This window comes from bacterium (assembly GCA_016700035.1).
Lineage (GTDB): Bacteria > Patescibacteriota > Saccharimonadia > CAILAD01.
The window spans coordinates 288,357-403,699 of sequence record CP064998.1; the positions used below are offsets into that span (position 1 = coordinate 288,357).

The following is a 115,343-nucleotide window of genomic DNA, read 5'->3' on the forward strand; positions in this document are numbered from 1 at the left end:
GAACCTCCAACTCCTCCAACCTCCAACACCTCCAACCTCACCACTCCCTCTAGCCCTATCTCAGCCTTCTCTCTCCGCCCAGTCTCTATCTCTACTCCCACAGGTACTAACATAACCTCTAGCTCTACAGTCCCAGAATCTAGCCTAGTAACTCAAGACCCTAACAACCAATACCCACTAGGTCTAGTAAACTTTAGCTTTACTACTAACCAAAGCTCTAACCAAGTAGTCCTAACCTTCATAACTAATCTAACCCCAAACCAAGTAACACCTAAAAAGTATAACCCCAGTACTAATACCTACACTAACTTACCAACTTCTGCTAATGCTGTAGTGAGTGAAACTACCATCGATGGTAAACATGCTCTAACCCTAACCTATACCATCATAGACAATGGTGAACTAGACCTAGACCCTACAGCTGGTACTATCTCTGACCCAGTTGGTCTAGCGGTATCTAACTCTACCTATGACCAATTAGCAAGTACGGGGGAGAATACTCAACCAATACTACTAACGGCTGTGTTACTGCTAGTGAGTGGCATGATTATGATTGCTGGAGTTTTATGGGCATTTAGCAGAAGGAAGATACATATCCAAGGGGGAAGGTAATAACTGTGAGAAATTCAAGACTTATTAAATTAACTGCACTAACTAGACTAGCTAGCCTTACAAAAAACACTAACTACTTATTACTATCCGTACTAATAACCCTAACTTCACTACTGCCCATACTACTACCAGCTACAGCAACAGCTGCACCATCCACTCCACCAGACTCTTGTTTTAGTTTTAATAGTGGCACTCAAACAATAGAGGATTATTATGATTACGAAGCCAACAACAATTCTAACCCTGCTTGCACCAGAGAAGTGATTATACCCAGCGCGATTGGCGGCAATCTCGTTACTACTATTGGTTACGAGGCATTCTCTCAAAACCAACTCACCAGCGTCACCATCCCAAACTCCGTAACCTCTATTAGTGGCGAAGCTTTTAGTAGTAATCAACTCACCAGCATAACTATCCCTAACTCAGTCACTACTATTGGTTATTCTGCTTTCGCTGACAACCAACTCACCAGTGTTGTAATACCTAACTCCGTGACTTCTATTGGTTCCGGTACCTTCCGCGACAACCAACTCACCAGTGTCACGATTGAGGGTAGTATTACAACAGCAGGGGGTAATGAATTTAGTAGTAACCCTATCCAAACCTTCACTTACGGCCTAGATACCTATACATCTTCAGACCCCCTAACAGAAGATTGTTTTGCCTTTGATGGCAGTAATATAATAACTGGCTTTAACAAAGCAGATATAGCTACAATTAGAGACCACAGTAATGCTTGCTTAAACCCTAATGTAAATATACCTAGTACAATAGGCGGTAATTCTGTGACTACTATTGGTAACGAGGTTTTTATGTTAAGTCAAATCTCCAATGTCAATATACCAAATTCTGTTACAAGCATAGGTTTTGCAGCATTTGTCGGAAATAGACTCACCAGTGTTACTTTTCCTAACACGCTTTCTACTATTGGTGGATATGCTTTTAATCATAACCAAATTACTGAGGTAACTATTCCAGACTCAGTTACTACATTAGGCTTACTTGCATTTGATCTTCAAACTAAACCAGGCGGAACAAGCTTGATGGATCTGCAAATGAGTGGACTTGACCCTCAAGTCACTCAAGCCTTTATTGACAGCGTAATCTACACCAACATCTATGCCAGCCCTAGCCAAGTAACAGCTCTAAGTCTAGCTGATTCAGAATTGACCGAAGCAGATATTATGAGCGAAGATATCAACGCCGACGGCGACCAAACAGACATAATCTCTGGCCAACTCATCAACCCAAGTAGAGTAACCGCCACCTACAAAGACACAAACGGTAATACTATTGCCCCCAGCACTACAGCTACCGGCACAGGTTTGTCTTCCTACCTAGCAGTAGATAACCCAACCAATGATCTAGGCCTGTACTACCGAGCTGGTGGTAGCTACACTGTACCAACCGCCCCTACCATTGCTGGCTACACTATCCAAACTACTCCAAGTAACATAGCTAGCCTATCTGCTGGAGACAATCAAATCAACTATATCTATACAGCTAACAGCAACAATGAAGACAACACACTTTCCACACCTCTCTCCAACAACACCACCAGCTACCTAGTCTTGCCAGATGATGTAACTAACCCTAGCTTTACTACTACACCAACTAACACTATCCCTAGTGACACAGCCTATTCCTTCCCAACTAGTCTAGTATCCTTTCAATTTGATACCACACCTGGATCAACTAAAGCTATAACCCTATACTTTGATCTTCCTGGTAACCCATCAGACTACACAGCCAGAAAGTATGACACCAATAACCATAGCTTTAGTACTATAACCTCAGCCACCATAACCAGAGAAACCTATAACAACAAATCTCTACTAAAACTAACCTACAACATCACCGATGGAGGTCTACTAGACCAAGACCACACAATCAACGGAACCATCATAGATCCAGTAGGTTTAGCTACTAACACAGTTGGTGCACCACAGACTGGAGTGGAGCGCTGGGGGAGTGGTTGGGTTGAGGATGCACTGGATGGAATTGTGGCATTTGGTATTGGTCTATGGAAACAGAGGACTGCTTTAGGTTGGTTTTGAGTAATATTGATAATTTCTGTTATATTTCAGCCAAGTTTCAGTCAAAGTCGGCTATACTATAGGTAATGGTTTTGATTATTCTGCTTGTATTATTCATATTTTCTGCCTTGGTGATTGCGCATGAGTGGGGGCACTTTATTGTAGCGCGCCGCAATGGGATTAGGGTACATGAGTTTGGCATTGGTTTTCCGCCTAAGCTTTGGGGGAAGAAAAAAGGTGAAACCCTCTATACGATTAATTTACTACCATTGGGTGGCTTTGTGCGCTTGGAAGGAGAAGACAATGAGTCGAAGGGGCCAAAAAGCTTTGCCTCGAAATCGCTCTGGGTAAAAACCAAGGTGCTGATGGCTGGTGTGGCAATGAATGCCCTGATTGCCTACGTTATTTTTGTTTATTTAGCGGCTACTGGTATTCCGCAAATTTTTCCATTTGAGATGCCAAATTTTGGCTTCGTACAACCAATTCAGGCTGAGGCGCCAAAGTTAGTGATCTTTCAAGTGGGCGAAGGCTCGGCTGCAGAATCGGCCGGCTTGAGCACTGGTGATACACTAGTTTCTTTAAACGGTAGAAGCTTTACAAATGAGTCCGACCTAAAAGCTTACACCACAGAGATTAAGGGCCAGAAAGCTACAGTGGTATTTATTCAGGCTGGTGAGCAAAAAACTCGTGAAGTTACACTTGGGGCCGATGCCGATAAGGGGGTGTTGGGCGTAGTAGCACTACCGCAGGCGAAGGAAAAATATACCTGGTATGCGGCACCGTTTGCGGCCATTGGGTTGATGTGGCAGTCGCTGGTGGCTACAGTGGTGGCATTTTTGGGAGCCATCTGGACACTGATTTCTCGTGCTACGGTAGCTGAAACGGTGACTGGGCCGGTGGGTGTAACGGCAGTTTTTGGGCAAGTGGTAAAATTTGGCCTCGATTATGTTTTGGTGCTGGTGGCTTCAATATCTATTTCGCTAGCGGTTATTAATGCCCTGCCATTACCAGCTTTGGATGGCGGTAGATTATTCTTGTTGGTACTTCGACGCATAGGAATTCCGATAAGTGAAAAACAAGAAGGCTGGGTGCATTTAGCCGGATTTGCTCTACTAATTATTTTTGGCATAATTATTGCTATTTCAGATATAACAAGATTTTTTTAAGGCAAAGTGATGCGTATTAGGGTGCTTCCAAGTCGTGTGACGGCATGGCGCGAATCTGTTCCATTTGACGCAAGGGATGCTTTGGCAGCTCTGAGTCTGCCGATAATCTTACCGGTTTTAGCATATTTAACGATAGAATTTTGGTATAAACTAGGATTTTTGCCGAGCTGGATTCAACCAATACTGGGTGGGTCACCAATCGCCTTAGCGCTTCAGTATGCGTTAACCCTAGTGACTGAAATCATCATCTTGCTAGTGTTAGTAAAAAAACGTGGGGCAGGAAAGCTGGGGCTTGGGCTACGTAGAACGAGTGATGTTTGGTATTTGGTAGCTTTTGGTCTGTATTTTGCTCAAATAGCTTTAATAATAGCAATTTTTGCAGTGGTTAATGTATTGCTACCAGGCGTAGATACTGAACAGGAGCAGGCAGTTTTTGAGTTTGGTAGGAATGGCTGGGGATTTTGGCTGGCTGCTATTAGCTCGGTGGTGATTGCACCAATAATTGAAGAATTACTTTTTCGTGGTATTTTGTTTGCTGGCTTGGCTCGCCGTTGGCCGGTGTGGCTGGCGGCAGTTTTATCATCATTAGCATTTGCTCTTTTGCATGGGCAAGTTAATGTTGGGATTTACACCTTTATATTAGGAATGTTGTTGAGTTGGTGCTATGTGCGATCGGGTAGCTTGTATCCTGGTATGTTAGTTCATTTTTTAAATAATCTCGTGGCATTTGCGTTATTAACACAAGCCTCTGGGTAATTAAGCTAAAAGATCTGACTCCTCTAGTAACAGGTCGTTACTCCTGATAAACTAAGAGTAATGAAATTGCCGAGAGTCCGTCTACCAGAGTTTATAGGACGGCTGTCTCACGATATTGGTATCGATTTGGGGACAGCTAATACTTTGGTTTATCTGCGCGGTAAAGGCATTATTATTGATGAGCCAAGTGTGGTGGCGGTAAATAATAAAACGCGTCAGATTCTTGCGATTGGTGATGAGGCGAAGCGGATGGTTGGCAAAACTCCAGCTAATATTGTTGCCTCGCGTCCGTTGGTGGATGGGGTGGTGTCAGATTTTGAGGTGACTGAGCAGATGCTTAAGTATTTTATAAATAAAGTGCATAAGGCTCATTTTGCGCTAATTCCACGTCCGCGGGTGGTGATTGGTATTCCTTCTGGGGTAACTGAAGTAGAGAAGCGAGCGGTGGAAGATGCCGCTACTAATGCTGGTGCGCGGTCAGCTTTTTTGATTGAAGAGCCAATGGCGGCTGCTGTGGGGGCAGAATTGCCGGTGCATGATGCGGCTGGCTCGATGATTGTAGATATTGGTGGTGGTACCAGTGAAGTGGCAGTTATTTCTTTGGGTGGCATTGTGGCGTCTCGATCAATTCGGATAGCCGGCGATGAGCTAACAGAAGATATTATTGCTTTTTCTAAGGAAGAGTTTAACCTGCAGGTTGGGGAGCGGACGGCCGAAGCGATTAAGCTATCGGTTGGCTCGGCTTGCGAGCTAGAACATACGCTAGAGGCACCGATTCGTGGTCGCGATATAATTACGGGATTACCAAAGGAAGTTATCATTAACTCTGATCAGGTTCGCACAGCTCTTTCTAAGTCGGTGCGAGCTATAGTAAATGCAGTGAAGGACACTATTGAAGAAACACCACCAGAGTTGATTGCCGATATTATGGATCGGGGTATTCATCTGGCTGGCGGTGGAGCATTATTGCGGGGCTTGGATGAGCTACTCACTCAGCAAACTAAAATGCCGGTGGTAATTGTTGATGATCCATTAACGGCGGTGGCGCGCGGTACAGGGGCTGTTTTAGAGGATATTGATATGCTCAAAGATGTGTTGGTGTCGACGCAGTATGAAAAAATCCCACGCTAGGAGGAGGAAGATATGCAACGCTCAAAGCCTCATACTCGTACTCGAATTATCGTGCTAGTTTCATTAATAATAGTTTCGGTCGTGATAGCTTTTCAATTGTTGGGCTTGTGGCGACCTTTTCGGATTGTGCTTGATACCTTAACCCAGCCTATTGTGCGGGTTTCTTCAGGCTTTGGGCGGTGGGCAGGTAATAATATGGCTACAATTGGTTCGTTGGGGCGCTTGAGCCAAGATAATGCCGACTTGCAACGACGTATTAACGAGAAGGATAGTGAGCTAGTGCGATTGAAGGAGCTAGAGAAAGAGAATGATTTATTGCGAGCTCAATTAAATTTTTCTGAAGAGCAGAAGCTGGACTTAGTAGGGGCACGCGTGGTGGCTTATAGCCCTGATAATGTGCGGCACAATATTACTTTGGATGTTGGTCGATCGGATGGGGTGGAGCCTGGTATGGCAGTGGTTAGTTCGGGGGCGATCATCGGTAAAATTGAACAAGTGCATGACGAAACAAGTGAAGTATTTTTGGTAAGCGATCCAGAATTTCGGGTTCTTTCTATGACGCAAGGTGGTCGAGCTAGAGGTATTGTACGGGGCCAGCTGGGTAGTGGTTTGCGGATGGAGCAGATTGCTCAAAATGAAGTTATTACAACTGGAGAGTATGTGGTTAGTGCTGGTAGTGATAGGGTGCCGAAGGGTTTGCCGATTGGTATTGTTGAGTCAATCGACCGGAGTGATAATGAAATTTTTCAGGCTGCTAATATTAAGCCAATAGTTGATACTAGACGACTGGAAATTGTTTTTGTGGTGAAAGGCTAAAATGATTCGCGCTAGAATCATAATTTTAGCCATAATTATTGGCTTAGTGCAGATAAGTCTGCACGCTATGGATACGAATTGGGTAATCCCAAACTTAGTGCTTATTTTTGTGGTGTGGTTTGCGCCAAAACTAGATTATCTACCAATGACAATGTTGGTAATTTTGTTGAGCGTATTAGTTGAGGTGAGTAGTTTGTTGCCGGTGGGCATTATTACATTGAGTTTATTTTTGGTGATGTTGGCTTCGAAGTTGGTGTTTCGCGGTAGCTATGATACCGATAAGTGGACTTTTCAACTGGCTTTAGTGGCAGTAGCTACAGTGGTATTTAACCTGATTTTTTACGCAACACTACCGGGCGAGGCAATGATTGGTCGACTTGGTTATGTGGGCATACGCATACTGCTGGAGGTGTTGTATAATGGCGCTATACTGTTACTCGTTGTGGGCTTGAGTGATAGGCGCATACAGACCCATCAACATTATCGTTTGCCGCAGTAATTGGTAATTAAGGGGTATATTATCGCTCGATCAATTTTTGGAAATTATAGTGCCGGCCAAGATATGAAGGCATCGCGCAGGGAGCAAAAAGTTACCGATAGTGAAGCTTGGTCGGTAGCAATTCTGCCTGGCAGTGATGAAAATCGTTCTGGTTCAGAGATGAGCTTTGCGCATTTGAAGTGGTTTATTGCGGTGGCCGGCGTAGTTGGTGTGGTGCTTGTAGGTCAGCTCTTTAACTTACAGGTAGTGCAGGGTGCGCGTAATCAGTCGCTAGCCGATGGGAACCGGATTCGCCAAAATGTTATTCGTGCACCGAGAGGGGCGATTTATGATAGTAAGGGTGAGCTCTTGGCACGCAATGTGGCCAACTTTGACTTGGTTGCAACAGCTGCTCGCTTACCGAGAAAAAATGATGAGCGGCGACAAGTGTATGAGCAACTCAGTAAGATTGTTGGGCAGTCACCTGAAGAGATTCAGACTAAAGTTGAAAAGGATGGATCGGCTTCACCGTTACCCACTCTTATTCAGGAGAGTGTACCGCGTGATATAGCGTTGGCTGTTGAAGAGCAAAAAGCCAGTTTGCCAGGGATTGATTTGGATACCAATCCAATTCGTGAGTATTTGGATGGCGGAATGCTAGCTCATTTTTTGGGGTACACAAGCCGTATATCAGCCGAAGATCTAAAGAATAATAAAGATTATCGACCAACCGACTACATAGGTAAGGTCGGTATTGAACGAGCTTATGAAGACGATCTAAAAGGTGAGGCTGGAGCGGAGCAGTCGGAGGTTGATGCAACTGGCAAGCCAATTAAAGTGTTAGCTGCCAAAGATCCGACGGCTGGAAATTCTCTTAATTTAACAATTAACTTTGGCTTGCAGAAGGCAATGAGTGAGGCATTAGCGCGGGAAGCCACGACAGCTGGCTCGGGGCGTGGGGCGGCCGTGGCGATAGATCCACGCAACGGGCAGATTTTAGCTGCAGCTAATTATCCAAACTACGACAATAATCTATTTGCTAAAGGTATTAAGCAGGATGTTTATCAGTCGCTTTTAAATGATCCAAACCGGCCGCTTTTTAATAAAGTGGCGGGTGGAAACTATCCGGTTGGTTCGACGATCAAGCCATTTGTTTCGGCGGCAGCTTTTCAGGAGAATATCATCAATGCCTCCACTACAGTGGTAGACCAGGGCAAGTTAGACATTCCGAATCAGTACGACCCGTCAATCGTTTATACTTTTAAGGGATGGAAGCCCGAAGGTCTGGGAACGGTTGATGTATATCGGGCAATATCGATGAGTTCGGATATTTTTTATTATATGGTTGGCGGTGGCTATCAGAACTTTAAGGGGCTGGGTATTAATCGCTTGTTGGAGTATTACAAAAAATTTGGCTTTGGCACAAAGACTGGCCTAGATATTGGTGATGAAACAGCCGGTTATTTGCCAAGTCCGGCTATTAAGAAGAAAAATACTGGTGAAGATTGGTATGTGGGAGACACTTATAACGTTTCGATTGGTCAGGGTAATTTTATGGCTAGCCCGCTCCAGCTAGCAACAGCACTTTCGACTATCGCTAATGGGGGGACTCTTTATAAACCGTATATGGTAAAGGAGGTGGTTGACGAAAATGGGAAAGTTGTTCGAGAGCTAAAACCTCAAGTGGTGCGCTCCGACTTTATTAAGCCAGAATACATCAATATGGTGCAAAAAGGCATGCGTCAAACTATGGAATCGGGTACTGGCTGTTGTTCAACAAATCGAGAAGTGCCAGTACCGGTGGCTGGCAAGAGTGGGACGGCCGAAACTAGCTCGGAGGGGTTTGACGTAAAAAATAAGCGCTCACGTCCGCATGCCTGGTTTGAGGCTTATGCGCCGTATGATAAGCCAGAAATTTTAGTAGTAGCCTTGGTAGAATATTCTGGTGAGGGTGCAGAATTTGCTTTGCCGGTGGTACGCGATTCATTGAAATGGTATTTTACAGAAGGGAAGAAATAACTGCTAAAATTTGCTTGACGTAGAGATATGTAGCGTGCAATAATACGTTCCGACAAGGATTAAAACCTGGTGGAGCAAATTCTGTAAGGCTCAGTGATTTGAGGCCTTTTTTTCTTAGAGATGTTCCATATGGAGGAGGGTACAAGGAGTTATTATGAATAAAAAAGCAATTTATGTTACTCGTGAGGGAATAGAAAAATTACGAGCCGAGCTTGATGATTTGGTTAATGTGCAACGTAAGAAGATAGCCACCTCTTTAAAGGAAGCCAAGGAGTTTGGTGATCTATCTGAGAACGCAAGCTGGGATGATGCTAAGGAGCGCCAAGCTTTTATTGAGGGGCGAATTGCTGAGATTGAAAATATCCTAAAGAATGTTGTAGCCATCGAAAAAGGTAATGCTAATAAAGTTGACGTCGGCTCAACGGTGCATGTTGAACTAGAAAGTGGCACCCAAGAGTTTCAGATTGTTGGATCGACCGAAGCTGATCCTACGGCTGGCAAGATTTCAAATGAAAGTCCGATTGGCAAAGCTCTACTCGGGAAAAAACCTGGTGACGAGGTAGAGGTGGAAGTTCCGGCTGGCATAATCGTATATAAGATTCAAAAAATTAGCTAATAAAATAGAATCATTTAGGATTAAGGCCACTCTAAGCGGAACAGAGTGGCTTTTTTTTAGGGTAGATATAATAGAAAACTGGTAAGATAGTAAGGATATGGATAATCAGACTTCAAAATATTGGCTTAATACAATTTTAGACAAAATTACTGCTCGTAAGTCGAGCGGTAGGATTTTAGTGGCTTCGGGCATTACTCCATCTGGGCCCTATCACGTGGGTCATGCACGCGAGATTCTAACTGCTGAGGCCATACGTCGCGGATTGGAGGGGCAGAACCGAGAAGCCTTACATATCCATAATGTTGACGACTCGGATGTTCTACGCAAGCGCTATCCGTATTTACCGGAGTCTTTTGAAAAAGAGGTGGGTAAGCCAGTCTATTTAGTCCCTGCACCAGATGGCAGTACTGGTAGCTATGCTGATTATTATTTCTCGGAGTATGCTAGTGCAGCAAAAAAGCTGGAGATACCGATGGAGATCTGGCGCTCGCACGAGGAGTATCAGCGTGGCGTGTTTGCCGATGCGATTATTACTGCACTGACTCGGCGCGATGAGATTGCTAAGATTTTAGAAGTTGTTTCTCAACGTGAAGTCGCTAGAGATTGGCAACCGATTCAGATTCTAGACATCACTACTAATAACTTACGAACGGCTGAGTTTTTAGGCTTTGATGCGGGTACTTATATGGTGGAGTATCGCGCTTCGGATGGTGCTATCCATCAGGCTGATGTTCGGACGGGCGCCGTGAAGTTGGATTGGCGTGTGGATTGGCCGGCGCGTTGGGCTATTTTAGGTGTGGATGTGGAAGGTTTCGGTAAAGAACACGCTACTAAGGGTGGTAGTTATGATACCGGAGCAGCTATTGTGCGTGAGATATTTGATGCTGAGCCACCAATTCCGGTGCCATTCAATCCGATTAACCTAAAGGGAGACAATCAGAAAATGAGCTCTTCTTTGGGGAATTTAGTGACAATTGGTGATGCTCTTAAGGTTATACCTCCTGATATTTTGCGCTACTTTGTCTTTAAGAGCTTACCGCAGAAAGTCTTAGCCTTTGATACTGGAGTTGGTATGGCGCAATTAATTGACGAGTATGCTACAACTGAGATGGCAGTACGTGCTGGAGAGCCAACCGTCTTTCGTGAGGCTTGGGAGATATCGGTTTTAGATCAGAGTCATGCCACAGTTTCGACAGTACCTTTTACGCACCTGGCCACCGTCTATCAGGCGGCTCAAGGTGATAATGAAAGGGTGTTGGAGCTATTAACTAAGACCGGGCACGCTCAAGCCGTACGAGAAGATGCTACCGTAATTGAGCGCGAGCTGGAATATGTGGCGGCCTGGTTAGAAAAGTTTGCACCAGAGTCAATTAAGTTCACTGTTTTAGAGACTACCCCCAAGTTGGATTTGAGTGTATCTCAGCAGGATTTCTTGAGTGGCTTAGTTGAGCGACTTAATCAAGTTGCCTGGGAGGGAGATGTCTTACAGGCCACAATCTTTGCTGTGGCTCAGGCGGTCGAATTGCAGCCCAAGCAGGCCTTTTCAACTCTATACGAAGCGTTTATTGGCAAAACTGCTGGACCAAAGCTAGGGCCATTTTTAGTTAGCCTGGAAAAAGATTTTGTTTTGGCTCGACTGAGAGATTTACTCTAGGGTGGTATAATATAAGTATATGTTAGCTCCCGCCTATATTCGAGAAAATACTGATGAGGTGCGTACTGTAATTGCGCGTCGTGGCATGAACGTTGATTTGGATCGATGGCTGAAATTAGATGTCCGTCGAGCCGAGCTTATTCCGCTTGTCGATACAGCTCGCTCCAAACTCAAGCTAGATGGTAAGCCAACTGAAGAGCAACTTATTCAGCTTCAGAAAGATAAGCAAGATCTGGCTCGTCATGAAGAGGAGCTTAAGTATATTGAAGCCGAGTGGCAACGACTACTAGAAGATATTCCAAATTTAATTGCCGACGGCACTCCAGAAGGAGGTGAAGATGCTAGCGTGGAGATCCGTACCGGCGGAACTAAGCCAGTTTTTAGTTTTCCGCCAAAGGACCACCTGGCATTGAATGAAAAACTTAACTTTATCGACTTCGAGCTTGGCGCAAAAGTAGCCGGTAGCCGATTTTATTATTTACGCGATAAAGGGGTGCGTCTATGGGATGCTGTGCAGGCTTTAGCTAAGGCAGAATTGCATCAGCGCGGTTTTGAGCTTTTGTATGTGCCGCATATGGTAAATTCTCGGGTAGCTGCAGGTACTGGGTTTTTACCGCGTGGCGAGGAGCGGCAAATTTATCAGGCGGAAGGTGAGGATCTAAATATGATTGCTACCGCTGAGCTGCCCCTCACCGGCTTTGCTATGGATGAGGTAATTGATGTGACTGCGCCTCTATTGCTTTCGGCATCTTCACCTTGCTACCGTTTGGAAGCTGGGGCCTATGGCAAATTTTCTAAGGGGCTTTATCGAGTGCATCAGTTTGAAAAGTTGGAAATGTATATTTATTGCCAACCAAATGAGAGCGAACGGCTTTTAGAAGAAATTCTAGCTATAGAGGAAGCGCTGTGTGAGCGTTTAGAGATTCCGTACCATGTTATCCGTATTCCCGATGGTGACTTGTCGGCGCCGGCCTATAAAAAGTATGATCTTGAATATTGGAGTCCAGTCGATGAGAGTTATCGTGAGTTGACGAGTTGTAGTAATTGTACGGATTATCAGGCTCGCCGACTCAATATTCGTTATCGGTCAGCAGACGGTACACTGGTCCACCCACACACCTTAAATGGCACGGCGGTTACTTCGAGCCGAACCTTGATTGCGCTTTTGGAGAATCATCAAACCGAAGATGGGCGAGTCCGCCTACCTTCAGCTTTAGCAAGTTATTATGGGGAGGAATACTTATGATGAAATATACTATTGCTGCACGTAAGCTTGAGGTGGATCGCGAGCTAACGGGCTACATTGAGCGTAAAATTGCCAAATTAGACCGTTATTTTCCCAGACAACATCGGCCAGTTGGTGTGAGTATTGAGTTGCATCGTGATGAGTCCGCCACACCTGACAGGCGGTATGTTGTGTCGGCTCGTATAGAGGTTCAGGGTCCAGATATATTTGCTGAAACAGCGACCATCAATCCGCATAGTGCGATTGATATTTTAGAGGCTAAGCTTAAGGAGCAGATTCGTAAATACAAAGCAAAGCATGCACCAAAAAGAGTGACTCTAAAGCGCAGCAGAATATTGGAATCAGAATAAAACTTCATATGAATTTAAGGGGGTTCACAGGTTGTATCTGGTACAATAGAAAGGTTAGCTATGGCGATTAATCTAAAAACACTTTTTGGCGATCCAAATGCGCGTGAAATTAAAAAAGCACGAGTACGTGTGGATCGTATTAACACACTCGATTCTGAGATCCAAAAACTTTCCGATAAGGCACTGCGGTCTGAAACAGATAAGTTTAAGCAACAACTTCAAGATGGTAAGAGTTTAGATGGTATTTTGGAGCGAGCTTTTGCTGTGGTACGCGAAGCTAGTGCACGCGTTATTAACCAAAAACACTTTGATGTGCAATTAGTTGGTGGAATTGTGTTGCACGAGGGTAAGATTGCTGAGATGCGCACCGGTGAGGGTAAAACTTTGGTTGCTACAGCCCCATTGTATCTGAACGCCTTGAAGGGTGAAGGTGCGCATTTGGTTACCGTCAATGATTATTTGGCTCGGATTGGCGCTGGTTGGATGGGGCAAGTTTATCATTTTCTTGGCTTGTCCTGCGGGGTGATTATGCATGATGCCGCCTATCTTTATGACCCTGAGTATACCGATGATCAGCACGCCGACGAGCGCTTACGACACTTGCGCCCAGTTACGCGCAAGGAAGCGTATGGGGCTGATATTACCTATGGCACAAATAACGAATTTGGCTTTGATTATTTGCGCGATAATATGGTTCAACACGTTGATCAGATGGTGCAGCGTAGCTTGAACTTTGTAATTGTTGATGAGGTTGACTCAATTTTAATTGATGAGGCTCGTACACCATTGATTATTTCCCAGGCTAATGCCAAGCCAACCGATCGGTACTATACTTTTGCTAAAATTGCTCAGTCGCTCAAGCGGGATGAAGATTATACTGTTGATGAAAAACAGCGCGCCGTTAGCTTGTCGGAAAAAGGAATTACTAGAATTGAAAAGGCTTTGGGGGTTGATAATGTCTATGAGGCCGGACGGATTGAGGATGTACATCACATCGAGTCGGCTTTAAAGGCCGAGGCTATTTTTCAGAAAGAGAAAGATTATGTTGTTACTCCTGATGGCGAGATTGTAATTGTAGACGAGTTTACTGGGCGTCTTTTACCTGGTCGACGCTACAGCGAAGGCTTACATCAGGCTATTGAAGCCAAAGAAGGTGTGACTATTCAGCAGGAAAGCCAAACCTTAGCCACTATTTCTTTCCAGAATTTATTCCGTTTATATGACAAGCTGGCTGGTATGACTGGTACGGCTGCTACTGAAGCTGAGGAGTTTGGCAAGATCTACAAGCTGGATGTCACCACTATTCCCACCCATCGCCCAATGGTCCGTCAAGATATGCCAGACCGGATTTATAAAACGCTAGTTGGTAAATTTCAGGCTGTGGTTGAGGATGTGCGAGAGCGTCATGAGAAAGGTCAGCCAGTACTCTTGGGTACGGTATCAATTGAGAAGAACGAACTGCTGAGCCGAATGCTAACTAAGGCTGGGGTGCCACATCGAGTTTTAAATGCTAAAAATAATGAGGCGGAAGCAGAGATCGTGGCATCTGCCGGTCAGCCAGGGGCGGTTACTTTGGCAACTAATATTGCCGGTCGAGGAACTGATATTGTGCTGGGTGAAGGTGTTAATGACCTGGGTGGGTTGCATGTAATCGGTACCGAACGTCATGAGTCGCGACGAATTGATAATCAGTTGCGTGGGCGGGCTGGACGACAGGGCGATGCTGGCTCGAGCCAATTTTATGTTTCGTTAGAAGATGATCTAATGCGGATTTTTGGGAGTGAAAAGCTTGCTTCGATGATGGGGGCTTTGGGTCTACCGGAGGATACGCCGATAGAAAATCGGATGGTTTCGCGTTCTTTGGAGTCGGCCCAGAAGAAAGTTGAAGGTCATAACTTTGATACGCGCAAGCATTTGGTTGACTATGACGACGTGATGAACCAGCATCGTGAGATTATTTATGCTCGTCGCCGACGCGTACTCAAGCAAGACTCACTCAAAGATGACATTTTACCGTTGTTTGACGCGGAGTTTCAGGCGCTTTTAGAGTCTCATACCGACCCACAAACTGAAATTTTAAATATTACTACGCTTGCCGAAGCGGTGCGTGATGTTATTCATTTGCCGAAAGACTGGGAGAAATCAGTTGAGAGTCGTGATAAAGAGGCTCTAGCAACGGAGTTTATGGGGATAACCAAAGATCTATATCGTTCGCGCGAGATGGAATTTGGCGATGAGGGTGTGATGGTGATTGAGCGTTTAGTGAACCTCAAGACGATTGATACGGCCTGGCTGGAACATCTGGAAGCAATGGATCATTTGCGTGACGGCATTGGCTTGCGTGGCTATGGGCAACGTGATCCGCTGGTTGAATATAAAGCTGAAGCTTTTCGAATGTTTAAGATTTTGACACGTCGAATTGATTCAGAGATAGTCCATACCTTATTTAAGGTACGAGTTGATATTACGGCTCAACCTGAAGATGAGGCAATCGAAACCGAAATTACTCAGGGAGCACAGCAGGCTGTGACGTCTGGACCAACTGAATCTGGTAAGGTGTCACGACAAAAAGCCCTCAGAGATTCGGAGCGTTCTGGGCGTGAAGTGGGGCCAATTCGGCGGACGGCATCAATTACTAAAAAGAAGTCTAAAAAGAAGAAGAAGCGACGCTAGACTTTATTTAACTTAAGCTTTCTTGCTATCATAAGTAGTATGGTAGAAAAACAAGGCCCTAATATTGGCGACGCCACACCAGAAGGTGTTGGGAAACTAGCTCGTGAACTGCGCGAGATTGAGCAAAAGATGCAAAGAGCCTTTGATGAGCGCGAGTGGGCGATTGAAGATCCGGATATTGATCGAGGTAATGCTTCGCTGGAGCGGGCTGATACAGACTTAGAACGCTTGAAGAGTGAGCGGAGTCGTGTTTTAAACGAAATGGCCGGTCGGTTTGAGGGCCAGAGTGGTGATGAGCCCCTAATACCGGTTAAAGATGGAACCACTCGGCCAGAAGTTCAGCCAACACTAACTACCAAGCCCGAAATTAGCCCCGATGACCCCTATCGCTTTGCCGGCCGACCAACTGATGAGATAAAGCGTAGCTTGCGTGGAATGAAGGGCTGGCGCGGTGTTGAGACACGAGTTAATCGTCGATTTGGTGATTCGTTGGGTGGTAGTGTGGCGCCAGCAGAGATTTTTCTTAATGAGTTAGCACGCGAAGTAAAAGATGGGATGAGGCCTGTTACGCGGTCGCTGTGGTCCGAATATTATGATCGCTATAATCCAGACGGTACGGTGAATCCCGAGCCAGCTAAAAAGCAACCAAAAAATAATTCAGATAAATATCAGCCACAGGCTCAAGCTAAAAAAGCTCAAACTAAGACGCAAGGAACAAAAACTACTCAGCGAGTTAGGTATTTTGACCCAGATGATCACGATCCAGCCGATGAAGCCGAACGGTATAATGTGCCACCTGAAGAGTGGAGGCAATCAACTCACGACGAGGTCTTGCACGGTGGTAGTGAAAGTGGTTATGATGAGGACGATATATTAGATAGGAGAGACAAAATGCGATCATCTGGAGGAACTGGACCTGAAACTGGAACTGAACCTGAACCTGACTCAGAGACAAGAGATCCGATGCGCCATCTCGACAGTGATTTAAGTGGTGACTTGCGTGATATCCTGGAAGGGCGCAGTGGTGGTGAAGAGCAAAGGCGTGCGCTAGAAGATAATGACACTGAGGCTTTCTATGGTGCACCACCTAGCCCGATTGCCAATGAAACTGACCGTATTATTGATGAGAATGATACCGAAGCTTATTATTCAACTTCACGTGGCACGCAGACAACTAGAACTGGAGCGTCAGGTGTGCAGACTAATTTTGATCGACCCACTCCACCAACCCCAGCTGGTAATACCGAAGCCCAGCCTCAGCCCATGAGTCGGGTTGAGCGTCGGGAGTCGATTGAGAATAATTATGAGTTCGAAATTGGTGGCGTGACGTTTAAAAATGGTGAAATAGTTGATTATACGGAAGCCGATGGCGATAAGGCTCGACATATGGTAATTCAGAAGATTGGCGAAAATCCACCCAACTTAAAACTACTTAATTTGGAAACTGGTACAGAATTTGCTATTAGCGAGCAGAGTATTTCGCGTATTGAAAAGCTGCAAGATGCTGGTGGCAGGCCGCCTGAAGATGATGATGACGATGGTGAAGGTAGAAGGCGTGAAGGTGGAGAGCCATACCAGCGTGGAAGCTACATTGATGGAGTACCGAAGGTCCCTGCTCCAGGTGAGGTTTTAGCTCTTGCTGAAGGGGCACGCTTAAATGTTGACGCACAAATTCAGGCAGTAGCTCAGGCCAAGGAGCAGCGGGAAAAATTCTTTGGTCGTAATGAGCCTGATCAGGCAGGGCTGGATTCTGCTAACCAAGGCCTAGAGAATGCTTATGCGCAGTATATGGATAATTGGTCGGCTGTATTGGCGGACTATCGTGGAGTTGAAAACGACTTAAATGATTATAAGACAGACATGCAGGAGAAAATTACAGTATTAGATCAGTCTATTGCACGACTGGAGGCCAATACTACTCTGCCACCAGAGTTGCGTCAATATCGGATTAATATTCGTCGTGAGCGTATGCTAGAGGCTCGCGCAGCTATACAGAAGTGCGATCAGCAAATTGAAGCCCTACATCGAGGTGTGGAGAGTGTGGTGAGGCAAATTGAAATAGAAATGACGCTGGAGATGGCGCAGACTCGCTCAAAGATTGAGGCAGCCCAGTGCGCACTCAAGGTGGGTACTAAATCTGAGAAATTCCGTACTTTCTGGCGGTCTAAGAATGGTCGTCGGGCGCGTTTGGCAGTTGGTGCCGCCCTTGGTATAACTGGTGCGATGATTGCCATGACAGGTGTTGGCGCTGGGGTGGGTAGTGCTATGGTAGCTGGAGCCGGTGCTGTGATGCGCGGTACAGGTGGTTTTATGGCTACTGAAGCTGGCTGGAATATGTTGCATAATCGCCGAGCTGATAAGGCGGATTTGCGTGGCCGCCAAGATAGATGGGGTGCTCAGACGGCTAGAACACAATTTGAGGCCGGCCGTGATATGGGCTATATGACTGAACATGCCGAGGCTTTAGGGGCTGAGAATATGTCTGAAGCTGAACTGGCGGCATTTTTAGAGGCAAATGCCGGGGCGCTATATGGTGAGCGAATACTACGTGGTGCTCTAGCTGGTAATGTAGAATCATCTGCGGCGGTGGCTGGCGCATTATTGCAATCTCAGCTCGATCGCGTTAATAGTGACGCTAAGTCTAACCGTCGAGCTAAGCGAGGAGCCGCCGTGGTTGGTGTGGCGGCAGCTGCAGCACCGTTTGTTCTCAGGCATTTCCTAGATGGTCCACCAACCCATGAGCCACCAAAAGGCCCACCAAAGCCACCTACTCCAGATTCTCCATATGATCCTAATGCGGCCCGTATGAGGGGGATCTTGAGTACCGATGAGAGCGCGGCTCAGAACTGGCAAACCATGACAGATCACTATCGCACGTTAAGTCCTTCTGAGCAGGCTGTATATAAAGCTGCAGAGCAAGCCTACGATAAGGGCTACGAAGCCGCATTAAAGGGCATGCACTTGTCGCATGCTGAATTAGATAGGGTTAACTTTATATTAGGTCGAGGATCCTTTGATGTTGGTAATGAGCAGATGACGCAAATTACGCGTAGTATCGCACAGCAAGTTCAGAATGGCGCATCAACTGAGAGTATTTTAAAGCTTTACGGTATGCCGACAGATCGCTTAACTGGAGCTTGATAAGTTTTTAAGGTAAAGGAGTAAAATATGAATCCAGTACAGACAAATCAACCAGATATTTTCACCAGGCTCGGTATGGCTTCGGCTAGCGATGAGCAAAAACAACAGTTAGCCGAGCAGTTGGCAGACCTGACTATGACACGAGTTTTGAGTAAAGTAGCTGACCAAATTTCAGAAGAGCAGATGGCCGAACTGGAGCGCTTAATCGACGCCGGTGGCGATCAGGTGGATGATCGATTGCGTCAGTTAGTACCAGGTTATGATGAGCTAGTGGCCTCAACTGCTCGAGAGGTTGGCGATAAATTGGTTGCCGATCAGCAGGCTGTACTTGCTAAAATGCGTGAAAAAGCCGCTCAGCAACACTAAGAATAACCAATAAAAACATTGACCATGCTATGTATTTATGGTATGGTTCTTTTGTTATTTGTACCTGACAATCTACGACCCTACGAAGGGAAGAGCAATGAACGACAAGAGTATGAGCTGGGAGGAATTCCAGCAGGCCGATCCGGCTGAGCTGGTTGCTCAGTGTGGTGCGTTGTCGGATGCCGATTCGAACGGCACTAAGTCTGGCACTACACCTCGACGCGTCCAGCTCAAGGCTGGAACGCTGGTGGCACGCCTCATCGAGGCTGACTCAACGCTAGACGAGGCGTCGGCACTGCGAGTGCTCGAGCAGATCCTCAATGAGGGTCGGACCGAGCCACAGCAACAGCCAGTAGTCTTGCGTAGTGGCAGTCAATTCGTGCCGGCTTCGCTGGCTGATGCGGTTGATGTCTACATCGCCGGTCTGTCAGTTGAGTCGATGACTTCGGATGCCAATCTGGCTGAAGAGTCGCACGAAGGCACTTCAGAATCCAGCGATGAGCCACCGCCTTTTTACGGCGATGTGCCCACGCAGGATTTTCAGGTTCCGAATGAAGATTCGGATCACGACGAGCCGATCTACGTCGTGGAGTTGCTCGGCGATGAGCCATTGTCCTTGGACGAGCTCATCACTCAAGCCAAGCAGAGGTTGTTACCAGTAGCCAATCAGGCCTACGAATATCTGCATAACAAGCAGGAGCATGAGGCCAATGCGGTTGCTGGCGAACTAGCCAAGATGCTGTGGTACTTTGCCACCGTCATATACCGCACTGCCGGCTGGGATGACGAGCGCATCGAAGCTCAGCTCTGCAAGGGTAAGGATAGCGAAATCGTAACCGATCCCAATCGGATGCGGTTTGCTTGGTTCCAGCGGACGGCGCACGCCATGTTCCGTCAAGAGACCAAGACGCCAGAGCAGTTCTTGGCCGAGTTCAAGTTCCCAGGGCTAGCTCGACGTAAGCCAGCGCCCGCGCAGCAGCCGGATAATCAGGAGCTTCCTTCTGATGAAGATCTGGCCGATGTGGTGAGCGATACGGCTTGGGCTGATGAGGGTGATGCACTACCGCCAGCTGATGAGGCTGAGTCGGTGGTGATTGAGCCTGGCCCGATCGTTGTCGACGAAGTTGATGGGCGTCGCCGAGTTTCTAGTGGCGATATCCCTCCGCATCCGCGTCATATTGTGTATGGTGGCGGGCCGAAGCCTTCGACTGAGAGGTCGGTGCGCGAGCGGCTCGATGCTTTGCGTGATAGCTTGGCAGCCACGGTTGACGATGCGGCAACGGATGATTCCGATATTGAGACGCCGGCTAGTGACGAGTCGCCTTTGGGTGGCGCAATCGGTGGGCGAGAGCGCTCGGATGAGTCGATTCTGGCCAACCTACCGGATGAGGTGGTGCTTGCGGCCATCGATACTGTTCTGGCGGACTCCGACCCAGAGCAGTGTTGGGCCTATCGTTCACCGCTAGCGGTGCGTGAGGAGGCCGACCGGCGTCTACTTGTGGAGTATCGTCAGCTGAGTGCTGCTTGATATTTCGCTGGGGTGGGCTGGGTAATACCAACTCGCCCTATTTTTTTGTTAACAATCTTTGGCATAAGCATATTGACTTTATTAAAAACTATTGCAAAATTACTACTTTTATGCTATTATGCGTGAGTAATCGTACCTAGCCCGGGTGTCAGAGACTCCCGGCACAACAACCCCAGGAGGGGAAATGACCAATCGCACAGCAAGGACTGAGGCGGCTGAGATCGCCCTGGCCCGGCACCACCGTGCCGAGCATGACAACTTCGAGCGTCAGCTCGAAGAGGTGGGCGTCGAGATCGCCCGCTTGAACGCGGCCATCGCCGACCGGAACGACGAGCTGACCCAGGCGGCCAGCCAGACGTTCCGAACCATCCTCCGTGAGGAGGTGGCACAGTTGGAGCGCCAGCTGGCTGAGCGTGGCGCCGAGCAGCAGGACATCCTGCAGCAGCTCGGTACGCTCCGCACCACCGTGGCGAACCACGACCGTCGCCTCGGCACGCTGGAGAGCAGGACGACCTGCCTGCGCGGCGATGTCGACGGGCTGCAGGCCCATTCTGAGGCGCATGCCTCGGCGATCTCGCAGATCCAGGCTGCCAACGGCTGGATCCCGCCGGCTGCTGCTGCGGTCGCCGGCTTCATCACCTACCTCTTCATCGAGTGGGTGGTGGACGCTTGGCGCGTTGGCCAGGTGTCCACCCACATCCAGTGGGCCTGGACTCTGGCTGTCGCCGCGATCGTTGGGCTCATCACGAGCCTGCTGACGGGTGAAGGGCACATCAGTGCCCGGACTAGCTCGTCGGCATCGGCGGGAGCGGGCACCACACCCGCACTCCCACCGGCCGACCAGCCGGTTACCGCCACACAGGTGGTGGCAACACCGGCACCGGCACCGGCAGGTCAGGTGGCACCGCCACCCCCTCCCACTGGTCAGTTTCCGACCGTGCAGGCTGCAGCCGCAGCCGTCGCACAGACGAACTGACTCGCTCCTCTAGGGCCTTCGGGCCCTAGAGGAAACTCTTTCAAGTTTTATTCTGGCCTGGAGTACAAATCTCTGGTAAAGCAGAGGTAAGTTCTCAAAGTCAGAACCAGAACCTGAACATCCATGTGTCGCCGAGAGCGACACCGATCCGAAAGGAGGTGCGCCATGCGCGCACCCAAGTCACCTCAGCAGAAGTTCTTCTTTGGGCTTCTGGGGGCAGCGGCAGCACTGCTGCTAGCCTTCCCCGTCATCACGGCGATCGCCGACCCAGGTCCGCCCGATGCCGGCGCCGACCCAACCACCACCACGGTGGCTCCGGCCACGTGTGGCGCCACGCCGCACTTCTTTGCTCGCGATACCGCAGGTAACCAGTTCGGCCCTCCGGCTCCGGAGGATCCGGCCAACGTGGCAGCCACGCAGGCGGACTTCGCCGCGCGACGCTGCGCTGACGCCGCCCTATTGGTGGGTGACTCCGAGTATCTCTTCAACGAGTTCTCGGATCCCGCCATCCGCGTCCAGAAGACCATCGATTTGATGGCCAACCCGGACGCCTGGTCTCTGGCTGAACTCCGCTTCCAGGCGCGTCTCAACGAGGCCACCAAGGTGGAGATCGTCGAGATGGGTGGCCGCTATCAGACCATGGACATGGTGGACCAGGGGAGAATCATCCCTGAAATCTACCAGATCCCGGTCGAAGCCAAGCCGTTCCGCGTGATCCGCTACACGTTCCCGGACGGGTCCGTGAAGCAGTTCAAGCTGAACTGTGGGTATCAGCCGGTGGAGCAGAACTTCCCGGCCAGTGTGCCAGGATCGGGAGCTCCGCCGGCGCCGAACCAGCCGTCGCACCCGGTCAAGCCGGCAAAGCCCGGTAAGCCCGGACGGCCGACCACCACGGTGCCGACAACGGTCAAGCCCGGCAAGTGCGCCGGACAGACCGGGCCGTACTGTGGCAAGCCAGACTCCGGTCCGGAGTTCGACCCCGTCAACTCCAACCCGCAAAAGCCGACCCCGGGCTACGTGCCCGGCAACGCCGAGCGGGTGATCGACCAGCAGAACCGAGACGCGGAAGCGACTCGGAACGGCGCCGATCCCTACCGGCCGACCCAGTACGGCACACCCGGCACGGGCACTGGCTCTGGCGTCACCACGCCATCTGGTGCAACCGACGGGCCGTCTGGCACCACCACCGGTGGAAGTGCCGGGGCCTCCAACCCCGACATGAACACCAATGTCGGTGGCCAGACCAATACGGGCACAGTGGCTCCGCCTCCGTGACCGTGGCCTGAGCTTTCGGATGTTCAGGTCTTTCTAGCCCCAGGGCGCCTCGTGCGCCCTGGGGTTTTTCCTTTTATTGGGTTAAGCCAGAAATAAAAGCATAACCAAAACCATTGACAAAATACTATAATTCTGATACAATACTTAAGTCATTCACACCAGGTGTGATGGAGTTACTTAACAGCGCGAATATCGTTTCCCAACAGAAGCAAAAGTTCTTGACGACTGTAAGAAATTATCAAATAACCGTAAGCTTTTTCCGCTCAAATTTTGAGTGGTGAAAGGAGAAGCACATGAAAATTTCGGCTAAGCTCCGTTATGCTGTGCTGGCAACTGCTCTTATTGCAGTTCCGGCCGTAGCTGGTGCTACTAGTCAGGTTGCCTTAGAGGGTCGTACTGCAGTTGCTAACCAAACTGCTGGTGCTACCACCTATACAAAATCGACTAGTGCTAAAACCGATGAAGTGGTAAAAGTACAGATTTGGTACCACAACAAAGAAGAAGCCAACTCTGGTAAAGTAGCAAACAATCTTAAAGTAAAAATCGATCTCCCAACTCAAACTGGCAAAAGCCAAGTTGTTAAGGGAACCATAAGTGCTGATAACGCTAATACCGTTACCGACACTGCAAACGTCAACCTCGCTCTGGATCAGAGCCGTCTGGAATATATTCCAGGTTCCGCTCAGTGGCGCCACAACAAGGGTACCAACGAGCAGCCCAACTGGGTAACTGAATCTATCAGTGACCAAGTTGTTGGAACTGGAATTGTTCTTGAGAACGCAAAGCCTTGCTTCAACTACGAAGCCAATGTTACAGTACTTGCTCGGGTTAAAACTCCTGCAGTTTCGATCACTAAACAAGTTCGTGTACTTGGTGAAAAAGAGTGGAAGACTGAAAACACCGCCAAAGCTGGTGACACACTTGAGTACTTGATTTCCTACAAAAACGAAGGCAATACAACTCTCAAGAACGTTATCATTGCTGATAACATGCCAGCTAACGTTACCTACGTACCAGGTACTACGATGATTAAAAATGCATCAAATCCAACTGGTACAAAAGTAAACTCTGACAATATCACCAAAGGTGGTATTAATGTCGGAAATTACACCCCAGGTAGCAATGGTTTTGTATGGTTCCAGGCTAAGATTGATTCAAATCTAAAACCAGGTAACTATACCTTCAAGAACGTTGGTATTGTGAAGCCAGAAGGTATGGGTGAATACTTCAATGCAGCAAAAACTACGGTTGTTGTTGCACCGAAGCCAACTACCCCACCTACTACTCCACCTACGCCAATTACTCCAAAGCCTACAACTCCAGTAACTCCGGTAACCCCTGAGCAGCCTAGCTTGCCTCAGACTGGTATCGAAACTGGCGTAGCAGGTCTGTTGGGAACGGGTGGTCTCACCTATGCTGGTTATTTCTACCGAAAGAGCCGTAAAGGTTTGAGTACTGCGCTTAAAAACGTTGTAAAGTAACAGACTACAGCTTGTAGTCTTACGGCCAAACTCCCCAAGTGAGGAAAATCTCATGCGGGGAGTTTTGGTTTATAGGAAAAGCTATAGCAGGTATAATAATTACTGATGAAACCAATAATTGATCGTTTAACGAGGCTTTTAGAGCAGGTGCAGGGGGCAATCAGCCAACTTCATCTGGACTCTGAGCAAAAGGTGCTTGACGAGCTGGAGGCTCGCATGCTGGCGCCTGATTTTTGGTCCGACCAGGGTGAGGCGCAAAAAATTAGCCAAGAAGTGGCTATGCTTCGAAAATTTATTGATAGCTGGCGCGTTATGGAAGATTCGATTAAAACCATGCTTGAACTGGCTCAGATATCTGACGAATCATTGCTTGACGCTTTAACTAAGTCTACAGACGAGATTGAAGACTCGGTTCGGCAGATGATGATTACTGTTAAGCTGGCTGGTGATTATGATAAGAATACGGCTATTGTGCAGATTTCGGCTGGAGTTGGTGGCACAGATGCTCAAGATTGGGCTGAGATGCTACTTACGATGTACTCGCGAGCAGCTGAAAAGCTCGATTTGGTTGCTAGTTTGGTGGATATCTCACGCGGTGAAGAGGCGGGGATAAAGTCGGCCACGCTAGAAATTACTGGTCCATTTGCTTTTGGTAAGCTTAAGAGTGAAAAAGGGGTGCATCGGCTGGTGCGTCTTTCACCATTTAATAGTGATAGCTTACGTCAGACCAGTTTTGCGTTGGTAGATGTGGTACCAGAAATTCCAATGGAGGGAATTGATTTAGATGAGAAGGATCTGCGGATTGATGTGTATCGAGCTGGTGGACATGGCGGCCAGAGTGTTAATACAACCGATTCAGCGGTGCGAGTTACTCATCTTCCGACCGGAATTGTGGTTTCTATTCAAAATGAGCGCTCGCAACTCAAAAATAAGGCTAAGGCACTATCTATTTTAGGGGCTAAGTTGGCGGAATTGGCGCGTGAACAACATCTGGAATCAATCGCTGAATTACGTGGTAAAGTACAGTCAGCTGATTGGGGTCAACAGATCCGGAGCTATGTCTTACACCCTTATAAAAAGGTTAAAGATCATCGCACTGGCTATGAAACCAGCGATACCGAAGCGGTTTTAGCTGGTGAGATTGAGCCATTTATTGAAGCTTACTTATTAAAGACTCTCGATAAAAAGTCATAAAATATCAAATTAACTGTTGACATAACAAGCATAAGCGTGTAATATAGGTGCATTATGAATACTATAAGTCTTATTATCCAACTGCCAACACCTGGCTTGTTTTCAGCGTACGTCGATGAAGCGACTGTTTCTCGCGTCGTAAGACTCGTGGTTATTTGAGCTACTTAGCTGTAGCAACTGAACTCTTTTTATAAAACATCTGTTGAATCAGACATATTTTTCAAGAATAGATCAGGACTTATCCACGAGGATAACAAATCTTGGTTCTATGGTCTATATTATGTCTCTTTAACAACTTTGTGAATTTTGGTAAAAATATCTGTTTTTGATTGATTTTAAAAATAAAGAATATTTTTAGTGGCCTTTTCTGGGGTGGTGCTGATGCATACGCACCGCCACGGAGGTGGTTTTTCTCTTAGCCTAGAGCTTTAAAACTTCACTCCGAATCTTCACAAGTAAAGATTAGCCGACCATCCACTGATGAAAGGATTGCTATGCTACGACGATACCTAGCTCTATACAGAGCGATGGGACAGTACGAGCGTTGCCAGCAAGAACGCGGTGCTATTGTGCGGAACATCTGGCTCACCCTGGCCTTTATGTTGGTTGGTGAGACGATGTTGCTTTTTCAGGCTTATCCCTTGAAGATGTACATCGATACCGGCTTGCACAGCGATCGGGTGTTACGTTGGACAATTGGTGTAACGATTGCGGTTCTGGTGGCTTACGGGATTGAGGAAGCTTTTGACCGTTTGGCCGACCGCTACCGTTTTCGCGCTCTGTGGGGGAATTATGCCCTCATCAATGTACTGGGTGCACAGCATTTGCTGGCACTTGGCACGACTTATCACACCGAGAATTCGGCTGGTGAGAAGGATTCGATTGTGGCACGTAACCATAAAAAGGTTGATGTTTTGACAGATCAGATCTGTTTTAATGTCGTACCACTGTGCTTTCGGATTGTAGCAATTCTTGTTTTCAGTTTTACGGCTGATTGGCGAGCCGGGCTTTTGGCCTTGAGCTCAGTTATTCTCTATGGCGCAACGATGTTGTGGTCGCAGAGTTTGAGCCGTCCGCATTTCGTAAAATACCGGGCGCAAATGAAGTATCTGGAAAAGTCTGAAGCCGAGCTTTCGCACCATGCCATCACCATTGATGAGCAAGGTTTGACGCGAGAGTTTGCCGATCGTCATGCCGAGAGCATGGACGAGCTGGTGGCTTCGGAGCGGGTAGCTGTGCCGAAATGGCGTCAGCACCTCGGTTATCAGATGATTTGTTTGGCCTTCTTGCGCGCCACTTACTATCCAGTTGCCCTGCTGGCCTGGAGGGGTGGTGTATCAGTTGGTACTTTGATTCTACTGTCTGGTATTTTGGAGCGTATGTGGAGCAATCTCAATCGCTTCCAGGAATTGCAGCGTGTTTTGCGTGAAGGTTTGCCGGCTCTCGATGAGCTGACGGAGCTTTTTAAGACTCAGCCTGAAGTGGTTGCACCACTCAAGCCAGTGCTCATCACAAATCCACGTGGTGAAATTGCTTTTTCCGATGTTACATATCGTTATGGTGATAGTGGTCAGCCAGCTTTGAGTGGCATCAACTTTACAATTCACCCAGGTGAGATGGTTGCGCTGGTAGGGCGTTCTGGTAGTGGTAAGTCAACTTTGGCGCGTCTGGTGATGCGCCTGTATGACCCTACTACTGGAAAAGTTAGTTTTGATGGCGTAGATTTGCTAGAAATCTGTCCGCAGTATCTGCGACGCGAATTAATTGGTTATGTAGCACAAGACAACGTGCTGTTTGACCGCTCGATTGGTGACAATATCCGCTTGGGCTGTATTGATGCCGCAGAAGATGCTGTGCGTCAGGCCGCTGAGATGAGCGCAATTGCTGATTTTATCGAGTCTCTTCCAGAAGGATATGACACGATTGTTGGTGAGCGTGGTATCAAGCTCAGTGGTGGTCAGCGGCAACGATTGGCTCTAGCTCGCGCTTTGATCAAGCGACCAGCCTTGTTGGTTCTCGATGAGCCAACTAGTGCTTTGGATGCCCAAAGTCAGGATTTCGTTAAGATTACACTGCGTAAGCTGGCTGAGAGTCAGGATTTGTCGGTGCTAATTATTGCTCATCGCCTGTCGACGATTGAGCCGGCCGATCGGATTGTTTCAATGCAAGACGGTCGAGTCGAGTTTGTTGGCACAGCCGAAGAGCATGAAGCCTTTAATGGCATTTACTGCGATCTCAAGCGCCGAGAGAGCTTGTGAGGTACTTACCCTTCTGCAATTATGTAGGAGGGTTTTTTAAGTTATTCGATTCGTTCTAAGGTGGCACCGAGGGCTTGTAGGCGTTCTTCAATCCGTTCGTAACCACGATCGATGTGTTCAATACGGTCAATCATAGTGGTGCCTTGGGCAATCAGAGCGGCAATAAGAATAGTAGCTCCAGCGCGAATGTCAAAGCTAATAAGATCGGCGCCAGCCAGTGGTGTGGGGCCGGTAATTAGTCCAGTGTGAGTGTCGCGGATAGCTACGGCTGCTCCCATACGTTGGAGCTCAAACAGATACTGTAAGCGACCTTCATAGAGAGTTTCAAATATTTCTGATGTACCAGCACATTGGGTAAGTAGAACGGCCAGTGGTGCTTGGAGGTCGGAAGGAAAATTCGGGTAGGGTTGAGTGCGGACACTAACAGCTTGATAGTCGCCACCGGACAGAATGTGAATAGTTTTGTCATCAGGTAAACGGTATTCCACACCGATCTGGTCAAATAGCGTAAGCAATACGTCGTGTTCATCACGCAAAAAATCATGCACCACGACATCACCGCGCGAAGCCGCCGCTGCAATGGCGATGGTGCCACTCTCTAGCTGATCGGGTGGGACGCGAAAGTGGGCACCATGTAGCTTGGCGACACCATGAATGATTAGGTTGTGAGTGCCAACTCCTTCAATTTGCGCACCCATTTGACACAAAAGATTACAGAGCTCGACGACATGGGGTTCGAGTGCTACCATGCGTAGCTCGGTCGTGCCACTGGCTAGCACAGCGGCCATTATGGCATTTTCAGCACCAGTTACAGTTAGTTCACCGAGGACAATTCGACCTCCTTGAGGCTGACCAGAGATAGTAATATGGCTACGATTGCGCTCCACAGTTAGCCCCATAGCTTGAAATGCCTTGAGGTGGGAGGCAAGTGGTCGGGCGCCAATAATATCGCCACCTGGCTGGGCGGCAGTGATCTTACCAAGTCGTGCAACGGCCGACCCAAGTACCAGTACGGAGGCTCGCATTTTTGCTGTTAATTCGTCTGGTATAGTGGCGGTGGCTAGTGAGTTGGCTTGAATAGTGACAGTGTGGCCTTCGCGCCGAACTGAAGCGCCGAGTGAAGCAAGGATGTTGAGCATCACATCAACATCAGATATTTGAGGGACATTTTCTAACGTTAGCGGCTCATCTGTTAGGAGGCTGGTAGCCAGCATTGGCAAAACGGCATTTTTAGACCCAGCCGTAAACCATTCTCCGCGCAGGTGAGTGGGGCCAGTGATGGCAAGCTTTGTCATAATTATATTGTAGCAGGCTTTTTATTGTTGGTGACAAGTCCACAAGCTCAAGCGTGTATGCTAAAATAAGTGCATACGTGATTTTACTTGATCGAGTTTCAGTGATGTATCCAAATAAGACGGTCGCTCTGTCGGGCGTTAGTTTGCATATTCAGCCAAAAGAATTCGTTACAGTAGTTGGCTCATCTGGGGCTGGTAAATCGACACTGATTCGCTTACTTATAAAAGAAGAATCTCCAACCAGTGGCAAGATAATAGTTGGCTCAATTGATTACGATACTATTGGAAAAACTAGTATTCCTCATTTGAGGCGTCGGATTGGGGTGGTGTTTCAGGACTTTAAACTACTACCAAACCTTACCGTGTATGAAAATGTAGCTTTTGCGCTGGAGGCCAGTGGGGTACGGACTTCGGAAATTAAGCGGGCTGTGCCGAAGATCTTGCAGTTGGTTGGGTTGGCTGAAAAAGCTAACAACTATCCGCGTGAGATTTCTGGCGGTGAAAAGCAACGTGTTGCGATTGCCCGTGCTTTGGTGCGTAATCCAAAAATTTTGATTGCCGATGAGCCAACTGGTAATCTTGATCCCAAAAACTCTTGGGATATCATCGAACTACTCTTAAAAATCAATAAATTTGGCACAACAGTACTTCTCACAACCCATAATAAAGAAATTGTCAATGCCTTGAAGCGTCGAGTAATTACAATCCAGAATGGACGCATCTTAAAAGATGAAAAAGTCGGGCGGTACGTTCTATAGTGGAAGCGAGTAGGAGGGTGAAACCATAATGATAACGCTGTGGCGCATGTTTAAAACTGGGTTTAGAAATCTGTTTCGTAATGCCTGGCTTTCGATTGCCGCTACTGCCATTATGGTGGTGACTTTGGTAATTGTGGCATTCTTTGCCTTCTCAGCATTATTTTTACAGAACCAGCTAGCAGCTGTGCGTGACAAGATCGACCTGACTGTTTTCTTGAAGGATGAAGCTACTCCAGACCAAGTCAAGAAATTGCAGGCCAATATTCAGGTAATGCCCAATGTTAAAGAAGTTAAATATGTTTCAAAAACTGATGCTTTGGAGCGTTTGCGCAATAGCTCTAAAGATGGCGAACAATTAGCTAAAACGGCGGCTGATATTGGCAACCCACTCCCAGCTTCTTTGGAGGTGCGGACTGCCACTTTGGAAGATTTAGACTCGTTAAATAGTCAGATAAAATCGGATGGAGCCGCTACCATTGTGGCAAGTACCAGCAATGACGATAGTGATGTACGACGTAAGGTGGTGGATAGAATTGTTTCTATCTCACGCGGAGTTTCCCAGGTTGGAACAGTAATTTCGGCAGCCTTTTTACTAATTAGTCTAATGATTATCTTTAATACTATTCGCATGGCGATTTTTACCCGGCGCGAAGAAATTGAGATTATGAAGTTAGTTGGTGCAACAAACTGGTATATTCGAGGGCCTTTCCTCATTGAAGGAGCGATGTATGGGGTGATTGGTGCAACTATTGCGATGGCCATTACTCTGCCACTAATTAACGTTGCTAAACCACTATTTACCAGCTATTTTAATGCTAGCGAAGTGGTAACTTTTGTGACCGATCGGATCTTTTTAGTGACACTGGCGATGTATACACTTGGGATTGTCATTGGTACATTATCTAGTTTTCTAGCTATTTCGAGGCACTTGAAGCTTTAGCGGTTTTTGTGTTAGACTAATGGCGATGCTTACTGCTTTGAAATAAACAAGGGGGTAGAAGCAAAAAGGAGGGTGATGATCTTAAGTCGACATCAAAAAGCCACAAATAAATACCAACGCTATGGACGCATAATCTCTATTTTAATCGCAGTTGGTGTTTTTGGCGTTCTAGCACCAACGGCACTGGCAGTTGATTATGACTCACAAATCAATGCCCTAAGAGATCAGATTAATCAGAATAAAAACTCTGCCAATCAAAAACGTGCTGAGGGTAATACATTACAAGCCAAAGTAGCGGCATTAAATGCTGAGATTTCGGCTGCACAGAGTGCGTTAAATTTGACTCGAACTGAAATTACTAAGACTACTGAGGAGTTAGACCGTCAAAATGCTGAATTAAATCAGCAAATTGAAAACTTGAAGCAAAATCTAAAGACAATGTATAAGGATCGCGATGTGACACCTATGGAGGTGCTGGCTTCAAGTGAGAACCTGTCTGATTTTGTTGGTAAACAGCAGTACATGGACGACCTAAAGGATAAGATAGAGTCTAATATTGCAGAAATTAGTCGCTTAAAGGCGGAATTGGAACAGAAAAAAGTTGCATTGACAGAAAAAGCTACGGCCGAGAAAGCCCAGGTTGCAAATATTGCCGAAAAGCGAGCAGAGCAACAAGCACTACTAGCGCAGACCAGGGGTGAAGAAGCTGCTTATCAAAATATAGTAAAACAGAATGAGTCGCAGTTGGCAGCCGTGTTTGCAGCCCGGGCTGAAGAAATTCGACGCAATGCCGCAGCTGGTGGTAGTTTTAGGCCGGGTGGTCAGTGTGGTGGTGGATATCCAGACGTGTGGTGTCGTGCTGCGCAAGATAGCCTAGTGGATGATTATGGCTATTACAATCGTGAGTGCGTCAGCTATGCGGCCTGGAAACGAGCGTCAATTGGGCGTATGGTGCCGCGCTATTGGGGTAATGCTAATCAGTGGTGGCCTCGTGGAAGTGCTAGTGTAACCCCCGCCTACGGAGATATCGTGGCTTGGCCCAATGGTCCTTGGGGGCATGTTGCAATCGTAGAATCTAATAATGGTGACTCTATTACTATTAGCGAATACAATTACAGTCCGCGTGGTGGCTTTTCGACACGGACAATTCCATTTAGTCAGTTAGGCAACGCACGCTACATTAAATGAGCTATCTATAGAATAAATTATCAACATGCTACACAAAAATAAAAATAAATCAGGCCGGTTATTTCGCGCTATATTTGGTGGATTATTTCTGTTTGTAGCAGTGGTGTCGGCGACGGTGTGGTACCAAGCTCAACCAGCTCATGCCGATGATTTACAGCCTTTAATAGATGCTGTAACGCGTCAAATTCAAGATAATCAAGCTATAGTTAACCAAAAACAAGCCGAAGGTGACACATTGCAAAATCGGCTGACCGCGATTCAAGCTGAACTGTCGGCTGCTCGATCAAATCTAGAGCTAACTCGTCTGCGTATCGATCAAACCAAACTAGATCGCAAGAATACCGAAGCTGATCTTAAAAAGACTACCGAGTTATTACGTCAGAATATCGCAGCTGCTTATAAGCAGGGGGATATATCGCCAATTGAGATCTTAGCCTCGAGCGAAAATCTGTCAGATTTTGTTGGCCGTCAGGAGTATTATGATGCACTACGTAAGAAAATTACCGAAAATGTGGATAGCATAAAGCTAGCCAAGAAACAGCTGGAAGAATTTTCGCGCCAATTAAAAATCAAGGAAGAGCAACAGCGCTTAGAAGAAAAGGCAATTGCTGCCAAAGAAACAGAGCAGGCAGAGTTACTGGCTAAGACGCGGGGCGATGAGGCAATTTATCGCGCATTAGTTGAAGCCGATACGACGCGGCTTGCTACCTTGCGGGCTCAGCAGTCGGCCGCTATTGCGGCTCAGAGTTTGGGGCGTAACTTTTCATTAACTACGGAATATCCTTGGACTGCGGTTGAGCCATTCCCGAGTCGCGGTGTAGACCCTTGGGGCTTTTATTATCGACAATGTACTAGCTATGCGGCCTGGAAACGAGCCTCAATTGGCCGACCATTACCAGCTTGGGGATTTTTGGGGCCGGCTAATGCTAAGCAGTGGCCAGAATGGGCTGGTAAATTTGGTATGCGTGTAGATACAACTCCAGAAGTAGGAGCAGCTGCAGTTTATCCAGTGGGAGAGTATGGGCATGTCATGATTGTAGAGGGTATAGTATCAAATGGTGCGCAAGTGTTAGTTTCGGAGTTTAATGCTGATTGGGGTGGGCATTATTCACAGTCGCTGTGGCCAGTAAGCTCTCTTATTTTTATCCATTAGAATGTCATTATTTACTATTTAACTTAATCACTATACCAGAACCAGAAGAGAGGGTAATTAACAGCTTGTTCACTAAGCACTCTACCAACACATATAGTTCATATACGGACACTCTTTACAGATTTGTAAAATTAAGTTTTTTGGGTATTTTTAAATTCTTATGCTAAACTTTAACTAAGCATTAGTACTTAAGTACTAATAAAGTATTCTAATGAGGGAGCTATACTTTTTAATGAACCAACTAATAGCAAAGTTAATACATCAGCCATCAACCAATCTCAAAACTAATCTATCTACAACTACCCAGTCCATCAAAACTAACAAACTATCTCTAGCCTTCCGTCTAACTCTAGGCCTAGTCTTATTCTCTGCTGTACTAATAGGCATCAACCACCAATCCAAAGCATTAGCAGAAGTAAACAACAACTACACCTGGACCCAACGCAAGAATGGGTTTGTTGGCGATCAAATGAGCTGGTCCTCTATCACCAGCTCCGCCGACGGCACCAAACTAGCTGCTGTAGCTAGGAACGGCTCCATCTACACCTCGGCTGATTCTGGCACCACCTGGACTGAACAAACGGCGGCTGGCTCCAGAGACTGGCTCTCCATCACCAGCTCGGCTGATGGCACTAAACTAGTTGCTGTAGTAAGCGGTGGCTCCATCTACACCTCCACCGACTCCGGCACCACCTGGACAGAGCAAACGGCGGCTGGATCCAGATACTGGATCTCCATCGCCAGCTCCGCTGACGGCACCAAACTAGCTGCAGTAGATAATGACGGTGGCTCCATCTACACCTCGGCTGATTCTGGCGCTACCTGGAGTGAACAAACAGCGGCTGGATCCAGATACTGGACATCCATCGCCAGCTCCGCTGATGGCACTAAGCTAGCCGCTGTAGCAAATGGCGGCAGCATCTACACCTCGGCTGATTCTGGCACCACCTGGACAGAGCAAACGGCGGCTGGATCCAGATACTGGATCTCCATCGCCAGCTCCGCTGACGGCACCAAACTAGCTGCAGTAGCAAATGGTGGCTCCATCTACACCTCGGCTGATTCTGGCACCACCTGGACAGAGCAAACGGCGGCTGGATCCAGATACTGGTACTCCATCACCAGCTCCGCCGACGGCACTAAGCTAGCTGCTGCAACATACGGCGGCTCCATCTACACCTCCACTGATTCTGGCGCTACCTGGAGTGAACAAACGGCGGCTGGCTCCAGAAGCTGGTACTCCATCACCAGCTCCGCCGACGGCACTAAACTAGCTGCTGTAGCTAGGAACGGCTCCATCTACACCTCTACTGACTCTGGTGCCACCTGGACAGAGCAAACGGCGGCTGGATCCAGATACTGGATCTCCATCGCCAGCTCCGCTGACGGCACTAAACTAGCAGCCGTAGCATATAACGGCTACATCTACACCTCCACCGACTCTGGCGTTACCTGGACAGAACAAACCGCGGCTGGCTCCAGAAACTGGTACTCCATCACCAGCTCCGCCGACGGCACCAAACTAGCTGCAGTAGATAATGACGGTGGCTCCATCTACACCTCGGCTGATTCTGGCGCTACCTGGAGTGAACAAACAGCGGCCGGTTCCAGAGACTGGTCCTCCATCACCAGCTCCGCCGACGGCACTAAGCTAGCTGCTGCAACATACGGCGGCTCCATCTACACCTCCACTGATTCTGGCGCTACCTGGAGTGAACAAACGGCGGCTGGCTCCAGAAACTGGCGCTCCATCACCAGCTCGGCTGATGGCACTAAACTAGTTGCTGTAGTAAGCGGTGGCTCCATCTACACCTCCACCGACTCCGGCACCACCTGGACCGAACAAACTAGCGCTGGCTCCAGAAGCTGGCAATCCATCACCAGTTCCGCCGACGGCACCAAACTAGCTGCTGTAGTAAATGATGGCTCCATCTACACCTCGGCTGATTCTGGCGTAACTTGGTTATTGGTAAGTTTAGCTCCAGATATTTACCCGCTTACTGCTACATATGCCAGTTCTAATAGCCAGCTATTTATTGGAGGAGCCAAGATAATAGATATGGATAATATGATATTTGAAAATGCCCTCTACACTTCAAATGACAACGGTCAGACTCTTACCGATATATCTATGCCAAACTCTTCAAAGTATTGGATCTCCATCACCAGCTCCGCTGACGGCACCAAACTAGCTGCTGTAGTAAGTGGCGGCTCCATCTACACCGGCAGCATAGAAGGCGAAGTAGTAGATCCACCAACTCCACCACCAAGCTCCAACACCGCTCAACTCACCACCCCCACTAGCCCTCTCTCTACCTTCTCTCTAAAACCAGTATCTCTAACCACCCCCACTGGCACTACCATTAACTCTAGCTCTACTGTCCCAGAATCTTCCCTAGTAACCCAAGACAACAACAACCAATACCCACTAGGCCTAGTAAACTTTAGCTTTACCACTAACCAAAGCTCTAACCAAGTAGTATTAAACTTTGAAACAGACTTAAAACCAAACCAAGTAACACCCAGAAAGTATAATCCTAACTCTAAGACCTATACCAACTTACCTACTAACGCTAATGTATCTATAACCGAAACCACTATAAATAATAAACACTATCTAGTTCTAACCTATACCATCATAGACAATGGTGAACTAGACCTCGATCCAGCAGCTGGTACTATCTCTGACCTAGTCGGACTAGCCGTATCTAACTCTACCTATGACCAACTAGCGAGTACTGGGGAGAATACTCAACCAATACTACTAGCTACGGTACTATTTCTAGTAAGTGGCATAATTATAGTTGCTGGAGTTCTAGGGGTATTTAGTAGAAGGAAGATGCATATCCAAGTGGGAAGGCAATAACTGTGAGTAATCTAAGACTGACTAAATTAACTACACTAAATAGACTAACAAGTTTATTTAAGAGAACTAACTACCTAGCCCTTAGCCTAATAATAAGCCTAACCTCAATTCTACCCATACTACTACCAGCCTCGGCAAATGCTGCTCCATCCACCCCACCAGATTCTTGCTTTAACTTTGATTCAGGTACAGGCACTATTACCGATTATTATGACTATGAGGGCAACAACAACTCTAACCCCGCCTGCACCAGAGAACCCATTATACCCGGCACGATTGGTGGCAATGTAGTAACTGTAATTGGTAGCTCTGCCTTCTCTAGCAAACAACTCACCAGCGTTACAATTGGTAACTCTGTAACTTCTATTGATGAAGGTGCCTTCGCTGGCAACCAACTCACCAGCGTCATCATTGGTAACTCTGTAGCTTCTATTGGTGGCTCTGCTTTTAATGCCAATATGCTTGAAACTGTAACTTTATCTAGTAATTTGTCGGGTCTTACGAGTGGTACAATTTTTACCAATAATAAGATCCAAGAAATGCAAATACCTGATTCAATAACACTTATTGATACTTATACTTTTTTTGCACAGTCGCCAATAGGTGCAGGCTCTTATTATGCTTTTATGAATAATGATTACTCTGCTCTAAACCAATACATGGCGACTAGTTGGTATGCTCGGTTGTTTACTAGCCCGGGGAATCCTAATAATCTTACAGATTCTTATGCTGTGGAGAGTGTCTTTGGTATGGATATGAACTCTGATGGTGATATGAACGACTCAATTGGTGGCCACCTCATCAACCCAAGTAGAGTAACCACCAACTACAAAGACACAAATGGCAACACCATTGCCCCCAGCACCACAGCTACTGGCACAGGTTTATCTTCCTACCTAGCAGTAGACAACCCAACTAATAACCTAAGCTTGTACTACAAAGCTGGTAATAGCTACACCGTACCACCAGCCCCATTTATACCTGGCTACACCATCCAAACCACACCAAGTAACATAGCTAGCCTAACAGCTGGTAATAACTCTATAGACTATATCTATACAGCTAACAGTAACAATGAAGACAACACACTCTCCACCCCACTCTCCAACAGCACCACTAGCTACCTAGTCCTACCAGATGATGTAACTAACCCTAGCTTTACTACTACACCAACTAACACTATCCCCAGTGATACAGCCTACTCCTTCCCAACTAGCCTAGTATCCTTTCAATTCGACACCACACCTGGATCAACTAAAGCTATAACTCTGTACTTTGATCTTCCCGGTAACCCATCAGACTACACAGCCAGAAAGTACGACACCAATAACCATAGCTTTAGTACCATAGCCTCGGCAACCATAACTAGAGAAACCTATAACAACAAATCTCTACTAAAACTAACCTACAACATCACAGACGGAGACAACCTAGATCAAGACCACACAGTCAACGGAACAATCATAGACCCAGTAGGTTTAGCTACTAACACAGTTGGTGCACCACAGACTGGAGTGGGGCGATGGGAGAGTAGTTGGGTTGCTACAATTCTTAGCTTCTTTGGGCTATAGGTTAGCAAGGTATATTTGAATAATTCAAATGATGCTTTAGGGTGTTGACTTGCTTGCTATGTTTTCTAGCTATATCTTAGAATTGGTATTAGTAAATAAGGTGGGTGGGTGAAGAAAAAGTTACAACGAAGAACAGCAGTAGTTAAAAGTCATATTGTGGCTCGGCTGGAAGTAGTTATTCCGTGCCATAACGAAGCCGAGACGCTACGGGATAATATTGAAAAAGTTGTTGCGTTTTTGGCGCAAAATTTTTCTGATGACTGGTATATATCCATCGTAGATAGTGGTAGTACTGATGACACGCGAAAGATCGCTCAAGATTTAGCTCATAATTATAAGTCGGTGAAAGTACTTACTATAAATGAGCCTGGTCGAGGGTTGGCGCTTCGGATGGCAATTCGAGCCAGTCGGGCAGAATTTCTAGTATACATGGATGAAGATTTGTCGACCGATTTGGAAATTGTTCCTCAGATACTAGAAGCACTTGATAAGCAACCAAAGACTTTTATAACTGCTAGTCGATTCATGCGAGAGTCGGTAGTTCGTCGTAGTTGGTTAAGGCGGGTTATGTCGATTGGCTATTCGTGGCTAGCACGGATATTTTTATCAATTAACGTTAAAGACCTGCAGTGTGGCTGTAAGGGTTTTCGCGTGAGTGACGTGAAGCCGATATTGGCTAAGGTGCAGGATAATCAGTGGTTTTTTGATACAGAGCTTTTTTATAGGGCGCGACAAGATGGATATAGCCTAGTGGAGCTGCCAGCACACTGGCAAGAGTCAAGCCGGACAAGCGTACGGTATGGCTCAACGATTTATAGATTTCTACGCGGGTTGAATCGTTTGGCACATGAACGCAGTAAGTGGCGCCATCTGGATGCAGTAATTTTGGCCTCTCTACTAATATTGTTTTCAGGCCTGACAATACCCGCACTGTTAAAAAATGGTTGGGCAAATTCTTACTATACAGCCGCGGCATTAGCGGGCGCTAAAAGTTGGCAAGCCTTTTTCTTTGGGGGTTTTGATATGGCTGGTTATATATCCGTAGATAAGCCGCCTCTTGCAATATGGGTATCGGCCTTATCGGTGCGGATTTTAGGAACGCATGGTTGGGCGGTGCTTTTGCCCCATGTTTTAGCCGGCATAGCGACAATGGCTGTAGTTTATGTGATGGTGAGGCGTTATTTTGGTACATTATCAGCTTGGGTGGCAGGTGTGTTTTTTGCCTTTACGCCAATTGCGGTAGTGGTTTTTAGATACAACAATCCTGATGCCGTTTTAACTCTTTGCCTAACATTAGCCACTTACGCTTTTTTGCGAACCCTCGAACGGCCAAGTTGGCGCTGGTCAATATTGGCCGGCAGTATGGTTGGTGCGGCCTTTATGACGAAGATGCTCCAAGCGCTGATAGTGGTTCCGGTATTTATAGTGGGTTATTTTATGTTTGCCAAGCCAAATTGGCGTCAGCGCTGGCGCGATCTAATTGTGGCGTCATCAGCATTCTTAATTGCCTCTTTGTGGTGGCCGATTGTAGTGTGGGTAACGCCAGCAAGCAGTAGGCCATACATCGGCGGAACGGTTACGAATAATATATGGGAATTGATTGTTGGTTATAACGGATTAAATCGGTTACTTGGCAAGGATTGGTATCAGCCCACTGGCGAATTGCTGGGGGCAGCATTTGGTGGCCATATTGGAATCTTGCGATTTTTTAATGAGGCTTTTGGCTCGGTGATAGCCTGGGCACTCCCGTTAGCGTTATTGCTTGGAGGATTGTTGGTGACGCAGATGTGGCAAGCAAGAGCTTCGAAGCAATTTCGGGCAGTTGTGGTTTGGCTATTATTCGTCGGTTTGCATATTCTAACGATTAGCTTTACAAAAGGTACAATTCACCCCCACTATGCTGTTGTGATAGCTCCTATGGTAGCCTCGTTAGTTGCGGTGGCTTTTTGGTATTTTCGCGAAATAATTTTATTGCGCGACTATGATTCATGGGGGCTACTCTTAGGGATATTAATTATTGTTTTTAGCGCTAGTTTATTGCCTCTGTTTTTCTGGAAGGGAAGAGTATGGCCTCTATGGATAGTTGCGGTATCGATTGGCCTGGCGGTATTGGTGTTTGGTTTTTACGTGGTAGGGCGATTACGGAAAAGTAGTAGATTATTGTTGATTACTTGCTGGCTAGCTAGCTTGGCGCTGATTTTTGCACCGGCCGTATCAAGCTTAGCATCGGCACAATCTCAGCAGAGTGGGTTTATTATTTCAGCCGAGCCACTATCGGCAGATGTGTTAAAGCTTTGGCCTCCAGCTACTGAGTTACCGCCATTGATAAAGGACTTTTTGGAGCAGAATAGGGGGTCTACCAAGTGGATTGCCACTTCAATTACTAGCTATGATGTATCGGCAGTAGAGATTTCAACTGGCCAGCCGGCTATGGCAATTGGTGGCTTTAGTGGTGTTGATAACCCGATGAGTTTGAATGAGTTTATAGATAAAGTTAAGTCTGGTGAGGTACGTTATTTTATAGTTAATCGGCGCCAATCTAGTGAGGTTAGGCAATGTGGGCTGACTTTTCGATTTGATGCTCGCAAGGAAAATAATAGCCGCACGCGAGTTGAGCAGTGTGATGTAGCCAAACTAGATCATGATGAAAAATCATCCAATAATATTGCTGTTTGGGCGCAACAACACAGTCGTATTGGCGAGGTGGAGTTTAAAGACTGGGAAATTTACGACTTGAGCTCTAAACTTGTGCCACCTAATGCTGCCGGGCCGACTCATTAAATAGAAGACCTTGTTTATTGGTATTAAACTAGTTATGATTACATGGAAGATATATTAATCGTAGTCAGTTAAGGATAAGGACATATGCCAACAAAAACTCCCAGTCTAATCAATAGTAGATCCAACATCAGTTTACGCTGGAACAATCTATGGCTACTAGTGGCTGTATTTGTGGTGCTCTCATTGGCAGTTGGTTATTTTGCTCTACCATATGTACGGGCTGCTGGTGAAATTAACCAAATAGGGTGTATTAACTGTCCGCCAGATGGGGCATTTGGCTTACGAGATGCTGGCGATGTAGCTATCGACACGAGTGGTAATGTATATGTTACGCGCAATGATAATACGAGCCATATAGTTAAGCTTGACTCTGCCGGTAATATGGTTAGTTCATTCGGGCCATACGGAACTGGTAACGCTGAGTTTGAGGGGGTTCGGGGAATTGCAGTTGATAGCTCCAATAGTATTTATGTGATAGAGGGTACATATAATAAGGTTAAAAAGTTTAATTCAGACGGTACATTTGTTTTAGAGTGGGACGGTAGTGCAGGTGCTGGCGGTCAACTCAGTAATCCTGCCGATCTCGCGGTGGACTCCAGTGGTAATATCCTTGTGGTAGATACCAATAATAATCGTATTCAAAAGTTTAACAGCTCAGGCGTGTATCAATCAGATTTTGGCAGTAATGGTACTGGTGATGGGCAGTTTAGTTATCCTTCCGATCTCACGGTGGACTCCAGTGGTAATATTTATGTTGCAGATACCGACAATCATCGTATTCAAAAGTTTAACAGCTCAGGCGTGTATCAGTCACAGTTTGGCAGTAATGGTACTGGTGATGGGCAGTTTAGTTATCCACGCGGGATTACAATAGATAGTGCAGATAATATTTATGTTGCAGACACCTCTAATAATCGCATTCAAAAGTTTAATAGCTCTCATGTATTCCAGACGGAATGGGGTAGTAGCGCAAGTTCTTATGGTGCTGAACCGGGAGAGATGAGCGGGCCTAAAGGTATAGCACACGATAGTAGTAATAATATATATATCGCCGATCAATATAACAATCGCGTACAGAAATTTACTTCAACTGGTAGCCTAATTACCCAATATGGAACTACAGGATTAAGCTCATACGGTGGCTATGAAGACTCTTATGGTAATGGTGGGTCTGGTAATAATGTGCGTTTCAATACACCCGCTGGAACAGCAGTAGATCATGATGGTAATACCTATGTGAGTGATGCAGATAATAGTAGGATTATGAAGTTTAATAGCGCTGGTAATTTTGTTAGCCAGATTGCTAGTAGCTCAGTGGGCTCATATGGCGAGCCATCCAATGGTTCGAATAATGGAGAGTTTGAGTATCCTATGGGTATGGTGACCGATGCTAGCAATAACCTTTATGTTGCAGATGTTGGCAATAACCGCATCCAGAAATTTAACAGCTCAGGAGCTCATCAACTTAGCTTTGGTGGCAACGGACCATATGGAGGTGGTAGTGGGGATGGTCAACTTATGATGCCATTCGACGTTGCCTTGGATGGGACGGGCAATATATATGTTGCCGATATGTCCAATGACCGTTTGCAGAAGTTTGATTCGAGTGGGAACTATCTTGCTAAGACTACTAGTGCTGTGTCTTCACTGGGTGGAGTGGTGTCGGCTGAAAGTTTTGGTGATGTTCAGATGCTTGGCGGTGTTGATGCTAGTGAAGCTGGAGGGCCGGTATCTGTGGCGGTTGGACCAGATGGAAATGTTTGGGCGCTGACGTATGGTAAGCTACTTAAATACAGCGCCAATCTAGAGCCAATTCAAAATTGGGATATTTCAGATGGCTTTACGTATATGAGCATCGGAGTTAGGGTGGATAAGGATAATAATGTTTATATTGGGCAATTTAATGACAGTGGCCCTGGTGGTCGGTTACTAAAATTTGATTCAAGCGGCAATCAGGTGGGCGTATGGGATGATGGGTATCGTATGGATGAATTTATGCCTATGCTCCCAGCAATCGATCCGGAGATTGATGGACGCTTGGCGGTGCCTAGTGTGATGCAGAATAAAGTTGTCTTCCTCTGCGACACCGATGTCTCCACCAATAACTGCTCTGGCCCTAACGATGGTGGTGGCAACTCTGGTGGTGGAGAGGAATCTAGTACCTACTTCTACAACAACTCATCCAATGATTCCATCACTTATCTAATAGCCCCAGACACTGCTACTAACTTCTCTCTGTCTGGTGTAGACTACGCTAGTTTACAAAAAGATGGATCTAATCTCTTCCCAGCTGGTCTCACAAGCTTTAACTTTGACGCCACCCCTAACTCTGCTACCACCATTACTATCTACTACGATCTACCCGGTGCTCCAACAGGCTACACAGCTCGTAAATACAATACCGCCAATCAAACCTATGCCGATATTCCAGGAGCTACCATTACCCGAGAAGACTACAGCGGTAAGAGTCGTCTAAAGCTAACTTACTCCATCACAGACAATGGACCACTCGATCAAGATCCTACTCCAGGCCACGTAGTAGACCCAGTTGGTCTAGCTACTACCTCTGCCTTTCTAGCTAGTACTGGTCTAAACTTCTGGCTCTATGTAGTTGGAGCCATCAGCCTACTTGGTGCTGGTAGCTATCTAGTCCGTCAGTACAGTCGGCGGTAGAAAGTGAGCCCCATAGTAGGGGATTTTAAACCGCTGGCATATAGTGAATATGCAAAACATAACCTCTATGCTAAACTTTAACTAAGCATTAGCACTTAAGTACTAATAAAGCACTCTAATAAAGGGATTTATACTTTTAATGAACCAACTAATAGCTAAGTTAATACACCAGCCAACAACCAAGCTTAAAACTAATCTATCTACAGCTACCCAGTCCATCAAAACCGACAGTATAACTAACACAACCAAAAGACTAAACTACCTAACTCTTAGCCTACTAATAAGCCTAACCTCAATACTGCCAATACTACTACCAGCTACAGCTAATGCTGCCCCATCCACCCCACCAGATAGTTGCTTTGACTACACCACCAACCTAGGTGAAGTAACAATTACCGATTACTACGACCACGAAGCCAACAACAACTCCAATCCCGCCTGTACCAGAGAAGTTATTATACCTAGCATTATTGGCGGTAACTCTGTAACTTCTATTGGCGACTATGCTTTTTATGACAACCAACTCACCGGTCTAGCTATTCCAAGCTCCGTGACTTCTATTGGTTACGAAGCCTTCTTTGACAACCAACTCACCGGCGTTACAATTGAGGGTGATATCACAACTGCAGGAGGTAATGAATTTAGAAGTAACCCCATCCAAGCCTTCACTTACGGCCTAGATACCTATACATCTTCAAGCCCTATAACAGATGATTGCTTCGCCTTTGATGGAGTAGATACCATAACAAGTTTTAATAAAGCAGACATAACTACAATTAGAGACCACAGTAATGCTTGCTTAAACCCTAATATAAATATACCTAGTACAATAGGTGGTAACTCCATAACTTCTATTGGCGCCAATGCCTTCTCTTACAACCAACTCACCAGCGTTACAATCCCAAACTCCGTAACTGTTCTTGACGGTGAGGCTTTCCGCGACAACCAACTCACCAGTCTAACTATCCTAAACTCCATAACTTCTATTGGCGAGTATGCCTTCTTTAACAACCAAATTGCCGGTGTGACTATTCCAGACTCTGTTACTTCACTAAGCCCATATGCGTTTGTGTTCCAAACTAAACCAGGTGGGACAGGCTATAATGACTTCTGGAATTCGGATCAGAGTTCTCAAAACGGCCAAACCTTCCTAGATAGTGTTATCTACACTAATATCTACGCTAGCCCTAGCCAAGTAACGGCATTAAATCTAACAGATTCAACAATAACTGAATCATATGATGGCTATGATTACAACGCCGATGGCGATCAAACCGACATAATGTCTGGCCACCTTATCAACCCTGCCCACATAACCGCCACCTATAAAGACACAGGCGGTAATACCATTGCCCCTAGCACCACAGCTACTGGCACAGGCTTGTCTTCTTACCTAGTAGTAGATAACCCAACTAATAATCTAAGCTTGTACTACAAAGCCGGTAATAGCTACACTGTACCACCAGCCCCAACCATAGCTGACTATACCATCCAAACCACACCAAGTAACATAGCTAGCCTAACAGCTGGTAATAACTCCATAGACTATATCTATACAGCTAATTATGGAAATAACAATAACCCATCTAATAACACTGTCACTTTACCAAATGCAGTAGATGGTAAGAACATGACCATAACAACTCCCGCCACTACAAACATAACTTGCTCTAATACTACTAAAGAGTCTGTAGCTCATCCAGATAACGATTACCAGTACACCATGGGCTTTGTGGACTTCTGCTTTACTACTAACCAAACAAACAACCAAGTAACCCTAGACTTTATAACTGATCTAAAACCAAGCCAAGTAACCGCTCGCAAGTACAACCCTAATACTAATAGCTATAACAACCTACCAACCAATGCTAACCCAGCTATTACTGAAACTACCATAGATGGTAAACACGCTCTAACCCTAACCTATACCCTAATAGACAATGGCGAACTAGACCTCGATCCAGCAGCAGGTACTATCTCTGACCCAGTTGGTTTAGCAGTATCTAACTCTACCTATGACCAACTAGCGAGTACCGGGGAGAATACTCAACCAATACTATTAGCTGCTGTGTTGCTTCTAGTAAGTGGCATAGTAGGAGTGTGGTATTTTAGGCGGGGACGGAAGAAGAGGTAGGTAAAATCGGGCTATAAGCTACGGTTGATAATCAGATATTGCAAAACTAGGGCTGGTAGATTGGATCTTAACTCTGTACAATAGTAGAAAATATGGGTGAGAAAATTACACAGTCGGCGCCAAATAAGCCTGGCGTAAATATAACTCGGCTTCGACTTATTGGTTGGGCTCTAGGGCTTATTTTGCTTGGTGGCTTGGTTGGCATATTTGGCTATAAAATTTACCTAGGTCGTACGAGTACGGCAACTGCTACAGCCGAACAATTTCGAGAAATTCATTCAATTCTAAAATCTAGCTTTAATGGTGATTTAAATGATGAAAAGCAAGCAGAGGGAGCATTGCGAGGCTATGTCGCTAGTCTGGGTGATCCATACACGGTTTTCTTGAGTGCTAAAGAGGCGCAAGAGCTTTCTGATGACTTAGCTGGCCAGTTGTCTGGTATTGGGGTGGAAGTTGGACTTAAGGGCAATCGCTTGACGGTAATTTCACCAATTGATGAGACCCCGGCTGATCAGGCTGGTATTCGAGCTGGCGATGTGATAGCTAGTATCGAAGGGCAGAGTACAGCCGAGATGAGTCTGGATGAGGCCGTTAAAAAGATCCGTGGCGAGAAAGGCACTCAGGTGAAGCTTACTATTGTGCGGGAAGGCGAAGAGCCTAAAGATTTGACAATTACACGAGATCAAATCAAGGTATCTAGCGTTAAGTATGAGGTAAAAGATGGTGGAGTGGGCTACATTAGGGTGCGACGATTTGGTGATGATACTGATGCTGCAATACGAAATGCAACGGCCGATTTAGCTAAGCAGGGGGTAAATAAGATCGTGTTAGATTTACGTGATAATCCAGGTGGGTACTTAAATAGTGCAGTTTCGGTTACTTCAGAATTTTTGGCTAATGGAGTGGTTGTTGAAGAGCGCGGACGGCATATGGAAAATAAGCAATTGGTGGCTAATCCAGGTGGTAACTTGACTGACGCTAAGCTAGTAATTCTTATTAATGATGGCTCAGCTTCAGCTTCAGAAATTACAGCTGGTGCCCTGAAAGATAACGGGCGGGCTACGTTAGTGGGCGAGAAAACTTATGGTAAGGGTAGCGTGCAGGAAGTGAAGAGCTTATCGAGTGGCGCTCAGCTTAAAGTGACAGTTGCAAGTTGGTTTACGCCAAATGGAGTGAATATTTCAAAAGAGGGAATTAAGCCAGATATTGAAGTAAAGTTTAGTAAGGAAGACTCCGATAATGGGCGTGATCCACAGCTCGATAAGGCTTTGGAGGTAGTGCGCCAATAACCCTTGTGTTTAGTGTGTCAGCTCGCTAAACTAGAATAAACGGAGGGGAGTGAAGTGGCAAAAACTGCAACAATACCAAAATATATTTTTATTACAGGAGGAGTAGTTTCAGGGTCTGGAAAAGGCATTACGGCGGCGTCAATCGGCGTCATTTTAAAATCTCGAGGCTTGCGGGTAAACATTCAAAAAATGGACCCGTATTTTAATTTTGATGCCGGTACGTTAAATCCGGCCGAGCACGGTGAGGTGTTTGTAACGGCCGATGGTGGAGAGGCAGATTTAGATTTAGGCCATTATGAGCGATTTATAGACCAGCAGCTAAATCGGAGTAGCTCGGTGATGAGTGGGCAGGTTTACTCAAAAGTGTTTGCCGATGAGCGCGATGGATTGTTTTTAGGTAAGACAGTCCAGGTAATTCCTCATATTACTGATGAATATCAGCGCCGTATCCAAGATGCCGCCAAGGGTTTTGATGTTTTGATTTGCGAGGTTGGTGGGACAATTGGCGATTATGAGTCGCTTGCTGTTATTGAGGCGTTGCGTCAGTTTAAGCGACGTGTGGGTGCCGATAATGTACTTTATACTCATGTTGTATTTTTGCCGTATTTAGCTGCCAGCAAAGAGATAAAGACTAAACCTGCTCAGAATTCAGTCCGAGACTTGCGAGAAGCCGGAATCCAGCCCGATATCTTGGCGGTTCGTAGTGACTATGAGCTCAAGGCATCAGTTTTTGATAAGTTATCGATGTATTGTGATGTTGATAAGGAGGCGATTGTTGGCCTTCCTACACTTAAGAGCGTCTATGAGGTACCATTGCGGATGGAAGAGTCCGGGATTGGCGACTATATTGTGGAACGACTGGGTCTGCCGGCTCAATCGGCTAAGTTAGATGATTGGTACGATTTGGCCGATCGAGTGCTAGAAGACAAGCCTGAGGTAACTATTGGTATAGTGGCAAAATATCTAGACCATGAAGACACTTATATGTCGGTTGTGGAGGCACTTAAGTCAGCCGGTTGGAAGCATTCCAGGAATGTTAAGGTGCGCTGGATTGATGCCGAAAAACTTACAGTAAATCAGAAAGCCCTAAAAGAAGTTGATGGCATATTGGTACCGGGTGGTTTTGGTGAGCGTGGGGTTGAGGGTAAGATTATTGCCACACAGTATGCTCGTGAAAATAATGTGCCTTATCTCGGTATATGTTTAGGTTTACAGATAGCAGTGATTGAGGCGGCTAGGAATATTCTAAAATTAGAGGGTGCTCATTCACTTGAGTTTGATCATGATGCCCCGCACCATGTGGTGAGCTTGATGGAGGACCAGACAGGTGTTCGCCTGGGTGGGTCGATGCGATTAGGTGATTACCCGACAGCCTTGACGGAAAGCTCATTGGCTCATCGACTCTATGGCGTTAATCATATTTCGGAACGTCATCGTCATCGATATGAGGTAAATAATAGCTATCGTGATGAACTGGAGTCAGTAGGGATGCGGTTTTCTGGCCTTTCACCAGATGGGCAGTTAGTAGAAATAATAGAATATCCGCAGCACAGATTTTTTGTTGCCAGCCAATTCCATCCTGAGTTTAGTTCTCGACCGATGCGACCAGCACCACTTTTTGATGGGTTCGTTGGGGCATCAGCGGGACTTTTGCAATCTGCAATGGACAGCGCTACAATGGATATAACAACTGTACAGAAAAGGAAGGGCTAGGTAATGTCTGATAAAACACCAACTATTTTATTAGTAGAAGATGATGCGGAGCTGGCTAGTGTGTATCGAGCGCGCTTTGAGGCCGAGGGCTTTAATACAGCTTGGGCGGAGAATGGAGAGAATGCCTTAGCTCGTGTGGTTGAGTCTAAGCCAGACATAATTTTATTAGACATCATGATGCCTCGTGTTTCTGGGTTTGATGTGTTAGATATATTGCGCAATACTCCGCAGACACAACATGCCAAGATCATCATGATGTCTGCCCTGTCTAGTGATAAGGATATTGCTAAGGCAAAATCACTCGGGGTGGATGATTATTTGGTAAAAAGCCAGGTAGCGATGGCCGATGTGGTGCATATTGTACGTAAGCATTTAGGTATGACTAAGGGGCCTGAAGCAAATGCAAGCCAGGCCTAGATTAAGCTAGTAGATAAAATTTAATATACAAAAAATACCCCTATAATTAAGGGGTATTTTTTTAAGAGGTGATTAAGCTTCGATTGGCGTAACAAAGACGACAGTCTTACGTCGCTTTGCGCCAGAAAAAAGAGTCTTACGGGTTTGTCGGAAGCTTACCTGACCATCTATTCCGGCGTGGATAGTATAGTCTTTACCAAGAAAGGTATTTTCACCTGCTTCATACTTATTGCCACGCTGACGGATAATAATATCTCCAGTAGTAACTTCTTGACCACCAAAAAGTTTAACACCAAGGCGCTTCGAGCGTGAATCGCGACCGTTTTTTGTAGAGCCACCAGCTTTAGTCTTTGACATGGTTTTAGCGCTTATCCTTTCTTGAGTTTGATTATTGCGCGCCCGACCGTTTGGTGTGGTCGTCGATACACAAGTCTAGTTGTGTTATCTGGCGCAAACTGCTCAACAGTATACCCCATATCTGATAAATCGTCAAGGATTGGCAGATGTATTGGAGATTGGGTGTCGGATGTAAACCAAACTGGTAGAGCGAAAATAATTGTTAGTGGTTTGGGGAAGTTGAGAAAGTTCTTGAAAACATTGTGGTAGAGGGGAGATAGGTTGGAGGCCTCATCTTTTAGTCTTTGGTTTGAGTTATTATGTAAGTCGGGGTTTCCCAGATAGCCTTCGCTAATTATGTGTGTTGTGGAGGGTGGTAATTGTATTGTTCTGGCATCAGCTTGAAAGACCTCAAAATTTGTTTGTGGAGTATGATGGAGACTACTAAACCAGTTAAGGTTTTTGCGAGTTGCATCAATCATATCGGCAGAAATATCGCTACCACTTACGTAGGCTTGTTTTAGGAGAGTTTCGGTTAGGATTACACCAGTACCACAGAATGGGTCGTGGATATGGCTTGTGTTGGTTATGCCACCTAAATTAAGCATAATTTGAGCTAACTTAGGCGGTAGCATACCAACTCGAGCGTCTCTAGCTGGGCGATCTCGGTCTCGTTGAGTGTAGGAGGGTATATCCTGCTGCCAAGTGGTAACTCCAATAAGCCAGCTATTATGATATTTAATAAAAAATATTTCGCTATTTGGTTTGTTTAGTAATTTACCACCTTTTATGTGGCCGGCATTTAAGATTGTGCCGGTTTGAGGAAAGATGATTCTTGGGCGCTTATTGTGTACTTGGGTGTAATATTTTTTTAGCTCTTTACCGATGTTGCGTAACTCGAGCGGGGATAAGTTAGCGGAAGATATACCAATTGTAACTTTTCCTGTTGGTGGGGGGTCGGCTAAGATTTTTACTGCGTCTTGAGCTAGCGTGGTAGTATCAGTGGCCTGACCGGTGATTTCTCCAGCCCGGATGACCCCACCAAGATCATCCCAGATGGGGGGTGTATTTGCACCAATGGCAAGAGACTCGATAAAATCGACTTTAGTATTATGGGTAGCTACAGCCAATTCTGCCTGAACTAGAGATTTTTCTCGACCCAGAAGGGCAAACCATTGCATATTATTTATCATAGCACTTAGCTACTGTATAAAGTCGCAAAAATATCTAAAACACCGTAGTATATGAGTATGAAATTGCGTCATTTTGTATTTTTTGTGGCGTTGATACTCTTGGGGTTGTTGTTTTTACGCAATGCCGGACAGCTTGAGCAGTTTATTAGTCTCATTAAGGAACTAAATATCTGGGTATTGCTTTTAGTGTTGCCAGTTCGGTTTGGCTACTACTGGGCGAGTACGCGGTTTTATGATCATTTTTTTGGTGGAATTTATAAGAAAAGAATTCCATTTTGGCACTTATTTGAAGGTGTGGTGAGTATGAACTTTGTCAATACTGTTGTACCTACCGGTGGAGTATCGGGGGCGGCTTACTTTGCGCAGATATTTCGTACTAAAATATCCCAAAAACAATCATTTATTGCCCAGTTTTTTTGGTATATTGCGACTTTTTTAAGCTTAGTAATTGTGTTGGCAATAAGCTTTTTGGTGTTATTTTTCTCGAAGGCGATTATTCAGGTTAGTTATCGGTTGGTTTTAATTGTTGTGAGCTTACTGTTGTTTATAGCCCTTTCGGTAATTGCAATGACACTAAACCCTCGATTGTTTGAGCGAGTACTATTTTATCTGACACGACCCATTAACTGGGTATTAAAACTACTGCGCAAAGGCAAGATTGGCGAGAGGCAAACATCGCAGTTTGTTGATGGCTATCGGACGTTAATTCAGCTTTTTGCCAAAGATCCTCGGCGGGCTTTGCGACCGCTTAGCGATGCGCTTTTGTGTATTACGTTTGAGGTACTGAGTATTTTTATTGTATTTTTGGCTTTTGGACAAGTGGTTAATCCAGGTATGATTGGGGCGGCATATATTTTTGCTCTGCTGATGTCGACCGTATCATTTTTTACATCTGGAGTAGGTATGTATGAAGCCACTATGGTGGCCGTAGAGGTAGCTTTGGGTGTGCCGTTTGGTTTGGCTTTTTCGGTAACAACTATTTATCGGTTAGTAGCTCTGTGGCTGTTTATTCCAGTTGGTTTGTGGTTCTATAAGCGCCAAGTTTTAGATGAAGAGGGTAGGGCTAATGGATGATCAAGTCCTCTCGGTAACTGAATTACGAGAGTTTGTAAATCAGACTTTAAGTTATGCCTATCCGCTAGTTGTGGTGGAGGGTGAGATATCGGGTTTTCGGATTAATCAGGGGAAATGGGTGTTTTTCGACCTTAAGGACAGTGAGACGACGATTAGCTGTTTTATGACAAAATATCAACTCAAGACGGTGCTAGAAGACGGAATGCTAGTGCGCGTAGCAGCTACACCTAATTTGACTAAGTGGGGTAAATTTTCATTGACGGTTAAAGAGGTTGAGCTTGCTGGTGCGGGCGAGGTGATGCGAGCCTATGAGCTTTTAAAGGCTCAATTTGAGAAAGAAGGTTTATTTGATGTGGCCCGTAAGCGATCTTTACCCGAATATCCACAGAAAATAGGACTGATTACTAGTCGTGATGCTGCTGCTTATAATGATTTTGTAACTATCGCTCAGGATCGTTGGCCACTAGCGGATATTCGGCATATTCATGTGCATGTTCAGGGGATGCAGGCACCAGTGGACGTTGTTTCGGCACTTCGGCAACTCAATTGCGATGATACTGATTTGGAAGCGATAGTGTTAATTCGTGGTGGCGGTAGTGCAGAGGATTTGCAAGCTTTTAACCACGAGGATGTGGTGCGAGCGGTATATGCTAGTCATATTCCGGTTGTGGTAGGTATTGGCCATGAGGATGATGTTAGTTTGGCAGAATTGGTTGCTGACGTTCGAGCTTCCACTCCAACTGATGCGGCTCGGCGTCTGCTACCTGATCGGCGTGAAGTAACTCGGCATCTACAAAGATTACAGGATCGTGGTGGCATGGCTATGGATAAGATTTTGGAGCAGATTGATAGGGTAATTAATCAGTTTAGTCAGCAGCAGTCGCGGTTGACGGGGCGACTTTTTGATCGTATTAGCTGGCAGGAGACTAGAATTCGGATGGCTATTGAAAAGAGTATTGAAAAACTACATCATCGTGTTTTACTAGCTAGCCAGACACTGACCGGAATTAATCCAGAACGGATCTTGGCTCAGGGGTATGCAATAGTTCGTCAAAGCTCTCAAGTCATTCATGATCCAGAGGAGTTGCGCCCTGATGAGCCTATTCTGGTACAATTACATAAAGGTACCGTTCAGTTAATGGTAGATGATAAGGAGATAGCTGATGACGAAGACCAAACCAGCCTCAAGTTTTCGTGAGGACTTAAATGAGCTTGAAGAAATTACTCAGGCGCTTGAAGGTGATGTAGTGGATCTGGAAGATGCCCTCAAGTCGTTTGAGCGTGGCAATGAATTAGTTGCAAAGCTCAAGCAGCAACTTGAAACAGCTCAGTTGCGAGTCCAAGAAATCCAATCCGTAAAGTCTGAGAAAAAAGACTAGACAAAAATTTATAAATATGGTATAGTGCATGATTATGTATCATGATTATGCCACTATCTTATTAAAACAACATGCTAATGTCGCTTCCGAGCGCACTGCAGCTCATGCTATGAAGGTGCTTGACCGCCGAGTATTAGAATTATTCTCAACAGAAAAAAGAGATCTTGCTCAGCAACTCCTACCTGGCTTGAATCGCCGTCGTCTAGGCAGTCGCTTTGGCTTGCATCGTCCAGTACCTAAGGGTGATGCTGTGATGTACGACATATTTTTAGATCGAGTGCGCAAAGACTTAGGTCTAACTGACAATAGCGAAGCAGAGATGTATTTTGATGCTTATATGCGTAGTCATATTAATTTGATGACCAATAGCGCACGTCTAGAGTTCGCCACTGTTTGTGAAGGTGATGTTTTACGAGCCTATTTACGAGCAGTCGATTTTATGGCCTAAGCTTGTCATAAAAAGGAGGGATGATGCCACAAATTCAGCAAACTGCTGACCTTCATGACGACAGAGCTTTATTTGAATTAGCGCTTGGCCCCGTAAACCGCACCAGTGTAGCTTTATGCGGAGGTAGCCCACGTGGTTTTGCTGATATTTCCTATATTTATGAGGTTTGGCAGAGTTTGCGTATTCCGGTTGCCTTTATTACACCGCCTAATATGGAAAGCTATATTCCAGCAGGAGTGCCACATGCAGTTAGTGGCTTGCCAGTAGGATCAGCACAGGCTAGCGAGGCTTGGCGCGTATTGAATTCGGCCGGAATGGTGATAGTGGGGCCAAATATGCAATTAACCAGTGCTCAGCAGGTATTTTTTTCAAAACTATTACCAACTATATCGGTACCAACAGTGTTGACCGATGAAGCTCTACCACTGTGGCGGATTGATCGAGCAATACAAGACAACCCTGTGATTGTACTGTTTGCTAATACTGAATCAGTAGCAAAAATAACTACTAGATCTAAGCCTATTATTGAAAGAGGTATCTTTGGTGTGCAGGAATTTATGCGGGATCTACCAGTGGCTTCGGATATCTGTATTGTTTATGATGCGGTGCGTCTGTATGTCTATATTCGCTCTAGTGACACCCTTATTCATACGCCCCTCATAGGGTCGGTAGCTCAGGTTAAGAATTTGATTGTCAGCTTATTACCAATTACGTTGTATGTTCGTTCGCGCAGTGTCAGTCTTGAGGATCGAGCTCGAGTAATGTGTACTTTATTTGTCCAGATATCGCAAGCACCAGAGCAGACTTCGTCTGAATGGGTGCGCATTATCAGGCAAAAACTTAGCTAGACCGCTTCTGGCAAATAATTACGTTCTGGTGCTGTACTTGGAGCTGGAGATGTACTTGGGGTTGAGTCTGACTCTCGGCTACCCAAGCCAATCATGCGCAGAAGCTGATCAAAGAAAGATGGGGCATTACCAGGTAGGGCAGCATCATTGGTATTTTGAGCTGTGGCTATTTGTGGCTTCTGCTCTGGTCTGGTTGGCGACGGTTCTATCTGATTAGCCGTAATAATTAGGCGCTTCCAGCTTGTACCGGGAGGAGTGCAAGTAATGAGAGTTAGGATTGGATCAGTTGTTGGTTGCAAGACAGATATTTCGGTTGGAGCGACAATCTTTTTACTAGCCACCTGATAAACATAGCGTTTCTTTTGGTAGTTTACTTGAATTTGATCGCCTGGCTCGAGTTTTTCTAATAGTGCGAAGACAAATTTATAATTGCCCGGCTCCCACCAATCATTAGATGAGTGACCCACGATCACGGCATTACTTGGCTCGCCAGGTAGGGCTGTTCCAGCATAGTGAACTACACCATTACGTAGGGCATTTTGGATGGCGTTTTCAGCAATGGATGGCTCAAAGACGATTGGAGCATTAACGTTAAGTTTAGGGATGATAATAACATCTGGTGAATCAATTGGTTGGGCGGCGTTAGTTGAAGCAACCGGGGTAACAGTGGGTGTGGAGACTGGTGCAGTAGCTACTTGCGGTGGAGTAGCACCAAAAACATTACATATGGCATCGATTTTAGTTTGGTAGCAGAGCTGAACACCAATTGTGCCGAAGTTAAATACCAGCATAAAAACAGCAAATGAAACCAAGCCGACACCGGCGTAGCGTAAATTACGTCTGGAAAATATGGTTGCTAGCTTAAGTTTTAGGGCGATCTTACCAAGTAGGGTGGTAGCGGAGCTCTTTTCTTTTTCGGCTTGCAAGCCGTGGGCGGAAAAAGTATCGAAGTTAGGTGATAGATTAAAGCGAATTTTTGGCAATTCAGTAGCAGGTTGCTCAATGTTGGCTGGAGGCACTTCTATTGGGGCGCCAAGCTCAGCTAGATCAGCTGTATGGGCGTTACCGTTAGGATTACGAAAAACTGGAATTGCTGGTATTTCGGTCTTTTTTATAGTTTCGGGGTGTTCTGGTGCTTTGGGAGTCTCAAAATTTGGATTTTGAGGAATATGGGTGGTTGGCTGAATAGGCGGTGGCGTACTCGAGAGATCGCTAAAGCTCAGTGTCCCGTGTTGATTTTGGGCACCTTTTGTGTGGTCTTTTTCTTCATCTGGGTATGGCGTAGACATAGTCTATCGTATTATAATGCATTCGCACCCTTTTTAACAGATACAGGCCAGAGTGGTGGAACTGGCAGACACGCACGACTCAAAATCGTGTGCGGGAAACCGCGTGTGGGTTCGACTCCCACCTTTGGCACCAAAGAGTATATCCATCAGCGGGGTATACTCTTTTTTATTCAGTAAATTTTTCAGGATCTAGATAAGATTGTGTTAAGTAGGAGCGAGAATTTTCCTGTTGTAAATAGAGGAGGGTTTTATTTTCAAAAAAGAGGATTGGGGAAGTGGGACTAATTTTAGTGATAAGTTCGCTATTTTGCCCGTCATAATCAACTAGTTTTAGATCGGTTCCCAGTTTGATGGCTAGATGTTGATCATTCATCCAAGACCAATCCGTTAGGCCTTCGAGCGAAGTATCGGAGTGATAGCGCTTGAAGCGTTCAAGATCGAGCGTTACCATGTGGTTTCCGGCATTGTGTACCAGGAAGCGATTATTAGGGCTCAGATTAATTGCGCTGACATTGTGCCCAATAATACTTTCGGTGCGTCGGTCTCGATTGCGGAAAATACCGGTATATAGCGTGAGGGTGCTTTGATCTTTGTTAAGTAAGGAAATATAATCGCGGTCGGTTGTGCGGATGTAGCGGGCTGTAAAGGCTTGGCCTACGGTTGTTAGGGTTGTGACCTCCTCATTGGCTGATGCGTTAATAGGACGAATAAAGAGCTTTTGAGTGGCGGTGGTTTGGCTAGCCGAGGCTTGATTAGTAATAAAGATTAGCCAGTCGTCAGACCATTCGGCAAAAATCACATTCTCAGCCAGTATGCCAGAGATGTTTTTTCATGAATTTGGGCACGCCGTAAAATATTTTTTTCGGTGTAGATAATTTCGTTGTTACCTCGTGGTACCCAGCTAATCCAAGTTGGCGTAATTAGCAGGGTTTGCGATATATTCACAATAGCTGGTTGATCGTTATTATTTACTGTAGCAGTTAGCCATTGATTGGTGTTACTGGCTAAAGTAGCTCGAAAGAGGATTTTCGTGGAGTCATCGGAAAATTGTATGGAATCGATGCCAGTAACAGGTGAACCGACCGAGGCGGTAAGTTGGGCATTTGTAGCCATCGGGACAGGTGGACGCTTTAGGTCGGTTGAAGTAAATAGCTGAGGTTCGGTTGGTGTGGTGTTATCGACAAACACAAAGCGCTTGCGGTCTTGAGTTTGGGTGGCTTGAGTTATTTGCAGTTCTTCATATCGCCTGCGGGCCGGAATTTCATTTGGGATAAGCCAGGCATGATCGGCAAAGGTAACTTGGCCGGCTTGAACTGCAGTAAGGCTGGTCCAGGGCCGGAATTTATCTTTTTCATAGCGTATCTCATAATTGCCTATTGGTGCATTGGAATAGCGGAAATTCGTTTTTTGTGGTAGACGTTCATTATTTATAGTAATGGTTGCCCCAGTTGGCTCACTACCCATTAGAATTAGGCCTGTTTCGGTAATTTCTCCTGTAAAAATATTGTATTGCCAGCCATTGGCGATTGCTATTAATAGCAATGTGCCAGCGACAACAACTGTACCGCCGACTAAATAAGAGATGAAATCACGAGTTCTTTTAGATATCTTCATAAATACTTGCAAGTTAGAACTTAGTGGTCTAAATTATACCAGAAAAGCTGGATTCGTCGGGTGATTATAGTCTATCTGGAGTGTGGCGGTTTTTTTCGATACAATGGTAGTTATGATAAAACGACGCATTGCGATTGACCTAGGCACAGCCAATACTTTGGTGTATGTACCCAAAAAGGGGATTGTAGCCAATGAGCCGAGTGTGGTGGCGGTTTCAGTAGATGACAATCGGATTGTAGCGATTGGTAATGAAGCTAAGGAAATGTTGGGTCGAACGCCAGATATTATTACCGCTAATCGACCCCTGCGCGATGGAGTGATTGCTGATTATCGAATTACGCAGGCCATGCTCAAGCACTTTATTGATAAAGTTTCTGGAACGATTCGCTTGAGTCGGCCAGAGCTGATGATATCTGTGCCAGCCGGAGTAACGTCTACAGAAAGACGAGCAGTAATTGATGCGGCTCTAGCGGCTGGTGCGAGAAAGGCTCATATTATTCGCGAGCCAGTAGCGGCGGCCATTGGTGCTGGAGTGCCAATTGCGGCACCGGCTGGTAATTTAATTGTTGATATTGGTGGTGGCACAACGGAAGTGGCAATCCTGTCTTTAGGTGGAATTGTGGCACAGAACTCCATTCGGATTGGTGGAAATAAGCTTGATATGGCCATTGCTGACTACATTAGGCGTAAATATGGGCTTATTATTGGCGATCAAACAGCCGAAGATATTAAGCAGGAGATTGGCTCGGCTCTGCCGCTAGAGGTACCGCTGACGATGCAGATACGTGGCCGTGATATGATTGCTGGCTTGCCAAAAACTATCAAGCTGGACTCCGATGAGGTGACCCAAGCAATATCAGATGAGCTGGACGGAATCATTGGGGCGGTAAAGGCTGTATTGGAGCAAACCCCACCTGAGCTGTCGAGCGATATTATCGATCGAGGTATGGTAATGACTGGTGGCGGTTCGAAGTTGCGTAATATTGATAAGTTAATGACCAAAGTTACTGGCGTACCGGCCTATGTGGCTGATGAACCAATGCTATGTGTGGCGCGAGGGACTGGTATTGCCCTAGAAAATCTTGACGATTATATACGTAGCGTAATTTCTAATCGATAACATGATAAGATTCCGCCAGCATATTAGTAGCGCTAACCTCCGGCAATTTGGTGGTCAGTTGGTGCTTGTACTTTTGGCTCTCGTACCATTTCATGCCTTACTGGTGGTTTGGGGTGGGTCAATGACAGGACAGGGGGAATTATTATCGGTTTGGAAGGAGCTGATAACTTTAGTAATTACAGGTCTGGCATCTTTTTTGATTGTATCGAAGTTGGTGATTGGTAAAAGTAAGCAGTGGCGCTTGTTGGTGCGCCAGCCAGCCGTAGTGCTGGTGGGGCTTATCTTGTTAGCTGGACTATTGGCTAACATAGTAAATGCCAGCTATGGTAGGGCATTTTTGGTGGGAGCTAAAACTACTGTAGTTCCATTGGTGTTATTTTTGGCAGTTCAACCATTTGCAAAGTCTGTTTCAGGACAAAAATTAACTCGTGTAATACTGGGGTCGGCGGTAGTGGTGGCTGTATTGGCTCTAATTCAGTTTTTTGTAGTGCCAACTAGTTTTATGGCCAGCATTGGCTATAATTCGGCAACTATTTTGCCATTTCAGGGAGTTCATCCAGATTTTCCGTTTGGCCGTACATTTTCAACTTTAGGTGGCCCTAATCAGCTTGGGACATATTTGATTATTCCGTCAGCCATAGCTTTAGCTTTTGCTGTGCGTGGAGCGTCACGACAACAACGACTGGTGAGTGCGAGTTTATTTATATTATTTATTTTAGCGATGATTACGACATTTTCACGCAGTGCTCTGGTGGGCCTAGGGGTTGCGGTAGCGATGACAGTCTTGCTTGCAGTACCTAGAAAATATCGACTGACTACTATATTGATTTTTGTGGTAATTGGATTGGGTGTGGGGCTAATTATATGGAGCGCATTAACAAATAGCCAGGCCACTATTTTTGATCGATTTCTCGTGCGTGGGGACCTGACATCAACTGGCCTACTAGGTGGTGATGAGGGGCATATTACAGCTTTAGCGCAGGGTTACGTAGCCTTAGTGGCGCATCCGGGCGGATTGGGTTTTGGTATGGCTGGACCAGCTAGTTTTTATGCTACACGAACGTTGCTGACCGAAAATTGGTACTTACAAATTGCGATAGAAGTTGGCTTAATCGGTCTGGGTCTGATGCTGTTACTGCTGGCTCATGTCATGCGTCGTGTTAGGCAGTTAGAGATATATAGTCCGCTGCGGATTGGCTTTGTGGGGGCAGTTTTAGGAATAATGGTGTCGGCTCTTTTCTTGCACTCTTTAGCCGACTCGACATTGGCAATTATATTGTTTGGGGTGGGCGGTCTTCTCTATGCTGCAAAATTACCAAAAGAAGGAAATGTATTATGAAGACATATTCTCCAAAAATCCTGATCTTACATGATTGGCTAAATACTAAAGAAGGTGGTGCAGAGCAGGTTTTTTTTGAGCTTTTAAAAATGTACCCACAAGCCGATGTGGCTACACTGATATGTAATAGAGAAAAATTTGGTGCAAAACTAGGCACGAGGCGAGTCCGAACTAGCTTTTTACAGCACTTTCCCAAAAAAATACGCGAGAGACCAGAACTGCTCTTGCCTTTTGTGCGTCGAGCGGTACTCTCCATATCGACCGCCGGCTATGATATAGTGCTAGCTTCATCTTCGGCCTGGGTGAAGAACGCGCCATTATCGGGCTCTACAAAAATGCTGGTGTATTGCTATTCGCCAGCGCGGATGCTGTGGGATTATTGGCCTCAAGCCTTAAATGAACGCACCCGAAACCCACTGGTGAAAGCGTATGTTACTCAGTTGGCATCAAAGCTGAGGTTGTGGGATTTTTACTCGTCGCAGGAAATTCGACGAGAGTTTATTGCAATTAGTAGAACTGTCGCTGGGCGGATTAAAAAATTCTATGGACGACAATCGGCCATTATTTACCCGCCAGTACATATTCCACCAGTGGCTGCTACCGATCGAAGTGATGACTATATGATTGTTTCGGTGCTAGCAGGGTATAAGCAGATTGATTTGGCGATACGCGCTTTTAAAGGGACGAAGCGAAAACTACTGATTGCTGGTGATGGTCCAGAGCGCGAAAATTTAGAACAATTAGCTGGCAGTGCAACTAATATTCGTTTTCTTGGACGAGTTAGTCAGGCCGATAAGCTTAAATTGTTGTCTACGGCACAAGGTTTTATTTTTTGCAATGTAGAGGATTTTGGTATTGCGCCGGTAGAGGCCATAGCTAGCGGGGCTCCAGTGGTAGCATTGCGATCGGGTGGAGTGACGGAAACCATGCAAGAACATGTGACTGCTGAATTTTTTGATGAACCTATGGTTGAGCAGGTTAGGCAGGCACTAGATCGAGTTGAGGCACAGAGCTGGGATAGGGCTAAGATGCACCGTCAGGCGAATAAGTTTAGTTATGAAAAATTTCGAGCTGGCATACAGCAAGCTATGGATAAGATGCTATGAAACATTCAACTAATAAGAGAGTTAATGTTGGGGGATTGTGGTTTGATGCTATTACTCAAGATGATTTAATTCATGATATTGAAAGACACTTAGAGAGCTCAGCTAAACAGAGTTTTTGTATAGCAAAGCCATATGTTGAGTTTTTTACGCAGGCTTGGCAAGATCCAAAATTGACTATAATACTCACCGAAATGGATCGTGTGGTTGCTGATGGCGTGGGTGTTCAGTGGGCGGCTAGTTATTTAGCTGGTAAGACTGGATTTTGGCGCTGGGTGTACTCGCTGGTAGTTGATGTGCAGAATAAGCAGTGGCGGGAGCAGATTATTCCAGAGCGAGGGGCGGGTGTGGATGCTACAAAAAGGCTGCTACGAGTGGCTAGCAATAAAGGCTGGACGGTGGGTATTTTAGGTGGACCTAGGGATGTCGGGCAGACACAGGAATCGCTACGCCGGCTTTATCCAAAACTTAAGCTTTTGAAGGTTTGGAGCGGGTATTATGATTTAGTCGATGAGCCGCACCTGGTAGATGAAATTCGTACCCAACATCCAGATATATTGTTTGTAGCACAAGGCTTTCCGCGTCAGGAAATGTTTATCAATCGTAATAAATCGAAATCTATAGCAAAAATATTGATTGGTGAAGGTGGTACATTTGATTTTGACTCGATGGGCGGATCGCTAAAACGAGCTCCAAAATGGCTCCGACAAATTGGTCTTGAATGGTTATGGCGGTTAATTTTAGAGCCACAAAGATGGCGTCGGCAACTAGCATTACCTAAGTTTATATGGGGAATTTACAAGCTTGGACAACAAAAGTAGGCATTACCTCTTTACGCTTATGATATAAGTCGGCATAATAAGGGTTAAGCTTAAGTAACTCGAGGGGTTTATGCGTCAGTGTCCAGACTGTGAAGAAAAAGATCGTGTAGTTATTGCCGGTAAAATATTTTGTGCTAATTGTGGTACGCCATGGCAACCAGCCGACTCTAATGAAGAAGCGACTTACAAACAGAAGGTTGGTTTAGGTGGGTCTGTTAGTAGCCCTAGTGCAGATGGTTTAGTAACGCAGACCAACACTTCTGGTACGGTAGCGACCTCGGCACCTACTGATCCTCAGTCAGCCGTACAGGTGCCACAGTCAGAACCTGTAGTCACATCGACACCGCCTACCTCAGTCGTTCCACCACCAGCCCCACCTCAGACTTCACCAGAACCAGTTGTTCCTCCTGCAGTATTAGAGACTCTCACGCCAGTACCAGAGGTAGGTCCTATTGAAGTTGCGTCGACTGCACCCCCCGTTCCAGCTGTTTCGACATCAGCATCCGCCGCTCCAGTGCCGACTCCTCCTCCATCTGCCCCAGCCCCACCCCCACCCACTACAGCTTCAGCCCCACTTCCTCCAGTACCAGCACCTGTTGCTCCAGTACCGGCACCAGTAAGTAATACTGTTCAGGCTCCAACTGTTTCTAGTTCGCCAACTACAGAGCTACAATCGAGAATTGGTGCTGAAATACATAGCCTAGATGCTAAGGATGAGTCAGTTTTATCTGATGCGCAGATAAAAGAAATGGCCGCAATAGCGTCACCTCCACCAACTCCGGACCGGCAATCGATTCCTGTCGTAACCCCAGCATCAACGGAATTAGCCCCAGCCCCTAGTGCACCTCAACCGCCCGTAGTAGCGAGCCCCGCTACAAATGGACGGGTACTAAACGACATTGTTGCACCGTCAGCCAGTAGTGCAGCCGCACCTACCACCGTAGAAGCTACTCCATCGCAGCCCCCATCGACACCTTCACCTTCGACGGATAGCTCATCAACAACCACTACCGTGGCTGGCGTGACGATGAGTCGAGAGGATGCGTTAAAGTTAGCACTCGGTGATAGTGCTGTCTCGGAAGCGACGCAAAAATCTGGTCCGGCTCGTCCAACAGCGGTAGTGATGACTGTAGTTGGCTTGGCTTTGTTAGGGGTATTTTTGTGGCAAGTAAATGCTAATGACATTAATGTTAAGATTGCTTCTCTACGGTCTGGTTTATCGGCCTCGGTACCTGGCTTTGTACCAGGCGGTTGGGGGAAGGCGCAGTCTCTGAAATCTGGTGATGGGAATGTGAGCTACGAGCTTGAAAAAGATGGTAAGACTCTAAAGGTTGAACAGCAGAAGAGTGACTGGGATAGTCAGGCTGTGCTCGAACAGTACGTTTTAAAGCACGCTACAGACTATCTAGCTCTACAGTCACAGGGCTTGACGATCTATGTCTTTGGTAATAATCAGGCTGCCTGGGTTAACCAGGGTACACTTTATACGCTGTCTGGTGATCATGGTATTGATCAGGACGACATTATTCGCATGGCTACAAGCTTATGAGCGACCAAGCTTGGGAGCAATTAGTTGACCTTATTGATCAGAAGTATGGTATTGCGAAACATAAAAAATTTACCGAGGATATTCCGGGTAAGCAAAAGCTGGAACGGCTACACGACGAAATAATTTTTGAAAAAGAAGGTGATAAATATAAGGTTATTAGAATTAGCTCACCCGCGGTAATAAGCACCAAAACACGCTACGCGCATCGAGGAACAGCTCAGCAAGTAGAGCATGAATATGATCCGGCCGAGCTTGTGCATCGAGTGGAGTTTTATAAGCAGACAGGTGCGGATGCCTGGCATGAGATCTCCCCAGAAGAACTAGCTTAGCTACTAGGCTTCAGTTTTACCAACTTTTGCACTTAGGATGACGCTTCGTGTTTCGCCACCTTGGTCAACAATCTTAGTCTGCTGAGTTTGATTGTAGTAGAGTACGAGGTGTTGTGAGAGGATATCTTGGATGTCGCGTAATTTGAGGCGATAATCATCGAGATCAGCTGATATGACCTGATAGTCTTTATCCTCCTGTAGGGCACGTTTGGCATCAGAGCGCTTTTTTGTTAGCTCCTTAATTTCTTCGGCAATAGCGCGATATTCTTCATTCTGCTCCATAGCATCTTTTAGCTGATCGCGTAGGGCACCTACTTTTTCGCGTGTTTCGGCTGCGTCTTGCATTAAGCGATGGATTGATTCAAGTGTGGCCGTAGTGTCATTATCGGGGTTTGTTGGTGTAGTTTTGGGTTCTTCCATTTTTCCTCTTTAAAAGTTAATAGGTATTGTGCTGTTAAAATATTTTACCATGACAACTTAGCATAACAGAAGTATGATTCAGTCTATAAAAGGGAGATTTGCTCGCGAGAATGGGTGGGAATCTTTATAATAGATGTTATGTTATTGCCGGAATGGGTTCACCACACTTTACGTATACCGTATCTATTAAAGACCACTAAGGTGGGGCGTGGTAAGACACTGGTATTTCTTCATGGTATAGCTTCATTTGGCGAGATATGGTCGCCTGTTGTGGAAGATTTATCGCATAATTACCGCTGTATCACACTCGATTTATTGGGCCATGGAGATAGCCCTAAGCCAACGCATGTGCGTTATACGCCCCAGGAGCATCTGCGTTCCATCCGCTGGACATTGTTTTGGCATGGTGTGTGGGGGCGTCCAATTGTTGTCGGTCACTCGATGGGGGCGCTACTGGCGACTCATTGGGCTTCGACTCATCCTCGTGCTATTGAGCGATTAGTGCTATTGGCGATGCCAATTTATGAGTCACGTAGCTCGGATAGCGGCAAGAAAAGGCTGGAAGGGCTAGTAGATGCTGGCTACCTGCTATTCTACCGTGCGCTACGCGCCACGCCACAGCGTTGGGCAATTCGATCAGCAAAAGCCTTATTGCGACGTTCACCAAATCTTGTAGGGCAGGCAACCTTGAATGAAGCTACCTGGTATCCAGTTGTTAGTTCTTTGCAAAATACCATTGAATTGCAGACAACCAGCACCGATATTAAGCAACTTCCAGAAGAGTTGCCTATAACTGTACTTTATGGAACATTGGACCAATTAGTTTTGGCTAATAACTTAAAACGGGCGTTTTTGGGTCGCCCCCATACCAGAATTATTCGGGTGATGGTACCTCATGAGCTAACTGCTCGTTACTGTCGGGCGGTTGTGCGAGCTATTAAGACCAAGGAAGACCCTTGGTATACAGCCTTGAATATGAAGATTGGATCAAGAAAATGATGATTCCAGCTAAAAAGCAACGCGAGAGATATTTAATTGATCAATTCCTTGCCGTAACGCCAGATTTTGACGAGTACGAGTTTGCGTTCTACGATGAAAATCCAGACCTTATTTACCAGCGAGGTGGTGCTCAGCTGGGCTTTGAGAGCATTTTGGTAATACCCACCCATGAGAGTCGTTGTCGGCTAGATAGTGCCACCTGTGAATTGCAATTACCACTACACGCAAATATAAAAGATAATTTATTAACAACTCAGTTGGAATTATCACGGACCCTATTTGAGCATTTGCGTCACTATAAACTACCAACAGTAATTGTCTTTACGATTTTATCGCCCAATATACAGCTTGAGCAGCTTGCGGCCCATTTTGCATTGCCTGAAGTGACGGTACATAATATTGTGGATTATTTCGTTACTAACGGTAGTCGCTCATTAAAAATCATCAAGACTCGCCGTGTTTAATGACGAACTTGGCAGTATTTAGTGCATTCCAAAACTAGATCTAGGTCGTCAGTAACAGTAAAAAGGCCGAGATCTGCTTCTGCAATGTAGCTATCTGACCTGAACATATAGTGCTCCATAAACCTTAGGAGTGGTTGCCAGTATGACGTACCAATACAAAAGATTGGTATACGTTCAATTTTTTTAGTTTGTACTAGGGTGATGAGTTCAAAAAATTCATCCATAGTACCAAAACCACCAGGAAAGAAAATATACATCGAAGCAGCAAAGCTTAAGGCCATTTTGCGGGCAAAAAAATAGTGGAAGCTTAATGACTTATTGATGTAGGGATTAATCGGTTCACCGGTTTGCAATTCAATAGTTAGCCCAGCTGAAATTCCACCAGCCTCCAGGGCTCCACGGTTGGCCGCCTCCATGATACCCGGACCGCCTCCTGTTACGATGGCCAGATCTTTCTCCTGAACAAGTCGGGTGGCAAGTTTGCGGGCTGTCGTATACTCGACCGAATTGGGTTGAGCGCGTGTCGAACCAAAGATTGACACACTATCTGGTAAATTGCTTAAAAAGTCAAAAGCTAATCGAAACTCTGTCTCAATACGGTCGAGTCGTTCGGTAGTTTCATCGATTATTGGTTGAGAGTTTTGGGCATGATCTTGATAGTCACGCAGACTGCGTAAATCTCTACTGTGCATAAGCTTATTATAGCAAAACAAACTGGCGTTTTGGTTGATGATTTTAGTAGGTGGCGATATTTGGATGGCTATGACACAATGTTAAACAATGAAGTTTTTAAAACGCTCATTAGTAGTTATCCTATCATTATTATTGACCTCCCTGATTGCTGCATGGAGCATACTCGCCATTGTTGGTTCGGCCACTGCTATTAATCAGCTAATTGTAGCCGGTAATCTTTATGAAATGATGGCCACACAAACCCGTACGGCAATGCTTTCGAGCGCCAATCTACCTGATCAATATCGTGAGGTGATAACTCAGGCCTTTGAAAAGAGCATGACCGCTCAGCAAGTTGAGATAATCATGAAGCCATTGCTGGTAGATATCGTTGGCTGGTTGGATCAACCCGACGATACACCACCACCACAGCTTATTATTAATCTTGCACCGTTAAAAACTTCGCTAGCCAGTGAGCTAACGCAATCACAAATTTCGGAAATAGAAAAAACAGCTTTAGTGGCACAGATTGGCAAACAGATACCTGACCAGATTGATATTACTCAGGTGCAGGGCTTGGCCTCTCAACGGCAGGTTCAGACACCTGAAGCTACAACTGAATCTGCCTCACAAGCTACGGTGATGTTAAAAACCATTAAGTCTGGATTACATGTCTTGAAAGCTTTTGCTCTTTATGGCTTTCTGGTATTTATAGCTTTGTTGGCTTGGCTGATATTTTTGGGGCGTAAGGATGGGCGAGCTATGTTGCGGCGCCCAGCTTGGATATGTATATCAGCTGGCTTACTTGCAACTCTAATCTGGGTTGTATCAAATGGGGTACCAATCAACCCATCGCAACCTGAACTTGCGATTGGCTTGCGTGTAATCCGAAGCATATCGTCGATTGTGGTGTGGTATAGCTTGGGGTCCTTACTGTTTGGAGCTGGTCTATATGGCCTGTCATATATTATAAAATCATCTACCGTGGCTTCACCGCCAGCTAATCCAATTGCACCTCCACCAACAACACAAATTACCACTGCGCAAAACCAAGTAAGTCAAACCAATAGTTCGGTAGCTGCCACCAATATTAATAAAGGTGGGCCAACTCAAAATTAAACGATGCCAGTGCGATTTTTATAGCGTGGCTTGCGTAGTTCATAGCGCACCATGGATCCAAATATCATGAGCATAACAGCTATATTGGTTATCGGTGCTGTAATTTGTATCAAAACATCTTGCTTGGTTTCTAGCGCAATTAAAAATCGTGTTAGCATTGCCGTAGCAAGAGCAATAATGATTGGAATAAGGTGAACTTGAGTTTCTTTAATTACACTATAGATAAGAATTATGGCTGGAGCTGAGAATACCAATAGTCCACTTAATACTAGAAAGATTGTTAGCGGGAAATGAAAGCGTAGGGCTGGATAGAAGCGTTGTAAATTATCTTCAACAATACCGCGCCAACCGAGATGATTCTGGCTGGTAGCAAGATCACTGGCTCGGAATAACCGAGCTTGGAGCCCTTTGGCTTTAGCGCGATGGAAGAGCTCCTGGTCTTCAAGTGGGCTAGCTTTTACGTCTGCAAAGCCATTGAGGCGGCGGATTTTCGCACTATCAAATGCAATGATAGCACCATGGGTTGTTGAGCGCTCAGGGGCATACTCTTGGAGAAAACCACTCGGGAAAGCGGCTAGCATTAGGTATTGGTTGTGGCTTAAGATTGCTTTTTGGGCGAGTGATTTATTTTGATCGGCCGATAGTAGTGATAAAACATCTAGCTTTTCTTGTTCCAGTAAGGTGGCAATTTGAGCAAGCGTATTAGGCAGTAGTATCGTATCGGCTGAGATTAGTACAGCATATTCACCAGTTGCGTGTCTTAAGAGTTGGTCAGCGGCCCAAGCGTTAACTCCCCAGCCTGGCTTGATTGGATCGATCGCTACGATGCGTAGGTGCTTATCGGTAAAATTTTCAGCAATCTTTTTGGTATTATCATCGCTACCGAGGTCGGTGAAAAGAACTTCAAAGTCAGGATAGTTTTGACCAATTGCAGCGAGTAGGGTGGACGAAATATTTTCTGCTTGGTTGTAGGCATGGGTCATAATGGTGAGCCTTGGCCATTCGTCAAGGCGTTGAGTTTTGGGACGGCGAAATACTGCAAAATTATGAGCTATTAATAGTATCTGCCCAATTGAAAATAATGTACAAAAAGTGAGGATATAGTCAATTTTTGAGGGGCCTAAACTTAGAGGATCGGCAATGAATAAGGTAAGGAAGATGAGCCAAACCGCAACGACATAATTGAGCCAAAGGAAATTTGTCCAAGCTCGGCGAAACTGCTTGGCTTGAGCGTCTGAAGTATATTTGAGAAACATGGCAGCATTAAGCGCATAGGCTCCGGCTAGCAAGCCAGCTAGTAGTGATGATGGCCAAAAGATCAGGCTGGTGATTATGGCACTTGCAACATATAACCAAAAGACAAATCGAATAGTCTTGCGAGTCCCCCATTGAGTGGCGATAGTTTTAGTTTTTGCAATTCTGTCTGATGTGATATCTTGGATTGCGCCCATGGCATGAGAGGCTACTCCCCATAAAAATAAGGCAATAGTCGGTGGCCATAAAATACTGGCTTGAGGGCTGACTAAAAAGCCAAAAACTGCTGGTAATACAAAATGACAGGAGGCAGTTATTGAGTCGAGTAAAGGAATGGCTTTAAAGCGCAGGCCTTTAATTGAGTAAGCTACTGCCAGTAGGACTGCCAGAGCTAAGCTAAGTTTGCTATTGTCGGGAATGAGTGAACCCAGCCAGAGCAGACTGACAATATTTGTAGTTAAGATAGACGCCCATAACAGGCTACGTGATGATGGGGCTAATAGGGAGTTATTGCGGGTTTTCTTGCGTGGGTTTTTTAGGTCGGCCTGATAGTCATAAATATCATTTAGGCCATATAGTAGCAGATTGTATGGTAGTAGGAAGTATGTCACCCCAGCCCAAAATATCTGGTCTAGCTGTCCACCGGATAGAAGATAGGCCATAGCAAATGGAATAGCTGAATTTATCCATCTGACCGGCCTGGATATAGCTATGATCTGGCTAACTCTTTGTAGCTTTGGGTTGGCTATAATTTTATGAATAATGTTCTTCAATCTGTTCATGCTAAAAAATAAAATAACTCCACTAAACTGTCGTACATATAATACTAACACCATAGTTGGATAAAAATAATGCCAGTGGTGAGCGGTTATTTATAGGCTATTTTGTTTGGTCGGCTAGATACTAAAATTATTCAGTCACGTGAAGAGTTGTCCTGGTGAGATAAATTGTCTTGAACTTAATAGGCGGTGAAGGCATAATATTGGACTAAGCTATGCGGACTATCATCCTATCTGGTAAGCTTATTTATAATGGAGTTATAGATGGTAAAGTTAGAAAAATCTCCTGAACTGGTAAATACAATTGCTGAGGTGAAGGCCTTGACTGATCGTGAGCTAGCAATCTTTTTTGATTTACGAGCCTCTGAAGCAGGTAAATTTGATGCTCAGTACAAGCGCCTATTACAAGAGATGAAGAAATTTTCACTGCGCGGAGGCAAGCGCCTCCGTCCTTTTATGGCTTATTTAGGATACAAATTGGGTGGTGGTAGAAATGATGAAGCTTTTGCCCGCCTAGCCTTAGCTTGGGAGGTCTATCATTTAGGGGCTTTAATTCATGACGATATTATGGATCAGGACTATCAGCGTTATGGTGGGTTAAATATCGCTGGAGTTTATGAGAGGCAGCTTAGGCGTAAATTTCCAGAAGAGGTGACCCATAAGCATGCCTTAAATGCTGCCCTAATGGCTGGTGATGCGGCATTTTTACTAGCGGTGGAGCTGATTACGACAATTCCAACCGAGCCAGAGATACGTGAAAGACTACTAGCAGATTTTTTAAAGATGCATTTTCGATTAGTTGGCGGTCAGTTTGTGGAGGATTTTGCAACGCTCTCATCAAGACAAACTCCTCAGCAGATACGACGTATTTATGTTAATAAATCTGGTCATTACTCTATGGTGGCACCTTTGCGATCGGGCGCAGTACTGGCTGGTGCAAATGATACAATTTTATCAATATTGGAGCGTTATGGTTTGCATGCCGGGGTAGCTTTTCAAATAGCCGATGACTTACTTGGTATGTTTGGCTCAGCCAAAGAAATTGGTAAACCAACTATTTCAGATCTACGTGAAGGTAAGCGAACGCTTTTAATGCATTATGGTTTACAGTTTGCTAACGATGCAGATCGAGCAATCATTAAATCCAAGTTAGGAAATAAAAATATCAATACCCAAGACTTAAAACAAGTTCGTAAAATTCTAACCGATAATGGAGCTAAGGCAAAAACAATTTTTACAGCTCAGGCTGAGGCCGATACAGCCAAAAAGGCGATTTCTAAACTAGCTCTTCCGGGTGAACTACCACAATTATTTATGGATTTGGCGGAGTATATTGTTAACAGAACCAAGTAGTCATTGGATATCTGAAAAGCAATATTATTACTCGAACTGATGAAGCAAAAGCAGTATAATAGAGGGTAGGTATGCTATTTTTTAAATTAAAGTTGGTGTTTAGCGGATATTTTAGACAGTAATTTTTATGGTGAAGCAATTATCAAATAACCCTCCATCCCCACGCGCTAAACGTATGGTAACGGTTGATGGCATACGTTATTCCTTAAGTACGGGGGATAAGCTGGGCCCGGCTGTCGCTCGTCGAGTTGAGGCAGTGCCAAAAGCTCAATCGGCTAAGCGTAGGGCTGTGCGGGTTGGTGAGAAGCCGCTACCTAAGGCAATCCAGTTCACAGCTCATCATCAGGCGGTGATGCATCCAGAGCCACAAATTGGGGCAATTCAAGCGTTGAAGTCACAGCAGGTAGTTCATATGGAAAAAGACCAATCCACGGGGATGCCCCAGCAATCTTTATGGTCGGGAGTGGTTGTGCCATCATTGCTAGCGGGACGAACAAAAAAGAGTATTTTAGCCAGTCTTGGTATTGTTGTTTTATCGCCGATGACATGGCTCTATATATTCTTGCCCGCACTTATTATGTTAGTTGCTGAGATCCAGAAAAAACCTCTGGGCGAGCTGTATGCTCAAGCTGTTGGCTTCTTGCAACACACTAATCCGACGCACATTCTATGGTTTCTAACTGGAGTTGCTTCAGTTATGGGGATTATTTGGTTTGTGCGTCATCTCTGCTTGATTGTTGCCTATGGCTTGACTGCCCGCAAGATTGATCATCGCAATACTAATGTGCGTCATCTTTGGCTTCAGGCTGCTGGTAAAATTTGGCGATTTGCTGGGGTGGCTGCTTTTGATATGTTATTTGCCACTGCTTTGACGGTAATCATGGCTAGTGCAGTTTGGTACATACATCTTGCAAAGACCGATACTTTGCGAACTAGCTGGAGCCTGATGTTGAATGTATTGATTGTCATGAGTTGGATGTTGGTCTGGCTAGTAACAGCTCATCGTCCAATTACTCGAGTTATGTTGTCGCTGACAAACCGTCCGGCCAGCTTTATAATCGTGCGTTCATTTGGTCTGATTTTTCGCAATTGGCTCCCAGCTTTGGGTATCGGCTTTTTTTGGCTCTTGATGACTGCGGTAACTGTGGGATTGGTGGCTGGCATTAGTTGGGCCACTGTGGTTTATGGATTGTTGCAGATTACCACGACGACTGGGCGAGTGCTGTTGTTTATTTTTGCATCTAGTTTGGTGCTTTTTGTGTTATCGCTATTTACAATTTGGTCGGTTGGTTATTGGCCTCGAGCTTATCAGTGGTTGATTCGTCGAGCTTATCCAAAGCAGATTTCACAGATGATGAGCGATGTTGCGCACCAGAAGTCGCGTCGCAGAATAATTGTAGAGGTAGGTCTTTTATTGGTTGTTTATGTATTGTTGCTGGTTGGTAGTATTGCTCTAGTTTGGCCAGGCTTTAATACTGCGTATCAAGATTTGGTGCAAGATATACCAACATCGATGCAAGAGCTACTACAATGATGACTGGTAAGTACGTGGTGATGGGATTGACTTATTTTGATAAAATAGGTAGAGTATTAAGGCAAAGCCTCGGCGGCTTTTTTAAGTTGCAGGCAAGTCTTTAAAAACTGATTATATGAAGAAGATTACTCGCTATATTAAGAGTTCCATGGATGAGCTGAAGCGTGTTATATGGCCAACACGCAAGCAAGCAACTGTTCTTACGGTTGTGGTCCTTGGGTTTACGGCAGCGGTGGCTCTCTATTTAGCAGTTTTTGACTATATCTTTCGGCTCGGGCTTGAGCGTCTTATCACTCGTTAAAGTAAGGAATAATTTATCGTATGAAGAATACACCCCCAGGATCACATTGGTATGTAATTCACACCTACTCTGGGTATGAAGATCAGGTTGCACAAAATCTTAAGCATCGCATTGATACATTGGGCTTAAAAGATAAGGTATTTGACGTAATTGTGCCCAAGGAAAATCAAATTGAAATTAAGAATGGTAAGCGTCGAATTGTAGAGCGCAAGATTTTTCCTGGCTATATATTAGTTAATATGCTGGTAACGGAAGACTCTTGGTACATTGTGCGCAATACGCCAAACGTAACTGGCTTTGTTGGTACTGGCACTACGCCAAGCCCAATGAGTGAGGATGAAATTAAGGTGATTCAAAAGCGTATGGGAGTTGAAGAGCCAAAATTTAATATCGATTATTCGGTTGGTGAGCTGGTGAATATTACCGATGGTCCGTTTAAGGGGTTTGATGGGCAGATTGCTGAAATTGATGAGTCAAAAGGGAAAATTAAAGTATTGGTTTCGATGTTTGGTCGAGAGACACCAGTTGAATTGGATAGTTTGCAGGTAAGGCGCGTATAAATAATCTGTGGGAGGCTCACATGTTGTGAAGCTGTTTGCACCACATAAAGGAGTAGAATAATGGCAGAAAAGAAGAAAATTACAGCAAGTTTAAAGATGGTTATTCCGGCAGGTGGCGCATCACCAGCTCCACCAGTTGGTTCATCACTTGGTCAGCATGGCGTGAACATGATGGACTTTATTAACGCCTTCAATGAAAAAACTAAAGATATGAAGGGCGCGCAGTGTCCAACTAAGATTTATATCTATGAAGATAAGAGCTTTGATTTTGTTGTGAAAGGTACACCAGCTAAGGTTCTTATTAAGCAGGCACTTGGCTTGCAAAAGGCTAGTGGAGTGCCAAATAAAGAGAAGGTTGGTAAGCTTACGCAAGCTCAGTTGACTGAAATTGCTGAGAAAAAGATTGATGATTTAAATGCCAATGACATTGAAGCCGCTAAAAAAGTGATTGCTGGTACGGCTCGTTCGATGGGTGTTGAGGTTGAGGCAGAATAATTTAACCGTGGGAGGCTTACAGGGCTAAGCTGATTGCACCACAAGGAGAATATTATGGTAAAGAAACAAGAAGAAACTTCTGAGATTACTCCAGAAGAACAAGTGATTACCGAGGAAGTAGTTGAAGAAAATATTAAAGGCGATACTCTTGCAAAAGAACCTACAAAAAAGAGTACTACTAAGGCCGGTAAGCGTAGCGCAAAAGCTGTTAAAGAAGCAGAGGCTGAAGCTGAAAAGAAAGCTCGTAAGGTTGAAAATTCAGCTAAAGAAGATACTCCAAAGCCTAAGCAAAAGCCTCGTGTCAAGAAATATTCTAAAAAGCAGAAGGCTATGCGTGAGGAAATTGATTTTACTAAGCTTTATACCACTGAAGAAGCAGTGACATTAGTTAAGAAAATCAATCAGGCAAAATTTGACCCAACTTTTGAGGTACATGTGCGTTTGGGTATTGATCCACGTCAGGCCGATCAGATGCTACGAGCCTCTACTGTGTTGCCGGCTGGAACTGGTAAATCAGTCCGTATTGCGGTACTAACAAGTGACGAGAAGAAGGCTAAGGCAGCTAAAGAAGCTGGCGCCGACTTAACCAATTCTGAAGATTTACTCACAGCCATTAGTAAGGGTAGCTTTGAGTTTGATGTATTGGTGGCTACTCCAGATATGATGCCTCAGCTCGGTCGGCACGCCAAGACACTTGGGCCAAAGGGCCTGATGCCATCACCAAAGAGTGGTACAGTCTCGGCCGATCCAGCGACAGCCGTTGGTGAGATTAAAAAAGGTCGCTTGGAAATTAAGAATGATGCCAATGGTATAGTTCATGCTGCGGTTGGTAAGCTTTCATTTAAGGATGAGGATCTGTTGGTAAACCTTAAAGCGGTTTTGAATTGCGTACAGACTAATCGTCCTAGTGGTGTGAAGGGTACATACGTAAAAAGTATCTCTGTTTCAGCTACGATGACTCCCGGTATTAAGCTAGATCCAGCTGAGCTAGCTAAAAAATAGTACTTTTATAGGATAGGAGCTTAGAAAAACACCCTCTAGTTTAGTGGGTGTTTTTCTTATGCTTGGTAGAGTGTGAGCCAAACCGCTACACTAGATAGGTATTTGTACCTACTAGTGTAAGGAAAGGTAGATGGCTGGATTCCATCTTGAGCAATTCGAAGGCGATCCAACTGGCCGGATCATCCCAGACCTTGAGCGCCTCTCAGAAATCGTCAGTGGCCTGCGAGCACTGAATCAGCAGATTGTGCTAACTCAAGGCACATTTGATTTGCTGCATATCGGCCACGTTCTCTATCTTGCTGAAGCCAAGCGATTGGGTGACGTTTTGATAGTTGGACTCGATAGCGATGAGAAAGTTAGGGCTCGTAAGGGTGAGGGGCGACCAATCGTTCCCGAGGATGAGCGCACTGCCATGCTGTGCTACCAGAGGCCGGTAGACTTGGTAATTGTTAAGCAGCAGAACTTTCAGCATTGGGAGCTAATCCGGCGGATTCAACCCGATGTGCTGTTGGCTACCGAAGAAACCTATACCGACCAGGAACTTATCGAGCTGAGGCAACTGTGCAGCAGGGTGGTGGTGCTCGAACCGCGCTCCAGTACCTCGACCAGCGCCAAGATTCGACGGGCCCAAATCGGTATGAAGGATCGGCTTAGTTCGGCCCTTGCGGATGCGCTTCAGTCGGTCGCACCAGATATCGTTACCGACGTGATGAATCAGGTGCTAGGGATTACAGATGGGGTGCATGATGGCGAATCAAAGTAAGAAGCCATACGGTGTGTACCTCTACGCGCCGGTTATCCATGAAGGGATACGGCGCTGGCTATTAAGGCACGGTGATGCACGATTTATTGCCTTGGTGGGCCCCGAGACACTGGGGCAGTTTCGACCAATCGTCAAAGATATTCGTCGATTGCCGATTGATGATGTGGTAGTAGCGCTTCGAGCCCTGCATCTTCATGGTAAGATATGTGTTTTGGAGTTTGATGAGCTTACCACACTCGATGGTGAAGTTGGTTCATTGGTTATGCCCAAGGATGAGTTGTTGGTATCGGTTATAGAGTATCTTCCGCCATCGGTGACACCAGTTTTTGAGTCGGCTTTCCTGCGCTGGAATAATGGCAATGTTGAGCTGGCTGAACCAGAGCCGACTCAAGGTCACTCGACTGTCAGTATGCAGAGTATTTGGCAGGATTTGGACGAAATTACGTCCTGGAGTCCAGATTTTTGGCGCCAAGTCGCTTCGGCTCTCGTGATTGACGGGGAAGTTGTGATTGCCTCTTACAATCGACCGCTACCGAATATTGAGGCCGTGATGATGAGGGGGGATCCGAGAGGTTTGTTTAAGAAGGGCGTCAATATTGAGGTCTCATCATACTTACACGCTGAAGCTGGGGTGATTGCCGAAGCCGCCCGACAAGGGGTTGCCACAGCTGGTGCAGATCTCTATGTTACTACCTTTCCGTGTCCGGGTTGTGCTAAGTTGCTGGCTTCGGCTGGCATTGCTCGACTTTTCTATCAAGAAGGCTACTCCGTTTTGGACGGAGAAGATGTCTTAGCCGGTGCTGGAGTGGAGATAATCCATGTTCAGTAAAAAATCCCCCTGTAAACAAGCAGGGGGTGTTCTATTTAGGTTGCCAGCTTTACTCGTACTGGCTCAAAACCTGGCTCTTCATTGTCGCCAACGACAATGTGACCATGTAGATGGGCAATTGAGGCTCCAGTTCTAGCCATGGTTCCAACCCGCATGAAATGGGAGTAGGCCTCCAGTCGAAACCGGCTTTCGACCTCGGTGATAATCTCCAAATAGCTCTGCCTGACAGATTGGGGTATTTCAGCCAGTGTCAGGTAGTGCTTTTTGGGAATTACCAGCAGGTGAAGTTTGGTGTTGGCATAAGGGAAGGTGTTGGCCAGCACAAACCAGCTGGTATTTTCGAGGATTATCTTGTCAACATCCGTTCTGTTGCAGAAATGACATTGACGATTTTCTTCTAACCGAACCATTTCAGCACGTTGCGCATCAGTTCGAGCTGCTGCGTGATTGTAGAGCGGTGCTTGCCAGCCGGCAACTTTTCTCCATGACTCAAACACGATGCCGGTTATCTCGTGGTTTGAAAAAGATGGCTCACTCTCACGATACAGACACTCCCACCACGACCAGTGCATGGCCGGAAAGTAGGTGTCGGCCTGAAATTTGCCCGAAAAACGAGTAATCTCAAGGCGCTCGGCAAACTCTTCGGCGTAGGCGTAGAGCTCAGCTCCACCAATCACCCAGAGCAGTTCATCCGAGTCGCGCCAGTCAGCCAAGAAAGGATCAAGATCTCGGACTGGAATTGCTCCTGACGGCACTTCTCCGGTTCGGGTGGCGACGTAGTTTTGTCGCTTGGGCAGTAGTCTGCCGATTGATTGATGAGTTTTTCGCCCCATCAAGATTGCGTGCCCTGAAGTTAGGGCGACGAAGCGCTTCATGTCTTCAGGTACATGTCCCCACGGTAGTTCACCGCTTAGGCCAATTTCGTCGTTTTGTCCGACGGCTACGATCATGGCGATAGTCATACTGCCACCGGTATGGAACGGATGGCTGGATGAGGGTTGTAATTTGCGACGGCAAAGTGACTCGACCTCACATCTGTTATCAAGCTGACTCCTTGGAAGTTGGTGCTCACAGTAGGGAGCTGGCGTGGTACTCGAGATAGCATCTCGTCGACCGAGTCTAGCTGATCTTCGTAGATGTGGGCATTGGCAACGTGGTGCACAAACCAACCAGGCTTATAACCCGTCAAGTGTGCAAGCGCCAGCGCGATGGCGCCATACTGCACCATGTTCGAGGGGACACCCACCGGTACATCGCCCGAACGCTGGACCATTTCCAGATTCAGCCGGCCAGCCAGGATTGTAACCTGCACGTGACCGTGGCAAGGCGCAATAGTTGGTGTGGGCTGGTGCCCATAAGCTCGAGTAAGGTGACCAGCCAGCCAGTTCGTAATAACGTGTGTCTTGAGGGAAGGTTCACGCTTGATTTGATCCACAAGAGCCAACCATTGCTGGAACGGACTACCATCTGGTCCGGGATAGTTCGCAAAGACATCGCCGTACGAAGCAGGACCGATATCGCCAGTGGTAAGACCACGCTTGGCGCATTTATTCTCAGTCGCCCATGGCCCCCACCAAGTACAGCCAAACTCGGCAAATTGCTCGAGAGTTCTAGCGCCATTAATCATGGCGCAGAGCTCACCGATTGCACCTCGCCAAAAGCCCGATATATCACGCTCGGTAATCATTGGAAAACACTCAGAAAGGTCGAAGCGCATGGTTAGCCCTAACGCTACCTTGGTTGCTGGTCCCTGACGGGTGGTTTGCCACTCGCCAGTCTGCAGAATAGTCTGCAGGACGTTGCGATATTGCAGTTCAGGTTCAGTCATAGCTACCTCTGTTTTCAAGGGTCAATAGAACAGCATTATCGTATCAACTATCTAGATATAGATAAACCATAAGCATAGAAGAGACATGAGAACAATAGACTGGGTTTAAATCTTGATTATTATTATGCTTACACCTATAGTGATGTTTATGTTAGGCCAAAATCAAATTGCTCATGGCGATGGTAATAGCTCAGAAACTAGTTCCACGCAAAGTTTAGTGTTAGGTGATAGTAGTGGTCATCAAGATGATAGTTTTATTCAGGAAGATATAATGATTGTAACAACAGTTGCCGTCATAATAGTGGTGATTATTGTACTGCTAGTTATCTGGCCAGTGCGTAAACAGGCAAAGAGAAAAGCAAAATGACAATTGATATGCTAGCTCATTACTTATGGGGCATTGGATTAGTCGCACTAGCTTGTATTACGGCTCTTGTGGGTTTCGAAAAAATTTCATTACGACGTTATAACTTGGGCTTTGTTTTTATTTTATTTATAGCGGGTGTCACGTATAATCAGTTGTTATTCAATGGTTTTGATTTTATTTTTCGTAATTACAACTTCATGATGCTGTCTAACCAACAGCATTATTTAATTGATATGTTGAGTTTGTTTGTTGGTTTGGTGATTTTGCTGTATGCGAAACAGTATAAGCTAACCCATATTATAAAAAGTATTGGCTTTCTAATTACTGCCGCTATATTGGCTTTTCACGATCAAGGACATGTCGGCGGGCATGACCATGCGACCTGGCTTACAATCTATCACCAAAGCCTTGCTGGATTATTGTTTATTGTTGGTGTAGCTCATGGAATATTAGTACTGATGCAGGGGCGGTATTCTAAGGTACTATATAGTGTGATTACAATTTGTCTGTGTAGCGCAGGATTAACATTACTTCTATATCAAAATCCAACACCACCTAGCCATAGCTCTAGCTGTGGTGCACTTGGTCGAGTGGTTGATGTTACGGTTGATGAAAATGGTTTTAGCAAGAATGAGCTAAGTGTGAATATCTGCGATATACTGGTTATTCAAAACACTGGTGGTTCAATGCATAAGGTAGCTTTTGGTAATCATAGTGCCCACGGAAGCTATGGGGTTTATAAAGAAACCGACTTAAATCCAAGTGATAAGACGGTGATAATTCTAAGTGAAGTTGGTGAGTTTAAGTTGCACGATCATTTTAATGACAGTAGCACTATGCAATTGGAAGTTAAATAGCCTTTGTCGTGCGAGCTTCATCGGGCTTATTGACCAAGACATCTAAATCTGGTACTATACATAAAGTACGAACCGAAGACAGGCGCTGGTTTTTAATATATTTAAACCTTAATTTGCTCCCGAGGCGATGACGAATATCTATTTGATTACGTCCCCCGTGTCTTAAAGTGCTCGCACTAAGATTTTCATTAAAAATTAAATAAAGGAGTCAGTATGGCAAAGACTCGCATTCAAAAGGAACAAGACCTCCAGAAGTTGGTTGAGAACCTAGATAGTGCTAAACTTGCTGTCCTGGCCGACTACCGTGGCCTCGATGTGCCAGCAATCAGTGATTTGCGTAATATTTTGCGCGAAAATGGCATCACATTTACGGTTGCTAAAAATACGCTAGTAAGAAAAGCTGCCGAGCAGAGTGCCAAAGAAATCACTCAACTTGAAGTATTTTCTGGCCCTATGGCAATTGCGTTTGGTGCAGACGAGGTAGAGGCGGCTAAGCTCATGGCTGATTTTGCGAAAACAAATGACGCCCTCGAGATTGTTGGCGGAATTGATGAAGCTGGTGAGATCCTCACTCGTGAGGCTGTGATGGCATTAGCACAGCTCCCAAGCCGCGAACAGCTTTTGGCGCAGGTAGTTGGTACAGTTGCCGCTCCACTTTCGGGCATGGTCCGAGTGTTGAACGGTAATTTGTCAGGATTAGTGTATGCACTTAATGCTATTAAGGAAAAGAAAGAAGCAGCTGCTTAAAGCTACTTCTAAATTAAGGAGAATATTATGGCCGAAGAGACCAAAAACGAAGCTGTAGAAGCAGCTGATAAAAAAGAAGAAAAGAAAGAAGTTCCAGAAAAGTTTGCAAAACTTGTAGCTGAACTAGATAAGATGAGCGTACTCGATCTTTCTGAGTTTGTAACCACCCTTGAAGACCACTACGGTGTGTCGGCCGCTGCCCCAGTTGCAGTAGCTGGTGTAGCTGCTCCTGCTGGTGAAGCTGCAGAAGCTGCCGAGGAGAAGAGCCAGTACAACATCTTCCTTCAGTCTGCTGGTGAAAAGAAGATTGATGTCATTAAGGCAGTTCGTGAAATTACCGGACTTGGCTTGGCTGAGTCAAAGGCGGTAGTTGATGGCGCTCCAACTATGGTGAAAGAAAATGCACCAAAGGAAGAGGCTGAAGAAGCTAAGACTAAGCTCGAAGCTGCTGGTGCCACTGTAGAACTTCAGTAAGCAAGAGGTCAGTTAAATTTAAACTAATTGCCACTCGAAAGAGTGGCTTTTAGTTTAAATAATTAAAAATATTTGCATTTATGTATGGTCAGGTGGTATACTCCACCTGAATCTGTGGGTTATAAAAAATAAGCAAAAAGTGAGTAATATATGTCAACGAACAATCAAAATGATGCTAAATTATTACAACTAGCCAGCCAACTTAAGGCTGCTGAAGAAAATATGCAAAAAATTCATGAGCAGTTAGATGCCATGGGTATCAAGCCAGAGGAGCTACCTGACGCTCCACCGGTACCTGTGCATTCAGCACCATCAGCCGATACTAGCTTGCATCTTGGTGGAAAAGTTATTGAGGGTATCTTTGATGGTCAAAACATGGTTGGACCAAACGAAAAAACTTATCCCATTCCTGCTAACTATGCTTCAAAATCAAAGCTTGTTGAAGGAGATATTCTGAAGCTCACAATTTCAGAAGATGGCAGCTTTATCTATAAACAAATTGGCCCAATTGAACGTAAGAAGTTAATAGGTGCGGTTACCTTGCAAGATGGCACCTACATGGTTGAGGCTGGTGGTAAGCTCTATCATGTGTTGTTTGCTAGTGTTACGTATTTTAAGGCTCAGCCAGGTGATGAAGTGACTGTCGTTATTCCGGCCGATCGACCAGCTTCCTGGGCGGCGATTGAAGCTGTGATTGGCTAAAGCTCATATTAATGTGCTAGCTTGCTGTTTAATGTAGCGCTATAATAGTAAGTAACTTTTGAGAGTTAGTATGAGGAGGGGAATTGAGTCGCTTTGCGCTATATCGTGAATATCGACCGACTGATTTATCAGATGTGGTTGGTCAGGGTCATATCACGCAACTTTTAGAGACAGCCTTAGCTCAGCAGAAATTGAGCCATGCTTATTTATTTACAGGACCACGCGGAACCGGCAAAACCAGTGTGGCACGGATCTTGGCTCGGCGAGTAAATGAATTGCCAGCTAGTGCTGTTCTTGATGCTGAGCTTGATATCATCGAGATTGATGCTGCTTCAAATCGAGGTATTGATGAGATTCGTTCGTTACGGGAAAAAATTACAACAGCCCCCACGCGCTTGCAGTATAAGGTCTTTATTATCGATGAGGCTCATATGCTGACGCGCGAGGCTTTTAACGCCTTATTAAAAACCCTGGAAGAACCTCCAGCACATGTAATTTTTATTTTAGCAACTACCGAAGTTCACAAATTGCCAGACACAGTGGTGAGCCGTACTCAGCGCTATGATTTTCGTCCCGTTCAACCATCTGGTATGCTGGACCATTTACAGTCCGTCGCACAAGCTGAATCGATGCAGATTGATGATGATGCTCTAACATTGATTGCTGAATTATCGGGCGGTGGTTTTCGTGATGCGCTCAGCTTACTCGATCAGATTGGTAGCACACAAAGTAAAGTTTCGCGACAATTAGTAGCCGAAGTGGCGGGGATTGGAGACGAAGCGGTTGTGTGTAGGCTGATTGTTACTGTTGGACAAGGTGACCTAAATGGTGCTTTATCTATACTAGAAGAGTTGTGGAATAGTGGCGCTGAGCCTACGCTCTTAGTGGAGCATATATTACTAATTGCACGCAAGCAGTTTTTAAAACCCAGTAAAGAGGATGACCTTTCAAGAGAGCAATTGGCTCGACTGCTGGCTGAATTCACTCAAGCGGCACGAGAGCTCAAAACAGTCCCAATTCCAACTCTACCGCTAGAATTAGCAGTTTGGCGATTGTCTACTGAATCGAGCAGTGTAGTATCGGAGGGTAGTGTTGCCAAATCTATTAATGTGGTACCACCCAGACGAACCGTAAAAGCTACAGTTAAAGCCCAGGACTTACCTGAGGCTATACTGCGTGCCGATAAGATAACGGCTAAGGCCCTATCGTTAATCAAGTCTAAAAATAACTCTTTATATGCAGTTTTACGATCCGGTGACCCAGCTTTGCAAGCAAATAAATTAATTATACGGTGTCGTTTCCGCTTCCATAAAGAGCGGATTGAAGAGCCCAAAAACCAGCAGTTTATTGAGGCTGTTTTTACAAAAGTAGCTAACCGTCCAATTGAGATGATCGTTCGGCATGCTACAGATGAGTCAGCGGTAGTCTCAGCTCAGCCCGAGGAAGAGTTGGTGGCCAGCGCCATAGAGATATTGGGCGGGGAAGTGGTGCAGGATTAGGGTATGGTAAAGCGTGATATGCCACCACCCCCACCGACTGAGGCCGAGCTAGCCAAATTGTCGCCACCTCACAGCATTCAGGCCGAGCGATCTCTTTTAGGGACCATACTTTTAGATGCCGACTCACTAATTAAAGTGGCCGATATAGTGGTAGCTGATGATTTTTATGATCGGCGTAATGGCATTATTTATGAGACATTTGTGAAGCTTTATGAAAAGCGCCGACCGATTGATTTAGTAACTTTATCTGAAGATCTAAAAAGTAATAAAGAGCTTGAAAATATTGGTGGCATGACTTACTTAACAGAGTTAGCAGGTAGTGAAGCTACTACTGCCCATGCGGCTGAGTATGCTCGGCTAGTTGCTGGTAAGGCAACACTGCGTCGACTTGATGTGGCTGGCCATGCTATTTCTGGCTTAGCGCACGATGAAACACGCGAACTAGAGGGCTTATTGGATGAAGCCGAGCAGGCATTATTCTCGGTTAGTCAAAAGCATTTAAAGCAAAATTTTATTTCAATCAAGGATGTTTTAGCTGATAGTTTTGATCGCTTAGATGCGCTCCATAAAGATAAGCAACAATTACGCGGTGTACCGACAGGTTTTAAGGAGATGGATCGCTTATTAGCTGGTTTACAGCGCTCAGATCTAATTATTCTGGCGGCTCGGCCTAGTATGGGAAAAACAAGTTTTGCCATGAATATTGCTGCCCATGTGGCCATCAAAGAGGGTATTCCTGTTGGTATTTTCTCTTTGGAGATGAGTAAGGAGCAGTTAATTGACCGTCTTTTGGCGTCAGAGTCGGGTATTGATTCTTGGAAATTGCGGACTGGAAATTTAGAAGATAAAGATTTTGAAAAGCTTAATCGAGCGATGGGTGTGATGGCTGAAGCGCCAATTTTTATTGACGACTCAGCTATGGCGAATGCCCTTGAGATGCGCACCAAGGCACGCCGTTTGCAAACTGAGCATGGTTTGGGTCTGATTATTATTGATTACCTGCAGCTTATGAGTGGACGTGCTTCTAGTGATGGTAGTCGAGTTAATGAAATTTCTGAAATCTCTCGCTCTCTAAAAGGTTTAGCGCGTGAGCTGGATGTGCCGGTAATTGCTTTGTCTCAGCTGTCGCGAGCTGTGGAGCAACGTCATCCACAGATTCCTCAGCTTTCAGATCTGCGTGAATCTGGTTCAATTGAACAGGATGCTGATGTGGTGATGTTTATTTACCGCGAGGATTACTACAATAAGGAGAGTGAGCGCCGTAATATTTCAGATATCTTGGTGCGCAAGCATCGCAATGGACCAACTGGTGATGTGGAGCTCTTCTTTAGTCCGGAGCTGATGTTGTTTCGGTCACTTGATCGTAAGCGCGAAGGCAGTTCTCTAGAGTAATCCCTAGCATAACTGGATTGCATTAAATCAGCTATGTCACGTATACTAGTATTTGAAATAAGGAAAAACTTTTGAAAGAACAAAAACTGGTGGCAAAAAATGCCAAGCGAGAAGTGGCTCAAGTTGGACGCTTTGGTATTGTTGGCATTATCAATACCCTGATAGATTTTATTATTTTAAACATTGTAAAAAATATGACGGGCTGGTCGGATGTCGTAGCAAACATCCCAGCCGTCATGGTGGCGATGATTTTTAGCTTTTTTGCTAATCGTCTTTTTGTTTTTCGTGGTAATCAAAAAAAAGATATTGGTCGACAGGCATTAGAGTTTTTCCCAATCACAGCCTTTGGCTTAATTGTAATTCAAGGGGTTGTATTTTACATATTTGAAGACGTTTGGCGATATCCGGTGGAATTAGGAATAGCTTTTGCTAATTGGACACATATTATTGGCACAGCCGGTATTACCGCACAGTTCGTGGAGACTAATGGTGTTAAGATAGTGGCAACTGGAGCGAGTTTAGTTTGGAATTATTTGATGTATAAGAAAGTGGTATTTAAATCGGGGGCTAAGCAATGAGCGCAAAGAAAGCCAAACGGCAAAAGAAGTTTCAGAATTTTACAAAAAAATATGGTGTCTGGCTAGTTTTAGCGGGGATTGTACTGATTGGAGTATTTTTTAGGTTCTATTCACTAGCTAGCTTACCACCTGGACTTCACCCCGATGAGGCAGCTAATGGGCAAGACATTTTTAGAATTTTTTCAGGTGATATTCGCGCTCTGTATGCTACTAACGGTCCGCGTGAGTCACTATTCTTCTTCATTCAGGCAGCTTTTGTGAAGTTATTAGGCAACACACTATTGGCAATCCGTATGGCTCCAGCCCTGATGGGAACATTGGCGATTATTGCAGTTTACTTCTGGGCGAAAGATTGGTTTGGTCAGCGGGTTGGACTAATTGCAGCCTTCTTTTTAGCAGTTAATCCTTGGGTGGTAATTATTTCACGCGATGGCTTTAGAGCCAGCATGACTCCGTTGATGGTAGCAATGGTGGCATATTTGGGTGGGCGAGCTATTAAGACTCGCAAAATTGGTTATTTTATCGGAGCCGGTATCTTTCTTGGGCTCGGATCTTATACTTATACGGCCTATCAGTTAATGCTGGCGGCTGTGGTGGGGCTACTGTGTTATATCGCATTGTTTAGGCGTCAGTGGCTCAAGGGGCAGGGAAAGAATATTGCGGCTGCTTTGATTGCTTTCTTATTAGTACTATCGCCGTTAATTTTTTACTCGGTTAAGAACCCAGATGCCGGAGCAAGGGCTGGAGGTACAAGCTTTTTAAATAAAGATCTTAATAAAGGTAAGCCTATGCAGACTTTACTTGATAGTACCCAAAAGACTCTATTGCAATATAATTTCACTGGTGACGATAACGCTCGACATAATGTGCCAGGTGAGCCGTATCTCAATACGTTTGTAGGCATTATGTTTATTCTGGGGGTTTTGGTGGCATTGTATTCCTTGCGTCATGCCCGCTACTTTGCACTACTTTTTATTGCTGGCGCCATGATGCTTCCAGCTGCTCTAACAGCCGAAGGCTTGCCACATGGCTTGCGTTCAATCGGCAGTGCCCCGGCAATTATGATACTGGCAGCCATCGGCCTGTCTTACTTTATCGGTCGGTGGTATGCAATTTTCCCAATCAATAGCCTTGCCCGTAATATCGGCTTAGCACTGATTCTACTCTTGATGACAGCAACTTTTGTACAGAGCTATTTTGCTTACTTTAGAGCCTGGGCTGGAGCGCCGGGTACCTATGAAGCTTATGCAGATGACATGGTGGCGATTAGTAACTACTATAATGCTCAGTTGGCGACTACGTCCAACGCCAAAGTGTATATGGTGGTTGATGGCTATTCAATCCGTACCATCGATTATCTAACTCGCATAAAAGGTGATTATACTAAGCAAAAAAATGATGCTGATTTTGGTCTCAAGCGAGGGTCTGGCTGGGAACGATTAGAGTGGGATCAGGTAGATTCGATTGCGATTTCTGATCAGGCAACTATTTATGTTGTACAAAACAATCAGCATGCTCAGAGTGTTTTAGATGTGCTAAAAGTTAAGTATCCACAAGGTAAACTCAATCAATCTCGTTCACCGCAATTTCCGGATCGAATTTTATACTACACGTTTGAGGTAAACCGATAATGACCACCAACCACGAACCACGTTTAACGATTTTAATCCCTACCTTAAATGAAGAAAAGCGGATTGGCAAAACTCTCAATACACTAGCTGAATATTTAAAAAAGCATAAATATAATGCAATTGTTGCGGTGGTTGATGCCAATAGTACGGATAAAACAAAGGCAGTTGCCGATACGGCTGGTAAGCGCTTTAGTCATTATGAGTTTTTGCAGACTGGCCCAAAAGTTGGTAAGGGCAAGCAGGTGCGTGATGGAATGCTATCAGCTAAGACTGACTATGTGATGTTTATGGATGCCGATTTGGCAACTCCACTAAAATACTTGGATCAAGTTTATGATTTGATTGAGAAAAAGGGTAAAGTGGGTATTTGTGTGCGTAATTTAGGTGAATCCCACAAAGGAATTCGTAAGTTTATTTCGACTTTTGGTAACTGGCTCACTCAAACCTTAATTGTGCCGGGTATTAAAGATACGCAATGTGGCTTTAAAGTTTTTGAGCGAACAGCGGCGCAAGAAGTTTTTGGTCGCCAGCGCATTGTTGGCTGGGGCTTTGATATGGAAGTTTTGGCAGTGGCGCGTAAGATGGGCTATCCTATAGAGCTAATTGATGTGCCAGATTGGCGTGATGTTGTGGAGGGAAGTAAGATTTCTGGTAATGGTGCTATGAAGGTAGCAATCCAGACATTTGGTGATCTATTAAAGATTAAATGGGGGCTTATTATTGGTAGATATAATAAAGTAAGCTTTCGTTATGTCGCATACAAAGACTAAAAATCGTAAAGCTCGACAGACAGTCTGGCTACAGTTAACCCAAGAAAAAATTATTGTACCTGCACTGATGCTGATTGCTACGGTAGTACGTTTTGCCACCATCACTAAGGCAAGTATTTGGCATGATGAAGGTTTTACGATGATGTTAATTGCCCGTAATCCAGCTGAGATATGGGCTGGCTCGGCTCGTGATGTACATCCACCACTGTTTTATGAACTCCTGCATGGTTGGACACAAATTTTTGGTCGATCAGAATTGGCCGCCCGTTCAATGAGTGCCGTAGCTGGGCTAGCAACAATATTTATTTGCTACTTATTGGTTAAGCGTTATTTCTCGCGTCAATCCGCTACGATTGTCCTGCTCTTGCTGGCTTTGGCACCCTTCCTAATTCGCTATAGCCAAGAAGCTAGAATGTATGGACTGTTGGGGTTATTTACGATTGGTGCTACTTATATGCTGCTTCGCTATCTAGAAAAGCGTAACAATAATCGCTGGTTAGTAGCTTATGCATTTTTAATGGCAGCAGGATTATTTACGCACTATTTTACAGCTTTAGTAGTGGTGGCACATTGGCTTTATGTGATGAGCCTAGAGACCCCGTGGCGATGGCGGTTTGGTAAAAGTTTTTGGTTATCTTGGCATTGGATTATAACGAATATCGCTATTCTGATCTTGTGGTCACCGTGGCTGCCAAGCTTTTATGGTCAGTTTAGCCGTGGGCAAGGCATTAGCTGGATTCCAAGAACAACCGAACGTACTTTTACTAATAGTATGTGGCAAAATCTAACTTTTACCGATGGTGGACAATTGCCACAACTGGTTTACTGGTTAATACCACTAATGATTTTTGCTGGTGTCTCATATCTGGCTTGGCGTCTACGCAATAAAGTGCCACAGATAAAAATGCTCTATTTCTATACTTTCTTGCCGATTTTACTAACCATAGTTGTTTCGGTTGTGAAGCCAGTGTATCAAGATCGCTATTTAGTTTTTGCCGCCAATGGGCTGGTTGTACTAATGGGTATTGCAGTGTATGAGTTAATTAAACGCCAGCGAACGATTGGCTACACGGTGCTTGGTTTACTGGTGGCGGTATGTGTTGTTGGTGCTATGAATGTTGCGCGACAAGCTAGCCACAGCATGGGGAAAGTTGGTACCTATGTTGATCAAAAGTTTCAAGTTGGTGATGAGATTATATCAGCTGAACTATACACCTACTTTGACTTTAGCTACTACTGCAAGCAGTGTCTTGATGTGAGAAATCGCCAAACGCCACTGCCGGAAGGCTTTGAGGATTTGGCGGTGGCTTTACCAAGTTATGTGCAATTACAGCTTAACACTGTTGGCGGACGACCAAATGGCTACGGTGAATCAGCGCTTTTATATGATCGATCAGAAAAAATTTATCTCGATGACTGGAGTCAGATTCATCCCGGTAGTGGAAGAGTGTGGTTAGTTGGCAAGCCAGGCGATAAGCCATATTGGCAAGAGACTCCAGTTAACTGGACGGAACTAGATCGATATCAGACCAATTCTTCGGAAGTTCGCCTATACCAGGTGCAGTAAATTCTGTATCGCGGTACAATAGTAGTATCGCTTTTTTACGAATAAGAAAGGGGCATATTAGATATGTTAGATCAAATTAAGGCAGCTAATGAGTTGCGTAAAATTCAGAAAGAGTTAAAAAAAGTTGAGGTTGAGGCTGATGCCGGTAATGGCGCAGTAGTTATTGTAATGAATGGAGAGCAAAAAGTTACCAGCGTGAAACTCGATCCGGAGAAGTTTGACGTGCAGGATACTGGTCGATTAGAAAAATTGATTGAGTCAGCTGTTAATCAGGCTAATAGTGCCCTGCAGAGAGAAGTGGCAGACCGTATGAAGGGTAAGTTGGGTGGCCTCAACTTGCCTGGTATGTAGCGATATAAAAGGAGGGGAATGGCTAAGATACTGCCACAGCAAATTATCTCGTTGGTTGATGAATTTGCAAAACTACCATCAATTGGCCCGAAAACAGCCGAGCGTCTAACAATGTATTTGGTACGTCACGGCGACCCGCAACGGTTAGCCAGCGCTCTAGGTGATGTGCGTGAAGGATTGGGGTTTTGCGCCCAGTGTCATAGCTATGCGACTGATGAGTTGTGTGTGCTGTGTCAGGACAATAGTCGGGACGGCACAAGCATTGTGGTAGTAGCTCAGCCCCTGGATATTGTTGCTATTGAGAAAGTTGGCTCTTATAAGGGGCTCTACCATGTTCTGCATGGTGTGTTGTCACCAATTGATGGGGTTGGCCCAGCTCAGCTCAAGCTTGACTCATTATTAACGCGGGTACAGGTAGTGGCTCCGCGCGAGGTGATTTTAGCTACCAACGCCACCATTGAAGGGGAGACTACGGCCTTGTATGTAGCGCGGTTGTTGGCGCCGCAGAACATTAAAGTGACGCGCCTGGCACATGGTTTGCCAGTTGGGGCGGATGTTGAATACGCCGATCAAGTTACCTTGGGTCGGGCTTTAGCCGGCCGTACGGAAATTACAGTATGAGTAAGTTTGGTGGTTTTTCTAAGCCAGTTTTATTATTTGATTTTGAATCGACCGGCTTTGTACGCAACGAGCATGGTGATGTGGTAGATCCTGGCCAGCCAACTCAGCTGGGGGCGGTTTTATTGCACCCCAAAACTCTTATCGAAGAAAGCTACTTTATTTCAGATATACAGGCCGATCCAGATAAGCTTGATCCGTGGGTGTTAGAACATACTAATATTACTGCCGAGCGTCTACGTCAGGCACCCGAGGCCAGAGAGGTGGCTGGTCGGTTTGTGGATCAGTTTGGTGTGGAGGTGTATTTGGCAAGCTGGAACGTGGTATTTGACCAATTCTGGCTAGACAAGCTGATGCAATCTGTTGAGCGACGTGCTACTATGTATGATTATCATCATCTTGATGTTTGGAGTTTAGCTTACAGTTACTTATCAAGCCGGGGGCATTCGGATGTTATCCGCAGTGAAACGACTTTTAAGCTCTTCGGTCAGTCCGATCGATCGGCTCATAATGCCCTAGATGACTGCCGAAGAACCGCTGAGGTCTTACGGGCAGTACTATTTGATACGGGAGTGCAACCATGAAAAAAATAACTTTATATAACTCACTCTCGCATAAAAAAGAGGCTTTCTTACCAGTTGATACTGGTCTAGTTGCGATGTATTCGTGTGGACCGACGGTGTATGATGCTGTACATGTTGGCAATCTTCGATCTTTTGTGATGGCTGATACTGTAGCTCGAGTCATGCGCTATGTGGCTGGCTACGAAGTGCGTTGGGTGATGAATATTACTGATGTGGATGATAAGATGATTGCCCGTGCCAATCAGCAATATCCTAATGATCAGCCAGCTGTAGCACTGAGGAAGTTGGGCGATAAATACGAAGCTAAATTCTTGCAAGATTTAGAGGACGTTGGCGTGGAGCTAGATGATATCTCAGCTTTTCCACATGCTACCGACTATATCAATAAAATGCAGAAGCTTATTGCTGAATTGTATCAAAAAAACATTGCCTATGTGGCAAATGGTAGCATCTATTTTTCGCTAGAAGCTTATGCTGAGCAAGGTGGTGAGTATGGTCGACTAGCTCATATTGCCGAGACTACCAAGGCCCGGATAGATGACCAGGATCAAAAGCAAGGGGTTGGGGATTTTGTACTTTGGAAAGCGCATCGACCAGATGAGCCAAAGTGGGATTTTGAGTTAAATGGTGAGAATTACCCCGGTCGTCCAGGTTGGCACATTGAATGTTCGGCGATGAGTACTGATCTTTTGGGGGCCGAGTTTGATATTCATACCGGTGGGGTAGATTTAAAATTTCCGCATCATGAAAATGAGATAGCTCAATGTGGTGGCAGACTTGCTCGATATTGGATTCACAATGAACATCTGACTGTTGAGTCAGCAAAAATGGCCAAGAGTGTTGGCAACTTTGTTAAGCTAGATGATATTGCTGATCCATTAGCTTTGCGCTACATGTTTTTATCAGCTCATTATCGCTCACCGATGGATTACTCCAATGGTGGTCTTATCTCAGCAGAAGTACGCCTAAATCGTTTGCGCGAGTGGGCGAGCAAAGTTATCAATAATCCTCAGCTCGGCAAGAATAGTAAGGTTAGTCAGCTAATAGCCAACTTTGATCGAGCCCTAGTTGATGATATAAATACCCCAAAGGCTTTAGCGATTTTAGCGTCGATTGAATCAACTGCTTGGCGTGGTGAGGATGTATATAAATTTATCCTGCATGCCGATCAAGTTTTTGGTTTGCATCTTCTAGAGAAAATGGAGCGAGTATCAGCTCGACCAGATGTGCAAGAACTGCTAGACGAACGAGAATTAGCTCGTAGCAAGAGTGATTACGCCAGAAGCGATGTGTTGCGATCTCAGCTTAGTGAACTCGGCGTGGGGGTTGAAGATACTGCAAGTGGTCAGATAGTTTGGCAGATATTTTCAAAATAAAAGAGTCCCGATAAGTCAGGACTCGGTAGGTGGTTAGCGGTGGCTCTTACTCCACCACTTACCACCATTGGAGCCAGCGCATGAGGCTGAGCAGACTTGGCCTTTATAGCAACCGTTACAACCTCTACCTTTGCAGGTAGTGCATTTTGAGGTGATGGCGTGACAGCGGTCACAGGTCGGCATAGCATCTCCTAACTACGTTGGATTGAGGACGGATGAGATGAAACCGATTGCGATAAGTATGAGAGTTAGGGTAAGGATGAACTTACCGAAGCGGCCAATGACAAAGCCTATCAAGAGCCAGACCCATTCCATTTGGGCTCCTTAAGTGAGAGGTACAACTACGGTATATTATACCATATTATGAAGTAAAAAATAGGGCAGGACAATATTTGTCCCGCCCATAGCACTAGTTACGAGGTGTTCGATATTCGTGAAGCCATTTTGGACCATTCCAGACGATCAAAAGGACTCCAGGGATACCAATCGCCAAATACCAGTTAGTGTACTCGTCGCCGTTCTGGAAGATGATGTTGGTAATTACACTACAAGCAACTAGGATTACACCAACTACAGTTAGAAGAATTGAATGCGATGCTCTAGTTTTTGTGTGATCACTCATTTGCAGGTCCTTCCACTATACTTGCTCCAGCTCTTGAGACCAGTAATAGTTATGATGGGTGCAGGTGGGCCAAGTGGAAGTACAGCTGGTCGATTGAATTGCCAAGCCGAGCACTTGGCTGATTTGATGCTGTGTTCCAGGTGGTCGGCGATGGTTGAATAGCGCAAAAGCACCGCGCCAGCACATAAAGCCCCGGCTGGCCCACTGATAAATGCACACAGAGCTCCGCCAGCTAGACTGGCAGCAATTTGTTTGCTTGGCTTCATTGGGCCATTAAATAGGTCATTCAGCCAAACCGTACGATTCCAACTGAAGTATACGGTGCAGGTGACGATTCCACAGTCCATAAAGGTGCCACTGGGGTCGCTGGCCGCAAGGATCGTAGCCATCTGTGGGGATAGCTGGATCTGAGCAGAGACCATACTCGCATTGGCCACACGGGTGTTGATTGTGCGTGAACTGGTGTTTTGAAACCCCCGCTCGATAGTCTTTACGGTATGTTGAACCGCTATGATATCACGAGCAGTGGCTCCAGCTTGCGAAGACGGTCCGACTAGTACCGCAAGGCATAGTCCAATTCCCCCCGTAAGGAGCATAAGGTATCGTTTGGTCATAAGAGCCTCCTAACTCGCTCACCCCAGCAGGATTTCCGGTGGAGCTGACCATTTCCTTATGGCTCACCTAAAAAAGGCAAACCAGACTACGATACGCTAATAATAGTTAAATGTCAATAGTCATTTTAAGATTGCACAAAGCAATCGTAGTATGTATGATAAATCCAATATAAGCACAAGGATTATCATGTCAAATACTAAAACTAGCTCAAAGAATAAAAAGAGAAATATTGTGAAGACAAAAGCCAATATAGCCAAAACGACAGCACTATCATCAAGGGTTTCTGGGTTATTAAGGAGCCCCTGGGGGTTGGCTGTGGTGGTGGCTGTAGCCGTAGTTGGAATATGGGTAGTACTTTCATCTCAAGCTGCTCCAACAGTATTAACACCTGCATCTGGGCGAACTAGCACCTGTGGAGCTACGGTTGCCAACTATTCATATAAAGTTCCGTTCGGTAATGCACCGTGGAATATACCTGCGTGTAAATTGCCGGTCTTTAGTCAGTCTGCCGATTATGTGTCGCGTCTTTTTAATCATGCGATTCCAAATTCTGGCACTGAGTTACAAATGTCACGTCGTGGCTATTTTACATTTGGGTTTGGCTTTGGGGATGCAAAGTCATCTTTCTCTAAGGCTGTATACACGAAAGACGAAGCAGGTGGTAAGACTATTAAGGTGCGAGTCTGTGGTTCATCACACTGTAATCCTTCAAATCTAGATGGTGAATTGAGTAGCTCAGATCCAAAGGGGTATTTACCAGATCGAGAGATACCTTGGGGCTCAAGTTGGTCTATATCTGAGGGTGGTGATAATGAGATAGTGATATTGGATCCGGCGACAGGCGAATTAATTACGCTAAGTCAAGTTAAGAAATCAACTGGTAACGCCCTTGGCGATATAGCCAGTGGTGCAACTGGTCAGTGTGGTATTATCCATCCGGAGCGTCTATGCGTTGCTAGTGCTAGAATATTACGAGATCATACCGGTAAAGTAGCAAACTACTTTACGTATGAGGGTAGTCAGGGGGCAAGAGGGGCCGGTATACCCAATTATGCTACAATGCTAACCCCACAGGAGGTTGCCGCCGGAGAAATAAGGCATGCTCTAGGTATTGGTATTTTTAATACGGCCATTGGTCCTGCATGTTCTGCATCGCAGCTAGCTAGCAACGATTGGAATATTATTGGAAAACAGTGTGGTACGGCTTTTGCTCCAGCTTCAAAATATGAATGGTTAAGTGCGCTTAAAGTGTCGGATCGATCTGGCGGGGATGCATATACCGCCTATGATACATCAACGCCACTTTCGCAGACGATTCCCGAAGGGATGCGCTTTGTATTAAGGATTACTGACGGGGAAATTGATAGTTTTATAAAATCTAAAAACTATACTGGAGCAAAAGCTAATACAGCTAAAATTATAATTCGAGCTCTACGGGATTATGGCTTTATGCCGGTAGATACTGGAGGATCGGCAAGCTTTCAGGTGTCTGGTGTTTTGAATCCTACAAATAAAGAACTTTGGAGCCAGCTGGGTATCACTCAAGACTCCGATAAAAAATTGTTGCAAGGCTTGTTTACCGAACATAATATGGTGGCTCTTGATCCACCAATAAGTAATTGTATTGATGGCACTAAGAGTAAGTTTTATTGCAAGTATGATTCAAGTCGATATGTTATTGAAGGCTCAATTACACCCGAACCATCAACCACCAGTACCCCGACACCAACTACTAGTACAGTACCACCAACAGTTACCCCTACTCAATCACCGGGTACCAACCCTACACCTACACCAACTCCAACTGCAGACAAGATACCGCCAACCGAACCTATAAAAATTAAGCGCTCGCTAGTACTCGATCCCTTGCGTGTAGCCTATAATCTCCAGTTAAAGTGGCAGGCAAGTACCGATGTTGAGTCAGGGATAAAAGATTATTTGGTGACGCGACAGGATGGTAAAAGTTGGACCACTATTTCGCCGATATTTACAGATAACACAGTTGTAGCTAATCAGGTTTATAAATATGAAATTAAGGCTCGCGATAAGGCAAATAATATTTCTGTCGCATCCTCTGCATCGGCAAAAGCTCAATGTTTATTAATCTGGTGTTGGTTGGAATAGTAGGAGATTAAAGATTAATATTTAATCAGTCGCGCGGGTTTATAATTCAAACTTGATTTATAAAATAATATTAATTATTAATGTTCTTACGTGTGTGGTGGGAAAGAGATGCTAAATTAAGCAGAGTAGAGCTCATTGAGTAAAAGCATAATTCGTTATATAATATATTTCGTTTAGAAGCATAATGGGGTGTCGCCAAGTGGTAAGGCAGCGGTTTTTGGTGCCGCCATTCGGGGGTTCGAATCCCTCCACCCCAGCCAAATAGAACGCAATAACATTTCTAGCTCCTTTTCTTCATTATTTCCCCTGTTGTCAGGGGCTTTTTTGTTAGTTCGATTACTCATTTCGTACCTCCCATTATATTTCGCGTTAATGTTACATTTTGAGCGATTGCTCGGCTAAAATTCGTGTAGCTAACAGATACGGATCCTCCTGTGTATTCTAGTTTTCGGAAAAGTTTGGTTATTATCGTACGTTTCTGCTCTGGAGTCTTCTTGGCGTATATTTCGGAGGCCTTCTGCGAGAGTTCAAGCAGTACGAGCTTCTTGTCGAGTATGGCCGATAGCGTTTTGTCTACTTTACTAAGACGCTCCTCAAGCTCAAGCCTACTATTGTTGAACTCTTGATGCTTCTGGCTGTATCTCTCTTCGTTGATCTCTCCGGCAAGCTTGTCGTCATATAGGTTGCTATCCATGCGCTTAATACGTTCAAGCTGCGTTTCGATGGATGCGATAAGCTTAGAGTTGTCTTCTATCGTGCTGTGGTGCTTGTTCCTCATTGCATCAGCGACCCATTCGATGACTTCTGGAGATGGGCTCACGAGGTTTTGAAGCATGCGAGCTATCTCTTCCTCGATAGCATCTTCGCGTAGGAATTTGGAATCCTTGCACTGCTGACTCTTGCGTTGGCAGGCACCATAATAACGACCTTTTTGTAGCTGCCAAGTTACAAGGCCATTACAACCCTTGCATGTGATCAGATTCTTAAATACAGGATTGTGTTTACGGTACCTCGTTGGTATCTTTCGACGCATCTTTGTTTGAACTTGATCAAAGACCTTTTTTGAGATGAACGTTTCTTGCACGCCGGGATAGTCTTTGCCGTTATGTCGATTGATCCCGATGTAGAACGGATTAGTAAGTATGCGCTGTACCTGGCTTTTATAGTACGGGTGACCCTTACGGGTTCTGATACCCATACGCGCCATTTCCTGCGCAACCGATGCGATAGACTGACTCGGCTCTAAGTAAAGTTCAAACGCTTTACGTATAAGCCCTGCTGTATCGGGATTTGGTATGTGAACACGTTTACCATTCTCGGTGACCGTCATATATCCAGGAGGAGGCACGCCGGGAAGCCAGCCTTGTGCTAGTTTCTCTGCCCAGCCTTTCATGGCTTCTTCTCGCAAGTTATCGATGTAGTTTTTGGCCATAACGACACGGATGCCCCAGTTAAGCCACTCTTGAGATCTGGAGTTCTTGTGCATGATAAGAGAGTCTTTTACGAAGTGGACTCGCTTTGCTTCATCCGCCATCAACCAATCATTGGTTTCTACCGCGTCATGTAAGTTGCGGACGTGCCGATCAACCTTTTCGACAACTAAGTGTTTCACGCCGTTGTCTTCAATAAATTTCATCGCCTCTCTAAATATGCGGCGCTGCTCGTTCTTCGAAGCAGACTCGGCAATCTCGTAGCTCTTAAGAGGCTTAAGACCTTTGTCTATGGCGTAGCTATTAAGTAAGCGCTTTTGTGCCGGGAGTGAGTAGCCCTCATCCTCTTGGCGCTTACTGGACACGCGGGCGATGATTACGGCTTTATTCGCATCGCTCATCATCTGTCTCGCTTTGTTGCCCTAGTAGCTCATAAAACGTTAGTAGAGACTCGCCGATCTCACTAGCTTCGGCCTCATCAATATCCCTTGACTGCTCACGTTCAAGGATAAGGCGTAGTGCCTCGATTGTTTCTTTAGGAATTGTTCCGACTGTACCCTCTACAGACATAATTGTTATCCTTACGCTCTTATTATACTATCCGAGCACGGATAGTTGCAAGGGTTTTACGTACAATTTTATCCACAATAAAAGGCGTTGTGCATAATGCCTTTTTAATAAGCAATCAACAGATACAGAACATACATATTTACTCATCCTCTTATATATAGTATATATAAGTGAGAGAAAGAAAGTGCAGGTAGTTCATGGCAAAGCAGCAAGTCTCAGAAAACCTGAGTAGTAAACAACTACATACCTTAAAGATCATATTCAAATTCCGCGTTGTAACCTCTTCATTGTTAGCTACATATCGTGGAGTAAATAAAGACAGTCTTAACCGAATGCTTCAAAACCTAGTAGATCGAAAGTACATTAAAAAGCAGAATAACGATTCATTCCGTATTGACCGTAAAGGTGCCCGATACAGTCTCGCTTCAAAAGGTATTATTTACCTTACCAAGAATACCGACTTATCCAAGAAGGCACTGCACGCAATGTATAACCAGAAATCCGAATCGTTTATTAATCATTGCCTGGCTACATTCCAGCTTGCTAACTACATCAAGCAAGCCTATCCCGAAGAATTCTATATCTACAGTTCAACTGAAATCGCTGGCGACGGTGACTTCCCGTTGCCTCGCCCGCATCTCTACTTACGAAGGCAGGAGCCGATCGATACTAAGCCCGATGAGTTCTTTGTTGAAGTTAATCATGACAGCCAGCCATTCTTGGTTCGAAAGCGGTTCAACAAACTGCTAGAACACTATGATGATGAAGGCTGGCCGGATGGCAATTATCCAGCACTACTATTTATTCTAGCCAATGATCGACAGGCAAAAACATTTCTTGAATACACCGAGTCGGTATTCGAGTCCACGGGTATAGACGATATAAAGGTATTAGCGGTAAGTTTGGAGAGCTTACTTGCTGGTGCTTCTGTGCTTTGAGCAGTTTATCGTCATGCTCAGGACAGCGAACCTAATAGTCCTCGGCTAGCATTATCGTGAGTACACGACGGCATGCCTTATCCAGTGGATCGCACCAGAACTTCAGATCCTGATCGTAGTAATCTATCTTCCAGAAGATCTTCTTACCCTCGAAGAATAGTGATCCAAAGTCATGTTCTCCATGCGGATCATTACTCTCATTGAAGTTATTGAAACTCTCAACCGCCTGCGATAATCCAATGAGATCCATAATGCCATCACGTACCCCCGCTGTGTAAAACACATCTAGGCACATCCCGCGGAACCTATCATTTAATTTTGCTATGTCTTGAACTTGAGTTTCCATGAAACCCTCCTTTGTTAATTCTTGAGAGGACTTTCTGCCTCTCTGCCAAAGGAGATTCGGGCGTAGGCCAAGAGTGTCAAGGTGGAGACTTTGTACTACCTTGATACTCTTGGTTCACCCGTACAATTAAGAGACAGAGGAAGGAAGTCTATATACAGACGACTTTTTTATCTTTTTTCGAAAAACACCGATATATTTAAGAATTTTTTAATATTTGGTTGCTACACTGGAAATATGAGTAACAATAATCAAGATCCAACACTGGCCGAGGTGCTGCATCAACTTGCTGATACATGGCAAGATTTTGCAAACCTGTGCGATGAGCAGGCCAATCAGATCATACGAGAACTTAAAGAAACTTCGTCTAACTAGGCTTCTTGTCCCTGTCTCGTACCCTATGGTTTTTAACACGTTGTTTTTTGGTATCTGCAGTTTTAGATGCAGGAACAGCGCTGGTCTTTTTAGTTTCAGTTTTTGCAACAACCTTCTTAGCGTACTTCTTTCGTGAAGAGCGGATAACCTCTTTAAACACGATTTCATCCGCCGCTTCCTCTACTACCACTGTCTCACCAGACAGTGGTTCCTGGGCGCTTATAGCGGCGATACGCATATAGAAGTTATAGGCTGGTAAGTTAGCAATCTCTCCCTGTTCAATGTACGGATAGAACAGTGGCAATACATACCGTTCGTCAGCCGGACTACCAGAACGGAAACAAATAACTGTACCCACGTTAGCAAGAATAATGTCTACTAATCTTTGTTGATCCTGCTGGCTAGTAGATTGCTCTGCCATGATAAGGAACAACTTATACTTACGAGCTTCACTGAGCATCTGTACAAAGCTCATCGTGGCGAAGTTTTGGAACTCATCGACATATAGGTAGAATGGTCGACGATCGGTTTGCTTGAGCCGTGAACGTCTCAGCGAAGCGACTTGAAGTTTGGCAAGGATTGTAGTGCCAAATAGTGCTGAAGTATCTTCGCCTAAATTGCCCTTTGAGAAATTACATATGAGGATCTTGCCGGAATCGAGGATGTCACCAAAATCAATCGTGGACTTATCCTGTTCTAGTATTCGTTTGGCGGATGCCGAAAACAGGAAACGACCGATCTTGGCGGTAATACCTGCTACCATCTTAACTTTCTGAAACTCACCAGCTTTACCAAGCTCGTTCTTCCAAAAGTTTGCCAGGTCGACGTCATCTAGTTTTTTTACTATCTCTCGACGATACTTGTTATCGTTGAGAAGTCGGAAGATGGTGAACAAATTAGGATTCTCCATCGTGAGTGCAGTCTGGATGGTATTACGCAGTACGTACTCAATACGGTGACCACCCGAATCATCTTCCGAGAATATCTTACGTAGGACTGAGATAGTTGATTCAGTGATAAGATCTTTTTCGCGCAGGAGATCGTCCCCTTCAAGTCCTGGCGTTAGCTCAAGCAAGTTCACACCAATCGGGTACGCGAGATCATCAGGGTTCATGTAGATAACATCATCCATCCTCTCTTTTGGAATATGATGTAAGATCGTTTCTGCTAAGTCCCCGTGCGGATCAATCACTGCAATGCCTTGGCCGTTGTTTATATCTTGCAAGATACTGTAAAGCAGCAGAGTTGTTTTACCATTACCTGTACCACCGACAATATACATGTGGCGTTGCCGTTCAGCATCGGTAAGTCCGATTGGCGTAGTTATTCCATGATGGTGATTCTCACCAATGTAGAGCGATAGTTTTTTGTTTGTTTTGAGTGAAACAGGAGCTGGGAGGGTGCGACTAAGTGAAGTAATAAGATTATCAGTCTTACTAATGTGGCTGGCTGGAAAATGGAACAGGCTCGACACCTCGCTAGCAGACAGGACTAAGGACTGTTTTCTGGTTAGATTTGGTAGCCGCAGGGCTGCAAGTCGCGTACGGTAGGTTTGAATGAGTGGCAATCGTGCCTTAACGCGTAACGCCTGGTACTGTGGGACAGAATAGCCATCAAGCGCCGATCGGAGGGTGGTAAGTTGCTCTTTGGAGTGAGGACTGTTAGCAATTAGTCGCAAGTCAACCTGAAATAAGGGCTGAGAAACTTTCTGATGCATAGACTCCATGAGCTCAAGCTCAAACGCACTAAGAGTTCTGGCAGGACGTTGTCGTTTTTGAACTTGCGCCTGGAGGGTGGCGTCTTTTGCAGACTTATTCTGGTAATAACTAGAGGTTGAGCCATTGTATACTTCACCAATCGTTTCGGTTGCACCTAGCACTGCACCTGAAAACAATTCACTAACTTTAGCGAGTGGAGATAGCTTGCCGTAAGATACACGCCTTAAAATATCTTCGTTGCCCAAGATTCTACGAGAAAGTCTGCTCGCTTCAACAAGCTTTATTGGCTGGACAATAAGTTGCATGGAAAGACGTTCATTATCTTCGAGTTTAGTCATGGCGGCAGTAATGTATGACAAAGGATCATGTTGCTCAAACGCTTTGCTTAGTGCAAGTGGCAAGACAAAGTGGCGTTCCAGCGTAAACTCATTAATAAGATCTGGATTGTCTGCGGCATGCTCTACTATCTTTGTCTTTGCTTCTGGAATATATGCAGCAATTACTTTTTGTAGTGAGTTTGCACTGCGCGCCTCAACTTGCACCAGGAACCGGATACCTTCTTGTTTGGTTGAAACAATCTCAAAAGATAGTGCAGGTGTTCTGCGAAGTAATTTTTCTTTGAGCGTTCTCGCGCTTCTAAACCCATGTATGACCGAGAATAACTGCGTAGTTGATTCAGGCGTTTTAGATATAGACGCCGGCGGCGTTAGTTCTAGCCATACCATGGTGCGACGATGCAAGTAAAGACGATTGATTATCATTGTAATGAGTTGGACGAGACAATACGCAAGCGCTATCACAGCGAGCAGTAAAGCTACTTGAACTGCATAGTAAGCTACGGTAGCGAGATAGGTAGTGGGCTCCACGAAGCTGCTCCTTTCTTGCCGTGAATGAAGGTATACGACGAGGCTGCGTCTGCCGAGAATGTTCGTCTGCTTAGAATATTAAGCCCTAGAAAATTCATCTCAGAGATTGCCCATTCGCCAGACTGATTATTTACGCTAGCCACGTACGCGACATGCCCCCATTCACCGTTATCAGTTTGAAATACTGCACCGACTTCAGGCGTATGATTTACAATGTAACCATCACGAATCGCTCGGTCGTCCCAAGTGTTGGCATTACCCCAACTGGTTGGTATCGGGTAGCCTGCCCATAGTCGCATAGCAAATGCCCAGTATGTACAGTTGCCCCAAGCATAGGTATCACCCTCAACTGGCCCACCAGTATAGAACCCTTGTGACTCAGCTGCTGCAAGGCTTGGTACGCCCGACAAAAACGATACAACGCTTTCGCCCATGGAAAAGACGGCCGCAAATGGCAGGGCAACAATAATGGCCATTGTAGCGAGCACTAACGCTGCTTGTTTCTTGAGATTCCCGCCCGTCACCACATTCAGTGCGAGCAGGCCTCCATTCATGCGTACAACTCCGTTGGATCAGTAGTTATGAGCGGATGTTCTTTATCTGAAGCCACAACCTTAACTGCAACGTGATTCTGATCAGCAATGATCAGCGCGTCACCACGTTCACAAGTAAGTAGGAACTGTTGTTCATACTCAGATAAACTAAACTCGCTGACTACGGTTTTAATCGTCGTTGTGTCTTGGCGCATGAGGATACGCAGAGCTGACTGCGATGCGATTGCGCGACCATAGTCACTTTTTAGGAAATCGTCGGCTTGCTGGGAGATGAACGAAACACCGAGGTAATACTTTCTGGCCCGACGAACTAAGCCGGCAATAAAGCGTGCACTTTGTTCGTGTTGAAGAAGAAGCCAGCCCTCATCAATTACTAGCATTCGTTTTTCAGGCTTTGCTTTCACCTGATTCTGAATGAAGTTCGAAATGATCAGCATCATGATTGGCCGCAGATTGGCGGGCATATCTTTGATGTCGAAAATTACTAAACGGTTATCTAGTTGAATATTAGTGTGAGAATTGAAAATCTCAGAACTTGAGCCACTAATGTATTTTTCTAGTCGCTCGCAAAGCTGAAGTTGTCCCAGGCTGTGAAGCTCTGCATAAAGATCTTCAAGTAGCGGCTGTTCTTTCTTGGCTTTCTTATAGACCTTCAAGATCGCTTTATCTACTGCGGCTTTTTCGCGCTTATCTAGTCCTTCAGCCATAAGGTCTATAACGGCCGTTAGGTCTTGGACGTGCTCTGCAAGATCACCTTTAGTATGAAAGGTGGTAGCAAGATCGAAGGGATTAATCTTCTCTTTGCTTTTGGCTGAGAGTTTAATATAGGTGCCACCAACTGTTTCGCTCAGTCGTTTGTACTCACGTTCTGGGTCGATGACGAGTACCTTGGTGCCTTGCATGAGCTGGCGTAATATTTCTACTTTTGTCGTATAGCTTTTACCTGAACCACTTTGCGCGAAGACAATTGAGTTAGCGTTGTGGAGACTAAAGCGATCTAGTATTACTAAGGAGTTGTTGGACTTGTTTACGCCGTACAAAATACCAGACTCTTGTACCAGCTCTGAGCTCATGAATGGGAACGTAAGCGCGGCTGAACTACTGTCCAGGTTCCGCTTCTGTGCTAATTGGTCTTCTCCTCTCGGCAAGATAGATTGCAATGCTTCAAGTTGCTGGTAACGGGCAACTTTGGAGTAAAATAGTCGTGCTGACATTGTGGCTTCAAGCAGCTTGGTTGTTTTATTAAGTCCCTCTAAACTATCCGCTCGAATAGCAATATAGATGGACATCTGAAACAGCTTCTCTTGGCCACGTTGAATCTTGTCTCGCAGCTCAATGGCAGATTCAAGCGGATCAGTCACCTCGGAGCCGACGATCTTGCCAGCTTTCATCATCGCCCGGCGAGTAGACTCTAGCTCGGTAATTTTACGATGTAGTTTGGGTAGAGCGTGCAGGGCATTAACTTCGTGAAGATGGTAGCTAATATCTGTGTCATGATTGAAGTTGATTAGACTATCGAGCCAACCAGAACTTGCTACAAACGGATACCCAGAAATATACAGTGTACGAATATATACACCGTCAATAAGAAGGTGGTCTGTGTCCTCCTCAAGTCCGGCATAGCTCAGTACATCAACGGCATCCTGTTCTCCAAACGTCAGGCTTAGTTCTTTTTGTTTTTCCTCTCGAAGCTTCTTACGATGCTGTATTTTTTCTAGTACTGCGTTCATTATTCATCTCCTTTCTCTACCAAGGCAGTGTGGATCAGCTGCAGAGCTTGTTCAGTCAGTGGTTGAATTTTTGCCTGAGCAGGGTTGTAGAAGCTATAGAAGAGATCGAGTGCCTCTAGGCTACTAAGTTGTTTGGTGTGCATACCAAGTCTTGTCATGCCTTTAGATACGATATCTACTTTTAGACTCAGTTGTTCTTTGATGAGTTCAAAGTCTGCTTTTTTACTCGCCCCGTATGGTATTACTAAATAGAAATGACGCGTCAGAATCTTATTAGTCGTTATGAGTGAACGAATAAACTCATCGTAGTTTTTAAGTTGTTTGCGGTAGACTGGCTCCGCTTCGCCATCTAACCGTTCGGTTAGATCCTCCAAATATTTATCCATGTCGATCTCACGGGTACGAATCAGGATCTGCAAATTCGAGCCAACTGAGTTTAAGAAGCTCTCATAGGTGTCGATAATCGCATCTTGTTCTTCTTCACTCTTAAGCTCAAAGTTCAGTGAAGAAACGCTCAGTATTGCCCGGTACTGATCATTCGGGAGCATCAGGATATTATCCCTTACGCCCTTGATGGCAATCTGTTGTCGGCTGGTAGTTTTACTTGTCGACTTCTGTAAAGCGAACACGTAGGCCTCCTTTCTTAGTCATTTCAAATCTCAGGTTACTGTTTTGCCGCTGAATAGTTTCTAGAACTCTAGTAGCATCATGCAGTGCCAGCCTCGGCAGTTTCGCGGTGTCTCGTTTCGTGACTGACTTAGCCTTTTCTTCTTCTGTTTGCATATTGGGCTGCGGATTATCTCTTAACGTGTCGGTGTTTTTATTGAACAGATAGTATTTTGGTCGCAAGTTATAGCGCAGTATGGTGATTAGCCAAAACAAGATAATTTTGCCTTTGATGCGGATTGCCAGTATACCCATGAGTAAGCCAATAACTATCATGACGGCGTACTTGTAAGCACTGCTGTGCATGACTGGCGGTAGGATGACAAACAAAGCTGCTGCGATGAATACAGGTATCACCAGGAGGGCAAGCTGGGAGAATCCGAGACTGCCCATGATCCTATCCTCGACTGTGGTTACTTGTGCTGGGACAACCGTACTTCTCATGATTTGGTCTCCTTATTGTTCTTTGAGGACTGCTTTAGTGCTTCACTGCGCGGAGTTGCTTTGGGCGCTTCCGTGGTGGTCCCGGTAGGTGCGCGATTAGACTTATTGGATGCTTTTGAGAGTTGCTTACTGCTCGGAGACTTGTACACGGTGGTCGTCCCACCTCCAGTTCTACTTGACGCGCCTGCAGTAGCGAGTTGCATTGAACCACGACCCGAAGCTGCGCCACTGGCGCTGGCCACTGCAGCGCGTCCTTTGCCGGTGAGATAACTGACGCCGTTCATGAACTGTGCACCAAGCTTACGAGCGTTTCGTGCTCCCATGCCGACATAGCTAAACTGCATCATGACACCTTGAGTCTTAAGAAGTGTTAGCACGGTGGCTAGACCGATTACCATCGACATCAATACATTTGGGATGCCGTTGTTACCATCTGTTGCCGACATGCCCACGAATAAGGTGGCCGCCAACATCAGGGTCACGACATGTACGAACAGAACAAAGATGGTCATGATGTAGGTTTTGATGGCTGATACTGAAAAGTCACGGAAGCTTGGTAGTAGCCACAGGGCGATGACAAGCGGAGACAATACTGCTCCAAGGAACAGAACAACGATACGGCCAACATAATAAACTAGGAGAATAACAGCAAAGATAAGAAACGCCAGCATCACCAGCAGCGCTGCTGCACCTTGGCCACCACTCTCTTTGACAACGGCTGTCAGTGTCACCCAGACCGAAATTGTGCCGGTAATCTTTCCGGCGGCTGTTATGAGTACGTTAGAAAGCTGAATAATGGCATCAATAAAGAAGATTGATGTATTAATCAGCAGGAATGCCAGCGCAATTCTTGGCAATAAGTGTTTGAATTCAAGTTCATCAAAGCCAAAGCTGGCGGCACTCATAACGTGGAAGCCGAGCAAGGCCACAATGAGGATGAACAGCACATCTGTAATGGCAACCATAGCAAGCCACAAGTTAAAGACCCCGGAATTACTGGCCATCAATGGTGTTTCTTTGGTGAAATAGTCTAGGGCGGAGAGAAATGGTGCGGCTACGGTTTGAATGATGTTATTTAAGAAACCAGTCACCGCCCTAATAAGTACTTCAACGAGTCCGTTGCCCGCGTCTTGAGGCTGGATCGCCTGCAGGTTTGGTAGTGACGCACCTGCTGTATTGGATGGATTGCCATAGGCGCTGGATAAGATGGTCGTAAGTGTTGCTGCACCAATAACAAGTACAAGCCCGACAAGCGCATTGCGAAGGATTCGCTTGGCATTTTCTAATGATTCAGGATTGCCACGACTGGTAATGTAAAGATAGCCGCCATGGACAAGAAAGAAGACGCAGGCAATTGAAGCAAGACCAACCAGTATTTGTACGGTCGGCGCTATGTAGTCGCGCATTACCGAAATAGCACCAGACGTATCTGCCAGGAGCGACAGACCGCTAAGCGTTGGATTGATCATTATGCTATCCCCCGAAGGCGCTGCTTGCGAGTGTGGTCACGATGTTGCTAATCACAAACGCCCCTATTGTGATAGCGAGACCAATGAGCGCATAGGTAATTGTGCGCTTGGCTCGATCTAAATGCTCCGGGTTACCTGAGCTGGTGATGTAAGTAAAACCACCTGCAACTAAAAAACCGGTCGCTACGAGACCGGCTAGTCCTGCAAAGACCGTGATTATACTTCTTATAAAGTTTTCGACGTTGCTTACCCCCGCGGTGGCTGCAAGCGCTGTGCCCGGGAGCACGAGTGGCAATCCCAGTGCTACAATGAGCAAAGTTATTTTAATATCTGTGGACCTTCTGATCATATGACCCTCCGTCGATAAATTAATGTAATTTCATCATAGATCAAAGATTTGCAAAATTGCAAGAGTTATTTTATAACATAACCACTTTCAACACTTTAGCTCCACCGCTAAGTTCATCAAATAATCAAACAGTGACTTATGCAAATACTCGCTTCTCATACAGGGAGTAAAGCGATATACTAAACTGTAATGGGAATTATCGACAACAATAGTCAAACGATGCAGTCTGCACTTTCGAATGCTTTAACCAACGCTGATAAAGTAGATATTTCAGTTGGTTATTTTTACTTCTCAGGCTTTGAGGCGCTAGCTGAGCAGCTCAAGGACAAGCATGTGCGCGTACTGGTCGGCATGGAAGTCGACCCTACTTGCATACCAGATATAGTGCAGTTTTCTAAAGAAGCTGATGAAGACCTCTCAAGGTGGCAGCCAAGACAACCCACAAGGTCCTCGTTGGGCCTCATTCAAAACTATACAGATGCTCTTGTTGGCTTCTTGAACGATAGTGATACTTTTGATGATCCTAAGGCCGAGAAGGCTTTCGACATATTTACAAGCAAACTCGAGAACGGCACGCTTGAAATTAGAAAGACACTTACCGACGAACACGGTAAGTTTTACTTAATTCATAACAATACAGAGTTATCACAAAACGGAGACTTTCCAGGCACAGTCTTTACTGGCTCAAGCAACATGACGTATCGGGGTCTTGTAGGCCAGGGAGAGCTTAATGACACCTATCGAGATAAATCAAAATTCGAAGAGTATCAAAGAAAATTCGAAGATCTCTGGGACGGCTCAAAATCAATTGCAGTAGCTGATATAAACAGGAAAGATGAATTCTTAAAGGAGCTTAAAAAGCGTGTTTGGAAGTATCAGACGCCTTCGCCGTATGAGATGTATATTCGTGTACTTCATGAGCTATTTGGTCACGAGCAAGCCGAGGAAATTCTAAGCCCGAGCAAAATCACGAACGGCCAATTTTCGGATCTAGAATATCAACTCGATGCCATTAAGATGGGTATGGAACGTCTTCAGAAATATGACGGTGTATTGATAGCAGATGTTGTGGGTCTCGGAAAAAGTATCATAGCCTCCGGTATCGCCCGTAACATGGATATGAATACCGTAATCATTGCTCCACCGCACCTCATTCCTCAGTGGGAAGATTATAAAGAGCAATTTGGTATACGAGGCTCCAGGGTTTTTAGTTCGGGTAATATTCAGCAAGTCTACGATCGTTATAAGAATTCAAACGAACCACTTTTGATTATTCTCGACGAAGCTCACCGGTACAGGAACGAAGATACTAACGACTACAAACTGCTGCACCAGGTCTGTAGAAGCAACCCAGAAAACAAAATACTGGTATTAACTGCAACTCCGTTTAATAACGCCCCTAAAGATATCTTTGCACTCATTAAGCTTTTCCAGACCCCAGGACAAGCAACTATTCGATCAGTGGATAATCTGAGCCTCAGATTCCGTGAACTAATCGATCGTTACAAAAAACTCCGAAAGAATATGACCAAGGGCATGGAGCAACCTGAAATCGATTCCGAGGCAGAGGCAATCGCAGCTGAGCAGCGTAGGCTCATCGAGAGCGTTGTGATTAGAAGATCTAGATTAGATCTGAAACATATAACAAGGTACCGTGAGGATCTAAAGAGGCAAAACATTGCCTTTGCTGAGGTTGAGGGACCTGAGCTTATGGAATATGATCTTGGCCCGCTTCTTGATCTTTATGTTGAGACATTGAACGCAATTAGTGGCGAAGCAGGCGATGGCTTCATCGGCGCCCGATACAAGCCAGCTATTTATATCCAGAACAGACAAGAGTTTATTGAGAAGTACGGTAAGGATCTTGACGAATCAGACCTTCAAACTGCTCAGACTAACCTCGCAAACTTCATGCGCAAATTACTTGTGATGCGCTTTGAAAGCTCTAAGTACGCCTTTGAGAGTACGCTTAATAAAATGATTCAAACTAATGAACTCGTAGAGCGCTGGTGGAATGACCTCGGTAAAGTACCGATCATGAAGAAAGGCCAAATTCCAGATACAGAAGACTTTAGCCAAGAGGATGGCGAAGATGGTAATAAGCTCGACGAACAGCTAGATGAGCTGCGTGAGCAAAAAGGTCTCATTGCCATACCCAAGGAGATGCTTGATCCTAAGTTCATTGCCGATGTCATGCACGACACTCAGATCCTAAAGCGCATACAGTCCAAGTGGTTCGGCGATTCAGAATTTAGAAATGATGACCCCAAGTCAGACGACCTTGCAAAGAGAATTCATGCCCTAATTCAAGATAATCCTCAGCGAAAGATAGTGGTATTTTCGGGCTATGCTGATACCGTCAATTACTTATATGACGCGCTTAGACAGCGTGGCGTTAACCGTATCTTTAAGTACACCGCTGGAGACGCTAGCCCAGCATCGAGAAAACTTATCAAGGAAGAGTTTGATGCCTCACATCCATCAGATCAACAGACAAACGACTTCGATATTTTGCTAGCCACTGACGCTTTGAGTGAAGGTTTCAACCTGCACCGTGCTGGCGTGATTATAAACTATGATATTCCATACAACCCAACAAGAGTTATTCAGCGTGTTGGCCGTATTAATCGTATAAATAAGAAGGTGTTTGATACCCTCTATGTGTACAACTCGTTCCCGACTGCTATAGGTGAAGCCGAAACACGCGTTAAGCAGGTATCTACCCTAAAGATGAGCCTTATTAACTCTATCGTAGGGAGTGACACAAAAACACTAACAAGCGACGAACAAGTCCAAACATACTTCAAGGATGAATTTAGTAAGGCTGAAGAAGACTCAGAGGTATTGTCGTGGGATGCTAAGCACAAGGAAGCATACGACCAAGCATTAAAAGACGAGAATCTAATAAAACAGATACTGCAAGTTCCTCGTAGATCACGAATTCTACGAAAGGATCGCAAGGAGAAGACCGTGCTCGTCTTTGGGAAAAAGGGAGAGCAGTCGATCTTCACACTTGCCGGAGAAACAACTGAGCCTGTAGTCGTTGGCGCAGAACAGGCAGTACCTCTTCTAGAAGCAACACCTGAAGAAGTTAGTTACGAAGTTCCAGACAAGTTTGCTCCAGTATTTAATAAAGCGAAAGAGAAACTTTTTGCCAAGAACCCGCTCCCCCCTATCAAGGGCCGACGACAGGATGCAATAAAAATGCTCATGGCCCTAAAAGAAACTATCCCATCAAGCGAAAGCTACTGTGCAGATCTCATTAAAATCATCAAGGAGTATGATGACGTTAGCGAGGGTACTCTCAAGGATATTGCGCAGATGGATATTAGGAATGTTGAGCAAGCGTATTCTCAGCTACAAGAAAATGTTCCCGTTCAGTTCATACGTAATGTCATCGACCGCGCACACCGCGCGGACGAAGGCAGGGAGTTACTCTTGCTCGCTGAGGAGCTTGATGCATGAAGCTAGATCAGGCATATGAAAGGCAGTCACTCCAAACGTTCTTGGCAGACTTTTTACCTGGCTACACCAAAGATACTCGCGAGGTAGCATCGACATCTAAATTGTTTGATTCCGCGACCCAATTAGGTAGTTCTACTGACTTGGATTTACTTGTTTTTGAAGTAACGCTAAGCGCATCTATCGATAAGAGAATTGCAATTACAACTGATGCCTTCAAGCTAATGAAACAATACCAAGCATATCGAGCATTGATTGTCTTTCGTAATGAAAACGATCCTCAGTGGCGTTTTTCACTCATGACATCTACGGCAACTATAGAGGATGGAAAAATCATAACTAAGTTATCCAACCCTCGCCGCTACTCCTATCTTTTGGGCGAGAATACAAAAACAGTAACTCCATATAAGTACCTGGTAAAGAATGGTAGCGTAGTTGATTACGACGATCTCCAGAAGCGCTTTTCTGTAGAGGTTGTAAATAAAGAGTTTTACAACTCTATTGCAGACCTTTACACCAAACTGGTCGGCGGCAAAAGAAAGAACGGCAAGAAGCTTGTGGAATACTCAGGTATGTTGAAGATATCTGGAAAATCTAGTCAGTCAATTGAGCACCAGGAATTCGCAGTAAGGCTGATAGGCAGACTTGTATTCTGCTGGTTTCTAAGACAGAAAAAGAGCGACAAGGGCACGTCCCTTATCCCCGAGTCAATTCTATCGCATGCTGCTTCAAGGCAATCAGAATATTACCATGGCGTATTGGCCCCATTATTCTTCGAAGTACTCAACAAAAAGTCAAAAGACCGACACGATGAGTATAAAAATAACGACTATGACCTCGTTCCGTACTTAAACGGTGGCCTGTTTAGCCCGCAGGAGGGTCCAAGTGGTGACCATTACCAATACAACGGCGGAGTCCCAGTTTCACAGATGGTAGAGATCCCAGATGTGTGGCTTCAAGAATTCACAGAGCTACTCGATAGGTATAACTTTACAGTTGATGAAAATACCACTTACGACGTAGATCTGTCTGTCGATCCAGAAATGTTAGGGCGGATATTCGAAAATCTTTTAGCAGAGATTAATCCTGAAACTGGAGAAAGTGCACGAAAGAGCACAGGGAGCTTTTATACTCCTCGTTCCATCGTCGAGTACATGGTAGATAGAAGCCTCGCATATTCTATAAAATCAAAAACCAACATTGAGCCGGATAAGATTGATGCGTTAATTAGTTACGACCGCCTAGATGATAGCGAACACCCTCTCAGTCCAGACGAGGTCAAGCAAGTATTGGTTGCGCTCTCGAGATTGACTGTGCTGGACCCTGCTTGTGGATCCGGTGCTTTCCCTATAGGTGTTCTACAGAAAATCGTATATGTACTGCAGCAACTTGATACTGAGGCAAGATACTGGCTGGACAGTCAGCTTTCTAGCGCTACGCCAGAACTCAGAAGACATCTAGAGGAGCAATATACTAATAAAAATTTCGATTATCTCAGAAAATTAGGGGTTATAAGGGAGAGTATATATGGTGTCGACATACAGCCTATTGCGGTTGAAATTGCAAAACTACGCTGCTTCCTGACTCTCATTGTGGAAGAAAAAGTTGACGATGACTTGCCCAACCGAGGTATCGAGCCCTTGCCAAATCTAGATTTTAAATTTGTTTGTGCAAACTCACTCGTTCAACTTCCTGTACACGGCGCGAAGTCTAGTTCAAAGCAACAGCAGCAAATATTTGAAGATACGTCACATATAGATCAGCTTAAAGATATACGAAACAAGTACTTTGGGGCAACCGCGATGGAGCGACTAGAGCTGCAAAGTAAGTTTAATGCATTGCAGACAGAGATGGCCCTAAAGAACATAGATGAATACAAGGGAGCGGCATCTAGGCTATATAATTCACTTACACGCTGGAAACCCTTTGAGCATAATATGGTTGATTGGTTTGACGCAGAATGGATGTTTGGCATACCCGATTTTGATATTGTTATTGCCAACCCACCGTATCTTGGAGAAAAAGGCCATAAAGAACTATTTAGAAAGATTCGAGAAGATGGGTTGAAGGATTATTACATGGGAAAAATGGATTTGTTCTATTTCTTCTTCCATCTGGCCATCAATCTTAATCGAGATGGAGGTGTCACCACGTTCATCACCACAAACTATTATCCAACAGCGAGTGGAGCTAAAAAGCTACGTAAAGATATCTTTGAACGTACTCAGATTAGAGAATTAATCAACTTCAACGAACTAAAGATATTTGAGTCAGCTCTTGGCCAGCACAATATGATAACTGTTCTTGAGAAGTGTAAGGATGACCAGCCTACCTTAATTACAATGGCGCAATCAGGTGGTCTAGCTGGGGCAGATACTCTAGCGCAGTTGTTAGCTAAGGATTCACCCATAGCAACTTACAGTGCTAATTCAAAGGATGATCTCTTTGACGAAGATGATTATTCGATCAGATTTAGTGGCGACGATACAGAAGGGTCTTCTGCTGCTGACTTGGTATTGTCAAAGATAAAAAATAACCAATACGCACTTGAGCACGTCGCATCAATCAATCAGGGGCTCCTATCAGGCGCCGACACAGTAACAAAAAAACATAAAGAAAAATTTGACTTGGTAAGTGAGGCTGGAGATGGAATATTTGTCCTAGATGCTACAAGAAGAACCGACGCTGAAGTGCTTGAAAGTTTCACGCCCAAAGAATTACAATTCGTACATCCATTTTACAAAAACTCAAATATCTATAAGTATTCGTGTGATACCGAACCCACTAAGTTTGTGATTTACCTTTCAAGGACAGACGGTATCGATGGTCTCCCGAATATAGCAGCGCATTTGCATAAATTCAAAGCCCTACTGACGAATCGCCTTACAACGTATAACGAGAGCTACCCATGGTATTCTCTGCACCGAGCTCGTGAACGTTCAATCTTTGAATCTGAAAAGATCATGGTACCCTACCGTTCTAAAACAAATGTTTTTGGGTACACAAATGAGCCATGGTACTTCCGAACCGATGCCTATTCGGTCATTACGAAAAACAGTGAATACCCACTAAAGTACTTATTGGGTATACTTAATTCAAAACTTGCACTATTTTGGTTATATAACAGAGGTAAGCGTAAAGGAGACACTCTTGAACTCTTCTACGATCCACTGTCAAAAATTCCAATAGCCAGCTGCTCTGAAGATCAGCAGAAAATGATAATAGCATTAGTTGATGAAATAATTGTGGAAAGATCAAAAGATTCAAGAGCAGATACGCATGATACCGAGCAACGCGTTGACCAATTAATTTATGAGATATACGGTCTTACTGACGAAGAGATATCCATAGTCGAGAGCTCGTGATGAATACGATGACCTATAGGAAAAGTTGCACCAATGCAAATTCCATACTTTTGAATTCAGACGCTGTTTTAAAGAGTGATAATGCAAAGACTTTCTAGGCAATGTAAGTCCCTCTTGGAAAAGTCGCAAGACTCTGCACTACAAGCTGTGTCTACTTATAACGATCCGCGAAGCATCTTTAGGGCGGGTAACTTTACTGTTTTGATGACTATAGCCTGGACCTCTCTAATGCATGCATACTTCGAAAAACATAAGATAAATTACTACTACAAAAAAAGTAACGGTCGATATGAATACATTGATGGCGACAAAGCAACATGGGACCTTCAGCAGTCTCTCAAAAAGGTTTTCGAAGAGAATGATCCTGTTAGGAAGAATGTTGAATTATTCATAAAGTTGAGGAATAAGGTTGAGCACAGAAACCTACCGTCACTTGACCAGTTTGTTTTGGGCGAATGCCAAGCATTAGTACTAAATTACGAGACTTGGCTAGTTAACGAATTTGGAAAAGGATCATCAATTATCGATACTATGTTTGTGCCTATCCAGCTTTCTAGCAGTAGAAGAACTTTACCTAAGTCGAAACTCGAGCGGGATGTGATTAGTTTTGTTAAAGATTACCGAAATCTACTAAGCGTAGATGTTGTTAATTCGCAAAAGTATGAGTTCAAGGCATTCTTTGTGCCTAAGATTGGGAACCATCGTAATTCGTCTGATCTAGCGATCGAGTTTGTCAGATACGACGAGACCAATAAAGAAGAGATGGAAAAATACGACAAGGCCATCATTGCAATTAAAGAAAAAGGTGTCCCGGTCGCCAATGCTGATAGATATAAGCCCACAAAAGTTCTCGAAAAAATTAATGAGCTTAGTAAAAAGAAAAAGAATATGGCATGGCACACATCAATGTGGCAGAAATATAAAGTCAGGCCAAATGGTAGCGCTTCAAACAAGATTGGCTGCAAGACAGAGTATTGTGTCTATGACTCCCCGCATAGTGACTATGTGTATACGCAAAAATGGATCGATTTGTTACTGGAAAAGGAGGTTTGATGAATATATCTAAATCTGACTACCTAAAATACCTCATCTGCCCTAGCTATCTTTGGCTATGGAAGAACAAACCCGAGGTTGTGCCAACTGATGAAGATGAAGCTATCAAACAGCGCCTTGAGCAAGGTAACGAGATTGAGCGCTACGCTCGACTTCTGTTCCCCGAAGCTGAGCTCGTTATCTCGCATGGAGCAACCGCTAAGGTCGATACTGAAAAACTTGTAGCTAGCGGCGCCGAAACTATCTTCCAGGCTACGGTTATTACAAACGAAGGCTTGCTTGCCATGGCCGACATCATCACTCGAGAAGATACTTCAGATACCTGGACGCTATACGAAGTTAAATCAACCAACTCTATCAAAAAAGAGCATATTCTCGACCTTTCTTTTCAGCGCGTTGCCTTTGAAGACGCCGGCTACACTATTGGTAAAGTTAAGATCATCTATCTCAATAAGGACTACAAGCGTCGTGCCACTGTTGTCCCCGATGATCTGTTGATGGAGTCAGATGTTACAAAAGAGGTCGCCGAACTGGTTGAAACCGTCCGCGCTCAGACCCGTGACGCTCTGGAATATCTTAAGAAAACCGACGAACCGAACGGCTGTAGTTGCCGGCTCAATTCAAGATCTAAACATTGCCCAACATTCCACTACCTTAACCCAGACATCCCAGAATATTCGGTATTTAATATCAGCAGAATAAACGGCAAGAAGCTGGCACTGCTTATAGATAATGACATTGTTAATGTTCACGACGTGCCGGAAGACATAAAGCTATCACTAATCCAACAGAATCAGGTTGATGCTGAGAAAACTAAGCAGCCAAAGATAGACAAAGCCGCTATCGCAGAGGTATTGAGCGAACTTGAATACCCATTGTACTTTCTCGACTATGAGACGGTATCTACCGCACTCCCCCTATACGAAAACTGTAAGCCCTATCAACAGATACCATTTCAGTATTCACTGCATGTTTTAAAGGAGCCTGGCGCTACCTTGGAGCATTATGAGTACCTTTCTCATGACTCAACCACTTTGCCAGCGCACGAGCTCTTAAGTAACCTTAAGCAGCAAATTGGACCGAGCGGCAGCGTCATCACCTGGAATAAGTCGTTTGAAATGGGTAGAAATCGTGAAATGGCCGAGCAATATCCTGAATTTGCTGGTCTCATGAACAGTATCAATGACAGAGTCTTTGATTTGATGGAGATATTCAGTAAACAGCACTTTGTTCATCATAAGTTCAAGGGCAGTAGCTCGATTAAGAAAGTGCTTCCCGTGCTGGTTGATGGGTTTAGCTATGACGATATGGATATATCCAATGGCCAAGCAGCGGCGCTACGCTGGTACGAGGCAGTGACGTCGGATGATACTGAGCTAGCCAGCAAGACGTATGAGTCACTCCTTGAATATTGTAAGCTAGATACACTTGCTATGGTTGAGATATATAAAACTCTCAAAAATGTTTGACAGCACATCACACTTATGGTAATATCTAAGTTAGTATTTAATTCAGGAGAACATATAGATGATAAGAATCGCACGAGCAAAGTAGTCGCACAAGCGTCTTTTTTCGTATGATTCTTTCCTATTAGTTTAACTTCTTGTAAAAAAGCCGAGCACTTGCGTGACTACTCACCTGAATGCTCGGCTTTTTGTTTTGGAGAAAACTATGTTTAATCTATATAAAATTGCAAAATCATATAAAGATAACCCCGTTCTTAAAGATGTTACCCTGTCGGTTAAATCCGGTGAGGTAATTGCTCTTATTGGT

General features: G+C 45.2%; 100 protein-coding genes and 2 tRNA genes (1 of these 102 only partly in view). 79 read left to right on the plus strand and 23 right to left on the minus strand.

Features of this window, described 5'->3' with window-relative positions:
• Positions 1-333 precede the first annotated feature (333 nt).
• From IPM44_01395 to IPM44_01495, 21 genes are all read left to right on the plus strand, one after another.
• Positions 334-612 (plus strand): LPXTG cell wall anchor domain-containing protein, encoded by a 279-nt coding sequence (locus tag IPM44_01395; protein ID QQS27211.1) that lies wholly within the window; start codon positions 334-336, stop codon positions 610-612.
• 5 nt (positions 613-617) lie between these two features.
• Positions 618-2,669, plus strand: coding sequence for a leucine-rich repeat protein (locus IPM44_01400; GenBank protein QQS27212.1), 2,052 nt, complete (start codon positions 618-620; stop codon positions 2,667-2,669).
• A gap of 65 nt (positions 2,670-2,734) precedes the next feature.
• Complete coding sequence (locus tag IPM44_01405; protein QQS27213.1) at positions 2,735-3,814, plus strand: site-2 protease family protein; 1,080 nt, start codon at positions 2,735-2,737, stop codon at positions 3,812-3,814.
• Positions 3,815-3,823: 9 nt separating this feature from the next.
• Positions 3,824-4,570 (plus strand): CPBP family intramembrane metalloprotease, encoded by a 747-nt coding sequence (locus IPM44_01410; protein ID QQS27214.1) that lies wholly within the window; start codon positions 3,824-3,826, stop codon positions 4,568-4,570.
• Positions 4,571-4,630: 60 nt separating this feature from the next.
• Positions 4,631-5,701 (plus strand): rod shape-determining protein, encoded by a 1,071-nt coding sequence (locus IPM44_01415; protein QQS27215.1) that lies wholly within the window; start codon positions 4,631-4,633, stop codon positions 5,699-5,701.
• A gap of 12 nt (positions 5,702-5,713) precedes the next feature.
• Positions 5,714-6,517, plus strand: coding sequence for a rod shape-determining protein MreC (mreC, locus tag IPM44_01420; GenBank protein ID QQS27216.1), 804 nt, complete (start codon positions 5,714-5,716; stop codon positions 6,515-6,517).
• 1 nt (position 6,518) lies between these two features.
• Positions 6,519-7,016 carry a hypothetical protein gene (locus IPM44_01425; protein ID QQS27217.1) on the plus strand — a complete coding sequence of 166 codons (498 nt, stop codon included), beginning with the start codon at positions 6,519-6,521 and terminating at the stop codon, positions 7,014-7,016.
• A 63-nt stretch (positions 7,017-7,079) separates the two neighbouring features.
• A complete protein-coding gene (gene mrdA, locus IPM44_01430) occupies positions 7,080-9,014 on the plus strand; it encodes a penicillin-binding protein 2 (GenBank protein QQS27218.1) in 1,935 nt (644 codons plus the stop codon).
• Positions 9,015-9,168: 154 nt separating this feature from the next.
• Entirely contained in the window at positions 9,169-9,630 is a 462-nt protein-coding gene (gene greA / locus IPM44_01435; GenBank protein QQS27219.1) for a transcription elongation factor GreA, read from the plus strand.
• A gap of 97 nt (positions 9,631-9,727) precedes the next feature.
• The gene (gene lysS, locus IPM44_01440) at positions 9,728-11,284 is read left to right on the plus strand and encodes a lysine--tRNA ligase (GenBank protein ID QQS27220.1); all 1,557 of its coding nucleotides are present in this window, start codon (positions 9,728-9,730) and stop codon (positions 11,282-11,284) included.
• 19 nt (positions 11,285-11,303) lie between these two features.
• Positions 11,304-12,530, plus strand: coding sequence for a serine--tRNA ligase (serS, locus tag IPM44_01445; protein ID QQS27221.1), 1,227 nt, complete (start codon positions 11,304-11,306; stop codon positions 12,528-12,530).
• Positions 12,527-12,880 (plus strand): ribosome-associated translation inhibitor RaiA, encoded by a 354-nt coding sequence (gene raiA, locus IPM44_01450; GenBank protein ID QQS27222.1) that lies wholly within the window; start codon positions 12,527-12,529, stop codon positions 12,878-12,880. The genes serS and raiA overlap by 4 nt, the downstream gene beginning before the upstream one ends.
• Positions 12,881-12,940: 60 nt before the next feature.
• Positions 12,941-15,553, plus strand: coding sequence for a preprotein translocase subunit SecA (secA, locus tag IPM44_01455; protein ID QQS27223.1), 2,613 nt, complete (start codon positions 12,941-12,943; stop codon positions 15,551-15,553).
• 39 nt (positions 15,554-15,592) lie between these two features.
• A complete protein-coding gene (locus IPM44_01460) occupies positions 15,593-18,694 on the plus strand; it encodes a hypothetical protein (protein ID QQS27224.1) in 3,102 nt (1,033 codons plus the stop codon).
• A gap of 27 nt (positions 18,695-18,721) precedes the next feature.
• Positions 18,722-19,060, plus strand: a complete 339-nt coding sequence (locus IPM44_01465) for a hypothetical protein (GenBank protein ID QQS27225.1) — start codon at positions 18,722-18,724, stop codon at positions 19,058-19,060.
• Positions 19,061-19,157: 97 nt separating this feature from the next.
• Complete coding sequence (locus tag IPM44_01470; protein ID QQS27226.1) at positions 19,158-20,588, plus strand: hypothetical protein; 1,431 nt, start codon at positions 19,158-19,160, stop codon at positions 20,586-20,588.
• A gap of 184 nt (positions 20,589-20,772) precedes the next feature.
• Positions 20,773-21,564 carry a hypothetical protein gene (locus IPM44_01475; GenBank protein ID QQS27227.1) on the plus strand — a complete coding sequence of 264 codons (792 nt, stop codon included), beginning with the start codon at positions 20,773-20,775 and terminating at the stop codon, positions 21,562-21,564.
• A gap of 165 nt (positions 21,565-21,729) precedes the next feature.
• Positions 21,730-22,839, plus strand: a complete 1,110-nt coding sequence (locus IPM44_01480) for a hypothetical protein (GenBank protein QQS27228.1) — start codon at positions 21,730-21,732, stop codon at positions 22,837-22,839.
• 293 nt (positions 22,840-23,132) lie between these two features.
• Positions 23,133-24,320, plus strand: a complete 1,188-nt coding sequence (locus tag IPM44_01485; GenBank protein ID QQS27229.1) for a DUF11 domain-containing protein — start codon at positions 23,133-23,135, stop codon at positions 24,318-24,320.
• Between the two features lie 105 nt (positions 24,321-24,425).
• A complete protein-coding gene (gene prfB, locus IPM44_01490; protein ID QQS27230.1) occupies positions 24,426-25,514 on the plus strand; it encodes a peptide chain release factor 2 in 1,089 nt (362 codons plus the stop codon).
• 494 nt (positions 25,515-26,008) lie between these two features.
• A complete protein-coding gene (locus IPM44_01495; GenBank protein ID QQS27231.1) occupies positions 26,009-27,772 on the plus strand; it encodes an ABC transporter ATP-binding protein in 1,764 nt (587 codons plus the stop codon).
• Between the two features lie 41 nt (positions 27,773-27,813).
• On the opposite strand, the gene murA is transcribed toward IPM44_01495, so the two are convergent.
• Positions 27,814-29,067 carry a UDP-N-acetylglucosamine 1-carboxyvinyltransferase gene (murA, locus tag IPM44_01500; GenBank protein ID QQS27232.1) on the minus strand — a complete coding sequence of 418 codons (1,254 nt, stop codon included), beginning with the start codon at positions 29,065-29,067 and terminating at the stop codon, positions 27,814-27,816.
• Between the two features lie 77 nt (positions 29,068-29,144).
• Between murA and ftsE the strand changes: the two genes are divergently transcribed.
• The 12 genes from ftsE (at position 29,145) to IPM44_01560 (ending at position 48,550) form a co-directional block, all read left to right on the plus strand.
• The gene (gene ftsE / locus IPM44_01505; protein QQS27233.1) at positions 29,145-29,825 is read left to right on the plus strand and encodes a cell division ATP-binding protein FtsE; all 681 of its coding nucleotides are present in this window, start codon (positions 29,145-29,147) and stop codon (positions 29,823-29,825) included.
• 28 nt (positions 29,826-29,853) lie between these two features.
• Positions 29,854-30,765 carry an ABC transporter permease gene (locus IPM44_01510; GenBank protein QQS27234.1) on the plus strand — a complete coding sequence of 304 codons (912 nt, stop codon included), beginning with the start codon at positions 29,854-29,856 and terminating at the stop codon, positions 30,763-30,765.
• Positions 30,766-30,840: 75 nt separating this feature from the next.
• Positions 30,841-31,953, plus strand: a complete 1,113-nt coding sequence (locus tag IPM44_01515) for a CHAP domain-containing protein (GenBank protein ID QQS27235.1) — start codon at positions 30,841-30,843, stop codon at positions 31,951-31,953.
• 25 nt (positions 31,954-31,978) lie between these two features.
• Positions 31,979-33,106, plus strand: a complete 1,128-nt coding sequence (locus IPM44_01520) for a CHAP domain-containing protein (protein ID QQS27236.1) — start codon at positions 31,979-31,981, stop codon at positions 33,104-33,106.
• Positions 33,107-33,338: 232 nt separating this feature from the next.
• Positions 33,339-35,972: a hypothetical protein gene (locus IPM44_01525; GenBank protein QQS27237.1), complete on the plus strand. Its 2,634-nt coding sequence runs from the start codon at positions 33,339-33,341 to the stop codon at positions 35,970-35,972.
• 2 nt (positions 35,973-35,974) lie between these two features.
• Positions 35,975-37,543, plus strand: coding sequence for a leucine-rich repeat protein (locus tag IPM44_01530; GenBank protein ID QQS27238.1), 1,569 nt, complete (start codon positions 35,975-35,977; stop codon positions 37,541-37,543).
• A gap of 108 nt (positions 37,544-37,651) precedes the next feature.
• Positions 37,652-40,324, plus strand: coding sequence for a glycosyltransferase family 39 protein (locus IPM44_01535; protein ID QQS27239.1), 2,673 nt, complete (start codon positions 37,652-37,654; stop codon positions 40,322-40,324).
• An 84-nt stretch (positions 40,325-40,408) separates the two neighbouring features.
• Positions 40,409-42,997: an SMP-30/gluconolactonase/LRE family protein gene (locus IPM44_01540; GenBank protein QQS27240.1), complete on the plus strand. Its 2,589-nt coding sequence runs from the start codon at positions 40,409-40,411 to the stop codon at positions 42,995-42,997.
• A 139-nt stretch (positions 42,998-43,136) separates the two neighbouring features.
• The gene (locus tag IPM44_01545) at positions 43,137-45,131 is read left to right on the plus strand and encodes a leucine-rich repeat protein (GenBank protein QQS27367.1); all 1,995 of its coding nucleotides are present in this window, start codon (positions 43,137-43,139) and stop codon (positions 45,129-45,131) included.
• Positions 45,132-45,223: 92 nt separating this feature from the next.
• Positions 45,224-46,420, plus strand: a complete 1,197-nt coding sequence (locus IPM44_01550; protein QQS27241.1) for a S41 family peptidase — start codon at positions 45,224-45,226, stop codon at positions 46,418-46,420.
• 72 nt (positions 46,421-46,492) lie between these two features.
• Positions 46,493-48,133, plus strand: coding sequence for a CTP synthase (locus IPM44_01555; GenBank protein QQS27368.1), 1,641 nt, complete (start codon positions 46,493-46,495; stop codon positions 48,131-48,133).
• A 3-nt stretch (positions 48,134-48,136) separates the two neighbouring features.
• On the plus strand, positions 48,137-48,550 hold the full coding sequence (locus IPM44_01560; GenBank protein ID QQS27242.1) for a response regulator: 414 nt from the start codon (positions 48,137-48,139) through the stop codon (positions 48,548-48,550).
• Positions 48,551-48,622: 72 nt separating this feature from the next.
• Here the strand turns inward: IPM44_01560 and rpmA are convergent, their stop codons facing one another.
• Both rpmA and IPM44_01570 read right to left on the minus strand, forming a co-directional pair.
• Positions 48,623-48,907 (minus strand): 50S ribosomal protein L27, encoded by a 285-nt coding sequence (gene rpmA, locus IPM44_01565; GenBank protein QQS27243.1) that lies wholly within the window; start codon positions 48,905-48,907, stop codon positions 48,623-48,625.
• 11 nt (positions 48,908-48,918) lie between these two features.
• Positions 48,919-50,079 carry a hypothetical protein gene (locus IPM44_01570; protein ID QQS27244.1) on the minus strand — a complete coding sequence of 387 codons (1,161 nt, stop codon included), beginning with the start codon at positions 50,077-50,079 and terminating at the stop codon, positions 48,919-48,921.
• 57 nt (positions 50,080-50,136) lie between these two features.
• Between IPM44_01570 and IPM44_01575 the strand changes: the two genes are divergently transcribed.
• From IPM44_01575 to IPM44_01595, 5 genes are read left to right on the plus strand one after another with little or no spacing between them, the layout of a single operon-like run.
• Positions 50,137-51,153, plus strand: coding sequence for a flippase-like domain-containing protein (locus tag IPM44_01575; protein ID QQS27245.1), 1,017 nt, complete (start codon positions 50,137-50,139; stop codon positions 51,151-51,153).
• Positions 51,146-52,351 (plus strand): exodeoxyribonuclease VII large subunit, encoded by a 1,206-nt coding sequence (xseA, locus tag IPM44_01580; protein QQS27246.1) that lies wholly within the window; start codon positions 51,146-51,148, stop codon positions 52,349-52,351. Before IPM44_01575 ends, xseA begins: the two co-directional genes overlap by 8 nt.
• Positions 52,317-52,532, plus strand: coding sequence for an exodeoxyribonuclease VII small subunit (xseB, locus tag IPM44_01585; GenBank protein ID QQS27247.1), 216 nt, complete (start codon positions 52,317-52,319; stop codon positions 52,530-52,532). The genes xseA and xseB overlap by 35 nt, the downstream gene beginning before the upstream one ends.
• Positions 52,533-52,560: 28 nt before the next feature.
• Positions 52,561-52,980 (plus strand): hypothetical protein, encoded by a 420-nt coding sequence (locus IPM44_01590; protein ID QQS27248.1) that lies wholly within the window; start codon positions 52,561-52,563, stop codon positions 52,978-52,980.
• 20 nt (positions 52,981-53,000) lie between these two features.
• Positions 53,001-53,828 (plus strand): hypothetical protein, encoded by an 828-nt coding sequence (locus IPM44_01595; GenBank protein ID QQS27249.1) that lies wholly within the window; start codon positions 53,001-53,003, stop codon positions 53,826-53,828.
• Here IPM44_01595 and IPM44_01600 read toward each other — a convergent pair.
• Positions 53,825-55,117: a class D sortase gene (locus tag IPM44_01600; GenBank protein ID QQS27250.1), complete on the minus strand. Its 1,293-nt coding sequence runs from the start codon at positions 55,115-55,117 to the stop codon at positions 53,825-53,827. The two genes, IPM44_01595 and IPM44_01600, sit on opposite strands and share 4 nt — an antisense overlap.
• A gap of 46 nt (positions 55,118-55,163) precedes the next feature.
• On the opposite strand from IPM44_01600, the gene IPM44_01605 reads away from it, so the two are divergent.
• Positions 55,164-55,250, plus strand: a tRNA-Leu gene (locus IPM44_01605).
• Between the two features lie 33 nt (positions 55,251-55,283).
• Here IPM44_01605 and IPM44_01610 read toward each other — a convergent pair.
• Both IPM44_01610 and IPM44_01615 read right to left on the minus strand, forming a co-directional pair.
• Entirely contained in the window at positions 55,284-55,916 is a 633-nt protein-coding gene (locus IPM44_01610) for a hypothetical protein (protein ID QQS27251.1), read from the minus strand.
• Positions 55,913-56,731 carry a PEGA domain-containing protein gene (locus tag IPM44_01615; protein QQS27252.1) on the minus strand — a complete coding sequence of 273 codons (819 nt, stop codon included), beginning with the start codon at positions 56,729-56,731 and terminating at the stop codon, positions 55,913-55,915. Before IPM44_01615 ends, IPM44_01610 begins: the two co-directional genes overlap by 4 nt.
• A gap of 112 nt (positions 56,732-56,843) precedes the next feature.
• Here IPM44_01615 and IPM44_01620 point away from each other — a divergent pair, with 112 nt between their 5' ends.
• The 6 genes from IPM44_01620 to IPM44_01645 all read left to right on the plus strand — a co-directional run bounded on the left by IPM44_01620 (position 56,844) and on the right by IPM44_01645 (position 62,992).
• The gene (locus tag IPM44_01620; GenBank protein ID QQS27253.1) at positions 56,844-57,851 is read left to right on the plus strand and encodes a rod shape-determining protein; all 1,008 of its coding nucleotides are present in this window, start codon (positions 56,844-56,846) and stop codon (positions 57,849-57,851) included.
• 1 nt (position 57,852) lies between these two features.
• Positions 57,853-59,190, plus strand: a complete 1,338-nt coding sequence (locus IPM44_01625) for a hypothetical protein (GenBank protein QQS27254.1) — start codon at positions 57,853-57,855, stop codon at positions 59,188-59,190.
• The gene (locus IPM44_01630; GenBank protein ID QQS27255.1) at positions 59,187-60,296 is read left to right on the plus strand and encodes a glycosyltransferase; all 1,110 of its coding nucleotides are present in this window, start codon (positions 59,187-59,189) and stop codon (positions 60,294-60,296) included. The genes IPM44_01625 and IPM44_01630 overlap by 4 nt, the downstream gene beginning before the upstream one ends.
• Positions 60,293-61,114, plus strand: a complete 822-nt coding sequence (locus IPM44_01635) for a WecB/TagA/CpsF family glycosyltransferase (GenBank protein ID QQS27256.1) — start codon at positions 60,293-60,295, stop codon at positions 61,112-61,114. Before IPM44_01630 ends, IPM44_01635 begins: the two co-directional genes overlap by 4 nt.
• A gap of 70 nt (positions 61,115-61,184) precedes the next feature.
• Positions 61,185-62,663, plus strand: a complete 1,479-nt coding sequence (locus tag IPM44_01640) for a hypothetical protein (GenBank protein QQS27257.1) — start codon at positions 61,185-61,187, stop codon at positions 62,661-62,663.
• Positions 62,660-62,992, plus strand: coding sequence for a hypothetical protein (locus IPM44_01645; protein QQS27258.1), 333 nt, complete (start codon positions 62,660-62,662; stop codon positions 62,990-62,992). The genes IPM44_01640 and IPM44_01645 overlap by 4 nt, the downstream gene beginning before the upstream one ends.
• A 3-nt stretch (positions 62,993-62,995) precedes the next feature.
• Here IPM44_01645 and IPM44_01650 read toward each other — a convergent pair whose 3' ends face one another.
• Complete coding sequence (locus IPM44_01650; GenBank protein ID QQS27259.1) at positions 62,996-63,412, minus strand: hypothetical protein; 417 nt, start codon at positions 63,410-63,412, stop codon at positions 62,996-62,998.
• Positions 63,413-63,550: 138 nt separating this feature from the next.
• On the opposite strand from IPM44_01650, the gene IPM44_01655 reads away from it, so the two are divergent.
• Positions 63,551-64,411, plus strand: coding sequence for an alpha/beta fold hydrolase (locus IPM44_01655; protein QQS27260.1), 861 nt, complete (start codon positions 63,551-63,553; stop codon positions 64,409-64,411).
• Positions 64,408-64,875 carry a hypothetical protein gene (locus IPM44_01660; protein ID QQS27261.1) on the plus strand — a complete coding sequence of 156 codons (468 nt, stop codon included), beginning with the start codon at positions 64,408-64,410 and terminating at the stop codon, positions 64,873-64,875. Before IPM44_01655 ends, IPM44_01660 begins: the two co-directional genes overlap by 4 nt.
• Here IPM44_01660 and IPM44_01665 read toward each other — a convergent pair.
• Positions 64,872-65,567: a TIGR00730 family Rossman fold protein gene (locus IPM44_01665; protein QQS27262.1), complete on the minus strand. Its 696-nt coding sequence runs from the start codon at positions 65,565-65,567 to the stop codon at positions 64,872-64,874. The two genes, IPM44_01660 and IPM44_01665, sit on opposite strands and share 4 nt — an antisense overlap.
• An 88-nt stretch (positions 65,568-65,655) precedes the next feature.
• Here IPM44_01665 and IPM44_01670 point away from each other — a divergent pair, with 88 nt between their 5' ends.
• Positions 65,656-66,666: a hypothetical protein gene (locus tag IPM44_01670; protein QQS27263.1), complete on the plus strand. Its 1,011-nt coding sequence runs from the start codon at positions 65,656-65,658 to the stop codon at positions 66,664-66,666.
• On the opposite strand, the gene IPM44_01675 is transcribed toward IPM44_01670, so the two are convergent.
• The gene (locus tag IPM44_01675) at positions 66,663-68,702 is read right to left on the minus strand and encodes a prenyltransferase (protein ID QQS27264.1); all 2,040 of its coding nucleotides are present in this window, start codon (positions 68,700-68,702) and stop codon (positions 66,663-66,665) included. The genes IPM44_01670 and IPM44_01675 overlap by 4 nt on opposite strands.
• Before the next feature lie 261 nt (positions 68,703-68,963).
• On the opposite strand from IPM44_01675, the gene IPM44_01680 reads away from it, so the two are divergent.
• The 8 genes from IPM44_01680 to IPM44_01715 all read left to right on the plus strand — a co-directional run bounded on the left by IPM44_01680 (position 68,964) and on the right by IPM44_01715 (position 75,536).
• Positions 68,964-70,052, plus strand: a complete 1,089-nt coding sequence (locus IPM44_01680) for a polyprenyl synthetase family protein (GenBank protein QQS27265.1) — start codon at positions 68,964-68,966, stop codon at positions 70,050-70,052.
• A 127-nt stretch (positions 70,053-70,179) separates the two neighbouring features.
• Entirely contained in the window at positions 70,180-71,586 is a 1,407-nt protein-coding gene (locus IPM44_01685; GenBank protein QQS27266.1) for a hypothetical protein, read from the plus strand.
• A gap of 115 nt (positions 71,587-71,701) precedes the next feature.
• On the plus strand, positions 71,702-71,887 hold the full coding sequence (gene secE / locus IPM44_01690; GenBank protein ID QQS27267.1) for a preprotein translocase subunit SecE: 186 nt from the start codon (positions 71,702-71,704) through the stop codon (positions 71,885-71,887).
• A gap of 20 nt (positions 71,888-71,907) precedes the next feature.
• On the plus strand, positions 71,908-72,447 hold the full coding sequence (gene nusG, locus IPM44_01695) for a transcription termination/antitermination protein NusG (protein ID QQS27268.1): 540 nt from the start codon (positions 71,908-71,910) through the stop codon (positions 72,445-72,447).
• 60 nt (positions 72,448-72,507) lie between these two features.
• Positions 72,508-72,942, plus strand: a complete 435-nt coding sequence (gene rplK, locus IPM44_01700; GenBank protein QQS27269.1) for a 50S ribosomal protein L11 — start codon at positions 72,508-72,510, stop codon at positions 72,940-72,942.
• A gap of 54 nt (positions 72,943-72,996) precedes the next feature.
• Positions 72,997-73,944, plus strand: a complete 948-nt coding sequence (gene rplA, locus IPM44_01705; GenBank protein ID QQS27270.1) for a 50S ribosomal protein L1 — start codon at positions 72,997-72,999, stop codon at positions 73,942-73,944.
• Between the two features lie 130 nt (positions 73,945-74,074).
• Positions 74,075-74,707, plus strand: coding sequence for an adenylyltransferase/cytidyltransferase family protein (locus IPM44_01710; GenBank protein ID QQS27271.1), 633 nt, complete (start codon positions 74,075-74,077; stop codon positions 74,705-74,707).
• Positions 74,688-75,536 carry a hypothetical protein gene (locus IPM44_01715; GenBank protein ID QQS27272.1) on the plus strand — a complete coding sequence of 283 codons (849 nt, stop codon included), beginning with the start codon at positions 74,688-74,690 and terminating at the stop codon, positions 75,534-75,536. The genes IPM44_01710 and IPM44_01715 overlap by 20 nt, the downstream gene beginning before the upstream one ends.
• 35 nt (positions 75,537-75,571) lie before the next feature.
• On the opposite strand, the gene IPM44_01720 is transcribed toward IPM44_01715, so the two are convergent.
• Positions 75,572-76,498, minus strand: coding sequence for a dihydrofolate reductase (locus IPM44_01720; protein QQS27273.1), 927 nt, complete (start codon positions 76,496-76,498; stop codon positions 75,572-75,574).
• Positions 76,495-77,364, minus strand: a complete 870-nt coding sequence (locus IPM44_01725; protein QQS27274.1) for a thymidylate synthase — start codon at positions 77,362-77,364, stop codon at positions 76,495-76,497. Before IPM44_01725 ends, IPM44_01720 begins: the two co-directional genes overlap by 4 nt.
• 148 nt (positions 77,365-77,512) lie before the next feature.
• Here IPM44_01725 and IPM44_01730 point away from each other — a divergent pair, with 148 nt between their 5' ends.
• From IPM44_01730 to IPM44_01800, 15 genes are all read left to right on the plus strand, one after another.
• Positions 77,513-77,731 carry a hypothetical protein gene (locus tag IPM44_01730; GenBank protein ID QQS27275.1) on the plus strand — a complete coding sequence of 73 codons (219 nt, stop codon included), beginning with the start codon at positions 77,513-77,515 and terminating at the stop codon, positions 77,729-77,731.
• Positions 77,728-78,588, plus strand: a complete 861-nt coding sequence (locus tag IPM44_01735; GenBank protein QQS27276.1) for a hypothetical protein — start codon at positions 77,728-77,730, stop codon at positions 78,586-78,588. Before IPM44_01730 ends, IPM44_01735 begins: the two co-directional genes overlap by 4 nt.
• A 213-nt stretch (positions 78,589-78,801) precedes the next feature.
• Complete coding sequence (locus IPM44_01740) at positions 78,802-79,335, plus strand: 50S ribosomal protein L10 (protein QQS27277.1); 534 nt, start codon at positions 78,802-78,804, stop codon at positions 79,333-79,335.
• Positions 79,336-79,362: 27 nt separating this feature from the next.
• Positions 79,363-79,809 (plus strand): 50S ribosomal protein L7/L12, encoded by a 447-nt coding sequence (rplL, locus tag IPM44_01745; GenBank protein ID QQS27278.1) that lies wholly within the window; start codon positions 79,363-79,365, stop codon positions 79,807-79,809.
• Between the two features lie 150 nt (positions 79,810-79,959).
• Positions 79,960-80,511 carry a hypothetical protein gene (locus tag IPM44_01750; GenBank protein QQS27279.1) on the plus strand — a complete coding sequence of 184 codons (552 nt, stop codon included), beginning with the start codon at positions 79,960-79,962 and terminating at the stop codon, positions 80,509-80,511.
• 83 nt (positions 80,512-80,594) lie between these two features.
• Positions 80,595-82,010, plus strand: a complete 1,416-nt coding sequence (gene dnaX / locus IPM44_01755; protein QQS27280.1) for a DNA polymerase III subunit gamma/tau — start codon at positions 80,595-80,597, stop codon at positions 82,008-82,010.
• An 18-nt stretch (positions 82,011-82,028) separates the two neighbouring features.
• The gene (dnaB, locus tag IPM44_01760) at positions 82,029-83,402 is read left to right on the plus strand and encodes a replicative DNA helicase (protein QQS27369.1); all 1,374 of its coding nucleotides are present in this window, start codon (positions 82,029-82,031) and stop codon (positions 83,400-83,402) included.
• Positions 83,403-83,473: 71 nt separating this feature from the next.
• Positions 83,474-83,980, plus strand: coding sequence for a GtrA family protein (locus IPM44_01765; GenBank protein ID QQS27281.1), 507 nt, complete (start codon positions 83,474-83,476; stop codon positions 83,978-83,980).
• Positions 83,977-85,611, plus strand: coding sequence for a glycosyltransferase family 39 protein (locus IPM44_01770; GenBank protein ID QQS27282.1), 1,635 nt, complete (start codon positions 83,977-83,979; stop codon positions 85,609-85,611). Before IPM44_01765 ends, IPM44_01770 begins: the two co-directional genes overlap by 4 nt.
• Entirely contained in the window at positions 85,611-86,381 is a 771-nt protein-coding gene (locus tag IPM44_01775) for a glycosyltransferase (GenBank protein ID QQS27283.1), read from the plus strand. The genes IPM44_01770 and IPM44_01775 overlap by 1 nt, the downstream gene beginning before the upstream one ends.
• On the plus strand, positions 86,362-87,948 hold the full coding sequence (locus tag IPM44_01780) for a glycosyltransferase family 39 protein (GenBank protein QQS27284.1): 1,587 nt from the start codon (positions 86,362-86,364) through the stop codon (positions 87,946-87,948). Before IPM44_01775 ends, IPM44_01780 begins: the two co-directional genes overlap by 20 nt.
• Positions 87,949-88,011: 63 nt before the next feature.
• Positions 88,012-88,299: a YbaB/EbfC family nucleoid-associated protein gene (locus IPM44_01785; GenBank protein ID QQS27285.1), complete on the plus strand. Its 288-nt coding sequence runs from the start codon at positions 88,012-88,014 to the stop codon at positions 88,297-88,299.
• Positions 88,300-88,317: 18 nt separating this feature from the next.
• Positions 88,318-88,920: a recombination protein RecR gene (recR, locus tag IPM44_01790; GenBank protein ID QQS27286.1), complete on the plus strand. Its 603-nt coding sequence runs from the start codon at positions 88,318-88,320 to the stop codon at positions 88,918-88,920.
• Positions 88,917-89,501: a 3'-5' exonuclease gene (locus IPM44_01795; protein QQS27287.1), complete on the plus strand. Its 585-nt coding sequence runs from the start codon at positions 88,917-88,919 to the stop codon at positions 89,499-89,501. The genes recR and IPM44_01795 overlap by 4 nt, the downstream gene beginning before the upstream one ends.
• Positions 89,498-90,877, plus strand: coding sequence for a cysteine--tRNA ligase (locus IPM44_01800; GenBank protein QQS27288.1), 1,380 nt, complete (start codon positions 89,498-89,500; stop codon positions 90,875-90,877). The genes IPM44_01795 and IPM44_01800 overlap by 4 nt, the downstream gene beginning before the upstream one ends.
• A 409-nt stretch (positions 90,878-91,286) precedes the next feature.
• Here IPM44_01800 and IPM44_01805 read toward each other — a convergent pair whose 3' ends face one another.
• Together IPM44_01805 and IPM44_01810 are read right to left on the minus strand one after the other, a co-directional pair.
• Complete coding sequence (locus IPM44_01805; GenBank protein QQS27289.1) at positions 91,287-91,499, minus strand: hypothetical protein; 213 nt, start codon at positions 91,497-91,499, stop codon at positions 91,287-91,289.
• On the minus strand, positions 91,496-92,113 hold the full coding sequence (locus tag IPM44_01810; protein QQS27290.1) for a hypothetical protein: 618 nt from the start codon (positions 92,111-92,113) through the stop codon (positions 91,496-91,498). Before IPM44_01810 ends, IPM44_01805 begins: the two co-directional genes overlap by 4 nt.
• 187 nt (positions 92,114-92,300) lie before the next feature.
• Here IPM44_01810 and IPM44_01815 point away from each other — a divergent pair, with 187 nt between their 5' ends.
• On the plus strand, positions 92,301-94,238 hold the full coding sequence (locus tag IPM44_01815) for a hypothetical protein (GenBank protein ID QQS27291.1): 1,938 nt from the start codon (positions 92,301-92,303) through the stop codon (positions 94,236-94,238).
• A 185-nt stretch (positions 94,239-94,423) separates the two neighbouring features.
• Positions 94,424-94,498 (plus strand) — tRNA-Gln (locus IPM44_01820).
• 80 nt (positions 94,499-94,578) lie between these two features.
• Here the strand turns inward: IPM44_01820 and IPM44_01825 are convergent.
• Both IPM44_01825 and IPM44_01830 read right to left on the minus strand, forming a co-directional pair.
• Entirely contained in the window at positions 94,579-96,072 is a 1,494-nt protein-coding gene (locus IPM44_01825; protein QQS27292.1) for a recombinase family protein, read from the minus strand.
• A complete protein-coding gene (locus tag IPM44_01830) occupies positions 96,053-96,238 on the minus strand; it encodes a hypothetical protein (protein ID QQS27293.1) in 186 nt (61 codons plus the stop codon). Before IPM44_01830 ends, IPM44_01825 begins: the two co-directional genes overlap by 20 nt.
• A 197-nt stretch (positions 96,239-96,435) precedes the next feature.
• On the opposite strand from IPM44_01830, the gene IPM44_01835 reads away from it, so the two are divergent.
• A complete protein-coding gene (locus tag IPM44_01835; GenBank protein QQS27294.1) occupies positions 96,436-97,176 on the plus strand; it encodes a replication-relaxation family protein in 741 nt (246 codons plus the stop codon).
• 31 nt (positions 97,177-97,207) lie between these two features.
• Here IPM44_01835 and IPM44_01840 read toward each other — a convergent pair whose 3' ends face one another.
• From IPM44_01840 to IPM44_01875, 8 genes are all read right to left on the minus strand, one after another.
• A complete protein-coding gene (locus tag IPM44_01840; GenBank protein QQS27295.1) occupies positions 97,208-97,522 on the minus strand; it encodes a DUF3768 domain-containing protein in 315 nt (104 codons plus the stop codon).
• A gap of 364 nt (positions 97,523-97,886) precedes the next feature.
• Entirely contained in the window at positions 97,887-100,373 is a 2,487-nt protein-coding gene (locus tag IPM44_01845; GenBank protein QQS27296.1) for an ATP-binding protein, read from the minus strand.
• A 74-nt stretch (positions 100,374-100,447) separates the two neighbouring features.
• On the minus strand, positions 100,448-101,032 hold the full coding sequence (locus tag IPM44_01850; protein QQS27297.1) for a CHAP domain-containing protein: 585 nt from the start codon (positions 101,030-101,032) through the stop codon (positions 100,448-100,450).
• Positions 101,029-102,762, minus strand: coding sequence for an ATP-binding protein (locus IPM44_01855; protein ID QQS27298.1), 1,734 nt, complete (start codon positions 102,760-102,762; stop codon positions 101,029-101,031). Before IPM44_01855 ends, IPM44_01850 begins: the two co-directional genes overlap by 4 nt.
• Entirely contained in the window at positions 102,762-103,391 is a 630-nt protein-coding gene (locus IPM44_01860) for a hypothetical protein (GenBank protein QQS27299.1), read from the minus strand. Before IPM44_01860 ends, IPM44_01855 begins: the two co-directional genes overlap by 1 nt.
• Positions 103,363-103,821 (minus strand): hypothetical protein, encoded by a 459-nt coding sequence (locus tag IPM44_01865; protein ID QQS27300.1) that lies wholly within the window; start codon positions 103,819-103,821, stop codon positions 103,363-103,365. Before IPM44_01865 ends, IPM44_01860 begins: the two co-directional genes overlap by 29 nt.
• Positions 103,822-103,868: 47 nt before the next feature.
• Positions 103,869-105,341 (minus strand): hypothetical protein, encoded by a 1,473-nt coding sequence (locus IPM44_01870; protein ID QQS27301.1) that lies wholly within the window; start codon positions 105,339-105,341, stop codon positions 103,869-103,871.
• Between the two features lie 4 nt (positions 105,342-105,345).
• Positions 105,346-105,690, minus strand: coding sequence for a TrbC/VirB2 family protein (locus tag IPM44_01875; protein QQS27302.1), 345 nt, complete (start codon positions 105,688-105,690; stop codon positions 105,346-105,348).
• 189 nt (positions 105,691-105,879) lie between these two features.
• On the opposite strand from IPM44_01875, the gene IPM44_01880 reads away from it, so the two are divergent.
• From IPM44_01880 to IPM44_01900, 5 genes are all read left to right on the plus strand, one after another.
• Positions 105,880-109,155, plus strand: coding sequence for an AAA family ATPase (locus IPM44_01880; protein ID QQS27303.1), 3,276 nt, complete (start codon positions 105,880-105,882; stop codon positions 109,153-109,155).
• Positions 109,152-112,517, plus strand: coding sequence for an N-6 DNA methylase (locus IPM44_01885; protein ID QQS27304.1), 3,366 nt, complete (start codon positions 109,152-109,154; stop codon positions 112,515-112,517). The genes IPM44_01880 and IPM44_01885 overlap by 4 nt, the downstream gene beginning before the upstream one ends.
• A gap of 228 nt (positions 112,518-112,745) precedes the next feature.
• The gene (locus tag IPM44_01890) at positions 112,746-113,570 is read left to right on the plus strand and encodes a DUF3644 domain-containing protein (GenBank protein QQS27305.1); all 825 of its coding nucleotides are present in this window, start codon (positions 112,746-112,748) and stop codon (positions 113,568-113,570) included.
• Complete coding sequence (locus tag IPM44_01895; GenBank protein ID QQS27306.1) at positions 113,570-115,039, plus strand: DUF2779 domain-containing protein; 1,470 nt, start codon at positions 113,570-113,572, stop codon at positions 115,037-115,039. Before IPM44_01890 ends, IPM44_01895 begins: the two co-directional genes overlap by 1 nt.
• Before the next feature lie 202 nt (positions 115,040-115,241).
• Positions 115,242-115,343, plus strand: partial view of an ABC-F family ATP-binding cassette domain-containing protein gene (locus IPM44_01900; protein QQS27307.1) — the start only. Its footprint extends 1,389 nt past the window's final position; the window shows 102 of its 1,491 coding nt (coding positions 1-102); it begins with the start codon at positions 115,242-115,244; its stop codon lies off the right edge, out of view.

Bases quoted from the DNA above. Each gene is read 5' to 3' on its own strand.
- IPM44_01405 (QQS27213.1), top strand. From the start codon at position 2,735: ATGGTTTTGATTATTCTGCTTGTATTATTCATATTTTCTGCCTTGGTG.
- IPM44_01410 (QQS27214.1), top strand. From the start codon at position 3,824: ATGCGTATTAGGGTGCTTCCAAGTCGTGTGACGGCATGGCGCGAATCT.
- IPM44_01415 (QQS27215.1), top strand. From the start codon at position 4,631: ATGAAATTGCCGAGAGTCCGTCTACCAGAGTTTATAGGACGGCTGTCT.
- mreC (QQS27216.1), top strand. From the start codon at position 5,714: ATGCAACGCTCAAAGCCTCATACTCGTACTCGAATTATCGTGCTAGTT.
- IPM44_01425 (QQS27217.1), top strand. From the start codon at position 6,519: ATGATTCGCGCTAGAATCATAATTTTAGCCATAATTATTGGCTTAGTG.
- mrdA (QQS27218.1), top strand. From the start codon at position 7,080: ATGAAGGCATCGCGCAGGGAGCAAAAAGTTACCGATAGTGAAGCTTGG.
- greA (QQS27219.1), top strand. From the start codon at position 9,169: ATGAATAAAAAAGCAATTTATGTTACTCGTGAGGGAATAGAAAAATTA.
- lysS (QQS27220.1), top strand. From the start codon at position 9,728: ATGGATAATCAGACTTCAAAATATTGGCTTAATACAATTTTAGACAAA.
- serS (QQS27221.1), top strand. From the start codon at position 11,304: ATGTTAGCTCCCGCCTATATTCGAGAAAATACTGATGAGGTGCGTACT.
- raiA (QQS27222.1), top strand. From the start codon at position 12,527: ATGATGAAATATACTATTGCTGCACGTAAGCTTGAGGTGGATCGCGAG.
- secA (QQS27223.1), top strand. From the start codon at position 12,941: ATGGCGATTAATCTAAAAACACTTTTTGGCGATCCAAATGCGCGTGAA.
- IPM44_01460 (QQS27224.1), top strand. From the start codon at position 15,593: ATGGTAGAAAAACAAGGCCCTAATATTGGCGACGCCACACCAGAAGGT.
- IPM44_01465 (QQS27225.1), top strand. From the start codon at position 18,722: ATGAATCCAGTACAGACAAATCAACCAGATATTTTCACCAGGCTCGGT.
- IPM44_01470 (QQS27226.1), top strand. From the start codon at position 19,158: ATGAACGACAAGAGTATGAGCTGGGAGGAATTCCAGCAGGCCGATCCG.
- IPM44_01475 (QQS27227.1), top strand. From the start codon at position 20,773: ATGACCAATCGCACAGCAAGGACTGAGGCGGCTGAGATCGCCCTGGCC.
- IPM44_01480 (QQS27228.1), top strand. From the start codon at position 21,730: ATGCGCGCACCCAAGTCACCTCAGCAGAAGTTCTTCTTTGGGCTTCTG.
- IPM44_01485 (QQS27229.1), top strand. From the start codon at position 23,133: ATGAAAATTTCGGCTAAGCTCCGTTATGCTGTGCTGGCAACTGCTCTT.
- prfB (QQS27230.1), top strand. From the start codon at position 24,426: ATGAAACCAATAATTGATCGTTTAACGAGGCTTTTAGAGCAGGTGCAG.
- IPM44_01495 (QQS27231.1), top strand. From the start codon at position 26,009: ATGCTACGACGATACCTAGCTCTATACAGAGCGATGGGACAGTACGAG.
- murA (QQS27232.1), bottom strand. From the start codon at position 29,067: ATGACAAAGCTTGCCATCACTGGCCCCACTCACCTGCGCGGAGAATGG.
- IPM44_01510 (QQS27234.1), top strand. From the start codon at position 29,854: ATGATAACGCTGTGGCGCATGTTTAAAACTGGGTTTAGAAATCTGTTT.
- IPM44_01515 (QQS27235.1), top strand. From the start codon at position 30,841: ATGATCTTAAGTCGACATCAAAAAGCCACAAATAAATACCAACGCTAT.
- IPM44_01520 (QQS27236.1), top strand. From the start codon at position 31,979: ATGCTACACAAAAATAAAAATAAATCAGGCCGGTTATTTCGCGCTATA.
- IPM44_01525 (QQS27237.1), top strand. From the start codon at position 33,339: ATGAACCAACTAATAGCAAAGTTAATACATCAGCCATCAACCAATCTC.
- IPM44_01540 (QQS27240.1), top strand. From the start codon at position 40,409: ATGCCAACAAAAACTCCCAGTCTAATCAATAGTAGATCCAACATCAGT.
- IPM44_01545 (QQS27367.1), top strand. From the start codon at position 43,137: ATGAACCAACTAATAGCTAAGTTAATACACCAGCCAACAACCAAGCTT.
- IPM44_01550 (QQS27241.1), top strand. From the start codon at position 45,224: ATGGGTGAGAAAATTACACAGTCGGCGCCAAATAAGCCTGGCGTAAAT.
- IPM44_01560 (QQS27242.1), top strand. From the start codon at position 48,137: ATGTCTGATAAAACACCAACTATTTTATTAGTAGAAGATGATGCGGAG.
- rpmA (QQS27243.1), bottom strand. From the start codon at position 48,907: ATGTCAAAGACTAAAGCTGGTGGCTCTACAAAAAACGGTCGCGATTCA.
- IPM44_01570 (QQS27244.1), bottom strand. From the start codon at position 50,079: ATGATAAATAATATGCAATGGTTTGCCCTTCTGGGTCGAGAAAAATCT.
- IPM44_01575 (QQS27245.1), top strand. From the start codon at position 50,137: ATGAAATTGCGTCATTTTGTATTTTTTGTGGCGTTGATACTCTTGGGG.
- xseA (QQS27246.1), top strand. From the start codon at position 51,146: ATGGATGATCAAGTCCTCTCGGTAACTGAATTACGAGAGTTTGTAAAT.
- xseB (QQS27247.1), top strand. From the start codon at position 52,317: ATGACGAAGACCAAACCAGCCTCAAGTTTTCGTGAGGACTTAAATGAG.
- IPM44_01590 (QQS27248.1), top strand. From the start codon at position 52,561: ATGATTATGTATCATGATTATGCCACTATCTTATTAAAACAACATGCT.
- IPM44_01595 (QQS27249.1), top strand. From the start codon at position 53,001: ATGATGCCACAAATTCAGCAAACTGCTGACCTTCATGACGACAGAGCT.
- IPM44_01600 (QQS27250.1), bottom strand. From the start codon at position 55,117: ATGTCTACGCCATACCCAGATGAAGAAAAAGACCACACAAAAGGTGCC.
- IPM44_01615 (QQS27252.1), bottom strand. From the start codon at position 56,731: ATGAAGATATCTAAAAGAACTCGTGATTTCATCTCTTATTTAGTCGGC.
- IPM44_01620 (QQS27253.1), top strand. From the start codon at position 56,844: ATGATAAAACGACGCATTGCGATTGACCTAGGCACAGCCAATACTTTG.
- IPM44_01625 (QQS27254.1), top strand. From the start codon at position 57,853: ATGATAAGATTCCGCCAGCATATTAGTAGCGCTAACCTCCGGCAATTT.
- IPM44_01630 (QQS27255.1), top strand. From the start codon at position 59,187: ATGAAGACATATTCTCCAAAAATCCTGATCTTACATGATTGGCTAAAT.
- IPM44_01635 (QQS27256.1), top strand. From the start codon at position 60,293: ATGAAACATTCAACTAATAAGAGAGTTAATGTTGGGGGATTGTGGTTT.
- IPM44_01640 (QQS27257.1), top strand. From the start codon at position 61,185: ATGCGTCAGTGTCCAGACTGTGAAGAAAAAGATCGTGTAGTTATTGCC.
- IPM44_01645 (QQS27258.1), top strand. From the start codon at position 62,660: ATGAGCGACCAAGCTTGGGAGCAATTAGTTGACCTTATTGATCAGAAG.
- IPM44_01650 (QQS27259.1), bottom strand. From the start codon at position 63,412: ATGGAAGAACCCAAAACTACACCAACAAACCCCGATAATGACACTACG.
- IPM44_01655 (QQS27260.1), top strand. From the start codon at position 63,551: ATGTTATTGCCGGAATGGGTTCACCACACTTTACGTATACCGTATCTA.
- IPM44_01660 (QQS27261.1), top strand. From the start codon at position 64,408: ATGATGATTCCAGCTAAAAAGCAACGCGAGAGATATTTAATTGATCAA.
- IPM44_01665 (QQS27262.1), bottom strand. From the start codon at position 65,567: ATGCACAGTAGAGATTTACGCAGTCTGCGTGACTATCAAGATCATGCC.
- IPM44_01670 (QQS27263.1), top strand. From the start codon at position 65,656: ATGAAGTTTTTAAAACGCTCATTAGTAGTTATCCTATCATTATTATTG.
- IPM44_01675 (QQS27264.1), bottom strand. From the start codon at position 68,702: ATGAACAGATTGAAGAACATTATTCATAAAATTATAGCCAACCCAAAG.
- IPM44_01680 (QQS27265.1), top strand. From the start codon at position 68,964: ATGGTAAAGTTAGAAAAATCTCCTGAACTGGTAAATACAATTGCTGAG.
- IPM44_01685 (QQS27266.1), top strand. From the start codon at position 70,180: ATGGTGAAGCAATTATCAAATAACCCTCCATCCCCACGCGCTAAACGT.
- secE (QQS27267.1), top strand. From the start codon at position 71,702: ATGAAGAAGATTACTCGCTATATTAAGAGTTCCATGGATGAGCTGAAG.
- nusG (QQS27268.1), top strand. From the start codon at position 71,908: ATGAAGAATACACCCCCAGGATCACATTGGTATGTAATTCACACCTAC.
- rplK (QQS27269.1), top strand. From the start codon at position 72,508: ATGGCAGAAAAGAAGAAAATTACAGCAAGTTTAAAGATGGTTATTCCG.
- rplA (QQS27270.1), top strand. From the start codon at position 72,997: ATGGTAAAGAAACAAGAAGAAACTTCTGAGATTACTCCAGAAGAACAA.
- IPM44_01710 (QQS27271.1), top strand. From the start codon at position 74,075: ATGGCTGGATTCCATCTTGAGCAATTCGAAGGCGATCCAACTGGCCGG.
- IPM44_01715 (QQS27272.1), top strand. From the start codon at position 74,688: ATGATGGCGAATCAAAGTAAGAAGCCATACGGTGTGTACCTCTACGCG.
- IPM44_01720 (QQS27273.1), bottom strand. From the start codon at position 76,498: ATGACTATCGCCATGATCGTAGCCGTCGGACAAAACGACGAAATTGGC.
- IPM44_01725 (QQS27274.1), bottom strand. From the start codon at position 77,364: ATGACTGAACCTGAACTGCAATATCGCAACGTCCTGCAGACTATTCTG.
- IPM44_01730 (QQS27275.1), top strand. From the start codon at position 77,513: ATGTTAGGCCAAAATCAAATTGCTCATGGCGATGGTAATAGCTCAGAA.
- IPM44_01735 (QQS27276.1), top strand. From the start codon at position 77,728: ATGACAATTGATATGCTAGCTCATTACTTATGGGGCATTGGATTAGTC.
- IPM44_01740 (QQS27277.1), top strand. From the start codon at position 78,802: ATGGCAAAGACTCGCATTCAAAAGGAACAAGACCTCCAGAAGTTGGTT.
- rplL (QQS27278.1), top strand. From the start codon at position 79,363: ATGGCCGAAGAGACCAAAAACGAAGCTGTAGAAGCAGCTGATAAAAAA.
- IPM44_01750 (QQS27279.1), top strand. From the start codon at position 79,960: ATGTCAACGAACAATCAAAATGATGCTAAATTATTACAACTAGCCAGC.
- dnaB (QQS27369.1), top strand. From the start codon at position 82,029: ATGCCACCACCCCCACCGACTGAGGCCGAGCTAGCCAAATTGTCGCCA.
- IPM44_01770 (QQS27282.1), top strand. From the start codon at position 83,977: ATGAGCGCAAAGAAAGCCAAACGGCAAAAGAAGTTTCAGAATTTTACA.
- IPM44_01775 (QQS27283.1), top strand. From the start codon at position 85,611: ATGACCACCAACCACGAACCACGTTTAACGATTTTAATCCCTACCTTA.
- IPM44_01780 (QQS27284.1), top strand. From the start codon at position 86,362: ATGTCGCATACAAAGACTAAAAATCGTAAAGCTCGACAGACAGTCTGG.
- IPM44_01785 (QQS27285.1), top strand. From the start codon at position 88,012: ATGTTAGATCAAATTAAGGCAGCTAATGAGTTGCGTAAAATTCAGAAA.
- recR (QQS27286.1), top strand. From the start codon at position 88,318: ATGGCTAAGATACTGCCACAGCAAATTATCTCGTTGGTTGATGAATTT.
- IPM44_01795 (QQS27287.1), top strand. From the start codon at position 88,917: ATGAGTAAGTTTGGTGGTTTTTCTAAGCCAGTTTTATTATTTGATTTT.
- IPM44_01800 (QQS27288.1), top strand. From the start codon at position 89,498: ATGAAAAAAATAACTTTATATAACTCACTCTCGCATAAAAAAGAGGCT.
- IPM44_01805 (QQS27289.1), bottom strand. From the start codon at position 91,499: ATGAGTGATCACACAAAAACTAGAGCATCGCATTCAATTCTTCTAACT.
- IPM44_01810 (QQS27290.1), bottom strand. From the start codon at position 92,113: ATGACCAAACGATACCTTATGCTCCTTACGGGGGGAATTGGACTATGC.
- IPM44_01815 (QQS27291.1), top strand. From the start codon at position 92,301: ATGTCAAATACTAAAACTAGCTCAAAGAATAAAAAGAGAAATATTGTG.
- IPM44_01825 (QQS27292.1), bottom strand. From the start codon at position 96,072: ATGATGAGCGATGCGAATAAAGCCGTAATCATCGCCCGCGTGTCCAGT.
- IPM44_01830 (QQS27293.1), bottom strand. From the start codon at position 96,238: ATGTCTGTAGAGGGTACAGTCGGAACAATTCCTAAAGAAACAATCGAG.
- IPM44_01835 (QQS27294.1), top strand. From the start codon at position 96,436: ATGGCAAAGCAGCAAGTCTCAGAAAACCTGAGTAGTAAACAACTACAT.
- IPM44_01840 (QQS27295.1), bottom strand. From the start codon at position 97,522: ATGGAAACTCAAGTTCAAGACATAGCAAAATTAAATGATAGGTTCCGC.
- IPM44_01845 (QQS27296.1), bottom strand. From the start codon at position 100,373: ATGATAATCAATCGTCTTTACTTGCATCGTCGCACCATGGTATGGCTA.
- IPM44_01850 (QQS27297.1), bottom strand. From the start codon at position 101,032: ATGAATGGAGGCCTGCTCGCACTGAATGTGGTGACGGGCGGGAATCTC.
- IPM44_01855 (QQS27298.1), bottom strand. From the start codon at position 102,762: ATGAACGCAGTACTAGAAAAAATACAGCATCGTAAGAAGCTTCGAGAG.
- IPM44_01865 (QQS27300.1), bottom strand. From the start codon at position 103,821: ATGGGCAGTCTCGGATTCTCCCAGCTTGCCCTCCTGGTGATACCTGTA.
- IPM44_01870 (QQS27301.1), bottom strand. From the start codon at position 105,341: ATGATCAATCCAACGCTTAGCGGTCTGTCGCTCCTGGCAGATACGTCT.
- IPM44_01875 (QQS27302.1), bottom strand. From the start codon at position 105,690: ATGATCAGAAGGTCCACAGATATTAAAATAACTTTGCTCATTGTAGCA.
- IPM44_01880 (QQS27303.1), top strand. From the start codon at position 105,880: ATGGGAATTATCGACAACAATAGTCAAACGATGCAGTCTGCACTTTCG.
- IPM44_01885 (QQS27304.1), top strand. From the start codon at position 109,152: ATGAAGCTAGATCAGGCATATGAAAGGCAGTCACTCCAAACGTTCTTG.
- IPM44_01890 (QQS27305.1), top strand. From the start codon at position 112,746: ATGCATGCATACTTCGAAAAACATAAGATAAATTACTACTACAAAAAA.
- IPM44_01895 (QQS27306.1), top strand. From the start codon at position 113,570: ATGAATATATCTAAATCTGACTACCTAAAATACCTCATCTGCCCTAGC.